Below are 115,343 nucleotides of genomic sequence, written 5' to 3'. Positions count from 1 at the left end.
TTCGCCGGACGCCATGGCCGTGGTGCAGGCGGCGGCCGTGTTGCGCATTCCCGCGGCGGAGGACCTGATCGCCACCGTGGTGTGCGGCGAGCCCAGGTCCACCGAGCCCCGGCCCTTCGGGGGCGCCGAGCCGGCGCGCGTACGCGGAGCCGAGGCCGGCGCCGCAGCTGCCGCCGCACCCGGGACCGAAGCGAACGAGGACACGGACCTCGACGCGGCCGGGCTCGCCGGCGGTGACCTCGATACGACCGAACTCGAGTCCTTCGGCGCGCCCGAACTTCCGGGCGGTGGTGGTGGCGGCGGTGCCGATGCGGGCAGCGGGATCAGAGAGGCGTTGCTGGCGGGCGTGCTGTTCGACTTCGGTGGTGACCGCTACGGCTTCCGGCACTCCCTCGCCCAGCAGGCGGTCTACAGCTCCCTGCCCGGTGTGGACCGGCGCCGGCTGCACCGCCGAGTGATGGCCGCGCTCGCCGCCGCCGACCCGCCACCGCTCGTCCAACTCGCCTACCACGCGCGGCAAGCCGGCGACCTCGACGTCTGGCTGCGGCATAGCGAGGCGGCGGCCGACGCCGCCAGGGAACTCGGCGACATCGCCGTCGCGGTGGAAATCCTGGAGGGCTTGCTGTCCGATCCGGAGTTACGCATCGGCGATCGGGCCAGACTCGCCGTCCAGCTCAGCCGGGCCGCGGTGATCGGCCTCGCCTACCGCAGGGCCGCCGGTCTGCTGCGCCGCATCGTGCGCGACGGCGACATGCCCGATGCCGTACGCGGCGAGATACGACTCAACCTCGGGTTGCTGCTCAACAATCAGGCAGGCAACTACGAACAGGGCCGCGTGGACACCGAGATCGCGGTCGAGGAGCTGCGCGACTATCCGGCGCTCGCTGCCCGCGGCATGGCTGCGCTGGCGATGGCGAGTTGGGGCGAGCACCCGTATTCGGTGTACCAGCTGTGGATAGCCCGAGCCGAAGCGCTCGTCGCCGACCAGTCGGACCCGGCCCTGCGGTTGGCCGTGCGCGGCAATCACGTCACGCTGCTCATGATGGCGGGCGACCCCACGGCCTGGGCCAGGGCCAAGGAGTTGATGGGCGCCGGGCAGACCATCGCCGAACGCCTCCAGATCGCCCGGCTGTCCGGCAATCTGGCCGAGGCCACGACCTGGCTCGGGCATTACCCGGCGGCGCAAAAATTCCGGCACCGGGGACAGCGGCTCGCCGCCGAGTGCGGCGCGCCGTTCCTCCAGGGGATCATCGACGGCACCTCGCTACGGCTGGAGTGGAGCATCGGCAACTGGCAAGGGCTGGCCGAGCGTGCCCGCCGGGTGCTCGACGTGGTGCAAGGCGTTTCGGGCATCTCCGCCGATGCGCATCTGGTTCTCGGATTGCTCGCCATTGCCCGCGGTGAGTGGGACGAGGCCACCGCCGAACTCGACGCCGCCGCGCTCGGCGACCCCGCCAACGCGCCCGCCCCCATCCTGGCCGCCGCAGCCGGGGCCATGACCCGGGTGCGCGTGGCCCGCGGCGAACTGGAGGCGGGCCGCGCCGAGGCCGAACGGGCCGTGGCGCGGGTACGCCGCAAGGAGATGTGGGTGTGGGGCGCGGACCTCATGCCGATGGCGGTGGCCGCGCTCGTCCGCTGCGGGCGGGTGACCGAGGCGGAGGCCCTGGTCAGCGAGTACGCGGCGGGCATCGCCAACTGCGATGCGCCGCTGGCCATCGCAGCCCTGGACGCCTGTCGGGGAACCGTGGCCTACGCACGGGGCTGCTGGACCACGGCCATCGACGCCTTCGAGACGGCGAGCGCGCGCTACGCCGCCTTGCCCAGGCCGTACTCGGCGGCCCGTACCGCCGAGGCGGCCGTACGCTGCCGCCTCGACGCGGGCATCAGCAGCGGTCGCGCGAGCCTCGATGGCCTGGGCGCCACGGTTGAGGTGGAGGGGCTGACCGGCGCGGCGGGTACGGCTGACCTCAGCGGCGCGGTCGGAGTGGACCATCCGGGCGATGTGCTGGGTACGGGCGGGCCGCTGGGGGGTGTGACCGAATCAGCCGGTTCGGGCGGATCGGCCGGTCTGGGCGGATCAGCGGATCTGGGCGGTGCGGCCGGTCTGGGCAGTGTGGAGCACAAGCTCGGGGCGCAGCTGGCGGCGGAGCTGACCGACCTCGCCGAGCGCTTTGCCGCGCTGGGTGCCACACGCGATGCGGCTCGCTGCCGTCGAGTGCTACGTGGCAACGGTGTCAGTACCCCGTCCCGGCGCGGTCGGCGCGGCTATGGTGACCAGCTTTCACCGCGCGAGAAGGAGGTAGCTCGCCTCGTGGCACTCGGCCATACGAACCGGGAGATCGCGGACGTGCTGTTTTTGTCGCCGCGAACGGTCGAGCAGCACGTGGCCAAGGTGCTCCGCAAGCTGAACGTCACCTCGCGAAACGAGGTGCCAGGCGGCAGCTAGTGGAGGTGACCGTAGCTAGTGCAACTGGCGGTAGCCGGCGCGGGTGGCAGCGGCGTACCGGTGGCTGCTTCAGGCGGGGTCATCTTCACAGGGGGTCATCGCTGTATCCGCAGATCCACAGCAGAGCATCGTGCACACCACGGAGGTAGTCGCGACTGGTGGCCGAGGTGGTGATGTCGTCCAGCTGGACGACGGTGGCATCCACCTCGGCCGTCAGTAGCCGCAGGTCAGGCAGGTCGCTGGCGCTAGCCCCAGTGACCGGCGCGGGAGCGAGGTGACCCATCGCCCACTGCAATGCGGCTGCCTCGCCGGCAAGCAGTTGTGGCTGGTCATCTCGTCGGGCCGACAGGCCCTTCAGGGCCGCATCGACCTGCGCATACGTCCGCACGCCAACGAACTGCTCGTCTTCTTGCACGCTCTCGATCACACTGACCGCCATCCCTTCGCCAGCGCGCCCGGATGCCGTGCCCCGTGAGGGGCCGGGCACCTTGCGTCGCGCCTGTGCAGCAGCTAGCCGGCTACTGCCATTGCGGGCTTTCCGTGTACCCCTACGCCCTGTCGCCAGACCTCACCAGGGCAAAAAGGCATGAATGTCTTTGCCGTCCGGCTTGCGTACCACATCGACCTGATCGGCCAGGGCCTGGATGAGGTGCCAGCCGATGCCGCCGGCCCCGCGTGCCGGATCGCAGCGTCGAGGCGTGGGCGGTGTGGGGTTGGTGTCGGCCACGGTCACATGTACCCCATCGAATGTACGGCGCAGCCGCAAGGTGAAGGGGCCGGGAGCGTACTGGACGGCGTTGGCGCCCAGTTCCGTGACCACCACCAAAATGTCGCCGTGACTGATGGGGCTGGTCGGCGGATCACGGCAGATGAGGGTGTCCAGGGATTGACTCGCCGCCAGCCGAGCATCCGGTATATCGCTGATGTCCCCCTCGAAGTGTGCGGTGAGAAATTCGACGTCTTCCAGGGCGGGCCAGCTTCGGCCTCCGCCCCACGGCCCTGCATCCATGGCACCCCCTACCTATCGTCCACGGTTCACGTGACCACTGGTCGCGTCTTCCCGAACTCACCAGAAGCACGCATCTCACCTGGCGCGGGGTGAATCAATTGGTTCTGGGCAGCCGCAGAGAATGGCTGACCTTTCGCAACTGCTGCAAGAGACCATGCGACGCCGACACCTGACCGCGCAGTCACTCGCGGATCGCACCGGCATTCGCACCCCACGCATCCGGGTCTTCGCCGAGGAGGGCGCGGACGGGCCCGTACAGCCCACCGAGCAGGAGTTGACCGAACTCGCCGACGCCCTCGCACTGCCCCGCCGCGAGGTACGCGAGGCTAGTCGCGCCCGGACCACCGCGCCCGCCTGAGCCGTCATACGACGCGCCCCACCACAGGGCCTGGGCCTTGAGCCGCAAAGCCGGTGATGCCGGCGGTGCCAGCGGTGCCAGTAATGCTCATATCGCTGGTGACCACGTTGGCGTCGCCTGATACCGATGACGCCGGTGCCGATATCGGCACCGGCGTCGGTGTGTCACATGCCCGCTGTGTCACATGCCTGCTGTGTCGTGCCCGCTGTGTCACATGCCTGCTGTGCCAGCTGCTCTGGCGCCCGCGCTGCCTACCCGATCTTGGGCCTCGATGAGGTGGAGCACCGCAGGGCGAACGGATGGCCGGCCGGGTCGGCGTAGAGGCGGATCTCGTGCGGCCCGGTCTTTTCCCTGGTCTCCAGGGGGCGGGCGCCAAGACCGATCAGTTGGCGCTCGGCGGCGTCCATATCCTGTTCATCCACTACGAGTTCCAAGTGGGCCTGCTGCGACGTCTCCGGGCGCGGCCAGCTCGGCGCGATCGCATGGAGGTCCCGGCGAAAGCCCATCCGTAAGCCGTGCGCTCCCGTGACGTCGATCCGGTCGCTGTCGGCGCCTGGGCATACCTCGCCGTCGAGGACGGCCAGATAGAAGTCCGCAAGTTCTCGGGGCTCCACGCAGTCGAGCACCAAAACTCCGATTCGCACGTATCCCATGATTTCCCCCCATATGTGGTCGAGTGCCCTCTTGTCGGACCAGGTCGGCCCCGTAAGTCCGGCTACCCCAAAGCCAAAGCCGCACGCGCCGGCCCAACCCGCCAGCATGGCGTGCCGCATCGAATGCGTACGCAATACCTATCGCGCCACGGATTGTTCCGAGCCCCACACGCAGCGAAGGTAAGCCCGTCATCCGGCGTCGTTGTACCTCTCACACCCCACACCCCTCAACGGTGTCGGTGACAGACCCCTCGCCCGGCCCGACCGCACATCGGGCCGGGCGGCCCCCGACAAGGAGCGAGTGATGGCAGCACGGAAAAAGCAGTGGAACGCGCTGTGTTTGAGCGCTGCCGCCGCGACGGTGTTCGCGATGGTCGGCAGCGGCGTGGCGAGCGCCTCCGGTGGCAGCAGCGTCGCGCAGGGCACGGTCATCGGCGCCGGACAGGCGGACGCGATCAAGGGCCAGTACATCGTTGCCCTCAAGGGCACGCCCTCGATCGCCGCCGAAACCAGATCCGTGGTGACGGCCCAGGCCAAGGAACTGGCTGATGAGCATGGCGGCACAGTGCGTTCGGTGTACGCGTCGGCGTTCCGCGGCTTCTCCATCCAGGCCACCCCGGCGCAAGCGGCGCGCATAGCGGCCAGCCCCGATGTCCGCTACGTCCAGACGAACAACGTGGTCAAGGCCGTTGGCAGCCAGCCGAACCCGCCGTCGTGGGGCCTGGACGCCGTGGACGGCAAGCAGGACAGCGCGTACAACTACCCGAACCAGGGCGAGGGCGTCACCGCGTACGTCGTGGACACCGGCACCGACCTTCGGCACTCCAACTTCGAGGGCCGGGCCAGTAGCGGCCGTGACTTCATCGACAACGACGCGGATGCCAGTGACTGTCATGGGCATGGCACGCATGTTGCCGGGACCATCGGCAGCAAGGACTACGGCGTCGCCAAAAAGGTGAAGCTCGTCGCCGTCCGCGTGCTGGACTGCCAGGGCTCGGGCTCCACCGAGCAGGTCGTCGGCGGCATGGACTGGGTGGCCAAGAACGCCGTCAAGCCCGCCGTCGCCAACATGAGCCTCGGCGGTGGCATTGACCAGGCCATAGACGACTCGGTGCAGGGCGCCATCAATTCCGGCACCCCGGTCGCCGTCGCCGCGGGCAACGACTACGGCAAGGACGCCTGTGGCACCAGCCCCGCGCGACTGCCCGCCGCCATCACCCTCGGCTCCACGGACCAAAACGGCAGCCGCTCCAACTTCTCCAACCTCGGCCGCTGCCTTGACCTGTTCGCCCCCGGTGGCAACATCAAGTCCACCAAGAACGGTGGCAACGACACCGTCATGAGCGGCACCTCGATGGCCACCCCGCACGCCGCGGGCGCCGCCGCGCTCTACCTCTCCAGCAACAAGAACGCCACCCCGCAGCAGGTGCGCGACGCCCTGGTGAACAACGCCGACTCCGGCGTCGTCGGCAGCCCGGGTAGCGGCTCGCCCAACAAGCTCCTCAACGTCACCAAGCTCGGCGGACCCGTCGAGCCCGGCACGCCCACCGCCGAGTTCGACGCAGCGTGCTCCGAAGACAACACGACGTGCCGCTTCGACGCGTCGGCGTCCAAGGACTCGGACGGTTCGATCTCCAGCTACGCGTGGGAATTCGGGGACGGCAAGACCGGCGAGGGCGCCACGCCGTCGCACACGTACGACAAGAACGGTGCGTACGACGTCAAGTTGACCGTGACGGACAACAGTGGCAAGACCGGAACCGTCACCAAGAAGGTCAGCGCGGGCAAGTCGGTGGGCGAGTCGCCGGTGCCGCAGTTCTCGGTCTCCTGCTGGTACGACAAGTGCGACTTCAACGCCGGCCAGTCCTCCGATCAGGACGGTGACATCTCCTCGTACGCCTGGAAGTTCGGTGACGGCAAGACCGGCACCGGCGTGACCACGTCCAACACCTACCCGGCGGGCCAGAAGGACTACTCGGTAGAGCTCACGGTCACCGACCGGGCAGGCAACGCCGCTACCACGTCGAAGAAGATCCAGTGCTGGGACTTCGGCGGCCGGGCCTTCTGCTTCAACGGCTAACCCACCTCGCAGCACCGGGCAGCGCCCCCAGCCGCACGGGACATCGCCCCTGGTCCTGCTTGATGCGCTCCCACCGTTTCAGCGGCTGAGCACCTCGCCGCGGCGGTCGAACATCCCGCCGCAGCAACAGGTGGGGCCCGGGGCGCGCCCGTCTCCCATCGCGGGCGCGCCCCTCCCACCGAACGACCGAGTACCCCCACCGAGCACTCACCGAGTTGGAGAGGCAAGGCACCCAGGATGCGTACCGCGAAAAAGACTTACCGCTGGTTGACGGCGTGCTGTACCGGGCTCGCCGCCACCGCGGCGCTGGCCATGGCCGGCGCACCCGCCCAGGCCACCGCAGACAGCGGCACGACTGCCGAAGGCCGCGTCATCAACGCCGAAGCTCCGGGCGCCATCGATGGCCTGTACATCGTCTCGCTCAAGGGCGCCACCTCGATCTCCGCCGCGGCCGAGGTCGCCGTCGCCGATCAGGCGGACCGGCTCACTGACCGCTACGGCGGCAACGCTGACCGGATCTACACCGCCGCCCTGCGCGGCTTCTCCGCCAAGATGACCCCCGCGCAGGCCAAGCGGTTGGCGGCGGACCCCGACGTGGCGTACGTCCAAAAGTCGTTGATGGTGCGCGCGGCCGAGGGCGGCAGCCAGCCCAACCCGCCCTCCTGGGGCCTGGACGCCGTGGATGGCAAGCAGGACAAGGCGTACAACTACCCCGGTACGGGCGCGGGAGTCACCGCGTACGTCATCGACTCCGGTGCTCGTGCCTCGCACCAGACGTTCGAGGGCCGGGCCTCGTCCGGCTATGACTTCCTGGACAACGACACCGACACGTCCGACTGCTACGGCCACGGCACCCATGTCGCGGGCACCATCGCCGGCAAGGAATACGGCGTCGCGAAGAAGGCGAAGATCGTCTCTGTGCGGGTGCTCGACTGCTCCGGCAACGGCCCCGACGCGGACACCATCGAGGGCATCGACTGGGTCATCAAGAACGGCAAGAAGCCCGGCGTCATCAACATGAGCCTCACCTCAGGCGGCGAAGGCGCCGACCCGCAGGGCATGCGCGAGGCGACGAAGCGGGCCGTGCAGGCGGGCTTCCCGACCGCGGTCGCGGCGGGCAACGCCGGTCAGGACGCGTGCGGAACCTCGCCCGGTGACACGCCCGAGGCGCTGTCGCTCGGCTCCACCGACAGCAACAACGGACGCTCCAGCTTCTCCAACTACGGTCGTTGCGTGGACCTGTTCGCGCCCGGTGGCAGCATCGACTCGGCCAGCCACAGCTCGGACACCGGCAAGGCCAACATGAGTGGTACCTCCATGGCCTCGCCGCACGCCGCCGGCGCGCTCGCCCTCTACCTGGAGAGCAACCCGAACGCGAGTGGCACCCAGGCCACCGACGCGGTGCTCGCCGCCGCACGCGACGGCGTCGTCACCAACCCGGGCAGCGGCTCGCCCAACAAGTTCCTCGACGTCACCAAGCTCGGTGCCCCGGCAGACCCGGGCAAGCCGACCGCGGAGTTCACGCCGGCCTGCTCCGAAGCCAACAACACGTGCGGCTTCGACGCGTCGGCGTCGAAGGACTCGGATGGTTCGATCGCCAGCTACGCGTGGGAGTTCGGTGACGGCAAGACCGGCGAGGGCGTCAAGCCGTCGCACACGTACGACAAGAACGGTACGTACGACGTCAAGCTGACGGTCACCGACAACAGTGGCAAGACCGGCACCGTCACCAAGAAGGTCAGCGCCGGCAAGTCGGTGGGCGAGTCGCCGGTGCCGCAGGTCTCGGTCTCCTGCTGGTACGACAAGTGCGACTTCGACGCCTCGAAGACCACGGACAAGGACGGCGACATCGCCTCCTACGCCTGGAAGTTCGGTGACGGCAAGACCGGCACCGGCGTGACCACGTCGAACACCTACCCGGCGGGCCAGAAGGACTACTCGGTGGACCTCACGGTCACCGACCGGGCAGGCAACGCCGCTACCACGTCGAAGAAGATCCAGTGCTGGGACTTCGGCGGCCGGGCCTTCTGCTTCAACGGCTAACCCACCCCGCATCACCACACACCACCCATAGCCCCGCTTGATCGGTTCCCACCGTTTCAGCGGCTCAGCGCTTCGTTGCGGCGGTCGAACGCCTCGCCGCAACGACCGGTGGGGTCCGGGCGCGTCCACTTCCCGACCGCGGACGCGCCCCTCCCACCGGGGTGGGCAGCACGAGCGAGCGTCCCCACAGATTGCTCGCTGCGACTGCCCGCCTGCTTCAACCGGTCGTCCGCTTCCGGCGGCCGGCGCCCCACCGCACAACTGAGCATTCCCACCGAGCACTCATCGAGTTGGAGAGGCAAAGGCACTGAGAATGCGAACCACAAGAAACACCTACCGCTGGTTGACGGCGTGCTGTACCGGGCTCGCCGCCACCGCCGCGCTGGCCATGACCGGCGCACCCGCACAGGCCACCGCAGACAACGGCGGCACGACTGCCGAAGGCCGCGTCATCAACGCCGGAGTCCCGGGCGCCATCGATGGCCTGTACATCGTCTCCCTCAAGGGCACTACCCCGGTCGCCGCGGCGGCCGAGAGCGCCGTCGCGGACCAGGCGGACCAGCTCACCGACCGCTACGGCGGCAACGCTGACCGGATCTACACCGCCGCCCTGCGCGGTTTCTCGGCCAAGATGACCCCGACGCAGGCCAAGCGGCTGGCGGCGGACCCTGATGTGGCGTACGTCCAGCAGTCGTTGATGGTGCACGCAACCGAGGGCGGCAGCCAGTCGAAGCCGCCGTCTTGGGGCCTTGACGCCGTGGACGGCAAGCAGGACGAGGCATACAACTACCCGGGCACGGGCGCGGGTGTCACCGCGTACGTCATCGACTCCGGTACCCGGTTCTCGCACCAGACCTTCGAAGGCCGGGCCACCTCCGGCTACGACTTCCTCGACAACGACGCTGACGCGTCCGACTGCTACGGCCACGGCACGCATGTCGCGGGCACCATCGCCGGCAAGGAGTACGGCGTCGCGAAGAAGGCGAAGATCGTCGCCGTACGGGTGCTCGACTGCAAGGGCAACGGCCCCGACGCGGACACCATCGAGGGCATCGACTGGGTCATCAAGAACGGCAAGAAGCCCGGCGTCATCAACATGAGCCTTGGCTCCGGCGGTGCGAACGCCGACCCGCAGGGCATGCGCGAGGCAACCAAGCGAGCCGTACAGGCAGGCTTCCCGACCGCAATCTCGGCGGGCAACTCAAACCAGGACTCGTGCGGAACCTCGCCCGGTGACACGCCCGAGGCGCTGTCGCTCGGCTCCACCGACAGCAACAACGCACGCTCCAGCTTCTCCAACTACGGTCGCTGCATAGACCTGTTCGCCCCGGGCGGCAACATCAACTCGGCCAGCAACAGCTCGGACACCGGCAAGGCCAACATGAGCGGCACTTCCATGGCCTCGCCGCACGCCGCCGGCGCGCTGGCCATCTACCTGGAGGCCAATCCGAACGCGAGCGCCACGCAGGCCACCGACGCGGTGATCGCCGCCGCACGTGACGGCGTCGTCACCAACCCGGGTACCGGTTCGCCCAACAAGTTCCTCGATGTCACCAAGCTCGGCGGACCCGTAACCCCGGGCAAGCCGACTGCGGAGTTCACCCCGACCTGCTCCGAGGCCAACACGACGTGCACCTTCGACGCGTCGGCTTCAACAGACGCGGACGGCTCGATCGCGTCGTACGCGTGGGAGTTCGGCGACGGTAAGACCGGCGAGGGCGTCAAGCCGTCGCACACGTACGACAAGAGCGGCTCGTACGAGGTCAAGCTGACGGTGACCGACAACAGTGGCAAGACGGGCACCGTCACCAAGAAGGTGAGCACGGGCAAGCCGGCAGGTGGCGTGCCGCCGGTGGCACAGTTCTCCGTCTCCTGCTGGAACGACGCGTGCAGCTTCGACGCCTCGCGCTCCACCGACAAGGACGGCGACATCGCCTCGTACGACTGGAAGTTCGGTGATGGCAAGACCGGCACCGGCGTGAAGGTGAAGAACACCTACCCGGCGGGTCTGAAGACCTACACGGCGGCCCTCACCGTCACCGACCGTGCAGGCAACGCCGGCACCGCGGCAAAGCAGATCCAGTGCCGCAACTACGGCAGCCAGACCGTCTGCTTCGGTAACTAACCGCACCGCCGCTCAACAGGCCATCCGACCCCCTCATCGCCTCGGCGGCTGACCGCCCTCCCGCATCGGTCGCCGAGCATCCCCAGCGTTGGCGGATGCTGCTCGTCGCCTCGAAGGTCGGGCGTCCCATGCTCAGCCACCGAAGCGATACCGCCCACGCTGTGCGGGGCCCTCCCCCAGGGGCCCCGCACCTTTGCATGTTCCAAGCAGCAGCGGTCTCGTTTCGCGTAGCTGGCCGGGGGGTACTCGGGGCCCGGCCAGCGGAGGCCGCCCCGGACACCGGAAGCCCCCGGAGGCGGGCGCTCCGCTTCGGAAGGAGCGCCCTATGACGTCGCTGCCCGGCATCGACGAGTCGTACTGGATGGACAGCACGCCCGCGACCGACTACCCCCACGTGCCCGCGGACGCCACCACCGACGTCGCCGTCATCGGCGGCGGCATGGCGGGTTTGTGCACCGCATGGGAGCTGGTCTGCCGGGGCCGCTCCGTCGTCCTCCTGGAGGCCGACCGCATCGCCGCCGGGGTCACCGGCTACACCACCGCCAAGGTGTCCGCCCTGCACACCCTGATCTACGCGACGCTTCGCGACACGCACGGCGCACGCGCCACGGCCCACTACGCCACCTCGCAGCAAGAGGCGATCCGCCGCATCGAGCGGACCGCGGTGGAACTGGGCGTTGACTGCCAGTGGGAACGCGCCGACGCCTACACCTACGCCACCGACCCGAGCCAACTCGGCACCCTGCGCGCCGAGGCCCGGGCGGCGGCCGACGCCGGCCTCGATGCCTCGTTCGTCACCGAGACAGACCTCCCCTTTGCGGTCGCTGGCGCGGTGCGCGTCAGCGGACAGGCACAGTTCCATCCGCGCCGGTACCTGCTCGCGCTGGCCAAGGACATCACCGCGCGCGGCGGCCAGATCTACGAGCGCAGCCGAGTCACCGGCCTGCGCGAGGGCACGCCCTGCCGGGTGACGACCGAGAGCGGGGCCGTGATCAAGGCCCAGGATGTGGTGGTCGCGACCCACTACCCCATCTTCGACCGCGCGCTGATGTTCGCGCGCCTGGAACCCACCCGCGAACTCGTGGTGGCCGCCACACTCCCCGCCGACCAAGCCCCCTCCGGCATGTACATCACGCCGGAGGGCAGCACCCGCTCGGTACGCACAGCGCCCTGGCACGACGGGCAGCGGCTGCTCATCGCGACCGGCGAAAAGTTCACGCCGGGCACGGGTACGGGCAAGGAAAGCGGCAGCTTCGAACGCCTGACCGACTGGCTGACCAGCCACTTTCCTGCGGCCGAGCCGGCCTACCGATGGGCAGCCCAAGACAACTTCAGCTCCGACCGGGTGCCGTTCGTCGGCCCCTTCCACCCCGGGGCCCGCCAGGTGTACGTGGCCACCGGCTTCGGCGGCTGGGGGATCAGCAACGGGGCGATGGCGGGCACGCTGCTCGCCGACCTGATCACCGGCGAGAAGCCGCCGCACGCCGGGCTCTACGACCCCCGCAGGCTGCACCCGATCCGGGAGGCGGGGCGACTGCTCGACACTCAGGCGACGGTGGCCAAGCACTTCATCGGCGACCGGCTGCGCTCCACGCAAGGCGATGACGCCTCCGATATCGCGCCCGGCTCCGGCGCTCTGGTACGCGTGGGAGGCAGCCGGTGCGCGGTCTACCGTGACGAGGACGGCACCCCGCACGCCGTCTCGGCCCGCTGCACCCATCTGGGCTGCCTGGTGCGCTTCAACGACGCCGAACGGACCTGGGAGTGCCCCTGCCACGGCTCGCGGTTCGGCGTGGATGGCTCCGTACTCCAGGGGCCCGCGGTCCGGCCCCTGGAGCGGCGCGAGCTGCCGGATGACGGGTTTTGAGTTGGCCGCAGCGGCTACCCGCCTGCCATGAGCACTGAGCAGAGTTCGGTTGGAGTGGGCGTACACGTCTGCGGCTGCGACTGGGACGACGCAGACGCCGTGTTTCGGGTGCTGAGGGCGGCGTTTCCGGCGACCGCCGCCGATGAGTGGCCGGACGGGGGCAGGCCCGTGGACACCGAGACCGACCGGCCCGTGGTGTGGTCGATGACCGTGGACACCCGCGAGCCCGGCGGCTCAGCGCCCTCCTCCCGGCTGGCGGAGTCGGTGAGCGTCGATCTGTACGGCACGGACCCGCCCATCCACCAGGTACGGGACGTACTGGGACGCCACTTTTCGATAGCGGAGGAGAAGGCGATCCCCGGCGACCAGGAGATGGAGGTCAGGTTGCGCCTGGAGCCCACGTCGTAGGGCGCGCCTTCGCGGATACACCGCAGCACGCCTCGCGCTACGCGCTAGCGGCAGCAGCAGCCGTAGGCCGTACATCGAAGCGGAGGGAGAAGGGGTTGAACTCCGCGGGGAGCGTGCCGTTACGGCGCAGTCGGGGGGTGGGCGGCGACGCCTGGTACAGGTGCTCCTCCAAGAGCACCCCGAGCCAGGTGCTGACCGTCAACAGCACCAGGTTTTGGCCGGGGCACTCGCCGGGCCCGGCGCTGAAGGGCACCAGGGCCGGGTTCTCGCGGGCCTGGCCGTCGAGCCAGATGTCCGGCGCGAAGCGGTCCGCGTACGCCCCGGCGGTCGCCTCGGCGCGGTGGAAGTACGGCGTGTAGATGAGAAACGTGGTGTTCTCGGCGACCGTGTCCCCGCGCCACTCCGTCACGCCCGTGGTCTCCCGCAGCAGCAGCGGAGTCGTCGGCCACAGCCGGACCGCCTCCAGGGCACACGCCCGCAAAAAGGGCAGCGTCCGCGGCTGGCTCAGATCCTGAGTGCCGATCTCCGAGCGCGCTCGGGCCTCCTGATCCGGGTGGGTGGTGAGCAGTGCCAGCGCCCGCAGCGTGGTGATGGCGGCGGCGTCGTACGCGAACAGCCAATGCGGAATCTGACCGACCGCATCGGCGCGCGACAGCGCGGACTGCTCGATGAGCGCGCCCGCCAGCGTCTCGGGGCCCGCCGCGTCGGCGTGCTGCCGCAGGCGTCGCAAGAAGTCGTCCCTGGTCTGCCGCCGTCTCGGCAGCAGCACTGACCAGTTCCCCGCTGCGCGCAGTCGGTTCAGCAACTCGGTGAGCGTGTCGTCGTCGCGTGCGGCATCCCCCAATACGAGCCGCCGTACCGTACGCCGCCACGCGGCCCCGAACTCATCCCAGGTCAGTTCCCCGGTACGGTCCACCTGCCGCAGCAGCGCCCGCGCCTCCTGCCGGACCGTGGCGACCAGCGCGGGCGCGATCCGGTGCAGCGGCTGCGCCATGTCCAGGGCCGCTTCGTTGAGCTTGCGTCGCTCCGTACGGTGGCGCCCCGTGGAGATCAGCGAGCCGTGCGGCTGGAACTGGCTCAGTGCGCCCTTCTTCTCCCAGGTCGCGGGGGAGAAGGGCAGCGGTGTCTGGTCGAGGATCGTGCGCACGTCCTCGGGGATCAGCGGCAACGCCACCGAGCGCCCCGCGATGCGCAGCAGCAAGGGACCATTTCCGTACGTGGCGCGCAACCGGGCCATCGTCTGGATACCACGCTGGTCCCAGTGGAGCCGCTCGGTGAGCGCCACGCCCGCCGGACGCCGCCTGATGACGCCGCCGACCACAGCGGGCAGCAGCAAATGGGCCACCACCCGCGCGGTGTCTGCACCGCTCGCGCTGGGTAGAGCGCGCGCGTCCGCGGTCTGTTCGGGGGTGGTTGACCAGGGCATACGGGCTCCTTCACCGGCATGGCGACGTCGTATCGGCGGCGTCGAGTACCCGACCGGTCAGACCGAAAACGCCAACCGCCCCGGGTCCGCCCGAACGGCGCACAGGCCGGGATGGCCCAGCCAAGGCGCGGGGTGCTCGGGGCTGCTGGGGCCTGGTAGGTCTGACGGGACTGTGGAGGTGCCAACGTGCGGGCCTGGCAGGCTCCTGCTGGACAGCGCGGAAGCCACCGACGGGGTCGGTGGCGTGTGGGGTGCGCTAGCCTTCGCGGTCGCAGTCGAGGAGCTACCACCTTCACGTCTCCGCGACCGGGCCACCACCCCGCGCCCACCGCCACACCTCGGCCCGCGAGTAGGGTCACCCACGCCGCCGCTCGCGCTCTGTCTCGTGCTTGTTCTGACAGGCTCGGCCACCGCCGGTCTCCTCACCGGCAGTTAGCCGCACATCGGCACGGCCGCGGCCCGTACGCCATTCCAGCTACCGACATGGACACCCACATGGCTCCACGCACAGGCGCAGGCATCACCACCACCCCCGATGGCGCAACGCCCGGCATAAGCACAGGCACAGGCATAAGCGCAGGCACAGGCACAAGCACAAGCAGCCACGTCCCCGCAAAGCCCAATGGAGGTCGGAGCATGAGGGCGGGCCCAAGTCGATTGGAGCTGCGCGAAGGAGGCCCCTTCCGCCTGCTCTGCCTGCCGTACGCGGGCGGCTCCGCAGGGTCGTTCACGCGCTTGGCTCAGCAGGTCAAGGAGGACTGGACGGTGGTCGCCGTGCAGCCCCCCACCGCAGGGGAGCACGACAAGGGACCGAACCTCAGCGAACTCGCGGACTTCTACGCGGACTTACTCGCCGCCGACCTCACCGAACCTGGCATCATCCTTGGCCACGGCGTGGGCGCGGCCGTGGCGCACCGGATGGCGCAGCGACACGCGGCGAACTGGCCCCCGGGCCTACGGCTCGTGTTGTCCGCACCGCCGCGCCCCGGGCCGCCGGCCTGCCACCTGCTGGGCCTGGACGACCAGTCGTTGCTCTCGGTGGCCAGATCCCATGGCATCGTCCCTGATAGTGAGTTGCCCGACGAGCTGGCGACCCGACTGCTGTTGCCCGAGCTACGGCAGGATCTGGCGGTGCTCGGGCCCGCGGGATGGTCGCCGGAGCCCGTACGGCCCCCGGTTCATCTCCTGGGCGGCAGAGACGACGCGGCTGTCCCGCCGGCCCTACTCGCCGAATTGGCCGACCAGTTGGGGGCGCGCGGCACCCGTTGGGTGCGGGGCAACCATCTGTTCGTCCTGGAACAGCCCGAGGAGACGTTCGCCGCACTGCGAAAGATCGCGCAGTGCGACCCGCCTGGGCCTACGGCGACCCTGCGCACGCTGACCGGTGTGGCGCAGACCGGCGACCAGAACACCGCAGCGGGGGCCCGCGTTCGCCCGTAAAGGCGTGGGCTTATGGGCCGGTAAGGCACGCCGCCCCGAGCCGGGTCGGTTCGGCGGATAAGTACGCTGAGCTGTATGAACCTTCGTCGTGTCGCTTTTGACCACCCCGACGCCGGCAGGCTCAACGACCACGTGCAGCGCGAATACGCTGAGCGGTTTGAGTCCGACGGTGATGTCACCGTGCTCGAACCGGCCATGTTCGAGCCGCCGCAGGGCCTGTACCTGATCGTTTACGACGACCTCGGGGCGCCGGTCGCCACCGGTGGCTGGCGCAGCCAGGACGAGAACGAGGAGGTGTACGCGGACGGCGACGCGGAGATCAAGCGCATGTACGTCGTTCCGCAGGCGCGCCGGCGCGGGCTGGCCCGGCTGGTGTTGGCCGCCCTGGAAGAGGACGCCCGCGCCGCGGGCCGCACCCGGATGGTCCTGGAGACCGGAGCCAAGTTGCCAGAGGCCATCTCCCTGTACCTGTCCAGCGGCTACGCCCCCTGCGCCAAGGTGGGCCCCTACCGCTTCCACAAGGAGAGCCGCTGCTACGCCAAGCCGCTGACACCCGCTTCTGCTTCCCCTTCCAGCACCTCCAGCACCTCCAGCACCACCGCGGCCAGCGGGCCCGAGGCCATGACTCGCTGAGTGAGCCCCGACCCAGCCCCAGCCCGGCCCCCGGCTCCGGCTCCAACCCGGCCTCCGGCCCCGGCTCCAGCTCGGCCCCGGTCCCCGGCCTCAGTCCTGACTCTGACTCGTTCACTGCCGCGGCCACGTGATCGGATGCGGGTGCCAACTGGAGGCTCAGGCCCGGCCACCGGGGCCGTAAAAGCCTGAGCGGTGGGCCTGCTAGCTTCTACACCGTTGTAGACACTTCCGCGTCGTTGCCGAGAGCGCCTTCCGGCCGCCGTGAAATGAGACGAGGAGAAGTACAGATGGCCCTATGGGACAAGCTCAAGGATTCCGCGTCGTCGATGCAGACGCAGTTGATGGCGAAGAAGAACGACTTGAAGAGTGGCGCCTTCCGGGACGCCAGCATGGCGATGTGTGCCCTGGTGGCCGCAGCCGATGGCTCGGTCGACCCCGCCGAGCGGCAGCGCGTCGCCTCGCTGATCGCCACCAATGACGTGCTCAAGAACTTCCCCGCCGACGACTTGCAGCGTCGCTTCAACGAGTACCTCGACAAGTTGGCCGCCGACTTCGCGTTCGGCAAGGTGTCCGTCATTCAGGACATCGGCAAGGTCAAGAAGAAGCCGGTCGAGGCGCGTGCGGTCATTCAGATCGGCATTGTCATCGGTGGCGCCGATGGCGACTTCGACAAGACGGAGCAGGCCATCGTCCGCGAGGCATGCTACGCGCTCGACATCGCACCGACTGAGTTCGATCTCTAGGTCGTTGGACTCATAGGTCGTTGGGCTCATGAGCCGTCAGGCCGGTATTGCGTTCGACCGGTGGGACGTTGGGGGCGGGGTGGGGCCCGTGCGCGGCCCCGGTGAGGGGGCCGCGTCGTATGGGTCCTCGCCTTTCGACAGGTGGTGGGGGTGCCCGGTGTCCCCGCCACCTGGCACCCCCCAAGTCCGGGATGCGCGCGAACGCGCCCCGATGGCTGGCAGGCCGGGCATGGCCTAGGGGCCGGTTCTGGGCTGCCCGCTCGTACGGTCTGCTCTAGTACGCGGTCAGGGCTACGTTGGACGCCGTGATGCGCGCGGACAACTGGGAACCGGCGAACTTCCGCTCCACTGAGGACTTTTCCTGTGCGTTCGGGTAGCGGTTGGTGCAGGACGTACCGGCCGATGCTCCAGACATCAGGCTGGTGCACGGGCCCGGCTTGACGTCGGGCAGCCCGAGGATGTGCCCGAGTTCGTGCGAGGCGATCCGAATGGTGTTGTGCCCCTCGTTGACCGCTTGCCGGCCCATCCACACCCGCCCGTTGCCGAGTGAGGTCGGTTGGGCGCGCGGCCAGCCATTGTCGGCGACGACGATGATGTTGGCGCGCTGGCCCGACTGGACCGGCTTGAGCTGAACGTTCTTCACGCTCACATTCCAGGCCTCGGCACCTTGCGTCACCGCGTCCTTGAACTCCGCGGCTCCGCTGGAGTCATAGGTGACCACTCGGGCCGCCACCTTCTCGCCTTGCGTGTCGGTTTGGCCGGTTGCGGACGCCACCTGCACACCCGAGGCGAACAGCAGGCTCGTCGTGCAGAGCGCGAGTGATGCTCGGAGTATCTTCCGGGAATTCATACACTTCTCCACTCAATGGATGGACTTGTCGGCTGCGCGAGCCCATGCGTCCGCTGGGCGATGCGACCGGCGAGCGGGCGCCGGACACCATACGGCCAGGCACGTCCCACCATGACCAGTGGAACCGTCGCCTACACCGTGGCCCTGTTATCGCGGTCGGACACAAGGGAACGAATATCCCGCGGCGGCAAAAGCGCCCACGGCTCTCGCTCTCTCCCCGGGAGCCGGTGAGTTCGTTTCGCTGCGAGGGCCGCCCCGTTATTCGAGGGGTGGGGGTGGGGTGGGGGGTAGGGGAAAAGCCAGGTGATGTGTTAATGCCTGGATTTCACGGGAGGCGGCCGAATGTGACGGTACTCTTCCGCACCGCGTACGTGGAGATAGCAGTTATCTATAACACGATGACTTGGCGCTGCGGTGCTGTGCTCACCGAGGTCAGCGCCGCCTCAGCGGCCAGGGTGAGACGGGTGGGCGGGCGCAGGCGCGGACATGGATCGGCTCCGTCGTACGCCACAGGTTGCGGCCAGGCCGCTAGGCGTCGGGAGCCGCTTGCCGCTCGGAGTGCTCATCGGGCACGGGGGCATCGGCGTGTTCGGGCCGTATCGCGGCTGCGAACGTGCCGGCCAGCGACCGGTAGGCCGCACGGTAGGTGCCGGGGGTCGTGCCGTTGAGGCGCTGGAAGTGGTGGCGCAGGTTGGCCGGGGTGCCGAGGCCGGTCTGCGCCGCTACCTGTCCTACCGGCAAGTCCGTGCGCTCCAGCAGCCATTGGGCTCGCCGGACGCGGGCGCGCAGCAGGCACTGGAGCGGGGAGAGGCCGGTGCTGGCGCGGAAGCGGCGGTTGAGGCTGCGCACACTGATGCCCGCGTGGGCGGCGATGGCCGCGAGGGTCAACGGGCGCTGGAGGTTGGCCTCCATCCACCGGGTGACCGCTTCGACCTCGCGGTCCGGGGCGCTGGGGACAGGGTCGTCGTGCGGTGTCTGCTGGGGTGGCCCATCGGCCCGTAGCACCTCGGCGGGGTCGGGGAGCATCAAGAAGAGGTGCCGGTCCGCCTCCACTGCCGCCTGTTCGCCGTGGTCCTCTTCCACGACGTGCAGGCAGAGTTCCTTGCCGCCGAGGACCCCGGCGGAGGTCAGCAGCGGCCCGTCCGCCACGAACGACTCCTCGGGGATGACGGCGATACGGGGGTAGCGGCGGGCGAGTTCTGCGGCGTGGTGCCAGCAGGTCGTGGCACGGCGCCCCGCAAGGAGCCCGGCGGCTGCCAGCAGGAAGACGCCCGTTCCGATCGCACCGACACGGCTTCCCCGGCCGGCGGCGGCGCGCACGGCGTCGAGCACCGCGGCCGGGGCCTCGTCGCGGAACCCCTCGTAACCGGCCACGATGACCGTCTCGGCGTCGGCCAGGCCGTCGAGCCCCTGTTCCACGGAGATCCGGAACGGGCCGGGTGCTCCGGTGGTGACGCCGGACGGGGAGCAGATCCGCAGATCGTAGGGGGACCCGCGGTAGGAGATGCGGGGAGCGGACCCGAAGACGAGGGCGGGGGCGGTGACGTGATGTGCGGGGACTCCGTCGAACACGAGCAGTGCGACCACTGGCATGGCCAGAATTTAACCCACGGTGGCACCGGGACCGCTTATTCCCGCTGGGGCGCCCGCGGAGGATGGAGAACGTGCCGCGGAGGCCGGGAAACCCCGCCGACCCGGCGCAGCCACCAGCTGTTTTGTGAAGGGAACCACCATGTCTGTTTCCACCCCGCCGAGCCTCCCGAGCCGACCGGCCGCCCGCCTGCGACCGGCGCGCCGACTGCTGACCCGGGCCGCCGTGATCGGCGCGGCTGCCACCTTGTGCGCGACGGCCACGAGCACCAGCGCCCAAGCGATCGTGCACGGCAAGGACTCCACCGAGGCATACCCGTTCATGGTCTCGATCCCGATGGTCCTGGAAGACGACCAGAACCCGCTCGACGGTGTGTGCGGCGGCACGCTCGTCGCGCCCCGGTGGGTGCTGACCGCAGGCCATTGCGCCCAGGAGGAGGGCGTCATGGGTGCCCACCCGGTGGGCACCGTACGGATCGGCAGCGAAGACCGGAGCTCTGGCGGCACGGTCCGCAAGGTCGTGGAGAAGGTGGTCCACCCGGGATACGACGCCAGCAGCCCGTATCGCTCAAGGAGCGACATCGCCCTGTTGCGGCTTGACCGTCCCGCCCCGCAGCAGCCGATCCGCATGGCCGACCGCGCGCCGAGGGTTGGTGCGCCCACCCGGGTGCTCGGCTTCGGGACCGTGGTGGACGGGAAGCAGCCCCAGGATTGGGTGTTCGCCGAGCGGCTTCAGGAACTGGACACTCGCAGGGCCGCGGCTGCCAAGTGCCTGGACATCGACGGCAAGAGCGAACTGTGCACCACCAGCCGGGTCCGTGGGGCCATGGCGTGCTCGGGCGACTCCGGCGGACCCCAGATCCAGCGCGTCCACGGACGCTGGCAGCTCGTCGGAGCCACCTCCGGGGACGGGGACCACGCCGTCAACCCGCTCTGCGGCGGCGGCCCTGGCATCTACACCTCCGTACCCGCGCACAAGGCCTGGATCGGCAAGACGCTGGCCGGCCGGTAACACTGACCGCTTCCCATGGCGCGGGCTCGGGCAAGACAAGCCGGCGCGGTGACCGGCCCCCGCGCCCCCGTCCGTTAGGTTCACGCCATGTCAGTGGTCGCGCTGCTCGCGCTCGACGGGATGCCCGCGCACCAGCTCAGTACGCCGGGGCTGGTACTGGCCGCGGCCCTGAACAGTTCGCGGGCCGACTACGAACTGCGCGTGTGCGCCCCCTCGGGCACCATCACGACCGAGGCCCCCGCGGCCATGACCGTCACCGCGCCCTGGGGGCTGGAGGGCCTCGCGGACGCCGCCGCCGTGATCATCCCCGGGCACACCGGCTTCCTCGGGGACCCGCCGGCGGACGTGAGCGCCGCGGTTCGGGAGGCGGCCGGCCGGGGTAGCCGGGTGCTCGCGGTGGGCACGGGCGCCTTCACCCTCGCGGCCACCGGCCTCCTCGACGGCCGCCGGGCCACCACCGTCTGGCAGCACCTTCCGCAACTGGCGGCGCGCCACCCGCGGGTGGAGATCGAGGCCAGCGGCGCCGTCGTGGTGGACGGCCCGTTCCTCACCGCTGCCGGGGCCTTCGGCGGGATGGACCTGGTGCTCAGGCTCATCGAGTACGACCACGGGCCCCTTGTCGTCGCGGCAACCATCCGCAGGCTGGTGCAACCTCTGCACCAGGAGGCCCGTTCCGCGCAGGCCGAGATCGACCGCGCACTCGCCGAGACCGCGGGTCTGGAGCCGACCATGCGATGGGTGGAGGCGAATGCGCACCGCACGCTGTCCCTCACCGAGATCGCGGCCCATGCGCGCCTGAGCGTTCGCAGCCTCAACCGGCGCTTTTGGGAGCACACCGGTCGTAGCCCCCTGGAGTATCTGCTGCGGACTCGGCTTGAGCGTGCCCGATACCTGTTGGAGAGCGAGGACGCGACGATTGAGCAGATCGCCGAGCGCACGGGGTTCGGCTCACCCGAAAGCCTCCGCCGTCACTTCCACCGCGCCACGGGCACCGTCCCGAGTGCGTACCGCAAGGCCTACCGCGGCCGGCACACCACGCCACCTGCCGGTATCCAGCCTCCCGGCACACAACTGCCCGGCGCGCCGCGGCCCGACACTCAGCCGCCCGCACCGCCGCGGTAGTCAGGTGGTGCCGGGCCGGTATCGGCAGGGAGAGCGCGTGAATCCTGTGAGTGACTGGTTATCCCCTTAGAGGGAGACGTGAGGAACATGAAGAATCCTCGACCGACGCACCATTCCGCTCGTGGTGTCCGCGCGTGTCCGCTCGTGTCGCGTGAGTTGAGGAGAAACCTTGCGATCCATCACGTTAGGTGCAGTTCTTGGTGCGGCGGTGCTCACGGTCGCCACGGGCATCGCGAGTCCCGCGGTGGCTCAACCCGTTCAACCCGGCCAGCCTGGCCAGCCCGGTCACATCGCAGCCAACGACAAGGCCATGACCTGGACCTTGATCGGCGCTGGCCCGAGCGGGACGGTGCAGGTGGGGGGTGGCCCCCTGAGCGACGCGTACCAAGGGGACACCTCCACGACGAAGGCGCTTCCCGTGCTGTGCCTGAAGGCTGACGGCAGCGTGGTTCCGGATGGGGTCACCCCCGACTTCTACGCAGGGTGGGCCCGCGGTCGGGTGGCGGCGAGCGATCCGGTGAGGGGCACTCGCTTGACCAGCCTCGCCGTGGCGAACAGGGTCTGCGCCAACAAGTTCGGCAAGGACTGGCGGATGGCCGAGTTCCACGACGGTCGGTACGGCCCCAACTTGCAGTATTCCGGCGGCTGGAGCTACTGGGCCTACGGGGACGTGCCCGCCGATACGCGCTTTTGGACGGCCATCTACGACCAGCAGTCCAACCCCTGGAACTGAGCCACTGAGCTACCTTCTCTACGCACCCCGCACCCCGCACCCCGCACCCCGCACCCCGCACCCCGCTGAGCGCGGAGTGAGCCCACTTACCCGGCCAAGCACAGTCCGTGCCTGCTGGGGTCTTCGGGGAGGCGGTGGCTCGTGCCGGGTCGTAGCGGGTGAAGGCACCCTCGCGCCTGGCGTCCGTGCGCGGCATGGCGAGCGTGCGCGGACTGAGAGCGCTCCGCACACCGTGTGGCACACTCCCTTGATGACTCCCGAAACGATCACCGCGGATGCGTCAGGCACCTGGACACTCGGCGATCTGGTCGTCAACCGGATCGGCTTCGGCGCGATGCGCCTGACGCAAAACGGCGAGGCGTTGATACCCGACGCCACGTCGAGCGATCGCGCCAAGGCGATCGACGTGCTACGCCGCGCAGTTGAGCTCGGGGTGAACCACATCGACACCGCCGCGTTCTACTTCTCACCGTTGCGCTCCGCCAACGAGCTGATCAACCGGGCGCTTGCTCCCTACCCGGACGGCCTTGTCATCACCACCAAGGTCGGGCCGGGCCGGGACCCTTCGGGTCAGTGGCTGCCCCACGCCACCCCCCAGCAACTCCGCGGCCAGGTCGAGGAAAACCTGCGCCAACTCGGCCGCGATCACCTCGACATAGTGAATCTGCGCACGGTTGGCACCGACTCGATCGCCGAGCGCTTCGGCGCACTGGCCGAACTGCGCGACGCCGGGCTCATCCGCCACCTGGGCCTGTCCAATGTCACTCCCGAGCACCTCGTCGAGGCCCAGGCCATCGCGCCAGTGGTCTGTGTGCAAAACCAGTACGGCATCGGCGCGCGACCCGAGTACGACGAGTTTGTGCGTACCTGCGGTGCGCAGGGCGTCGCCTTCGTGCCGTTCTACGCCATCGCTGGCGCGGGGCGCGAGGGGGGTGCGAGCGGCGCGGACAGTGCCGAGGTCGCTGTCATCGCACGCGCGCATGGGGCCACGACCGCGCAGGTCCGGCTGGCGTGGACGCTCCAGCGCGGGCCGCATGTGCTGGCCATTCCGGGCACCGGCAACCCGGACCACCTAGTCGCCAATGTGGCCGCCGGCGCGCTACGGCTCTCGCGGGACGAACTGGCCCGCATCGAAACGCTGCACCGGCGCGACGCGGCCGGGTAGGGCTCGTTCTGACCTTCCGCCCCTTTCGGTGCCGTCCCACGGCGCCCACCGGTGTGGCGCACCGCCGTCACACGGGGTTCGAGAAGGCGAACCGTACGTCGGTCAACTGCTCCGACACCTCCCACAGCCGGCGGACGGTCTCCGCGTCGGTCGCCGCGGCGGAAAGCAGAACTCGCGTGGGCGCGCCGCGCAGTTCGGCCAGGCCGGCCGGGCCGATGAAGTCGCCGCCCGTCACCTGCGGCTCGGTTGCCGCGTACAGCTGCGGTAGCGCGCCGCGGTCCGGCTGCTGAGCAAACAGAGGGTTGCCGATCCGGCCGAGCACAAAACGCCATAGCCCGACCGGCGTACCCAGTTGCAAATTGGTGGCCGTGTAGCCGGGGTGAGCCAGCACGCTGCGCACCGGGCTGCCGATCTTGGTCAGCCGCTGGTGCAGTTGCCAGCCGAAGACGGCATTGGCGAACTTCGACTGATTGTAGAAGGCCATCGGGGCGTAACCGTGTTCGCCAGTGAGGTCATCGAAGTGGATGCGGCCCTTCCGGTGGTTGATCGAACTCACCGTGACCACCCGGGGATCGCGCCCCACGGCCAGCAGGTCGAGGAGTAGGCCGGTGAGCGCGAAGTGGCCGAGATGGTTGCAGGCGAATTGCGCCTCGTGGCCCTGGGCGCTCAGTGATCGCGGCGGGGCCAGCACGCCGGCGTTGTTGACCAGTACGTCCAGCCGCGAGTGGTCGGCGTGCAAGCGATCGGCGAAGGTGCGTACCGAGTCGAGGTCGGCCAGGTCGAGGCGGCGAACCTCCAGGCTGGCGCCCGGCTGCTCGGCGGTGATCTGCGCGCTCGCCCGCTGGCCCTTTGCTACGTCGCGTACCGCAAGGATCACGTGCCCGCCCCGGCGGGCGAGCGCTCGGGTGGTGGCCAGGCCAAGGCCGCTGTTGGCCCCGGTGACGACGAACACCCGTTGGGTCTGGTCGGGGATCTGCTCGGCAGTCCAGTGCTGCTGCGTCATGTGGCACATGCTGTCGCTCATGGCACTTAGTGTCAAGAATTGCTTTGAGTGCCATACGAGGCATGGTGGCGGTACCATGACCCGGTGAGCCCCCACCCCGAAGCCAGCCTGGCCCAGCGCAAACGTCAGCTCGTCTCCGATGAACTGACCGAAGCGGCGCTCCAGTTGCTCGCCCGCAAGGGGTACGACGCGGTCACCATCGACGAGATCGCGACCACTGCCGGCGTCTCCAAGCGCACGTTCTTCCGGTACTTCGCGTCCAAGGAAGACGTGGTCGTCCAGTTTCTGGCCGACATGGGGACAGGCATGCGCGCCGAACTTGCGGCCCGCCCCGCAGGCGAGCGCCCCTCCGTGGCGCTGCTGCACACGGTCCGAGCCCCGCTCGACGCCTGCGGCGACCGCTCCGACCACTCCGAGCGGGCCCTGCGCGTGGTGCAGTTGATCCTGCGCACCCCCGCCCTGCTGGCCCGCTTCTTGGAGCGTCAAGCGCAGTGGCGCGACGATCTGACGGCCGAGCTGGCCCGCCGCCTCGGGCTCGACCCCGACACCGACCTGTATCCGCGGCTTGCCGCCGGGATCGCGCTCACCGCCTTCGACGCCGTGCTGCAACGGTGGAGTGGCAGCAATGGCGCCGAGGACCCCGCCGCGCTGATCGACCGGGCCTTCGCCATGATCGCCTCGGCGCTGGACGCCGACGCCGATTAGCCGCTGAACGCCGGCTGGCTGGTTGCCGCGCCTGGACGCCTGACGCCCCCACCGGCCGCGCTGCGGTCATCGCAGGCGGTGTGCAGTCATCGCAGGTGGCAGCCTGGTGTGGCGCGTTAGGGGCGCCGATCGCCGGGTACTCGCGCGGGGCCCGGCAGGTGCAGGTGGCGGAGCAATGGTGCGGGCAAAAGCAATGGCCAGCGGCAATGGCCCGGGCAAAGGAGGTCTTCCGGATGCGCGCGGTGACCGTACGGCCCGGGCAAGCGGGCTCGCAGGCGGTGAAGGAGGTCCCCGACCCCGTGGCCGGGCCGGCAGAACTGCTGGTGGACGGGGTGGCGGTCGGTGTCTGCGGCACCGACAAGGAGATCGTCGCGGGCGATTACGGCTTGGCGCCGCCGGGCCAACAGCAGTTGGTGCTGGGCCATGAATCGCTGGGGCGCGTCCGCGAGGCGGCCCCGAACTGCGGCTTTGCCGCTGGTGAGCTGGTAGTGGGTGTGGTGCGCCGACCCGACCCTGAGCCGTGCGGGGCATGCGCCAGAGGCGAGTTCGATATGTGCCGCAATGGCCGCTACACCGAGCGGGGCATCAAGGAGCGGGACGGATACGCCGCACAGTCCTGGACAGTGGAGAGCGATTACGCGGTCAGCATTGACCCCGGTTTGGAACGGGTTGGCGTGCTGATGGAACCCACGACCGTGGTCGCCAAGGCCTGGGAGCAAGTGGAGCGAGTCGGGGCGCGGGCCTGGTTCACGCCGCGCCGGGTGTTGGTCACCGGGGCCGGGCCCATCGGCCTGCTGGCGGCGCTTTTGGGCGTCCAGCGCGGCTTGGATGTGCATGTGCTGGATCGGGTGACCGAGGGCCCGAAACCACGGCTCGTCACCGATCTGGGCGCGACCTACCACACGGAGAGCGCCGACCGGGTGACCTCCGCGCTGCGGCCCGATGTCGTGCTGGAGGCGACCGGGGCCGCCTCGCTGGTCTTCGACGCCATGACGGGAACCGGCACGTACGGCATCGTCTGCCTCACCGGCGTCTCGCCCCCGGGCCACACCCTGTCCGTGGACGGTGGCGCCATCAACCGGGAACTGGTCTTGAACAACGATGCGATCGTCGGCTCGGTCAACGCCAACCTCCGGCACTACCGGCAGGCCGCCGATGCCCTGGCCAAGGCCGACCGCGACTGGCTGGCCCGGATGATCACGCGGCGGGTACCGCTGGAGCGGGCGACCGAGGCGTTCGTCGAGCGCGAGAACGACATCAAGGTCGTCATCGACCTCGCTACGTAACCGAGTTGGCGCCCCGCGCCGCGCCACGTCCCCCACGTCCCGATCTGCCGCGTCAGAACCCGCTGCGTCACGATCCACCGTGCCCTCGATGACGCGCTGTGTCCCGATGGTTCAGCCGAGCGCACCGGTGCGAACACGGACCAGTCGCTGGATCGCGGGTGTGCTGAGGTTGCCCACGGCCCGGCGGTCCGGTGTCCGCAGTCGGGGCCGTGCTGGTGCTGTTCCCGCGGCCAGGTGTGTCCCGCCAGCCGGAGCATCTGGACGGCGGCGGCATTGCCCATCGAGGCCTGAGCTGCGAGAAGCCCACCGGGTCTGGTCGTGTCGCGTCTCGGCCGCTGACGACGCGGCTGCCGACCGCCGCCGCCCCCGGTGGTCTCGTCGCGGCTTGATCTCCCTCTCCTGAGTGAGGGCAGCTTCAGTGCTGACGGCCATGCGGCTGGGGCCGGTGCGGGATCTGCGAAAGATCCGCCGGGACCTCAGCCGTGCCATGCCGCGTTCAGACGCCGTGGAACTGCTCGACATCGCCAACCGGCAGGACTTCGGGGGCGCCGAGCGCTGCCAACTCGGCGCCCCCGCTGCTTAGTACGAGGCCGTCCATCCGCCTCACGAACACGTCATCGCCGACTTTCATCGCTGGGTGGCGCAGGCCTTCCACGTACCCGAGCCCGTTGGCCGGTAGGGCGCCGCGAATTTCAGCGGCTACACCAGCCCGTCCACGGCCTCACCACGGTTGTCGGCGGCCGAAGCCGGCGCCGTGGCCGGTGTCGGTGCCGTCGCGGAAGCTGCCGTCGCAGAAGCCGCTGTCGCAGAAGCTGCTGCCGCCGCGGAAGCCGCTGCCGCCGCCACGGCCGGCGCCCCGGCCGGCTCGGTCTCCGCCTGTGTCTCCTGCGATTCCTGCGACTCCGCCGCCTCCAGGCGGTCCTGCTCATCGCGTACCCGGCCGCCCCAGCGGATCACGGGGGCCATCGCGAAGGACACCGCGACGAACATCGCGCCCAGCACAATCCAGCCAGGCGCCCCCCAGTAGACGATCAACCCCGTGAGCACCAGCGGGCCGAGCATCTCCGCGACGGTGATGCCGTTGCCGAAGAACGCCTGGTACTGGCCCGTCTTGCCCTTGGGGGCCAGCCCGAAGCTGACTTCCCACTCGCCGGCGGCCTGCATCATCTCGCCGACGACCATCAGGCCAGCGGCGGCGATGAGCACGATGCCCGCGGCCCAGGCGGAGTTCCACGTTCCGGAGAAGGCGAACGCGACGCACGCCGCGGCCAACAGGAAGCTGCCGAGGATCAGATAGCGCGTGGCGCTGACGAGGTCCTTGACGCCCTCGGAGACGCGGACCTGGAAGAGCGCCACCACCACCGTGTTGAGCATGAGCATCACGGACAACAGCGACACCGGGGCCGAGGTGTGCTCGCTGATCCACAGGGGCAGGGCGACGGCGATCAGCGGAACGTACAGCAGCAGGAACGTGTTCAACACGCTGATCAGGACGTACGGGCCGTCCCGGAAGACCGACTTGTTGGCCGACTTCGCCGCGGGCGACGTACCGGCGGGGGCAGCGGGTACGGGCGCCACGGCGGGGAGCCGGCGAAGGATGTACGCGGCGATCAGGAAGGCGATGCCGTTCAGCACGAACGCGGCGTAATACGCGCCCCGGGTGTCGAAGAGCAGCACGAGGCCACCGAGGCCGGCGCCGATCGTCATGCCCGCGTTGTAGCTGGACTGCACGAACGCACGGACCCGGGTGACCTGGTCCCTGGGCACGAGACCGGCGAGTAGCGCCTGTTCGGCGGCCGAGCCGCCGCGCTGGCTCACCGCGTACGCGCACGACGCGATGATGAAGGGAACGAAGGAGGAGATGAAGACGAAGGAGGCGACGGACAGCGCCGCACACACGAACAGCACCACCGCGGTGCCCCGCGGGCCCACCCGGTCGGCCAGATGACCCAGCGGCACGCTCAGGACGAGCGCCGCCGACCAGCCGATGGTCAGGCCCAGGCTCATTTGCAGCGGGGAGAGGCCGACGATACGGGTGAAGAAGAGCGCCGCACAGATGTTGTAGGCCCCGTCGCCCATGCGGCACACCAGTTGGGCGAGTGCCAGGCCACGGGGTGGGCCGGGTGGCGGGATCAGGTCCTTGAACACGTTGCTCCTTGGGCATGGTTCAGGCGTGGACGCTTGGCGGCGCGTCCGCAATGAGGGTCGGGGGTGGACGCGGCTCAGCGGAACGCGGCCCGCGCCTTCGAGATGACGATGACGGTGACGGGGGCATGCGCGCACGACTGATCTGCGACGAGGAAAGGGGGATCACCGCGGCAAGCCAACGCGTCCGCGGTGCGTCTCGGGCCCGGAGCGCACTCCCCGCGGACAGCGAAAGCCGGTGACGATGCCACCGGCGCTGGTCACAGGTTCAACCCCCGCCGCCCATCGCCGAAGTCTTCGGCGTCTCCCTGGCCCACACCGGCCAGAGTCATCAGGCGATCGGGCGGCCTCTCTGCGGCCCACACGACGGGGAGAAACATAAGCGCAGGCCACGGAGGTGCACAAGGGTGGCACGGCGCGTCACCGACAGTTCGCCGGCGGAAAGTGGCGCAAAAGCAGCGCACTTGCCGTGTCCCGACCTGTCGGTCTGTCGGCGGACACCCGGGGCAATGAGGGGGATGGGGCCCGGGGAAGATCCCCGGGCCCATTCGCCGGCCGGAAGGCCACCGGGACGCTTCACCCTTCCGCGGGCTACTTCGCTGCGGGCTACTCCGGCGCGAGCGGCAGTGGGGTGAGGGTGATGTCGGCGCGTACCGATCGCAGCACCTCGGCGACCGTCGCCCCGATGGCCTCGGTGTGGCTGGCCTCCTCGCCGGGGCAGCCGAGGACGACGAGCAAGGCCTCCTGATCGGATTCGGCCACCTGGCGTTCGGCCGAATCGCAGTCGCGGCGGCCCAACCAGGCGAACGGCTCCACGCCCGCGTCCGGGCCCGGCACACCGTAGATCAGGTCGCCGGCCGGGATGGGCCGCGAGCGGGTGGAGAAGGCGGGCACGATGCGTTCGGCGCCCGTGGCGCGGCCGACGACCAGGTGCTGGTCGTCGTCGGTGGGCAGCAGTCGATGCAGGCCGATGCCGGCCCCGTGGCGTAGCGTCGCCACGCTCACCGCGTCCACCACGGTGCCGTGCGAGCGCCAGCCACGCGTGTCCAGGAGGGTCCGCAGCCGCTCACCGGCCGGGACGACGTCGGGATAGCCGAGACCCGCGAGCAGCTTGCGGTACCCATCGGGAAGGGGCGAGGCGGCATCGTAGGCGGCGGCCACCTGCTCGGCGGACAGGCCGTCCCCGCCGAGCAGCGGTGCGTCGGCGGCGAGCCGCCATGCGCGGGAGTGGCGCAGCCCGAGTTCATGGGCTTCCGGCGAGACGAGCAGTCTCATGTGGGTCTCCTGGGAGAGCAGTTCATCAGTTTCTGGGCCATGGACGGCCCGGCCGACGTTACGTATACACCGGTTGCTGGCTTTTGTTCACTCGACCGATCTCGCCCCGGCGCATCACGAGGAGTGCGTACGCGCGGACTTGCGATGCGGTGCGCACACCATGGCCGCATACATCATCGGTGCTTCGTCGCGGGGGGAGAAGGCGTGTCCGAGTATCTCGACCAACGGGAGGCCGCGGTCCGTTCGCTGATCGGCGAGTGGATCAAGGGCGACAGCTTCAGTTGCCTGGCGGGCAAGGCGTCGCTGCGCAGGGATTTGATCACCTACGCGGTGCTTGGCCCGCTGGGTGAGCAGGAGACCACCGTGGCCCTGCATGGGGAGTTGGAGAAGTTCGTCGCGGAAGGACTCAGTCCGCAAGAGGACTTCGCCACCTTCATCACCGTCTTCGATGGCCCCACGGGGCTCACCGAGGAGCAGTTCGAGTCCGCCCTGTGGCAGCAGCTCGCGGATCTTCACGCGTGGGACAGTCAGCGGTACGCGTGGGCTCCGGAGGCGGACCGGGACCCGAACTCCCCGCGGTTCGCTTACAGCGTCGCGGGTCACCCGTTCTTCGTGGTCGGTCTGCACGACCAGGCCTCACGGATCACCCGCCGGTCCCCGCTGACGGCCCTGGCCTTCAACTCTCACCACCAGTTTGAGCGGTTGAAGAAGACCGGTGTGTACGGGGGGCTGCAACGCCGGATACGGGAGCGTGAGGTCCGGTTGCAGGAGGGCATCAACCCGAACTTGGGGGAGTTCGGCCAGGTATCGGAGGCGCGGCAGTATTCGGGGCGTGCGGCCGAACCGGACTGGAGCTGCCCCTTCCACCCGCAGCCCGAGGCCCGTTGAGCGGCCCCTTGGGGCGCCGATCGGCGTCGCTGAGCTGCCCGCTCGGCGTCGCCGCGCGGTGGGTGTGGCGGAGCTACCACGAGTGCCTTTGTGGGGGGCGCGCGTCGGCCGTTTCTTTTCAGCCGAAAGGCAGGCCTCCTCTGCCGTGACCGAAGTGGTGGGAAAAGCGCTCCAGACGGGCGTGGGGAGGTGTGATTCGGGCAGAGGCGCGAGCCAGTAAGCAGGGGCAAGGGCGCCGAACTGGCCACTAGGGGAGGTCCCTTGACCGATCACATAGCGAGACATGTGATCTTGGTCATACCTGCATGGAGTAACTCGATGGCAACCTGCCGCTACGACATCGACGGTGTCGGGGCGATAGTTTTCACCGTCGCGCCTCCTCCTTCACGGCGATCACCAGCGTGAATATAGGGGTGGCGGCGGGCCTCGACTCATGGCAGGGTCCAGTGCGGCCGAGGCGGCGACGGAATCGCCGCAGGCTCGAACGTATACAACACCAGTACACAAGACACCGGCGACCGCCCGGTGTTGTCGCATGACCGGTACATGACTAGTGCATGACTGGATGACGGAGTGTTCTCCACAGGAGAACCCGCCTTCTGCTCGGGGGAGCTTATGAGTGACGACCGGCGCTTTCGCGTGGTGATCAACGACGAAGAGCAGTATTCGGTCTGGCCCACGAACGCCGACCTTCCGGCGGGGTGGCGCGCCGAAGGCTTCGAGGGTCTCAAGCAGCAGTGTCTGACCCACATCGATGCCGTGTGGACCGATATGCGGCCCGCCAGCTTGCGCCGCCGCGCCGCGACCACCGCCTCCTGACCTCGCACCGTACGCCCGACACCGCCACAGCGGCCCACCGGACGTAGCGGACAGTCGATAGCGATCTGAGTGACGGGCCGGACCACACAACTGGCGCGTCGTGAAAGGCAGACAGTGAGCAACGCCACGGTGCGACACCTGATTTCCACCAAGGATCTGACCGATGACGAGCTGTACGCGTTGGTCGAAAGGGGTGCCGAGTTCTCGGGCAAGGCCGTGCGCTCGGGCGACCAGCTCGCGGGCTTGGTCGCAGGCATTCACTTCCTGAAGACGTCCACCCGAACCCGTACGTCCTTCTCGGCTGCCGCTTTGCGACTGGGCGCCCAACTCATCTCCTTTGGCCCCGGCGACTTGCAGACCAATACCGGTGAGACGTTGGAGGACACCGCTGAGGTCCTGTCCCGGATGCTGGACCTGCTCGTGGTGCGTACCGCGGGCGACCCGGCCGAGCTGCGGGCCTTCGCCCGCCAGCAGCGGATGGCCGTGGTCAACGCGATGACGGCCGACGAGCACCCCACCCAGGCGATCGCCGATCTGACCACGCTGCTCAGCCACTTCGGCAAGATCGAGGGCCTGCGCGTGTGTTACGTGGGGGAGGGCAACAACTCCGCCGCCGCGCTGGCGCTGACGCTCAGCCGCTACCGCGAAGTCCACCTGGAGCTGCGGACCCCGACCGGTTACGGCCTGGAGCCCGCGACGCTGCGCCAGGCGCAGCTCAACGCGCGCACCAGCGGGGCGAGTGTGACGCAGGTGCACTCCATGGACAGCGCGCCGGCGGGCTTCGACGTCATCTACACGACCCGGTGGCAGACGACGGGCACCAACAAGCCCGACCCCAACTGGCGTGACATCTTCGCCCCGTTCCAGGTGACGACGGCGCTGTGGGACAAAAGCCCCGACGCCGTGTTCCTGCACGACCTGCCGGCGCACCGCGGCGAGGACGTCACCGCAGAGGTTCTGGACGGCCCGCACAGCCTGGCGTTCGACCAGTCGGAGAACAAGATGTACGCGGCGATGGCCGTCTTGGAATGGTGCGCAGCGAAGCGGTGAAAGCCGGCGTTCGCTGACCGCTGAGGCGGCGGCGCGCGAGGTGCCGGTAAGGCGCCCCGCCGCAGGGACGGGTCCGCCGTGCGGTGACCGCTGCCCCGCTGCCCACGGACAGGCGCCTGGAGCTTGAACACATCGACGCGGGAGACTCGATTCACGTGAATCCGCTGCCCGCCACCGAGTCCGAAGCGGCTTGGGTGGCTTGGAACAACACGGTGAACACCACGGTGAACAACACGGTCCGTGACGGGCTGACGGCCACGCTTCCCGAGCTGATGGAGACACAGACTCGGCGAACACCCGACCACACGGCCGTCATCTATGACCGCACCGCCCTGACTTATCGTGAACTAAACGGCCGTGCTAACCAGTTGGCCCGGACGTTGGTGGCGCGCGGCGCCGGCCCGGAGGACCTGGTGGGCGTGGCGCTGCCGCGCTCGGCCGAGACGCTGGTGGCGTTGTTGGCCGTGGTCAAGTCCGGTGCGGCCTGGGTCCCCATCGATACGGAGTATCCGGCGCCCCGTATCGCGGCACTCCTGTCCTCAGCCGCACCGCTCCTGGTGCTCACCACCGAAGCGGTTGCCCCGGTGTTGCCGGCGCAAACCGAGCGGCTCGTCCTTGACGCCCCGGCCGTTGCCGAGCAGATCGCCGGGCAGCCGGAGCAGGATCTGACGGATGCGGAGCGAGTGGCCCCGCTCGACCCCGGCAACGCTGCCTACGTCATTCACACCTCCGGGTCAACCGGCGCGCCCAAGGGCGTGGTGGTGACGCACGGCGGGTTGGCCAGCCTGGCGGTTGACCACATCGAACGGTTCGCCATCACCGAGGGCGACAGCGTGCTCCAGTTCGCCTCCTTCAACTTCGACTGCTCGGTCGGTGATCTGCTGATGGCGCTGTGCTCCGGCGCGGCCCTGATCATTCGCCCCCAAGACTGCCTGTCAGGGCAGGAGCTCGGCGCGCTCATCGACCGGACGGGCGTCTCCCATGTGACCATCCCGCCCCAGGTCCTCGCGGCCCTGCCGCCCGCCAAGTACCGCACCTTGCGCACCATCGCGACCGCCGGCGATGTGCTCTCGGGCGCGGTCGTCGCCCAGTGGGCGCCGGGGCGGCGGATGTTCAACGCGTACGGGCCGACCGAGGCGACCGTGGACGCCGTGGCGGCCGAAGTCACCGCGGGCACCGCGGGCAGTGACGTACCGCCGATCGGCCGACCCGTGCTCAACACCCAGGTGTACGTGCTGGACGCCGACCTGCGGCCGGTGCCCACGGGCTGCGAGGGCGAGCTGTTCATCGCCGGCGCCGGACTCGCCCGCGGATACCTGCGGCAGCCGGGGCTGACCGCCGAACGGTTCCTACCCTGCCCGTTCGGCAGCCCGGGGCAGCGGATGTACCGCACCGGCGACCTGGTCTTGTGGCGGCCGGACGGCAACCTGGAGTTCCGCGGCCGGGTGGACCAGCAGGTGAAGATCCGCGGCTTTCGTATCGAGCCAGCCGAGGTCGAAGCCGCCCTGAGCGGGCACCCCGACATCGCGGACAGCGTGGCCTTGGCCCGCGAGGACCGGCCGGGCAGCAAACGCCTGGTCGCCTATGCCGTGCCCGTCGAAGGAGCCGCGCCTGACCCGGCCGCGCTGCGCCGCTATGTGACCGAGCGGCTGCCCGATTATCTGGTGCCCAGCGCGATCGTGCTGCTTGACGCATTTCCGCTCAACCGCAACGGCAAGCTGGACCGCGGCAGCCTCCCAGCCCCCGAACTCTCCAGCGCAGCCACCTCCCGCGCACCACGCGGCCCACACGAAGAGTTGCTGTGCGCGCTGTTCGCCGACGTGCTCGGCATCGACCGGGTCGGGCCCGATGACGCGTTCTTCGACCTTGGCGGGGACAGCGTGCTGGCCATCCGCCTCGCGGCCCGCGTCCGCGAGGCGGGCTGGCTGCTCGCGCCGAAGGACGTGTTCGCCCTGCAACGGGTCGCGGCCCTGGCCGAGGTCTTGGAGCCGGTGCCCGCGACGCCACCGGTCGGCACGCCGCAGCCAGCGGCCGATGGCCGGGGCGCACCGTCCGGCCCGGGGCTGCTGGCGCTGAGCCAGGAAGACATCGACGATCTCACGGGGGAATGGGCGAATGAGTTCTGACAGCCGGGGGCTGAGCGACATTTGGCCGCTGTCGCCCTTGCAGGAGGGGATGCTGTTCCTCTCGCTGTACGACGAGCAGGCCGCCGGCATCTACATGCCGCAAATGGTGATCGAGCTCGAAGGGCACGTCGAGGCGGAGTCCCTGCGGCACGCCATCCGCGCTCTGACGGAGCGTCACGCCCCCTTGCGTGCGTGCTTCCGCATGGCCAAGAAGCAGGGCACGCCCGCCCAGCTCATCCCCGCCACCGTGCAGGTACCGCTCCACGAATACGACCTGTCCGGCCTCGCAGAGCCCGAGCGCGACGCCGAGCTCACCCGGCTGATGGCCGCCGACCAGGCGGTCCCGTTCGACCTGGCCAAGCCGCCGCTGCTGCGCTTCACGCTGATCCGACGCACCGCCACGCGCTGGCGGCTGGTGATGACCCACCACCACATCCTGCTCGACGGCTGGTCCATCCCCCCGCTGGTGGACGAGTTGCTGACCCTCTACCGGCAGCGCGGCGCCAGTACCGGCCTGCCCGATGTCGTCCCGTACAAGAGCTACCTGGAATGGCTGGGCAACCAGGATCGGGCCGCGGGGCGCGAGGCGTGGCGCGAGGCGCTCGCCGGTCTCGACGGGCCCACGCTGGTCGCCCCGGACGCCACCGGGCAGGCGGCGGCAGCGCAGCCACGCACGGTGGAGGTCGGGCTTGGCGAGGAGGTCACCGCGGCCCTGACCGCGCGGGCCCGCAGCAGCCTGCTCACCTTGAACACCGTGGTCCAAGGCGCCTGGGCGCTGGCCATCGCCCGCCTCACCGGCCGCGACGACGTGGTCTTCGGCGTCACCGTCTCCAGCCGCCCCGCCGAGGTCCCCGGCGTGGACCGGATCATCGGGCTGCTCATCAACACCGTCCCGGCGCGGCTGCGCGTCACCTCCCGGGCCTCGCTCGCCACGCTGCTCAGCACCCTCCAACACGAGCAGGCCCGACTGCTGCCGCACCACAACCTGGGGCTCACCGAAATTCAGCAACTAGCCGGCTCCGGGCCGCTGTTCGACACCTTGATGGTGTTCCAGAACTACCCGGAGCGGCCCACCGACGACACCGCGCAACCGCGCATCATCGACGCGTACGACATAGACGCCACGCACTACCCGCTCGGCCTGACCGTCCTGCCGGGCCCCGACCTGCGGCTACGCCTTGACCACCAGAGCGATGTGCTCGACGCGGAGAGCGCGGACCGCATCCTTAGCTGGCTGGTGCGGCTGCTGACCGCGTTCGCCGCCGACCCCGACCAGCCGCTGTCCGCGGTCGATCTGCTGGGCCCGACCGAGCGGCAACGCCTCCTGGTCGAGTGGAACGACACCACCCACCCGGTGCCCCCGGTGACGCTGCCCGAACTGTTCGAGGAGCAGGTGGCGCGCACGCCGGACGCGGTCGCCGCGGTGTTCTTAGGCCAGGCGCTGACCTTCGCCGAGCTCAACGAGCGGGCCAACCGGCTGGCCCGGGTGCTCATCGCCCGCGGAGCTGGACCCGAATGCCTGGTGGGCCTGTCGCTGCGGCACTCGGCCGCGATGATGCCCGCGGTGCTCGCCATCCAAAAGACGGGCGCCGCCTATGTGCCCATCGACCCCGAGTACCCCACCTCGCGCATCGCCCACCTGGTCACCGACGCCGCGCCGGTCCTCGTGGTCACCACCAGCCAGGACGCCGCCGCGCTCCCGGCGGGCACCGGCACGCTACTTCTTGACGACCCCGGCATCGCGGAAGAGGCCGCCGGGCAATCCGGCGCGAACCTCACCAACGCCGACCGCACCACACCGCTGGAGCCGGCGCACGCCGCGTACGTGATCTACACCTCCGGCTCGACCGGCACCCCCAAGGGCGTGGTGATCGAGCACCGCAACGCCGTCAACCTCTTCCACAACCACCGCAGCGACTACTTCCGCCCCGCCGCACGCCGGGCCGGCGCCGAGCGGCTGCGGATGGCGCTGGCCGCGTCGATCTCCTTCGACGCGTCGGTGGCGGGCATGATGTGGATGCTCGACGGGCACGAACTGCACCTGGTCGATGACGAATGCCGATACGACCCGGCCGCATTCGTACGCTTCACCCGCGAGCAGCGCATCGACATCGTGGACGTCACCCCGTCCTTCGCCGAGCAACTGCTGCTGGCCGGGCTCCTCGACGGCCGCCATCCCGCTGTGCTCGTGATGGGCGGCGAAGCGATCAGCGAGGCGCTACTCGCCGAGGTCGATGCGGTCCCCGGCCTTGAGACGTACAACTGCTACGGGCCAACCGAGTGCACCGCCGACGCCACCAGCCCGCAGCACATGCGCGGCACCAGCGGGCAAAACATCGGCCGCCCGGTGTGGAACGGCCGCGTATACGTCCTGGACGGCGACTACGCGCCCACCCCCGTTGGCGTCGTCGGCGAACTGTACGTCGCCGGCGCCGGCGTCTCCCGCGGCTACCTCGGCCGCCCGGGGCTGACCGCCGACCGCTACCTGCCATGCCCCTTCGGGACGGGCGAGCGGATGTACCGCACCGGCGACCTGGTGCGCTGGCTGGCCAGCGGCGACCTTGAGTACATCGGGCGCGCCGACGAGCAGGTCAAGATCCGCGGCTTTCGGGTCGAACTCGGCGAGATCGAGGCCGTACTGCACAGCCATGCCGACGTGGCGCAGGCCGCGATACTGGCCCGTGACAGCGCGGGTGGCGGCAGTGCGGGTGGTGGCGGTGCGGGTGGCGGCAAGCAACTCATCGCCTATGTGGTGCCCACCGAACAGGCGGGTGTGGCCCCGACGCTGGGGGCCGGAGAGTTCCCCGCGGCGCTGCGCAGGCACGCCGCCGAGCGGCTGCCCGACTATATGGTCCCGGTCGCCGTCGTGGTGCTTGACGGGCTCCCGCTGACCCCCAACGGCAAGCTGGACCGCAACAGCTTGCCGGCGCCCGAACTCTCCGGACTCGCCACCAGCCGGGCGCCACGCACCGCGTTGGAAGAGACGCTGTGCGGCCTGTTCACCGAAACCCTCGGCGGAGAGCGCATCGGCATCGACGACAGCTTCTTCGACCTGGGCGGCAACTCGCTGCTCGCCATGCGCCTTGCCTCGCGGGTACGCACCGTCTTGGACGCCGAACTCCCGGTCCGAGCCATCTTCGACACACCGACCGTCGCCGACCTCGCCGGACAACTGGGCGACGCCCCGAGCGCGGGCCCTGCCCTACGGCCCATGCCCCGCGGCGCCATCGTACCGGCCTCGTTCGGCCAGCGCCGGCTGTGGTTCTTGGACACCATGGACCCCGAACACTCCCCGTACAAGATCCCCCTGGCCATCCGGCTGGACGGCGACCTCGACCGGGAGGCGCTGGGCCGCGCCCTTTCGGACGTGGTGGAGCGGCACGAGGTGCTGCGCACCGTTTACCCCGAGCACGACGGCGAGCCGCACCAGGTGGTGCTGCCCATCCACGAGGCAACCCCGCAACTCTCGATCGTGCCGACCACCGAGGCAGAGTTGGCCGACGCGGCGGTCGCCGCTACCTTCCAACCCTTCGACCTGCGTTCCCAACCTCCGCTACGTGCCACGCTGTTCACCTTGGCGGAGCGCGCCCACGTGTTGCTCCTGGTCGTGCACCACATCGCGGCCGACGGCTGGTCGATGGGCCCGCTGACCCGAGACCTGTCACAGGCGTACGCGGCACGGCTACGGCAGGCGGCGCCCGACTGGCAGCCGCTGCCCGTCCAGTACGCCGACTACGCCGCCTGGCAGCGGACACGCATCGGCTCCGAAGACGACCCCGGCAGCCTCATCACCCAGCAGCTCACCCACTGGAAGAGCGCCCTGGCCGACCTGCCCGGCGAACTGGCCCTGCCCACCGACCGCCCGCGCCCGGCGACCAGCGGCAACCGTGGCGGAGTCGAACTGTTCACGGTGGACGCCGACCTACACGCGGCCCTCACCCAGCTCGCAGGCCAGCGGCAGGCCAGCTTGTTCATGGTCGTGCAGGCCGCGCTGGCGGCCCTGCTGCACCGGCTCGGCGCCGGCACCGACATCCCCATCGGCACACCGGTAGCAGGCCGCGCCGATACGGCCCTGGACGACCTCGTCGGCTTCTTCGTCAACTCGCTGGTGCTCCGCACCGACGTCAGCGGCGATCCGGCCTTCGGCGAGCTCCTTGAGCGAGTACGGCAAAGCGACCTCGCGGCGTACGCGCACCAGGACGTGCCCTTCGAACGGCTGGTGGAGGTGCTCAACCCGGCGCGCGTGGCCGGCCGCAACCCGCTGTTCCAGGTGGAGTTGGGCGTCCAAGAAAACGCCGATGAAGAACTCGCGTTCCCTGGCCTCACCGCCGCCGTCACACCGGTCGGTGCCGCCGCCGTCCCTTTTGACCTCTCCTTCGAGCTCAGCGCCACCACCCATGCGGCGAGCCCGGCCGGGATGACCGGCAGGCTGGACTACAGCACCGAACTCTTCGACCCGCCCACCGCACGCGCCCTCGTGGAGCGCCTGCTGCGGGTGCTGCGGCACATTGCTGCCCATCCGTCGATCCCGATCGGCGAGATCGACGTACTCGCAGCCGCCGAACGCGACGAGTTGCTGCGCGAGTTCAACCGCAGCGAGCGGCCCACCGACCTGATCGACGTGGTGGCCCGCATCCAGCAGTTCGCCGCCGACACGCCACAGGCCATCGCCCTCGTGGACGACCAGGGCGAGACGGACTACGCCACGCTGGCCGGCCGGGCGTCCGCGCTCACGCGCCGACTGACCTCGGCCGGAGCCGGGCCGAACGCCGTGGTGGCCGTGTTCGCCAAGCGCTCGGCCGCCGTGCCCACCGCCCTCCTCGGCATCCTGGGCGCCGGCGCCGCCTACCTCCCGCTTGACCCCACAGGACCGGCCGCACGCAACGCCGACATGCTCGCCCGCAGCGGCGCGCGCGCCGTGCTCACCGACCCCGCACACGCGGCTGCCGCCGAAGAGTTGGCCGCGGCGGCGGGTGGGGACATACCGGTCCTTGAGTTCGACACGAGCTGCGATGCGCCGGGCGCACTGGCCCAGCCCGTGGGCACCCCCGACGACCTCGCGTACATCCTGTTCACCTCCGGCACCACCGGCCGCCCCAAGGGCGCGATGGTGCACCGCCGCGGAATGAACAACCACCTACTCGCCAAGGTCGAAGACCTCACGCTCACCGCGTCCGACAGCGTGCTGCAAAACGCGCCCCTGAGCTTCGACATCTCCGTCTGGCAGATGCTCACCGCACTCGTCGTCGGCGGGCGCACCCGCATCGCCGGTGACGACCTGGTGGCCGACCCGGACCAACTCTTCGGCCAGGTCGCCGACGAACAGATCACCGGCGTCGAGGTGGTGCCCGCACTGCTGCGCACCGCCCTGGACGGCTGGGACCTCACCGGCGACACACCCCAACTACCGCACCTGCGCTGGTTGATGGTGACGGGTGAGGCCCTGGCGCCTGACCTGTGCGTACGCTGGTTCGAACGCTTCCCCGGCATCCCGCTCATCAACGCGTACGGGCCCACCGAGTGCTCGGATGACGTCACCCACGCCTGGCTGACGGCGGACACGCCGCTGACCACCGGGCAGCGAGTGCCGATCGGCCGCGTCATCCGCAACACCCAGCTCTACGTCCTGGACCCGCACCTCCGTCCGGTCGCGCTCGGCGCGGTGGGCGAGTTGTACGTCGGCGGCACCGGCGTCGGCTACGGCTACATCGGCGACCCGGCCAAGACGGCCGACGCCTTCCTCCCCGATCCCTTCTCCGGACAGCGCGGTGCGCGGCTGTACCGAACCGGTGACCAGGTGCGCTATCGGCCAGGCGGGCACCTGGAGTTCCTGGGCCGCAACGACCACCAGGTCAAGATCCGCGGCCAGCGCATCGAACTCGCCGAGGTGGAAAGCGCGTTGCGCGCCACCGATGGCGTACGCGATGCCGTCGTCACCGTCCGCACCGAACCCGCCGGGCACCACCGACTGATCGGCTACTACACCGGCGACGCCGCACCGGACACGGTCCGCGCCGGCATCACCGGCGCCCTCACCACCGCCATGATCCCCTCCGTGCTCATCTCGCTGGCGGCCCTGCCACTGAGCGACAACGGCAAGGTGGACCGCAAGCAACTGCCCGAGCCAGACCTGCCTGCCGCCGGCACCGGACGCGCCCCCGCCACCGAGCGCGAGAAGGCGCTGTGCGCCATCTTCGCCGAGGTGCTCGGCGTGCCATCGGTCGGCGTGGACGACGACTTCTTCGACCTCGGCGGCCACTCCCTGCTCGCCACCCGACTCGCCGCCCGGGTGCGCGCGGCCCTGGGCGTACGCCTCCCGGTGCGGCTGCTGTTCGAGGCGCCCACCGTCGCGGGCCTCGCCGTGTGCCTGGGCACCGACGACCGCGCGGCCGGCCTCGGCGTACTGCTGCCGCTGCGCCGCACCGGCAGCCGGCCCCCGCTGTTCTGCATCCACCCGGCCAGCGGCCTGGCCTGGCCCTACGCCCGGTTGGTCGGCCTGCTCGACGCCGAACAGCCCCTCTACGGACTCCAGGCCGCAAGCCTGACCCGCCCCGACCTGGCGCCCGCCACCACGGCCGAGATGGCCGCCGACTACGCCGAGCAGATCCGTACGGTCCAACCAGATGGCCCGTACCACCTGCTCGGCTGGTCCTGGGGCGGCCGGATCGCCCACGAGGTCGCGGTGCACCTGCGCCAACTCGGCCAACAGGTCGCCCTGGTGGCGATCTTGGACGCGGAGCCGTACGCCGACGAGCCCGGGGCGCTGCCCGACGAGGAAGAGTTCGTCGCACACCTGGTGCACGAGGCAGGTCTTGACCGCAGCGCGCTGGGGGACCAGCCGCTGACCCTCGACGCGCTGCGGGAGGCCATCGGCGACGGCGGCACCCCCGCGGCCAGGGCGCTCGCCGCCGCGGGCTCCCCCCTGGCCGCCCTGGAAGCGGACACGCTGCGAGCGGTGTACACCACCTTCCGCAATGAGGCAGGCATCGGCGCGGAGCCACCGGCCCGCCCGTACGACGGCGATCTGCTGTTCTTCACGGCCGGGCGCGACATGCCACAGGAAGGCTCGCTGGCCGGGCTGTGGAAGCCGTACGTCACCGGCCGGGTCCTGGACCACGTGGTCGATTGCCACCACCTGCACATGACCGCCCCCGGGCCGCTCGCCGAGATCGCGGCCGTCATCGAAAAGCACCTCAGCACGGTGGAGGGTGCCGCGCCCCGGCGCCCATAGGGAAGCTCCGATAACCGCTGCCCCGACCACGTGAAAGCGGCTCGCCGGGGAGCAGACGCCATCCGCCGCTGGCGCCCGCTTCCTGGGGGCCGGGCCAACCGAGCACGTCCGTCACGCCCATCAACCGAGCTGTCAGGTGTGGACCGGCCTGGTCCCGCGACGATCTCGCGGGCCAGGCAGAAGGACAGACATGATCTTCGAAAGAGCCTCCGATGTCGTCATGGACGACGTCTTCCTCCGCCTGCCCGGCTTCCTCGCTACCAGCGAGGTATTTCTCAAGCTGGAGGGCCTCAACCCCGCGGGGTCGGTCAAGCTCAAGACCGCCGTCGCCCTGATCGAGTCGCTGGAGCGAGCAGGCTCGCTGCATCCCGGCTCCCGCATCATCGAGTCATCGTCGGGCAACCTCGGCGTCGCCCTGTCGGTGGCGTGCACGGCGAAGGGTTACGCGCTCACCGTGGTCACCGACCCCAATGCCGCCCGGCACTCCATCCGCGTGATGGAGAGCCTGGGCACCGATGTGGTGGTGGTGACGACCCGGGACGCGCAGGGCGGCTTCCTGCACACCCGGATCAACTACATTCACCAGCGCCTTGCCCAGGACCCGGACCTGGTGTGGCTCAACCAGTACGCCAACCCCGCCGGGGTGCGGGCCCACCGCGACCGGACCGCCGCCGCCATCCACGAGGGGCTCGGCACCGTGGATGCGCTGTTCGTCGGCGTCGGCACCACCGGCACCCTGATGGGCTGCGTCGAGTATTTCGCCGAACACAGCCCGACCACCCGCGTCGTCGCCGTGGACTCGGTGGGCTCGGTCACCTTCGGTATGCCAGCGGCCCCCCGCTTCATCCCCGGCCTCGGTGCCAGCCGGCGGCCCGAACTCTTCGCCGACACCGGCCGCTTCGAAAAGACCCTCATCGCGGAGGCCGACACGGTGGCGATGTGCCGCCGGGTCGCCGAGCGGTACGGGCTGCTGGTCGGTGGCTCGACCGGCACCGTACTCGCCGCCGTGCAGCAGTTCGCCCCGACGCTGCCCGAAGGGTCCCGGGTAGCCGTCATCTCGCCGGACCTGGGCGACAAGTACGTGGACACCGTCTACTCCGACACCTGGGTCGCCGAGCGCTACACCGACGTCCCCGAACTGGCCGGCCTCGGCCCCATCGCCACCACCTAAGCCTCCACGGGCCCGAGCGCCGCCGAGGCCAATCCTTGATCAAGCCCGAGCCCCGATCAGCCCGAGCCCCGATCAGCCAAGCTCCAAGGCCCGCACCGCGTCAAGCCTGCCCCCCGACCAGCCGAACTCTCACCAGCCGAACCACCCAGACCAGCCCGTACCGCAAACAGCCTGTACTCCACACAGCCCGAAAGCCCGAAAGCCCGAAAAGGAAACGCCCATGTCCCACTTCTTCGTCGTCCCCGGTGCGGCCGTGTCCACCGTCCTGGCCGGAGCGCACAAGGACGTCCTGCGCATCGTCGCCGAGACCTACGTCGCCCACGAGCAGGGACTTTCGGTCAACCCCGACAGCTACTTCCTGCGCTTCCCCGACAAGCCCAACGCGCGGGTCATCGCGCTGCCCTCCTACCTCGGCGGCGAGGTGGACACCATCGGCATGAAGTGGATCGCCAGCTTCCCCGACAACATCAAGGAGGGACTGCCGCGCGCCTCGGCAACGCTGCTGCTCAACGACTACGCCACCGGCTACCCGCTGGCCTGCCTTGAGGCCGCGGGCATCAGCGCGGTACGCACCGCAGCCTCCGCTGCCGTCGCGGCCTCCGAGCTGATCACCGGCACCGAGCCGGTGCGGCTCGCGGTCGTGGGCGCGGGCGTTATCGCCCGCACGATCATCGACTATCTGCACGCGGGCGGCGTACAGGTCGCCGAGGTGCTGGTGCACGACCTAGACGCCACCAGCGCGGGTCACCTGAGCGAGCACGCCGCCGCGCGCTTCGGCGTCCCGGTCAGCATCGGCACCCTGGACGACGCCCTCGACAGGGACCTGGTGGTCTTCGCGACCACGGCCGCCGCCCCATACGTGCCCGCGGACACCGCGCTGCGCCCCGGACAGGTCCTCTTGAACGTGTCCCTGCGTGACATCGCCCCAGAACTCCTCCTGGGCAGCAACAACATCGTGGACGACGTGGATCACTGCCTCAAGGCCCAAACGTCCCCCCACCTGGCCGAACAGCTCACCGGTGGCCGCGAGTTCATCACCGGCACCCTGGGCGCCCTGCTCCAGGGCGATGTCACCATCGACCCCGACAAGCCGACCGTCTTCTCCCCGTTCGGCCTTGGCATCCTCGATCTCGCCGTTGGCCACCACGTCCTCCACGAGGCGAAGCGGCAGGGCAGCGCCATCGACATCCCGGACTTCATCGGCGAAACCAAGCGCTGGTAGCCCATCAGCGGCAGGAGGCACAGGGGTGACGACCTCTCCTCATGACATCGATGTAACGGCCCCCGGGTCGGGCGTGGCGGCGAATGCGTTCGTCCCACGCTCGGCCCCGGCGCCCGGTATCGGCGCCGTGCCGCGGCGCGGACGAGTGCCAACGGACCAGCAGGTGTCGCCCGAGATGGACATTCAGCAACTCGCGGCCCTCGCGCCCCTGGAGCCGGGTGTCCTGGAGGTCTACGAGCACGCAACGCGCACCACCAGCATCGCCCTGCCCGAACTCGTCCACCTCACCGGTCGTTCGGAGGACGACGTCGTGAGCTCCGTACAGGTGCTACTGCGGCTACGGCTGCTGCGACCGGCGCAGGGCGATGCGACCAAGCTGACCGCCGTCTCTCCCGACAGCGCAGAACTACACGTACTCAAGCCCGCCGCCCGGAAGGTCGCGGAACTCCAAGAGGCGCTGGCGCACGTACGGGGCGAGTTGTCGTCCCTGTCGGACCTGTACCACGACGGGGTCGTGCACCGGCTGCGCGGGGAGAGCACCGAGATCATCACCGGGCTCGGCACCGTACGGGCGTGTGTGGACGACCTGGTGGCGGGCGCGACACACGAAATCCTCACTGCCAGGCCTGGCGGCGGTAGCCCGCAGGACACCCGCTGGGAGCCACTTGAGCGCGCCGAGCCGGCACTCGCCAGGGGCGGCGGCCCGCACCTGCGTACGCTCTACCAGCACACCGCGCAGTTCAGCCCCGCGACGGTCGCCCGCGTCGAGCGATTGACCGACCTTGGGGCGCAGGCCAGGACGCTGGGTGACCGATTCGGCCGGGCCATGATCTTCGACCGCGACATCGCCGTCATCCCGCTGCGCGGCGACCCCTGCGGCGCGGTGATCGTCCGGGACCCGAGCACCGTGGACTTCCTGGTCAACACCTTCGAACGGCTGTGGGCCCAGGCGACACCCTTCCCCGCCACCCTGGGCCGCCAACAGGCCATCGCCGCGTCGGACGCCATGAAGTCCGACATCATCCGGCTGCTCATCGCGGGCGAGGACGACAAGGCCATCGCCCGCCGGATGGGCATGTCGGTACGGACCTGCCAGCGCCACATCAACGAGATCATGAAGCGCCTCGGCGCCCGCAACCGCATGAGCGCCGGCTACCTCCTGCGCCAATTCGAGTACGACAACGGCGCTTACGAAGGCGCCCCCGCGAGCCCCGCCCCTGCGCACGGTCCCGTCGGTGACCGCGACCCCGTCGGTGACCGCGACCCCGGCGGCCCTGCCCAGGCGGATGTCCGCGGTCGCTTCGATGGCCCGGGGTGCCCCGGTAGCCACGGTGATGCGGTGGCGGGTGCCTGACCTGGGCACTGTTCGCCGTGTCGGCCAAGGAAGGTACGCGCGGCCTGACGTGCACGCGTGCATTTCTAGCCCTCAGTGAGCACGGCCGCCGTGCGAGGGCATTGGCCGGGCCCGACCCAAAGCCGTACGCGCCTTTTGTCAGCGCCCCCGCGCCAGGGGAGCCGCGCCAGCGGGGCGGGTCGGTTGGTTGGTCGGTCGGTCAGGCTGGTCGTACGGGGCGGGCTCAGGTCAGCACGCGTCCCAATGCCACGTGCTGCCCTCGCGCGTCCACGGCTGGGCCTTTCGTTCGAACTGCGGCACTCCGACGCCGTAGCTCACCCGGGCCATGTCGCCGCTGATCTGGTCCACGCTGATGGTCTTGATCGTGAGCGTCCCGTAATCGTTCTTCGCCTGCTTGGCCATCGTCGCGAACTGTTCCTTCGACAACTCGCTCTGGCAGCGCTTCGACAGCAGGTCGTGCCCGTTGGGGTCGCCGCCGAACAGGGCTTTGGTGTAGCTCCGTACGCTCCGCTTCAGCGCGGCGCTTTCGTCACCGCTGCCGTTGCTGTCATCGGTGGTGTCACCCTCGGCATCGTCAGCATCCGTAGCGCCGCCGGGCGCGGACGAGTTGCTGTTCTTGCCGCGGGCCGCGGGCTTGTCGCCGTCACTGTCGCTGCCGCACGCGGCGAGCGGCGTACAGAGCAGCGCGGCAACGGCAGCAGCGGCGGCGGTACGGATACGCATGGGGGACCCCAGGGGTGGTGGTGAGCGGTGGCGTGTGGGGGACGGGCAGCGTATCCGGTGTTGCAGGTGGCCCTTACGGCACCTCTCTACGCAGTGGCGTGCGGCGTCCCGTGAGCCAGCAGCCGTGGCCTCAGGTCAGGAAGTCCGAGCACACATAGGTTCCGGACCGTCCGCCCTGCGGCTGCACCGTGACCGGGATGTCGTCGGCCCATGTCGTGCCGCTGTCATCGGCCATGGCGCGCGCCCGCGCGATGCTGCACACCAACTGGCCCGCCAGGTTCCGGTTGCCCAGGCCCGAGGTGGAGACCTCCGCCCACGGGACACGCACCGTCACTGCGTCTTTGGCTCCGGCCCTGTTGACCGTGCCCTGGTAACCAATTTGCGGCATCAGCAAGGTGGTGAGCCCGGATTCGCGTTCTGCCGGTGTCGGTCCGCTCACGAGGAGTTTGATGACGCCGTTGGGGTCGGTGACCTTGTCCGCGGGCATGTCGGGGCGCGCGACGGCCTCCAAGCGTCCCGCTGACGAGACGAAGTACAGGCGCAGCCCCTTGGTCAGCCCATCGGCGGCCTTGCCGCCGTCCAGCACGCCGGTGGGGGGCACTCCGCAGCCAGCGAGCAGCGCGGCCGTCAGCGCTGTCAGGGTGGCTCCCATCGGCTGGCGCGCGCTTTTCATTGCTCCTCCTCGCAAGCGGGCCGCCGGGGCAGCCGCAGCGTGAACACCGCTCCGCCGTGCAGTCCGTTGACAGCGTCGATGGTGCCGCCGTGCAGTCGTGCGTTCTCCAGCGCGATGGCGGTGCCGAGTCCGCTTCCCTCCGAGCGAGTACGCGCGGTGTCCGCCTTGTAGAAGCGGTCGAAGACGTGGGCGAGGACCTCGGGCGGCAGTCCGGGACCTTGGTCGGCGACCTCGATCGTCACCCAGTCGCCTGCCGGATCGATGGCCAACGTGAGCGTCACGGGTTCGGCTCCGTGTCGCAGCGCGTTGCCCACGAGGTTGGCGACGATGACATCGATACGCCGCCGATCCACCAACTCCCTTATCCCGTCCGGCAGTTGGCAGTGTGCTTGGTCGCTCCAGCCGCGTAGGGACAGCGTGGCGCGGACGGCTTCCGCAAGGTCGGTGGCGGTCAGGTTGAGTCGGGCCGCTCCTGAGTCGAAGCGTGACATCTCTATCAGGTCATCCACGAGTCGGGTGAGTCGGCTGGTCTCCGCGCTGACCGTGCGGGCGGCGTGGGCGGTATCCGGTGGCAGCGTTTCCGCGTCCTCGTCGAGGATGGTGGCGACCATGGTCATCGCGGTCAACGGGGTGCGTAGTTCGTGCGAGACGTCGGCGACGAAGCGCTTCGCTCGCGCGTCCTGCTCGCGCAGTTCGGCCACGGACGCCTCCAGGGCCTGCGCCGTCTTGTTGAAGTCCCTTGCCAGGTCGGCGAGTTCATCGTGTCCCCGCACTTTGACCCGGGACGTGAGGTCACCGGCCGCGTGCCGCCGAGAGGCCCGCCCCAGTTCGCGTACCGGACGCAGCACGGTGCCGGCGGCAAGGAGCGCGAGGACGGTGGCCAACAGCACCACTGGCACGATGCCATCGCGTACCGCGTCGAGCACCCCCGCCGTGTCCTCGCGCTCCGCGCGCAGTGAGGTGATGGCGAAGACGTCGAGGCCGGACGGCGCCGCCGAGTCGAAGGTGACCGGGGTGCCCACGACCAGATAGGGGCTGCCGTGCCAGTCAACCCGCTGCAAGCTCATGCGGTTGCGGGTGCGCACTGCCTCGCGCAGGGCGGGCGTGATCCGCGTACGGTCGGCGGACGCGTGGGATGACGCCGTACGGGAACGGTACTGGGCCACGACGACGGCGTGGCCGCCGAGCCCGTCCGCGATGCCGGTCGCGAAGCGGGTGAGGGAGACCTCGTTGGCGGGGACGTCGAAGTCCGCGGCGGCCTGTTCGACGCGGTACTTGAAGTCGTTGCGTACCGCGTCCTGTTTGCGCTCAAGGACGGCGGTGCGGGACGCGCGGTAGGCGAGCGCGGTCGCGGTGACCGCGCTGACCAGGGCGATCAGCACGAAGGCGACCACGAGCCGGGTGCGCAGCCCGCCGAGTCTTCGCAGCCCGCGGATACGGGGCCGGCGCCCGCTGACATGAGGCCGGCGTGCGCGGGCACGGGGAAGGCGGAGGGATATCCGGGGACGGCGGATGCTCACGTTGGCCCGAAGCGGTAGCCGAAGCCTCGTACCGTTTGGATGTAGCGCGGCCGTGCGGGTACGTCCTCGATCTTGGCGCGAAGCCTGCCGACCGCCGCGTCCACCAGGCGCGAGTCCCCCAGGAAGTCGTGCTCCCAAACGGATTGCAGCAACTGTTCGCGGCTGAAGACGCGGGCCGGACAAGCGGAGAGTTCGAGCAGGAGGCGCAGTTCGGTGGGCGGCAGGGCGATCGGCGTAGCGCGCTTGGTGACGGTGAGCCCGGCCCGGTCGATGATCAGGCCCGCGTGGTCCTCGCCGCGGGCCGACGCGGCTGGTTCGGCCCGTCGTAGCGCCGCCCGGATTCTGGCTTCCAAAACCGGCGCGGTCACCGGCTTGACCACGTAGTCGTCGGCGCCCGCCTCCAGGCCCCGCACGATGTCGCTGTCGTCGCCGCGTGCAGTGAGCATGATCACGGGCAGCGTCGAGCCGGCGGCGCGCAGTTGGCGACAGACCTCGAAGCCGTCGATGCCCGGCAGCATCAGGTCGAGCACGGCGAGTTCGACGGCCGTGCCCACCGGGCCGGCCAGCAGGGCGAGGGCGTCCTCCCCGGTGGCGGCCGTATCGACGGCGTAGCCGTGCCGGCGCAGCACCAGTTCCATGCCGTCGCGTACGGACACGTCGTCCTCGATCAGCAGCACATGGGGCATGCAGCCGATTATGCGCGACGGTTTGCCCAGTTCAGGCCCGGCATGGGCGAGCGATGCGGCGGTCTCGCGCATTGTTACGTGCTCATCATGTGGCCATGGACCGGTCACCATGTACGGGGCCGACGGTGATCCGCATGAACATCCACACCGCTTCCCGCCGCGCCACGCGGCTCAGGCTCGCCGCGGCCGTCGCCGCTCCACTGCTCGTCCTTGGCGTCGCCTGCGGCGGGGGAGACGACGCGGGCTCGAAGGCGAGCGACAAGATCGCCTCCGTACCCGATGAGCCCACCGCGGACGGGGCCGCCGGCAAGGACAAGGGCTCATCGAAGCCCACCGCCGAAGGCAAGAGCGCCTTCTTCGACGCGCAGCTGACCTACGTGCGGTGCATGCGGACCAAGGGCGGCGTGAAGGACTTCCCCGACCCCAAGCTGAGCGGCTATCTGAACTGGCCGGAGATTGACAAGATCACCGACCCGAACGGTGGTGGCGAGGAGCAGAAGGGCGGCAAGAACGGCGTCTGTTTCCCGGAGCTGTCCGAGGCCATGAAGCTGGAGCCCAAGCGCGACTCACAAAAGGACTACGAGTCCATGCTCGCGCACGCCACCTGCATGCGCGAGAACGGCGTCCCGCAGTTCACCAACCCCACCATGTCCGGCGGCGGAGTCATGCCCGGCGGCGACCCCGACCCCCTCAACTCGACGATCGACCACCAGTCACCCGCCTACAAGCAGGCTCGCGAGGCGTGCAAGGGCAAGCTGCTTGAGGGCCTGGACGGAATGCAGTGATGAGGCGCCGCACTGGATTCCTCGTCGGCGGGGCCGCGGTGGCCGCCGCGGCGTTGGGCGCGGGAGCCCTGGCGTACGGCGGTGGTGACGCCGATGACGGCCGCGGCGAACTGCCGCCCGCCACCGTCGCGATCACCCGAGCCGACCTCGTACAGTCCAAGACGATCGACGGAAAGATCGATTTCGCGCGGCGCCGTGCGGTGAAGTCGGCGACCCCTGGCACGGTGACCGTCTCGGCGCGGGTGGGCGCAACGATCAGCCGCGGCCAGGCCCTGTACGAGCTCGACGACAAGCCGGTCACGCTGCTGTACGGCCCGGTGCCCGCCTTCCGCGACATGAAGGTCGGCGCCCGCGGCAGCGACGTACTCCAGTTGGAGCGCAACCTCGTCGCGCTCGGCTACGGCGCAGGGCTCTACACCGACCCGCGCTTCGACAGGGCGACGGAAGCCGCCGTCAAACAGTGGCAGAAGTCCCTCAACCGCACGCCAAGCGGCCAGGTCGGCAAGGGGGACGTCGTCTTCCAGCCCGAACAGGTCACCGTCGTCCGCGCAGACGCGGCGCTCGCCGACCAGGTGGGCCCCGAAACGGCCGCCCTCACCGTCGCCTCGACCAAGCCCGTCATACGCGCCGAACTCGACCAGGCCGATGCGTCGCTCACCGCGAAGGGCACCAAGGTCGAGGTGACTTTGCCCAGTGGCACCACCAAGCGGGGCCGGGTCGCGGGAACCGTCCAGCCGCCGGGCTCGGACGGCTCGGATGATGCGGACGCCGCGCCCCCGGAGGGCATCACGGTCGAAGTCGCCCTGGACGGCGGCACCTCAGCGGTGTCCGGTGAGGACACCAAGGCCACGGCGAGCGTGAAGTTCGTCAGCGAGAGTCGCAAGGGCGTCCTGACGGTCCCGGTGGAGGCGATCGTCGCGCTACGCGGCGCGGACGGCGGCTATGGACTGCAAGTGGTCCAGGGCACCACGTCCCGGATGGTGCGGGTGGAGACGGGGATGACGGCAGACGGCCGCATCGAGGTCAGCGGCCCGCAGATCAGGGACGGTCTTACGGTCGGAGTGGCCACGGAATGACAACCTCCACACCCGGCTCGGCGCCCGTCGTCGAACTGCGGGACGTCAGCAAGGCGTACGCCGGTGATGTGCACGCCCTACGCGGCGTGAGCCTCACCGTGTGCGCGGGCGAACTCCTGGCGATCGTCGGCCCGTCCGGGTCGGGAAAGTCAACGATGCTCAACGTCATCGGCACGCTCGACCCGCCCACAGTGGGCACGGTCCGCGTTGCCGGGTACGACGTGGGCGGCCTGTCGGACGCGCAGTTGTCCGCGCTGCGCTCCCGCCACATCGGCTTCGTGTTCCAGCACTTTCATCTGGCGGCGGGCCGCGATGCCATCGACAACGTCGCGGATGGGCTCTTGTACGCGGGCGTGCCCCGCAAGGAGCGCCGGGCCCGGGCCCGCGCCGCCCTGGAACGCGTCCGCCTTGGCCACCGCCTCGACCACCGGCCCGCCGAACTCTCCGGCGGTGAAAAGCAGCGCGTGGCCATCGCCCGCGGGCTGGTCGGCGAGCCGGACCTGCTGCTCGCCGACGAACCGACCGGCGCCTTGGACACGGCGTCCGGCGAGGTCGTCATGGAACTGCTCCATGAGCTGAACGCGGGGGGCACCACGATCTGCGTGATCACCCACGACCACGAGATCGCCGGCTCACTGCCGCGCCAGGTCCGCTTTCGCGACGGCGAGATCGTGGCCGACTCCGGTGCCAAGGAAGCCAAGGAAGCCAAGGAAGCCCGAGAAGCTCAGCAGGGTAAGCAAGGTAAGCAAGGTAAGCAAGCACAGCAAGGCAAACAAGCCCAAGAAGCACAGCAAGGCAAACAAGCCCAAGAAGCACAGCAAGGCAAACAAGCCCAGCAAGTGAGGTCACGATGAGTCGCCCTAAGCGGCAGTCGGCGCCCACCGGCGGGCTGCCTCCACTGAAGCCCTCCCGGCTCTCGCCGCGCGACATCCTCGGCCTCGGCGCGGTCGGTCTGCGCGCCCGCCGCGCCCGCGTCGTCCTGTCTGCCCTTGGCATCGCCATCGGGATCGCCACGATGGTCGCCGTGGTGGGCCTGTCCCAGTCCAGCAAGTCGGATCTGCTGGCCCAGCTTGACCGTCTCGGTACCAACCTCCTCACCGTCGAGGCGGGCAAGGACGCGCTGGGCCAGGAGGTGCGGCTGCCGAAGTCGGCGGTGGCGATGGTCGAGCGCATCGGCCCCGTTCAGCACGCCACGGCGACCGGCAACGTGGACGCCAAGATCCGCCGCAGCGACGTGGTGCCCGAGGAACGGACGGCGGGCGTCACCACCCAGGCGGCCCGCACGGACCTTCTGACGGCCCTGGGCACTCACGTGGCCAAGGGGACCTGGCTGAACGAGGGCAACGAGCGGCTGCCCGTCACGGTCCTTGGCTCGGTCGCCGCACAGCGCCTTGGCATCACCGAACCGGGCGGGAAGATCATGATGAATGACGAGTACGTCGTCGTGATCGGCATCCTGGGGCCCGTCGAACTGGTCCCCACGCTGGACTGCGTGGCGCTGGTCGGCTTTCCCGCGGCCGAACGGTACTTCCGCTTCGACGGCCACCCCTCGATGATCTTCGAGCGCTCCGCGGACGCGGCGGTCGAGGACGTACGCGCCGTCTTGGCCCGCACGGTCAGCCCCGGCGCCGAAGGCTCCGCCAAGGTCTCCCGCCCCTCGGACGCGCTCGCGGCAAAGGCGGCGACCGACAAGGGCCTGACCACCTTGATGCTCGGCCTGGGCGCGGTGGCGCTGCTGGTCGGCGGGGTGGGCGTGGCCAACACCATGGTCATCTCGGTGTTGGAACGCCGCCAGGAGATCGGCCTGCGCCGCGCGATCGGCGCCACCAAAAACGCCATTCGCCTGCAATTCCTCACGGAATCGCTGCTGTTGTCGGCCATCGGCGGCGCGACGGGTGCCGTGCTCGGCGCGGCGGCAACGTACGGATTCGCCCTCGCGCAGGGCTGGACGGCCGTAATCCCCCCGTGGTCATTGGCGGGCGGCCTCGCGGCGACGCTGCTCATCGGCGTGTTGGCCGGCCTCTACCCGGCGGTGCGGGCATCGCGCCTGCACCCCACGGTTGCCTTGAACGCCATCTGACCCGCTGACCTCGGGGTGAGGCGGCCCTGACCGCCACCGCTGGCAGGTGCCGGGGGAGCGTGGCCGTGCGGGTGCCAGTAGCGGTGCGCACCACGTCCGGGCACGTCAGAAGTGGTGCGCGCCGCAGCTGGGCGTACGTGAGGGGCAGTTCGCGCCGCATCCGGTGGTTAGCCGGAGGCGGCGTGTTTCTGCGTCCGGAGGCTGCTCGGCGCCGTTGTGCGGGGTTCGGCGGCCGGAATCCGGTGGTGGAGGTCTTCCAGCATGGTGTGCATCGCCAGCCGGAAGACCTCGCCCTGATGGTCGCCGAGGAAGGAGGTGTGCCCGAACACCTCCAGGACGACGAGGCCGTGCATATGCCCCCACATGCTCACCAGGAGAGAGACCGCGGGGGGTGGCAGGTTTCCCATGCCGTCCGGTGGCAGATGCTCCAGATGTGCTCGGAGTGCGGGCGACAGCGGAGGGCTGTTGGCCGCGGCGAGTTGGGCCGTGGTGAGCCCGCCGTACAACTCGTTTTGAAAGAGCGCGCTCATCCGCCGGACCGCCCGAGTAGTCGGGCCGTCGGCGGGCGCCGAGTAGTACCGCAAAGGCGTCCCGTAGATGAGCTGAAATCGCTCCGGGTGGGCGATGGCCCATCGGCGGTAGCTCTCGGCCGCGGCCACTAAGCGCGGTAGGTCCGAGTCGTCGGCCGCGGCGTCCACGGCAGCCTGCACCGCATCGGCCAAGTCGTCGTACGTCTTGACGACGAGGGCTGTAACGAGGGCGTCCCGATTCGGAAAGTAGTGGTAGAGCGCCTGCACCGTCATACCCAGGCTGCGCGCGACCGCTCGCAACGACAGCGCCGAAGGCCCGTGTTCGACGATCTGCGCCTCGGCGGCGTCCAGGATCTCTTGGGTGGCAGCGGCCCGACGCCGCTGGCGCAGGGAGGGCACGGCCGTTACGTCTTCATCTACGGGCATGCGGCGACCGTACGTCGATGGCCCCTGCGGGACAGCGGAAGTCATGAGCTGTGAGGAAAATCTAACACTGCCAAATCTTTGCTTGCCTTACTAACGTCATTTCCCGGCGACGAAGAGTGCACCACCGCACCTGTCCTTGACGGGGTGTGGGGCCAACGCGCAGTGCTGCGCTGGCACTCCATGGCTCAACCCCGCCTGCTGCACGTCGTTTTCACCGTAGAAGTAAAGGGAGATTGTACGTGTTTGACCGCATAGCCGAACTGGCGATTCGCCGGTCCCGGCTGGTACTCATCGTCGCTGCCGTGGCCGTGGCCCTCATGGGCATCGCAGGCGCCGGCGCATTCAGCAAGCTGCAAGGGGGCGGCTACGACGACCCGACCTCACAGTCCACCCGAGCCGGGGAGGCCATCGACAAGAAGTTCGGCGGAGAGACGAACCTGGTCCTGCTCGTCAGCGCCCCCGAAGGGCGCATCGAGGCCCCGGCGGCCAAGCACAGCGGCCAAGCCCTGGTGGCCGACCTCAAGAAAGAGCAACACCTTGAGAACGTGGTCTCGTACTGGGACACGGGCAGCCCCGCCCTGCGCTCCAAGGACGGCACCAACGCCATGGTGCTAGCCCATGTGAAGGGCGACGACACCGAGCGGGAAAAGAACGCCACGAGCATCATCGACGACTACACCGGCACGCGCCAAGGCGACCTCACGGTCCGCGCCGGCGGCGGCGCCGCGGTCAACAGCGACTTGGCAACACAGAGCGGCAAGGACCTCCTCCTGGCCGAAGCCATCGCCGTACCGCTGACCCTCGTGCTGCTCCTGGTCGTCTTCGGCAGCCTGGTCGCCGCACTGCTGCCGCTGGTCATCGGCATCATCGCCATCGCGGGGACGTTCGCGGAGCTGTATCTCCTCGGCAGCGCCACCGACGTCTCCATCTTCGCGACCAACCTGACCACGGCTCTAGGCCTCGGTCTTGGCATCGACTACGCCCTGCTGATGATCAGCCGGTTCCGGGAGCAGCTCGCGACCGGGGCGAGCGTGGACGACGCCGTGCGGCACACGGTGCGCACCGCGGGCCGTACGGTCGCGTTCTCCGCTGCCACGGTGGCGGTCGCGCTCGCGGCACTCATGCTGTTCCCGCAGTTCTTCCTGCGCTCGTTCGGCTACGCCGGCGTCGGGGTCGTCCTCATCGCAGCCATCAGCACCCTGTTCGTGATGCCGGCCCTGTTCGCCGTCCTGGGGCACCGGGTCAACAAGGGCCGGCTGCCGTGGGCGAAGCCGGGGCGCTCCGACGCCCGGGCGCCCATGTGGGGACGGCTGGCCCGCACCGCCATGCGGCGGCCCGCGCTCACCGCGCTGCCGGTGCTCGCCGTACTGCTCGTGGCCGCAAGCCCGCTGCTGGGCCTCACCTTCGGCACCCCGGACGAGCGCGTGTTGCCCGATGACGCGCAGAGCCGCCAGGTCTCCGCTGCACTACAAAAGAACTTCGACGGCAACGACGCCGCAGCTCTGCACGTGGTCATCGACAAGCCCGTAAGCAAGACCCCCTTGGGCTCGTACGCGGCCGAACTGTCCAAGCTCAAGGGCGTTGCCCGCGTCGAAGCCAGCACGGGAACCTACACCGAGGGCCAGTCCGCAGCGGCCGGCCCCAGCAACGCCGCCCTTGGCCGTCCCGACGCGCAGCGCATCAACGTGGTGAGTGCCTTGGAGCCGAAGTCGGACGCGGCTCAAGCCCTGGTCGAGGAGGTCAGGGCGGCCACCCCGCCCGACCGATCGAACCCCCTAGTGGGTGGGGCCGACGCCGAACTGGTGGACTCCAAGGACTCCATCAGCAGCAGGCTCCCGCTCGCGCTTGGCCTGATCGCCGTGACCACCTTCGTGCTGCTCTTCCTGTTCACCGGCAGCATCGTGCAACCGCTGCGTGCGCTGGTCCTCAACATGATCAGCCTGGGTGCGGCCCTTGGCGTCATGACCTGGATGTTCCAGGACGGTCACCTCTCCTCCGTGTTCGGCTTCACCGCGCAGCCGATGGACACATCGATGACCGTGCTGGTGTTCTGCATCGCCTTCGGCCTCTCGATGGACTACGAGGTGTTCGTCACCAGCCGGATCAAGGAACTCCACGATCAGGGCGAGGACAACGAATCGGCCGTGGTCAACGGCCTCGGGCACACCGGACGCATCGTCAGCGCGGCAGCCGTCCTGCTCGCGGTGAGCTTCTTCGCCTTCGGGACGGCCAAGCTCAGCTTCATGCAGATGTTCGGCCTGGGCAGCGGGCTGGCCATCCTCATCGACGCCATCGCCATCCGCGGCGTCCTCGTACCTGCCGCGATGCGCCTACTCGGCCGCTCGGCCTGGTACGCGCCCCGCCCCCTGAAGAAGCTCCACGAGCGGTTCGGCCTCAGCGAAGGCACCCCGGCGCCCGCACCCGCGGCCGTGCCGGAGCCCGCAGCGGAGTCCGCGTACGCGAAGGACTCGACGGGAGTCTGATCCCACAGAGATCGCACCCCCGCGCTGTGCCCGCCTCCACTGCACCGGAGGCGGGCACGGTCGAGCGCTGGTTCGCCGAGCTGACATGCCGCAAACTCCGCCGCTGCGCCCACCGCAGCGTCACCGCTTGCGCTACTGACTTGTCCGGGCGGTCCTGCCGGGACGGCTGAGCGAGGGGCCCTGGTGTGGATGGTCGTACGGTCCGGCCCAGCCTGGTTGGCGACAACAGGCAATCTCGCCGCCGCCCAGTGCACTTCACTCGTGTGACAGAAAGGTGATTGCCAGGCTGTCCAGAAAACATCTTGGACTTCCCGGCCGCGCGGGTAGGTTGGTGGCTCTCATCGTGGCTCGTGCCATGCAAGGGGGAGCATGTCATTCGAGGCGGAGTGGGCTCAATTCAAGGCTGATGCTGTTCAGCACCACGCCCCGTTGATGCGACTCGCATCCACCGAGCAAAGCGCCACGGAAGGGTTGCACCCTGCCGGCGTGGACCTGGGTCTTACGGACGGGCCCATACGGACCAAGGCATCGGAAATTCAACTGGCGAATGCCGACGCGAAAGAGAAATCGAAACTGGACGACGCGGCGGCGGCAGGGAAAATCCACTCCGGATGGGCCGCCGGCCCCGCGAGCAATGCGTGTGTCTCCGCCTGGCAGAAGCGGTTGCGTGGTCTCAGCGATGTGGTGGAGGACGCAGCCGCCGCGCTGACAAAAGCGATGGACAAGCAAATTAGCGACGACGTCTCCGTAGCGCAGCGCCTCCGGGCTCAGGCCGACTGGCTGGAGGATGCCTGATGGTTTCCGTCAGCGAACTGAAAAGCGCCAAGGCCGCCACATGGCGTGCCGCTGCTGATGACGCGGTAGCAGCCGTGAAGCAATGCGAAGGCATCGGCTCCTTCACCCGAGACGAGGTAGCGGCGACCCTGCGGCAGTGTTGGGTGGGAGATACCGGAAGCGCCGCTCGTACGCGCTTCGTCAAGCATGCAGACGACTATGACGCGGCTGCTCTCGCCTTGCGCGCCGTGGTCACGGTGTACGACGACCTTGCCGATGCCATCGGCGCCGCGCAGCGGGATCTCACGAGTGCTCTCGATTACGCCCGCACTCATGAGCTGAAGGTCGATGACAGCGGGCGGGTCAGACTAGGGAAGACCGTCGCTCGGCATCACGCACGTGAAACTGGAGACGGCCAGGGGCGTCATCGAGAACAACAAGGCGAGCTTCACGCTCGCTGATGGTACTTATCTGGGCGACCTCGGTGACTCGGAGCTGACGAAGTACATCGAAGAGAATCCCAATGAGAATATCCGGCTGAGCGCTTACCACTTGAAACAGCTCAGCGAACAGCCGTACGGTGCCGACACCGACAAGCAGCTGTTCACCCTCTATGCAGCTGACACCCCAGACGTACGCGAGAAGAACGAGCAGCAAGGCGATGAGTCGGGGGACCGGGGAGGGCACATCAGGGCCCGCGGTGAAAACTGGGACAAGCTACAGCCTCACCTGGAGGACGCGATGGCCTGGGAGGCGCTGAGCGACGAGCAGCGCGCCAAGGCAATGCATCAACTTGAGACGAACACACCTGCCGGGCATCACGTGTCGATCGAACCGATCTACGCGGCAGGCGGTCCCACCACAGGAACCGGCAATGATGACCCCGAACCTGGGACGCCGTCACCTAGCCCGGGGCCACCGCCGACTCCGCCGTCGAACGGCTGACCCAATGAACAAGACCAGCGTTACCGCCGTCACCCTCGCGCTCGTCGCCACCCTGGCGGCATGCGGGCCGACGAAGGACGACGCTTCGCGCGCGCTGAGCCCGATGCCCAGTAACGTTCCCGCGCTCCCCACGTACAAGACCGCCGATGCCGTGATGAAGGCCATGGGCGCGGCCGGCCTGGAGTGTGAGCTGCTGCGTCGCGCACGGGCGAACTTCGGCTCCGGGTTGGACTGTGTAACCGAGATAGAGGGAGTGAAGGTCGAGAACGAGATCCACGTACTCGATCCGCACAGATTCAGCCGGAACGACATGGGTGACTCCATCGCGGGCAGACGCGAAGCGCCGTACAACCACACCATCGTCGCGGCGGGTAACTGGTACGTCTGGGTGAGGTATGCGGACTTCGCTCCACGGGTCGCCGAAGCCCTCAAAGGCGTCGTTCTGAAGCCCGTAGCACCCGCCTAGTGTCGTGAGTCGGAAGATCACTTGCGGTTGCAGGGTGGGGTGATGCCTGGTCCGAGGCCGCTGGTGGTGGAGTCGTCCGATCACGAACGCAGGGTGCTGCGGGACTGTTTGTGCAGGTAGACGGTGTCTCAGGCGCTGGTGTTGCGGTCGAGGTCTGTGCTGATGTGTGCGGAGGGCCGGTCGAACGCTGAGGTGGCGGAGGATCTAGGGATCTCGCGGGAGACCGTACGCACATGGCGGTCGTGGTTCGTGGCCGACCGCATGGAGGGCTGGGTGGACAAGCCGCGTTCGGGGCTCCTCGGAAGATCACGGATGAACGGGTCGAGAGCCTGGTCGCCCGGACGCTGGACCAGGTGCCGCCGGCGAGATCCTCGAAACCCTCGCCGCATACTGCACGCGAAGTAACGACTCGGGACAGTAGTTGGTCGGTGGCGTTGAGCGGGTCGAGCACAAATTGCCGCACCGCACGCACGGGGTTGGGCGAACGCTCCACCCAGCCCGGCTGCTCAGACCGCTTGACGACGTTGGAGCAGGCGCGAGAGCAAGCCGCTGGCGAGGTGGGCCAGATCGCTCACCGCAGACGCCGTTCCGCACCCGCCCCGGCCCAGCGCCCCGGCGCGCCGCGGATCGCGGTGGCCGGGGCGCCCCGTACCGAGGCTCGGGCAGGTGCTGTACGCGCGGTGGCCCGTTAGGGCCGAACCGCCACCGCATCCACTTCGAACAACATCCCCGGCAGCGCGAGCGAGGCGACGCCGCTCAGCGTCTGGGTCGGCAGCCGGTCACCAAAGCGGGCGTGCAGTGCCTTGCCGAGGACTCCCAGCTTGTCGAGGTCGTGATCGACGATGAAGGTGCCAAGGCGGACCACGTGCTCATATCCGAGGCCGACCCCCTCCAACGCCGACCGCAGCCGGTCAAAGGCCAGGTCTACCTGGGTCGCGAAGTCGCCGGGCACGGGGGTGCCGGTGGCGTCAGAGGCGTACTGGCCGCCGATGAAGACAAGTTCGCCGGGCGCCGAGACGGCGTGGCTGTAGCCGAACGGTGTCGGGTCATGGAGAGCGGCGGGATTGGTGATGGTGCGCTGATCGGACGTCATGTCTCCTCGAACATACGCACGGTATCGCGCATTCCCGAAGACCAGCGGTCCACGTCCGCTGCGCGCGCCGTTGGATATCGACGTCAGGCGGTAGGGACGGCTGAGGCAGGTCAGATGCCTATTCCAGTGCGACTTCACGTCGCCCAGGGTGTTGAGCCGTGAGCCGTGAGCCGTGAGCCGTGAGCTGCGATCCGCGATCCGCGAGCCCCGAACCATGGCCAAGCGCCGAGAAGGCACCCTGCTCCCTTCGCTGAGCTAGGCCGCCGACCGGCGGGACACGGCTTCTGCGCGCTGTTCCCCGGGCAGCAGGGGGCAGGGGGCAGGGGAGCGCGGGGGCCTGGCCATGGGTTTCGCCGCCGATATCCTGCGCGACGTGAGCAACTCATACGCGGGCCTAGACGATGCTGAAGTGGCGATAGCTGCGGTACGCGCCGGCGCGAACATCGTGCACACCATGTACGGCCAGCGGCTCCCCCGTATCGACAAGGGCGCCGGGGACTTCGCCACCGCCGCCGACATCGAGGCCGAGAACGCGATCCTCGGTGTCATCCGTGCCGCCCGGCCTGATGATGCGGTGCTCGGCGAGGAGAGCGGGCAGCAAGGCGCCGCCGAGGCTGCGCGTCAGTGGCTGGTAGATCCCCTGTGCGGCACGCTGAACTATGCGGTCGGCAACATGTTGGTGGCTGTCAACGTGGCACTGCGCGACGGGGCGGCAGCCGTGGCCGACCCGTTCAGTGGCGATGTCTTTTGCACCGATGGCGCCACCGCCTGGGTGCGGCAGGGCGAGGCCGATACGCGGCTGGTGCCCACACCCGTCACCCAACTGGTGGACGTCAACCTGGACCCGCCATTCCCGAGCGCGCCCGGCTTTCGGAGCGTGGATCTACTGGCCCACCCCCGGTTCGTCGAGCGCTTCCGGCCGCGAGTTGTGTCCACGACGCTGGCACTGGCCTGGGTCGCCGCGGGCAAGCGCGCCGCTTACGTCACTGATGGCGGGGATCTGTCGGGGAGCGTGCACTTCGCCGCCGGCATCGCGTTGTGTCGGGCCGCCGGCTGTCTGGTCACCGGGATCGACGGCACCCCGCTCGGACAGGCGAGCCGCGGACTTGTCGTGGCTGCCGACGCCGAAACCCATGGGCTGCTGATGTCGATGATCCGCGGCCGAAGCTAGGGCCGTCTTCACACTCGCGCCGTCTGGCGGCACTTGCCCGCGGAGGCCGAGCTGACCGGCGTTGACTAGCTCGGCGCGCGGTAACGGACGGCGGCGGCCGACCGGCCGAGCCGCCCCCTTGGACCCCGTGGCTGCCGATCCGGCCGGGTGGACCGGACTGCACCGGGCAGCTGGGGTCGCTTCGTAGGTCCAAAGTGCGCGGAGTCGTCGTTGAAGATTGAACGTGACGTCTGAATGCCGCCGGACTCGCAGGGCGTTCCGGTCTTGGATTGAGCTTGTCCAAGGCCGGAGCAAGGCCGGAACAAGGGATTTACGGAGATGACGATGAACGGTACGACGGCGCTCGACGGCAAGGTAGCGCTGGTGACCGGCGGCAGCCGGGGGATCGGGGCGGCGGTCGCGCTGCGGCTTGCCGAGGACGGCGCAGACGTGGCGCTGACCTACCAGGGCTCGGCCGAGTTGGCCGATGAGGTGGTCGCCAAGATCACCGCGATGGGACGAAGCGGCTGGGCCGTCCGTGCAGACAGCGCAGACCCGGAGGCGGTGTGCGGCGCGGTGGCGGCCGTCGCCGATCGGTTCACGCGGCTGGACATCCTGGTGAACAATGCGGGTGTCGGCGCCGTCGGCCCCATCGAGGCGGTGACATGCGACCAGATCGACCGGGTGCTGGCGGTGAATGTTCGCGCGCCCTACCTCTACGCCCAGGCGGCGCTGCGGTATCTGGTCGGGGGCGGACGGATCGTGAACATCGGCAGCTGCATCGCCCAGCGCGTGGCCTTCCCCGGAGGCGTGCTCTACGCGACCAGCAAGGCCGCTTTGATCGGCTTCACCAAGGGCATGGCCCGCGAGCTCGGCCCGCACGGGGTCACCGTCAACCTGGTCCACCCGGGCCCGACCGACACCGACATGAACCCGGGCGACGGCGACTCCGCCGACTTCCAGCGAGGCTTCACCGCGCTCGGCCGCTACGGCACGGCGGCGGAGGTCGCGGACGCCGTCTCCTACCTGGCCGGTGAGAGCGCCCGATACGTCACAGGTGCGGAGCTGGCGGTGGACGGTGGCTTCGCAGCCTGAGCTCGCGCGGCCCAACGCAGGCCGGGCAGTCCTTGGCGCTCAGCCCGTCACGGCATCGACCCGTGATCTTGGGCAGTGGTTCACGGCTGGGTGATACGTCACCAGGAGGCGTCCGATGCCGAGTGGGACCTGCTGCGGCCTTTGCTGCCCACGGCTGCGACAGGCCATTCCCGGCTGGACGGCCGTATGGTCCTGAACGGCATCGCGTACTAGTTCCGCACCGGGGCTGCCTGGCGGGGCGTATCCAAGCGGTAGGGGGCCTCGGCCACTTGGCCCACCCGCTTCTGCCGGTGGGCCAAGGGCGGCACCTTCGAGCGGACGCTGCAAACCGCGCAGGCGAAGGCGGACGCAGCCGGCGACATCGACTGGGTCGCATCGGCCGACTCCACCCATGTCCCGCGGGTGCCCGGTCGGGACCGGGACGGCCTCGGACCCGACCCGCCCATGTCATCGGCGACAAGGGCTACAACTCGAAGGCGATCCGCTCACCTCTCGTGTGGGCCTAGCCCTTTGACGGCACTCCCTAAAACCGCACCGGAAAGCCGCCCAGCCGCCCACACCACCAGGGCACTGTCCCTTTCGGCGGGAGTGACAACAGGGACCGCTGCGGCACCTTAGCCTTTGGCTGGTTTCGTCAGTCCACCCGGCTCAGTCCTGTGGATAACGTCAAAGCCAACAGATGCGCCCGTGGCGGCCGATGTATCAGCGTACTGATACGCGCGTATCCACCAGGGGCGTACTGATCAGCGAGGAGGACCATGATGGCGTGGATCAGCAGCGGCTTTCGGGCGCTCAGCGGAGAAATGCGTACGCGCTGGCACGGATACTTCATGGGGTACGGGAAAGAGGACTGACGCTTTGGCTGTGCGGGTGGGATGCGTAGCCGGAACGGTGCGTCCCAGCGTGAGCCGCCTGACCCGACACCTCGTGACGAGAGATGCCAAGCCACCCCGGGCAGTGAAGAACACTGATCACCAAGGAGGGCCAAGATGGCGTGGATCATCAGGCGAATTCAGGCGCTCAGCAGCGAAATGCGTGCACGTCGGCAACAGTACGGCGATAGGTACGGACGGGGCGCCTAAAACCCTGAAACCCTGCCCATAGGGGATCGGCGGCACCGCCACATCCCCTCCGCTCCCAGATGGGGCACAGGACCTCGTGTTCTTAGACAGCAAGAGCTTATGGCCGCACCTGCTGCGGTGGGAGAAACTGGCGGCAGCCGCCGACGGCCCGTTCAGACTTCGTTACGGGACCCTCGTCATCGCCGAAGCGAATGCGGCCCGAGACGTTCTTCTCGACTCGGCTGACAACTACCTGTCGCAGTCCGGGTTCTTCCGGCTCGGGCCGACCCCCCTCGCCCGGGAGTTGCGGGCCCAAGCGTCGCACGAGCTCATCAAGGTGCTGGTCCGGCACGGCCTCAATTCGTCATTCGACATTGACTCCGCCATCCATCAGTTGAGTGACAGCCGCAGCCGACTGCGGCACCAACGATGGGGAGTTGGACTGATCAGGCGATACTTCGCCCCCGTCATAGCGCACCAGCGCCATACCGAGATCAACTCGCTTGTGGACACCTATGTGTCATCGAGCATCGTCGGTGACGACATCGTCGGTCATGCGGTGCGGAGATCACACCGTTCGGTACCTCGCGTACGGGCCGGATTCGCGGAACAACTCCTACGGCTGCCGGCACCGGGAACCGACACAAAGGACCTGGTCGATGTGGTCCTAGGCCTCCCAGGGGAGCTAACTCCGGCGGATCGCGCGCAGTTACTCCAGCGGCTCATCCTATCCGCGGTCGGCTTCACCGGCGTAACTCTCGAATGGGTAGTTCTGCTCGGAATTCAGCACGGTTACAACACTCCAGCAGTACGGCCGGAACAGATCCATTCCCTGGTCAGGGAGACGCTGCGGCTCTACCCCACCGCCTGGCGCTTGGTCAGAGTAGCCGCCGTCGATCACGACATCGCAGGCGTCTCGGTTCGCAAGGGCGAGCATGTTCTGATTGGCACGCACGCAATCCATCGGGCAGGGGCCGTATGGGACGAGCCGTTGGTATTTCGCCCCGCACGCTGGGAGAAACTGACCGACGAACAGAGGCAATCCTATCTTCCCTTTGGAAAAGGGGAAGCAATGTGCCCGGCTAATGGCTTTGCCCTCAAGGTTCTTGAGCATCTTGGTTGCCTTATTCTTCGTCACTACCAGGGAGACGTACGGTTCCGAAAACGGCAGCCCCACGCCCGTACGCTCTTGGCGCCGCCAGCAGGCTGGACCCGCCTCACCAAGGCCGGGAAGACCGCACCCGATGCCTTGACCAGCGCCATGGGATGAGACGTGCGCCCCGGCTCCCCGGCGCCCCCGGCTCCCGCGAGGTGAGTTGCCCCCGCTGGTCGTTCGTGCTCCCTGGGCTTGGCGCCCTGCGGACGGTGAACGGGGCTACTGCATGCCGCGAAGATCGCTCTGAGCCCGGCCCGGCCCAAGAGCCAGCCCTACGGCGCGGAACAGCGCCCACCGCACCATGCCGCTCGGGGCGCGCACGGGCGCTTGGGGCGCGTACGGGCGCTGGGGCGTGCACGGGCGCTCGGGGGACGCAGCCGCCGAGAGGTGCGGAATGCGGAAGCCGGCCCCGGCGGCTCCCATCCGGCCCCGTACCCTCTCCATCAGCCGGGCACTCTCCAGCAGCCCGGCGCTGCCCAGCAGTCCAGCCCCGACGACGAACGTAGGAGTGAACATGTCTTTCCACGATGTGGAGATCGACGCCCTCACCGGCGGCCCCGCCAACCTCGCTCAGTACCGCGGCAAGGCCGTCCTGGTCGTCAACGTCGCCTCGAAATGCGGTCTCACCCCGCAGTACGCGGCACTGGAGAAACTGCACGCGCACTACGCGCCGCGCGGCTTCGCCGTCCTTGGGGTGCCGTGCAACCAGTTCATGGGCCAAGAGCCCGGGACCGCCGAGGAGATCGCCGCGTTCTGCTCGGCCACCTACGGCGTCACCTTCCCCCTGACGGAGAAGACCGACGTCAACGGCGAGCACCGGCACGCCCTCTACACGGAACTCGTCGGCACGCCGGACGCCGAGGGCCACAGCGGTGACATCCGCTGGAACTTCGAGAAGTTCCTCGTCGCCCCCGATGGCAACGTCACCGCGCGCTTCGGTCCCCAGACCGAGCCCGACGCCCCCGAGGTCACCGCCGCCGTCGAAGCCGTTCTGCCCGCCTGACGGCCGCTGTCGGGCCACCGTAACCGCGGGCGCATGGCATCAGTCGCCCGCTCGACGACGCGGCCTGCCTCCTGTCCCCGTCGCGTGGGGTCACCGGGGCGTCGGCGGCGACGCAGGCGCGCTACGTCGGTGTGACCGAGAGCGCCGGCATCCCCGCCGTGCGCACGGCAATGGACCCGTGCGGCGTCCGCAGACGCAACCAACCCCGCGCGGCGAACAGCACCAGCGACGGCTGCTCCCCTATCCCCGCCGTCCCCGCCGTCCCCACCGCGCCTGCGGCCGGGCCGCCACCTTGCGCAGCGTCGGCGGCAGCACCACCGGCCGAGCCGGCGGCGGAACGCGTCACGGGGGAGGCTGCCCCCATCGCCTCCGGGCGCCCGGCGTGGTCCACCGCTGACGAGCCGACAGGAGGAGAATCGCCCGCCGCGGCCGGCGATCTTTCGTCGGATCGGGCAGGCCGCAGAAAGCCCACGGCCTGCGCCGCGTGCACGGCGCGCAGGGGCAACTGCGTAGGTCCGACCGTGCGGGACCAGATCTCATGGCCGATGCGGTCGCGCTCGGCACGCGTACGCTGCTCCTCGGGCAGCGTTTCGTCCCGGGCCCGGAACTCCGCAACCGCCGCAGCGACCGCGTCGCGCACCGCCGCGTCACCCGGCAGCCCCGGCACCCGCCGCCAGCCGCCACGCGGCGGCAGCACGCCGGCCCACGGCGGCCCGGTCACCGGCTCGGGCACGACGACGGTCAGGCCCACCGGCTCGCCCTCGTTCGGAACTGCCCCGGCGCGCTGCCGTGCCGCGTCCAACGCGTCGGCGAACTGCCCAGCCGAGACGGTGATGTCCAACTCCCGCATCACACCGACCACTGGCACGGGCGCCCCCTCAGCACCCGCTTCCGAAGCCGCATCCAGCGCCACAGCATCCGCCGCCAACGCACCCGGCAACGGCCGAGGGGCCGCTGAAGCCGTCGAAGCTGTCGAAGTCAGCATCGCCGTACGAATCGCGAGCACCTCGAACGAGGCCGGCCGGCCGAAGACGGCAAGCACCCCGCCCGCATCCGGTGCTGAACCCGGCACGCTGACCTGTAGCCGTACGGCCGCGGCACGGTCGTAGTGGATCAACCGGGCCAGGAAGGCAGCGAGGGCGACGGCCTCCCTGGCGTCGGCGAAGTGCAGCGTTGGAGCCGTCATACGACGACGGCCTCCTCCTGCTCATTGCCGCGCTTGCGCCGGGCCTCCCGGGGGTCCTCCTCCAAGTACGCCTGCAAGAAACGCTCCTCCACCGGCTTCAGCCGCCGGGGGCGCCCCGCCTCAAGGTCGTACGGGACGACAACCGTGGAAGCCCGCACGTACACGGTCTCCTCGTCCTTGATCTCATACGCGAGGGTCAGCGACGCGGCACTGATCTTCACCACCCACGTTTCGACGGTGACCGGCTCATGCCGGTGCACCAACGGCCTGCGGTAGTCGATCTCGTGCCGCGCAACGACGGACCCGCCCTCGAATGCGTCCCCGTCCGTCTCAGCCGCCAGCCGCCACATCAGGTCTATGCGCGCCTCCTCCAGATAGCGAAGGAAAACGACATTGTTGACATGCCCAAAGGCATCCATGTCCGACCAGCGCAGCGCGCACGAGTAGATATGCCGTGCCATCCCCCTCAGCCCCTGGTCAGCTTCTTGTACGTGGCACGATGCGGACGGGCCGCGTCCGCGCCGAGTCGCTCGACCTTGTTCTTCTCGTACGAATCGAAGTTGCCCTCGAACCAGAACCACTTCGACTGGCCCTCGTACGCCAGGATGTGCGTCGCGACGCGGTCGAGGAACCACCGGTCGTGGGAGACGACCACGGCGCAGCCCGGGAACTCCAAGAGCGCGTTCTCCAGCGAGCCCAGCGTCTCGACGTCCAGGTCGTTGGTCGGCTCGTCGAGGAGCAGCAGGTTGCCGCCCTGCTTGAGGGTGAGCGCCAGGTTGAGGCGGTTGCGCTCACCACCGGAGAGCACCCCAGCGGGCTTTTGCTGGTCCGGCCCCTTGAACCCGAAGGCGCTGACATACGCCCGGGAAGGCATCTCGACCTGGCCGACGTTGATGTAGTCCAACTCGTCGGAGACGACGGCCCACAGGGACTTCTTCGGGTCGATGTTGGAACGGTTCTGATCGACGTAGGAGATCTTGACGGTGTCGCCGACCCTGATTGTGCCGGAGTCGGCAGACTCCAAGCCCTGGATCATCTTGAACAGCGTCGTCTTACCCGCACCGTTCGGGCCGATGACGCCGACGATGCCGTTGCGCGGGAGCGTGAAGGAGAGATCATCGATGAGGACCTTGTCACCGAACGCCTTGGTCAGCTTCTCCACCTCGACCACGACGCTACCCAGCCGCGGGCCCGGCGGGATCTGGATCTCCTCGAAGTCCAGCTTCCTGGTCTTCTCCGCCTCGGCGGCCATCTCCTCGTAACGAGTCAGCCGCGCCTTGGACTTGGCCTGCCGCCCCTTGGCGTTGGAGCGGACCCAGTCCAACTCTTCCTTGAGACGCTTGGCGCGCTTCGCATCCTTCTGCCCCTCGACCTTCAGCCGGGTGGCCTTCTTTTCGAGGTAAGTGGAGTAGTTGCCCTCGTACGGGTGGGCACGGCCGCGGTCGAGTTCAAGAATCCACTCGGCGACGTTGTCGAGGAAGTACCGATCGTGGGTGACGGCGACGACGGTGCCGGCGTACTTGGCGAGGTGCTGCTCCAACCACTGCACGGACTCGGCGTCCAGGTGGTTGGTTGGCTCGTCGAGCAGCAGCAGGTCAGGGGCCTCAAGCAGCAGCTTGCACAGCGCCACACGGCGGCGCTCACCACCGGAGAGGTTCGTCACCGGCCAGTCTCCGGGCGGGCAACCGAGGGCATCCATGGCCTGCTCAAGCTGGGTGTCGAGGTCCCAGGCGTTGGAGTGGTCAAGATCTTCCTGGAGCTTGCCCATCTCCTCCATCAACGCGTCCGAATAGTCGGTCGCCATCAGCTCGGCGACCTCATTGAAGCGCTTGAGCTTGCCCATGAGCTCCGCGGCGCCGTCCTGCACGTTCTGCAAGACCGTCTTGGACTCATCCAACGGCGGCTCCTGCAGGAGCATGCCGACGCTGAAGCCGGGCGCGAGGAAAGCATCGCCATTGGACGGCTGCTCAAGACCAGCCATGATCTTGAGGACAGTTGATTTGCCCGCGCCGTTCGGACCGACGACACCGATCTTCGCTCCCGGCAGGAAGCTCAAGGTGACGTCGTCGAGGATCACCTTGTCGCCGTGGGCCTTTCGGGCCTTGCGCATGGTGTAGATGTACTCAGCCAAGAGAAACCGTCCGGCAATCATGAGGGTGGGCAGATAGAACCATCTTGCCGTACGCGTAGAGCTGGGCGAAAACCAGTAAGGCCCCGGGCACCCACAACGCTGCCCATTACACGGTCCGGCGTGTCGGGGGAGTGGGGCTGTGGGGCTCTGGGTGGGGGGCTTCCCCCCACCCCCTCCCCTCCCCTCCTCCCACCCCCTCCGCCGCGCTCAGCCCCGTGCGCCGCCCCTGCCGTCCGCCGGCCCCGGCCGGCAGCGTCACCGTCCGCCCCGGCCCGTATCTCGTGATCGAGCGGTCACGGAAGGCCAGCTAGCGGCTACGTAGCGAGCCGGTCGGCCTCGGGCCCCAGGAGGGAGCTCGATGGAGAACTCGATGGATAGAGGCCGACCGTCCTCCAGACCGGCGGAGGCCCGCCTGTGCCGCACGCGGCCGGTGGGCTCGCCGTGGCCGGACGGAGTCGGATGGGCTCAGGGGACTCCGACTAGATGATCGATATCAAGGGCTCAGTGGTCGGTAACCAGGGATCGGATGATGGGTCGGCCGGTGACGAAGGAGCCCCACCGTGCGCAGGCGGGTCCTGGCCATAGTTGCGCCGCTCGCCGTGACCGGATCACTTGACCTGAAGTGCGGTTGAAGTTTCACGATGATGCGGTGACTGAAAACGGAATCACCCTGATCGACGCGTGGGAACTGCCCGAGGACCGGATCGACGAGTCCATCGCACGCTGGCGGGAGCGCGTGGGGCTCATCCATACCGCCCCCGGCTTCCGGAGTGCGCGGCTGCATCGCAGGCTGTCCCCTGAGTCCCGGCTCGGCCTGGTCAATGTGGCGTACTGGGACAGCATCGAAGCCCGGGACGAGGCGCTGGCGAACCCCGGCTTCACCGCGTCGGCGGCCACCGTGGCCAGCTATGCCACCGTGCACGGTGGCTGGTATGAGGTGGCGGACGAATTGCGCACGGTGGGAAACGGTTCGAGCGAAGGGCCGGGGATCACCTTCGTCCATGCCTTCGAGCTGCCCGCCGAGCGGATCGATGAATTCCTGCCGCACTGGCTCGGCCGCGCAGAGCTGCTGAGCAAGGCGCCCGGCTTCCGGGATAACCGGCTGCACCGTGCGGTGGACCCGGATACTCGTTTCCAGCTGATCAGCATCGCGCACTGGGACAGCCCCGCCGCATGGCACGCAGCAGACGCCGACCCCCGTCTCCAGCAGCACCTGTCCACCTCCCCTGACTTCGCCATCGCCAGTCCAGCACTCGTTCGAGTTGTCGCCGAGTTCTGAGCCCGGGTCGTACGCTCCCGAGCCGTTCGCCCCGGTGGTCGAACCCCGCCACGTAGGCAAGGGGCAACTAAGACGAGTAGTGCCGAGCGCTGTGCGGCGCACGCGTAGCGCGTCGCCCAGCTCGCCTCAGCTGTGGGTCACTCGCTCGGTGGTGTTGCCTTCTTCTTGCGGAGGAAGAGGACCGTCCCGCCGCCGACCGCGACCATGGCGGCGGCTATGCCCGCGATCAAGGGGGCGGGGCTGCTGCTGCCGGTGTCGGCCAGGTCACCGCCCTCCGTGGTGCTCGTCTCCCCAGTGGAGCCGCCCGCTGAGACCGGGCTCGGCTTCGAAGATGGCTGATCGTTGCCTGCGGCCGTAGCGCTGTCCGGGGTGCTGTCTGTAGCGCCGCCCGTGGAGCCGCCACTGCTGCTCGCGGTCTTGCAGTCCAGCATCCCTGCGAACGTCTCCTCAAAGCCGTTCGGGCCAGTGATCGTGATCTTGTACGCCTCATCTTCTTGCACCGGGACCGTGGTGGTCTCGGACGTGCCCGCGGCGACCGTGTGCTCTTGACCCGCCAGCGTGAACATGAACGGCTCATCGCCCCTATTGCTCACCATGATGTCCACGCCGCCCTTGGCGCAATTCTTCTTGGCCGAGAGCGCCGGTATGGCGCCCTTTTTTGCCCAGTTCACCGTGGCCTCGGCGGATACGGTGCTTTCACTGGAACCCGCGAGTATTTGAGTCTGGCTCTTGGCGTGCTGGCCGATGCCGGTGAAGGCCCGGCCAACGGGCACCTTGGTCGCAGCCTCGGCCATCACCTGCGCGGTGCCGTCCGCGGCCCCGGCCCGTACGTCAAGGAAGAGTTTGGTTCCGTTGACTGCCCGGGTGACCGGCTTGCCGTTCTTGCTGACGACCCTCACTCCGGAGGGCACGGTCGTAGCAGGCGGCGCGATGGTGACACTGCTTGCATTCGTACGCACCATCAACGGTCCAAGTCGCTCCCCGGACTTGCCGGAGACCGCAGGCGGGTCGAGGGTTAGCGACGCCTTGGGCTCTGCGACGTCCCGTGCCGCCTTGTACAGATGGTCGGCAAGCTTCTCCGCCTCGGGGTCTACCGCGTCCACCCGGATGTGATCGGAGTAACGCCAAATCGCGACCTGAGTACCGGCTGCCGCGGTCTTCTCGCTCAGCGTGCCCGCGCCAGCGGCCTCGGCAAGCTGAGCGAGATCATTTATCTGCGGGTAGGAGTGCTGAAGAATCCAACGTATTTTCCCCGCATCATCGTTGTTGTGCAGCGAGGAGGCACTCCAGGGCACTTCCTGGTACTTCGCCTGTTCCTGGGTGGGATTGCGGATGTCGATGCAGTAGCTCTGGAGCGTGCCGCCGTTGTCAACGGACATCTCGAAAAGACCAGCGCCGATCTTTTCGTCCTTGCCACCCTCGCGAATGACTGCTTGGTCGAACGTCTTGAGGCCACCGAGCGTCGCCGCAGCACCGCCGTGGTTTCCGAGCCCGTCATCCGCCGCAGCCGGTCCCGCCGCGGTAATCGCGCCCCCTGCGACCAAACCGGAGGCCAGGACCGCGGCGGCAAGGCGGACAGTTCCCCGCCTCATGACAGAAAGCATGGATTTCCCCTCCAGGACGGGCGCGATCGGTCTACCGGCTGCGGCGCCCCGGCCAGCGAACTAAAAACTCGGGAGCCCTTGTTGCTACGGACGGAGATCCTAGGTACCGGCCGCACCTTGATCACCTGTAGGTCCGCCCCTCTCGCAAATCCGACTCGCAATCGTTATGGGGTGTCGTGTACACGAGCTGGGAATATCGACAAATCTCTGCCGAATCATGGTCGTGTTGACCCCATAGCCGCGATTTCCCGCACCGCTTCCCGTTCATCCCCTCCGAGGCCCGCTTCCGTGAATGATTCAACTCTCGTTGGTGTAGCGGGTGTAGAAGATTCGGCTGATGCGGGTGACGACTTCTTGACCTGTGACACTCGCCGGAACGCCGAGGTCCCCCGCGACAGATCGTGACCGATGGCGAAGGCGTCGAGGTCGGCCGAGAACCACCACTTCCCGTCCCGTTCCTGTTCCTGAATGCGCAACCTGCCTCGTACGACCAGAGGTTCGCCGATCGCCACCGATGCGGCGACATTTGCCGCCAAGGCACGCCAGGCCCGCACTGTATAAAAGCTCGTTCCGCTATCGATCCACTGCGCGCGCTCACGCTCCCAACGCCGCGCGGTCACCGCGAGCCGAAACCGCACTACCGGGACACCCGCCGCCGTCTCCTTGTAGTCAGGCCGCGTCGCCGCATTACCCACCACCGTCAGTTCCGTCTCATTCATGTTGGTCTCCTTCGCCCACGCTTGCTCGGACTGGCACCTGGCACCTGGTCCCTGGTGTCCCTGGTGTCGGCCATAACTCGACTGATCCCCACGGCACTTCGCCCCGCGCGCCGGTGCGGTACGCGTGGCATATGGCACCCGCGGCTCGCGCGGCACCGCTTCCTTGAAGTGCTTCATCGGTCGCGTCCGCCGCGGGTGACTTCATAGTGAGCGGAAACCGAAAAGCCCGCTGGGCCCTGTGGACAGCGCGGTGGTTGGGGATAAGTCCCTCACCCGATCGGGTGCGCTGCCCGAAACATCGACGGCCGAACCGCAGCGCAACGCCAGCCCTTCCCCGGCGCCGAGCCGGCCAAGCCCGGCCCCGAGACGGCCGTCCCCGGCCCCGAGACGGCCAAGCCCGCCCCAGACCCCAGGGCGGTTCCAAAGTCTCGGTGCTCGTGAATCGGTGCAGGCCACGGCAGGACGGCGATGACTGGTCGGCTTGCCGGCTCAGCTTGGGACGCTGGTGGATCTGCGATGCCGGCGGGGAAGGCGTCACCCTTTTTTGAGCGTGCTGCTGATGGCCTGCGCGGCCGTGGTGGCTGGTGCTCGGTCCTTCGCGGCGATCGGGCAGTGGGCGCGAAGTGCCCCACAGGCCGCCCTCGCCCGACTCGGCGCCCGCACCGTCTCGGCATTCGGCGCCCGTCTCGCGCCGAGTATGGCGACGATCCACCGGCTCATCGACCAGGTCTGCTCCGGCGGCCTGGCCGACCTGCTGGAATGTGCCCCGGTCGGGGCGGACACCCTGGCGGTGGAAGGCAAGAGCGCCCGCGGTCCGCGCCACGGCGACACTCCGGCCGCACATCTGCTCGCGGCGAGCACCGGCACCGGCACCGGCACCGGTGCTGAGATGACCGTCACTTCCTAGCTGCGAGTACCGGCCAAGACGAACGAAATCACCTGCTTTGCCGCCCTGTTGGCCCCCTACAAGCTGACCGGCATGGTCGTCACTGCCGACGCCCTGCACACTCAGCGCGACCACGCGCGTTCCCTCGTCGAGGACAAAAAAGGGCACTACGCCTTCACCGTCGAGGGCAACGAGAAAGGCCTGCACCACCGGCTTCGCGCCCTACCCTGGACGAAGGCGAGTGCGAAGTTCTACGACCGCACCGAAGGCCACGGACGGCTGGAGACCCGGGTAGTGGCAAGCCCTGACCGACGCTGCCTTCCACGCGCTGCCTTCTACACGCCGCCCGAGGCCACCACGTACCGCTCCCGTACCTGCCGATAGCGCACCAGCTCCGCCAAAACCGCCTCAAGCACCCGCTCGCGTCCGCAGGCCGCCACCTCGTACCGCAGTCGCCGCTCCGCTTCGCGACCGTAGTTGCGAGCCGGACCGCGCGCCGCCAGGCCGCACAGCCACACCAGTGCCGGACCCATCACCCAGGCGCTCAGCAGCAGCACCGCCGGCGCCCACCAACTCCCGCTGGCCAAGCCCGTTACGGCGCTCAGCAACCAGAGCACTCCGATCACTTGTCCGACCAAGGAAGCCCCTTGTGCCGCGGTTGCCACCGACCACCACCGCGGTCGCCTGCTGAGCGCCCCGGCACGGCCAGGGGCCTTGGCCATCCGGTGCGCGACCTCCTCCACCACCTCGTCAAGGGCCTCGGCCAACCCCGCTGCCGTGGTCTGCGCCACCTCGCGCACCGCCTGCGCCCAGGGCCCTGGCAAACCCGTTGCGGCATCCTCTGCCATGGCCCGTACGGCCTGTTCCACGGCGGGCCTTGCCACGGTCTGCGAGGCCGCGACGGCGGGCCGTGCCGGGCGCCCGACCGGCGGCCCATCCGCGCGCCCCCGAGGTACCTCGGGCAGCGCCGGACCCGAACGCACCACGGGCACCGAAGGTGCGCCCTGCGCGGAAGCACCACTGCGGCACATCTTTGCCAAGGGGCCGCCCCCCAAGGGAGGTTTGTCTGAGACCGCATCCATCAAGGGTGTGTCCACCGCGCGCGCAGCCCCGGGCGTCGCATCCGCAAGGGGCCTACCAAACGGGGCAACGTCTGACCCGACCGGCCGCGCCGACCGCTGCCCAACAGCCGGATCGGCCGCGTCCGCCGGGCACTCATCGGCCCACGTCACGCCGCCCGCACGCTCCGCGCTCCCCATACGCTCCGTGTTCCCCGCACGCTCCGTAAGCGCTACACGCCGCATCCAGCGCGCTCCCGCCACGGGCACTCCCAGCCCCGCCCTCATGGCAGGCTCCCCAACCTCCGTCCAACCCGCACGTCTGCTCTCCGCCGCACCACCCGCCGCACCACCCGCCGCAGCCGCACCCGCAGCAGCCGCCTCGGCCCGGGCGGCGACCGAAAGCCCTCCCGATCCGGCGGCGGAAAAGAGCGGCGCGGGCCGCTCAGCAGCCGCTGGCACTCCCACAGCCGCCATCCCGCCGGCACCGGCAGCTCCGCCCCACCCGGCCCAGTCCGCCCCCGCGTACGGCCGCCCCACACGCACCGCGGCCAGGTTCGAGAGCGCCGGCCATGACCACCCGGACCGAAACAGCGTCCGCCCGAAAAGCGCCCCGTCCGCGCGGCGCTCGGACAGCCGAGACCACGGCGTCCCGCAGGCACGCGCCGCCTCGCGCAGCCAGGCGCGTTCCGCGGCCTGCCCGAGCGCCACCGCGCCCGCGGCGTCCGCAAGCCGATCCTCGAAATCCTCGCAGGCCCGCTCGCTCAGCCCGGTGCGCCCCTCTGCCATGTATGACGGGCGCAGTCGCGCCGTGGCTCCGTCCACGTCTGCGGTGAGCCGCAACTCGGCAGCGGCGCACTCGGTCGCGAAGTGCCCCAGCGTTTCCCGTAGCTCCCCGACCCCTTCGCCGGTCAGCGCCGACAGGGCCAGCACCGTCGCTCCGGGTTCGCCGTGTTCGCCCAGTGCGAGGCCGTCCTCGTCGAGTAGTCGCCGCAGGTCGTCGAGCACCTGGTCAGCGGCGTCGCCTGGCAGCCGATCGATCTGGTTGAGTGCAATGACGGTCACCTCGGCATGGCCAGCCAGCGGGCGCAGATACCGTTCGTGCAGCACCGCATCGGCGTACTTCTCCGGGTCCACGACCCACACCACGGCGTCCACCAAGCCCAGCAGCCGATCCACCCGCGCCCGATGCCCCACGCTGACCGAATCATGGTCAGGCAGGTCGAGGAGTACGAGACCGGCGAGCACCGGGTCGTAGGGCCGGGCCGGGCGGTGTCGGTCGGCGGGCGGGATGCCGAGCCGGTCGAGCAGTCCATCGGCGTAGTCGGTCCAGGAGCAGGCCAGCGGTGCGCTGGTCGTGGGCCGTTGAATGCCGGCCTCCGCAAGCGGCGCCCCGACCAGCGCGTTGAACAGCGTGGATTTCCCGCTCCCGGTCGAACCCGCGAGGGCGACAACCGTGTGCCCGTGCGAATACCGGTCTCGCGCCGCCGCCTCGTCGAGCACCCGCCCCGCCTCGGCGAGGGCCCGCCCATCGAGTCGGCTACGGGACAACCTGACCAACTCCCGCAACGCGTCAAGCCGAGACCGCAAGACCCCCGCTCCCTGACCGCCGCGCGCATCGCCGCCGGCACCACCTCCCCAGCCGTACGCAACCGAGTTCCGCGAGCTCCTCCCGTACGCCCCACCGTCTCGGCCGTACGCCAAGGAATCGAAGTCATGCCCCGCTTGCCCACCGCCCTCGGGGCTTACGGCCCACGCCAGGGCGTACGCGTCGAAGCCGTCACTATCGTCAACGGCAAACCCACCACCCACCGGAGCGCCGCACCCATGGCCAGCGCCCCCGCGTACGAAATCGCCGCCACGTACGCGATCAACCCCCCGTGCGGGATCATTCCCAAGCGCGGAAGCACCGCTGTCAGTGAAAGCCCCATCGCGCGCCCCCGCACGGGCGTGCGCGCCCACCCCCTGACCCGCAGCGCCCACAGCTCCCTCGTCAGCCTCGTTGCTCAAAGGAGCCTCCGCAGGGGCATTCGCACCCCCGCCCCCAAAGCCATCGCGCCACATCGGAACGACACTCTCCGCACCGGCGGGCGTCACTCCGGGCTCTTCCTCCTCCAGCGCACTGCCCTGGCACGCGCTCGTCCCCGCCTGCCCTACGGGCACGCCTGCGGTGGACGCCGCGGACCCCACGGCCATCGCAGACTGCGTGGAGTCGGACGCCTCGCGGTCCGCGTCGTTTTGGGGGTGCGCCTCGTCAGTGCCCTCGTCGCTGTACGCCCCTGGTGACCCGGGCGGCGCAGAATTCTCGTACGTGCCAACGATTCTGGACGCCCGGCGGGCGATCAGTCCGTCATCCCAGGAGTGGCGCGTGCGTGCGGTCCGCGTCTCAGAAACCGTGCCAGTGTCCGGCGCGTCAGGCGACGACGCCTCGGTCTCACCCACCTCGTCTGCGCCGGCTACTTCGCGCCAGCCACCGGCCGTCTGGGCGACGGCCCCATCGCCCCCATCAGCGTTCTCGGTAGACAGGGGACTGCCTTCGGCCTCCGGGTCGGGCTGCACGGTCTTCACCTCGGTCACCTCTCCTTCCGCTCAAGCTCGTGTGGTGCCATGGGCCACCCAGCCGGCCGGGTGTGTTCCTTGCGCAGCACGGACAGCGCGGCGATCAACTCGGCTTGTTGCTGCGGGATGACGTCGAGCGCGTCCAGCGGGGCGAGCGTGCGCTCGCGTTCGGCGTCCAGTGCGCGCCGTACGCAGTCCTCCAACAGCCGGCCGCCGCCGTCCCTGATCCGTAGCGCACCGTGCACGCCAAGCGTCTCCGCGAGCGTTTCGCCGGCCGTGCGGGAGCGACGGCCGCCGAGCAGCGCCGCGGCCAGCAGGGCCGCGATCGCCTCCGGCTCGTGCGGCACAGGCCGCTCGGCGGCTCGCGACTCCTCTTCTGCCAGCTCCTCGGTGCAGCGCCGCCAGTGGCGTACCACCACGCCGATCCGGCCAGCCGCGCCGGCCATATCGGGCCGCGCAAGCCCGGCCTCCGCCGCCGGGGCATGGCTGCTCGCTGCGGCGATCCGCTCATCGGCGCCGGCAACAGCGCAGCACAGCAGGGTGGTGAGGGACACGGTGAGCGCATCGAGGAGTTCGCTGGGATCGCTGTCGTGCGGGTAGCAGCGCCAGTGCGTGAGGGCGTCCCCCGCGAGTGGCGCACCTTGAGCGATGTCTCGCCGTGCGCGCTCCCCAGCCCTCACGTACGCGTCGTTCACCCGATGTACGAGCCGTACGGCGGCGGCGTGCTGGGCGGCGGCAGCGGCAGCCAGCGCGGGCATCTGGGTACGGAGCGAGGCGACGGCCCCATCGGCGGTGCGCGCGGCGGCTGCCGCACGGGCGGCGGGGTCCGCGGCCCGGTGCGCCAGCCAGTCACGGAGCGCGGCGACGGCGGAGGAGGGGAGTAGGCCACTGCCGCCACCGGCGGACTCGGGCAGTTCGGGGATGGTGAAGCGTGGTACGTCGCCGAGCCCGGCGCGGTCGAGCAATGCGGCGTACTTCCGGCTGACCTCCGCGGCTACCTGGTGAGGGACCCGGTCGAGCACGGTGAGGAGCGTGACGTCGTATTCCTTGGCGGTACGGAGCAGATGCCAGGGAACGGCATCGGCGTAGCGCGTGGCCGTTGTGACGAGTACCCAGATGTCGGCGGCGCAGATGAGCCGGGCGGCGAGTTCGCGGTTGTCGGCGACGAGGGAGTCGATATCGGGCGCGTCGAGCAAGGCGAGCCCCTGTGGCAGCGCTGGGTCCGTCTCCATGCGCAGCGAGTCCACGAGCGTGTCATAGGACTCACGGGGCGCATAGGCGGCATGTGTCGCATAGCCATCGAGTGCCTCAAGCGACTCATGGTGCTCGTACGTCCCGTAGACGCCATACGACTGGTGTTCCCCGGAGAGCGCGTACGCCCCACGACCGAGGCTGGCGCCGGCACCGCCAGCGGCACCCACGCCGGTGCCTGCACCGTAGGACTCGTACGGCCACTCATGCGGTCGTTCGCCCGACTCCCGGCCGCCCGACCCATGTGCCTCATACGGCTCATACGGCTCGTGCATCTCGTACGGTGCGAACGGCTCATGGGCCGGGCCGGTCGGCCCGTCCTGTACCGGCATCCATACGCGGGTGAGGTGCGGCAACACCCGGCGCCCGGAGAACCAGTGACGGTCGTCCGGGTGGCAGACGAGAACGGGTGTACGAGTCGTGGGGCGGAGCACACCGGCCTCGGTGACCCGCCGCCCGACGAGCGAATTGACGAGGGTGGACTTCCCCGCTCCGGTGGAGCCGCCGACGACCGCGAGCAGGGGGGCTTCGGGGGCGCTGAGGCGGGGCACCACGTAGTCGTCAAGCTGAGCGAGGAGCTCGGCGCGGTCGCGCCGAGCGCGCGCAGCGCCGGGAAGCGGAAGCGGAAAGCGTGTGGCGTCAACACGGTCACGCAGTGTGGACAGCGCGTCGAGCAGTCGGGGCCGTACGTCCAAGGTCGCCACATGGGAACAATGCCCAATTTTGCTTAGCTTTTGAAGCGTATACCCCTCTCTGCGCGCCGATGAGACCCACCCGGATCACCACACAAGGGACACGGGGGCGGTGTGAAGGCTGTGCCGCAGGCATAACGAGTGCACAACACCCGGTCCCTGAAGCGTGAAAAACCGTGCAGGATTCGCACCTGCCTGCGATTATCGGCATCGCTTCACGGAACCTCCACAACGTGCCACGGAGGTGAAGCAACCGGGTTGAGGCGTCCGGAGCCCTATCCTTATCCCGGCAACGGCACGGTTCCGCCCCGCTCGGCCGTCGGCACAACGGCCAACGGTCGGAAGCGCAGGCGCCTGGGGCTTCAGTGGCCGTTCGCGGCCACGACCGGCCCCCGTAGCTCAGTGGATAGAGCAGGCGCCTTCTAAGCGCTTGGCCGCAGGTTCGAGTCCTGCCGGGGGCACCACCGAAAGACATCCCCGATGGGAGTGCTTTCCACAGGTCAGGGCAGGATTTTCCGGGGACGGCCTAGCCCCGGACCCTCCCCCGATGATCAAGGCAAAGTCCGGGGCCGTACGGCTGTCACAGGGGTTCTGCGGGTGGCTGTGCCGAATACGTGCCGAAGTTTTTCGCTGTCCCGTCAGCCTGTGGGCGGCGGTTCAGAGAGCCCCCTTCAGTGCAGGTCTCCCATCCACATCCTCCGCCCCACCTCGTCGAGCTCGGCCCGCCGGGCCGCGTACTCGGGCAAGGCGAGGCCCAAAAGCCGCCAGAAGGCATCCCCGTGGTCCGGAACCCTGACGTGTGCGAGTTCGTGCGCGATGACGTAGTCGACCAGGTGCATGGGCAGCTGGAAGAGCGGCCAGCCCAAGGCCATCAGTCCCGGCCCGCCCCCGCGCGCATCTGGCCGGTACGACCCCCAGCGGTCTCGGAGGTCGCGCACCTCCAGCTCCGGTTCGGCCACCGCCATGCGAGCCGCCCATGGCTGGAACCGGTTGACGGCCCAGGCGCGGCCGACCCGGGCGTACCAGTCGACGAGGGCCGCCCGCCCCGCCGGCGGATGCTCGGCGAGGTGCTCGCCCATCACGAGCCGCCCGGCCATCAACCGCACCCGGCCGTCCTCGGAGGGGCCGTCGGAGATCGCCAGTCGGTAGGTCCTGCCCAGGTAGCGGAATACCTCGCCGTCGGCCAGTTGCTTGGCCGGGTGCAGGGACCTGGTCCGCTCCCGCTCGCCGAGCTTCGTCACCAGCCAACGGCGGTGAGCCCGGACGAAGTCCTCGGCCTCCTCCGCCGTGCGGCCCGGCGGAGTGTGCAGGGTCAGGGTGGCGTCGGGCTCCACGGTCAGCGCGAACCGCTTGCGCAGGGGGTGGGCACGGACCCGCAGTGAGAACCCGTCGACGTCGATCGACGCGCCCCCCGGGAGGGAAACGTCTGCCAGGGTGTCCCATCTGCTGTCGGCGTGCTTCTCGGCGGGTGCGGTCACCCGCCTATTCTCCTCTCGCCCTGCCCAGGAACTGGCGGCGGTTGTCGTTCGCAAAGGAGGCGAGTCGCTCGGCCATCGCGTTCAGCGGAGCCCAGTCCTTGCCCGTGGGCCGGAGCCCGCTCGCCAGCAGCCTTCCCTGGATGACCCCGGCCAAGGTGGATAGGTCCTGGCTCTGCCCCTGGTAGGACACCTTCACCATCGTCTCGGCCGCCACGTCGCACAGCTGACCGACGAGCGGACGGATGCTGTCCTCGGTGTTCCGGACCTCACTGCTGTCCGCCATGAGCTGGACCAGCAGGCGGTAGGTTCTCTGCTCCAGCGGGCTGAGGCCGGCGACCTCCGGGTCCTCCTCGTGCTCCTGCCTGGCTTCCTCGATCAGGCGTGCGAACCTCTCGGCCTGCTCCTCGAACCGGTCGGGGGTCGTCCGGAGGATTTCCTCAACGCGTTCCGACAGGCGCTGGTACTTCTCCGGGTCCTCCCGCCTGACCCGCTCCTCCAGGTGGAACCGCAGCGCGTGCCCCATCTCGGCCGCCGCCTCGCGGGGCGGCAGGGCGCGCACCGCGTCGTCGAAGCCGTCCGCGGTGATCCAGACGGGCGGGATCGCCTCCTCGATCTCCGGCCCCTCCAGGTGCTCGGCGATCATGGCCCGGACCTTCCGGCCGTACCTGCGGAGGGTGAACGTGCCACCCTCGGCGTCCCGGAACAGGCGGCGCACGCGCTTCTGGAGCAGCCCCCAGTGCCGGGCGTCGTTCACATAGTCGAGGGCAGCCTCGTGCGGCAGTACGCGTTCCATCGTGTCCAGGAAGTCGTGCAGTGCCGTGTCGAACGCGAGCCGGGTGTCCTCGTCCTCGAACCGGTCCAGGGCGGCACGCAGCCGCACCGGGTCGGTCAGGTCGGCGTCCGTGACACCGAGGTCCCGGAGGAGGTCGCGCACGGCGGCGGCGGCGGGTTCGAGACCTTCGATCTCCACCGACATGCTGCGCATCGTGTCGTGCTGGTCGGCCTCCCGGTATCCGGCCAGCGCCTTGTTCAGATGGCCGAAGACGCCGTAGTAGTCGACGACGTAACCGATCTCCTTGCCCGGGTGCGGCCGATTGACGCGGGCGACGGCCTGGAGCAGTTCGGCGCCGCGGATCGGGCGGTCCAGGTAGAGGACCTGCTCGCGAGGGGCGTCGAAGCCGGTGAGCAGCATCGACTTCACGATCAGCATCGCGATGGGGCTGTCGGGGTGCACCGGTTCGGGCACGGCCCCCCGCCGCCGGGACGCATGGGGCTCTGTGACGGCGTGGGACCAGGGATGGTCCGCGTTCCGGTCGGCGGCCTCCGCTTCGGGGGTCGAGGCCGGCGGAGTCACCGCCGTCGCCGGGGCCCACACCGAATCGGGGGGCAGCAGCGGGAACCCCTTCTGGAAGCGCGCGATGTACGCCTCCTGCCGCCTGGAGACGGTCCACTCCGCCCACTGGCCGTGCTTGCTGCCGGTGCTCGGCGAGATGACGGGCACGAAGTCGATCCGGCGCAGCAGGGCCCGGAACTGGTGGGCCTGGTGGAGATAGCGCAGCCGGCCCTCCAATCTCTCAGGCGGAGTGCCGGCGACCGACTCGGGGTCGTAGCCGTCCAGTTCCTCCAGGAGCCGGTCGCGGGCCGCCCGCAGAGCATTGGTGGTACTCCACGGCAGCCTTCCGGCTGACGGCCGCGACCTGTGCCTTAAAGCCGCCGGGCAGCACGGTGGTCACCCAGTGCTCCAGCATGTCCTCGGCCTTGGCCGCGACCATCGGCTCGGACTCGGCGACGTCGCTTCCGGTGGGCCACCGTTTCAGCAGCGCGGCCTTCTCCTCCGGCGTGCGGTCGCGGACCAGGTCGTCGAACCGGCGGTCGAGGCTCGTCCCGTCCTTGACCTCTCCCTCCCCGGTGCGCCCCTCGTAACGGATGCGGACGACGACCTCGTCGTGCTCGGCGTCCTCCATCCGGTACTCGTCCAGGAAGCCGCGCGGAGAGTCACCGCGCCCGAAGATCCGGCGGGTGTCCTCCTCCCGCCCGGTGGTGATGGGCGTTCCGGTGAACCCGATCTTCGCCGCGTTCGGGACGGCCTTGCGCAGAGCGGCGTGCAGCACGCTGGTGTGCGAGCGGTGCGCCTCGTCGACCAGGACGAGGATGGCGGGGGACGTGTTGCACTCCGGGAAGTTCGGCACGGGCGGCGCCACCTCGGCGCGCGTACCGGCGCGGGTCCGCTCGGCCTCCGCGTACTCCTCCGCCAGGTCGCGGCCGTCCTCGTCCTGATCGGCGTCCCCGGAGAAGGTGAGCCCGACCCCGTACTTCTGGATCATCCCGAAGACGACCCGCCGGCCGCCCGCGCGCAGCAGGCCCTCCAGTTCAGTGCGGGTGTCGGCCGTCACGACGTCGGACCCGCTGGTCTCCAGGGCCTCGGTGAGCTGCGTCTGCAACTGGGTGCGGTCGGTGACGACCACGACAGTGAACTCGCTCAGCCTCGGGTGCGCGTGGACCCGCCGGACTAGAAAGGTCATGGTCAGGCTCTTGCCGGAGCCCTGGGTGTGCCAGATGACGCCGCCGCGCTCGTCCTCGGTCATCGGCCCGCTCCGGGCCCGCCCGTCGAGCAACCGCCGTACGGCCTTCTCGGCGGCCCGGTACTGCTGGTGGCGGGCGACGGCCTTGACGGTCAGCGTGGCGCCCGAGTCGGTCACGATGGGCAGCTCGATCACGTAGTGCCGCACGATGTTGAGCAGCGCCACGGGGCGCAGCACCACGCCCACCAGCTTCTGCTGCTCGCCGAGTGCGGCCGGCGCGGGCCCGTCGGCGTCCGGCACGAGCCCCGCCGTGAGGAGTTCACGCCGTAGGGTGCCGCTGTCCTCGGGCTCGACGCTGCGCCAGGAGTGGAAGTGCTCGGGGCCGGAGGTGACCGTCCCCAGGTGGGCGGTCTCACCGGTCGCCGCGACGAGCAGCTGCACGGTGCGGAAGAGCTCGGGTACGCCAGCGGGCCGGGTGGGCCCCTCCCCCGGACGGGCCCGCGCTCCCTCCTCCTTGACCGAGTTGCCCGCGTAGTGCCGAAGATCGAGAACGGCCTCGCGGACGGGCTCGGCGAGGTCGGGACTCTTGCACTCCACGGCGACGAGCGGGATGCCGTTCACGAAGAGGACGACGTCCAGGACGGAGTCCTTGCCCGCGCGGTTCCTGACCCGGAGCTGGTCGATCACGGTGAAGTCGTTGAGACCGAGCCGGTCAGGGTGCCACTCGATGTACTGCACCGTGGCCGACGCCCCGCCGTGTCCGGCGGAGGGCTTGCTCAGCACTAGTCCGCTGAGCAGCAGCCCGGTGGCCGCCAGGTTGGCCTTGACGACCCCCTCGCCGAGCGGCACGCGGGCGAGTGCCGTGATGGCGCGGTCGACGTCGCTCGCGCCCATCCAGGACACGCCGTCCAGGGGCCGGGTGTTGATCCGGCGCAAGGCCGATTCGAGCAGGTCGGCGAGCAGGGGCGTTTCGACGTCGAGGGTGCCGATCTCGCGGCCCGGCCGGTGCGTCCACCCCATCGCCTTGAGCTGCGCGACCAGCGGCCGCTCTACCTCGTCACGCTCCACCTGCATCACCACGAACTCGCGCCTCTCCCCATACGTCCCCTGGAGATCCATTCTGCGCGGCGAGATGGGGGAGCGCGAGGAGTACGGGAGGGAGATCGGTGAACAGGGTTGCAAATGTAACGAATTGCGGTATTACGTCCACGCGGACGCTTGCTCTTGTCGGTGCTCGGCGGCGCTTCCGCGGGGGTCCCCGGCCTCCTTTTCTTCCCGCTCCGGAGCCGGAAGGCGGGCGCCCCTGCTGTGGCGATCCGGACGACGTCCCGCAGGGCCTCGGTCATCCGGTCGCGTTGCACGGAGGAGGCGCGGTTGTCGGCCAGCAGGTCGGCGGCGTGGGCGAGCAGCTCGGCGGCCATTTCGAGTTGAAGGCCCTCGACGGTGTCGGCGACGCGGGAGATGTATCCGGTGCCGTCACCCATGACGTAGCAGGACTTGCCCTCGAGCGTGGTCCAGGGCAGGAGCCGTCCCGCGTCCGTGGCCGACCGGGTCGTGTGCGTGGGGGTCCGTCCGGCGATCTGCCTTGCGCGGCCGGTCACGCGGCCACCTCCACGCCGTGGATGAAGCGGGGCCCGACGTCGACGCCGTGCACGGCGAGCCACAGCGCGCGCCGCGATGCACGGTGCCGTCGGGTTTCCGCTCGGCGTTCGCGCTCCTCGCGGGTAAGGAGGTAGGGCCGCACGAGCGGGCTGACCTCGCCGGGCAGCATGGACGTGTGCGCGCCGGCCTCGCGGCGTCCGGCACGGTCGGTCTCGCGCCCCTGCCGGGCGGCGACCGGACAGGGCGCGGTCCGCGCGAGCGGAGAACGGCGGCGGCCGGCAGGCGGCCACAGTAACCGCAGCAGCGGCAGGAGGAGGGTAGTAAGGTGCGATATGTCGTCAACTCCGTGTATCGATGGCCATGCCTCGGGCCGTGCCACCGACTGTCGCGTGGGCCTTCCGCGCGTCGGCGCCCTTCCGGCCGGCCATATGCACGCACATCGCTGTGTAGCGATCCACTCACAGAGTGAGACATGGCGGTCTGGGCTCGCCAGTGGTCGCAGGGCTACAGAACGCCTGTCACACGGGAGTTGACGATGGGTAACTCCTATGGGGAATGGCTGAAGATCCAGCGCGAGGCGGTCGGGCTGACCCAACAGAAGCGGGCGACCATGACGGTGATGACGCGTTCTCATATAGCCCACATCGAAGCGGGCCGTCGCGTCCCTTCCACAGAGGATGCGCGCCGACTCGACAACGCGCTGAACACGGGCGATGTCTTGAGTAGCTTCCTCCCCGACGGCGACACGGCAGTCGCCGACTACTTCGAGGCCGCTCGTCAGCTAGAACAACAGGCTTCGGTCATTCGGAAGTTCGCCTACGCGTTCGTTCCCGGCACCCTCCAGGCAGAGGGGTACGCCCGTGCAGTTTTGGGGCTTTGTACCCTCCAACGGATGAACAAGTATGTTGAACGGTCAAGGATTCTCGATACCCTCGCCGCGCCGGTGGTGTGGGGTCTCTTGGACGAGGCAGTGCTGCATTGCGCAGTCGGAGGGCCGAAGGTCATGGCGGAGCAGATCCGGCAACATGGTCGGCCTCGTAGACGCCAGCCGGGTGCTATTTTCCTGTGATGCCGTACCGGAAGGGCGCTTACCCTCTGCCGCAAAGCATGCTCAAACTGATGTGGATCGAGGGCCAGTCACCGATCGCTTATACGGAAGGGCTACAGATGGGCAGGCTCCACGACTCTCCGTCGATGGTCACCCGGCTCCAAGCCGTCTACGGTCTTGCCTGAGCGACGCACTGTCGCTGACCGAGTCACTCGCCCTTCTCCGAGCGACAGCGGAGGACTACGAACGCCATGACTGAGCGCAGCATCTCGGACAGCTCCGCGTGGGAGGGCTGGCGCAAGTCCTCATACAGCAAGACCGAGGGCGGCAGCTGCGTGGAGGTACCGGACGCCTTCCCGTCGGGCATCCTCGTCCGCGACTCTTAAGGCCCCGGAACGCCCGGCGGTCGTGTTCCCGGCGACGAGCTGGTCCGCCTTCGTCACAACCCTGCGGTCCGACGACTTCCCCGCCTAACGCTCTGCCCCCGTCTGTCCCACGACGGAATGCTTCTACGCCTCAGACCCCAGCCACGGAAAACGCAACCTGCCCGGATAGCAGGTCGTCCACTAGACCTCGTTTCAGCAGGCGCACTTTGGCAAGTTGATCGGCTTCCACCCTCAAGCTTTCGTCACATGACGCAACGGATGCCACGAGGGTTTGCTGATCGGACAGTGAAACAAGAGGAAATTCGAGGGCGCTGAAGCGCCCGCCGCCGAGGTGAGCAATACTGGTGGTCTGCTTGGCGATGGCCGCAAAAACGCCCGCTCTCAGCCAGTACTCAAAGACGATTTGAGCATACTCGGGCATCACTTTCTCACCACAGCGAAACCTGATCAAAGTATTCTGAAAAAAGAATGCACCAGGCGCTTCCCGGTAAATTGCGCTTCGCCCGACCAACTCCAAGCTTTGCCCTTCATTAAGCAGAATATCCCCGGGAACAAGCCCATACGCCGCACGCTCGGCCTTGGTGTAACCCATAGAGTTCACGTCAGAGTAATCGATATGCCCCGCGTAAACGTTCGCCACTCTCAGGTAGGGATACTGTTCCCCTGAGGCTCTGCTGTCGGGAGAGAGCTGCTTGCCCATACGGACCTCTCCGACCTCGCTGACAGGTGTCCACTGAGGCTTAATCTTTGCCATGAAGTCCAGCAGCACGCCTTGCCGCACGCTGCGCAGCTTGGCGATCGACGCCTCGATGCCGCGCTTCGCATCAGAGAGAACATTGATCAGCTCCACAATTCGTTGCTGCTCTCCCAAAGGCGGGATCAGGATCAGTTGGTTCAGATAATCCCTGAACTTGAGGTTCACCAGTCCCGTCGTCTGCTGCTGGTATTTCCAGATTTCTGGCGAACGGTACAGGCGTTCTAGCATGCAAGCCAAGTACCCAGGCAGAATTACATTCCGATCCGGCCGCATCGCCCGAAAGAAGTTGGAACAGGCGAAAACGATTTCGCTGTCTGCTCCGACGTGCAGAGCAACTCTGCCGACCGGCGTTCCGGGACCACCGCCTGATGCCTCTAGGAGCAGATCACCGACCCGAAGGCTTTTGCGGGAGATCTCTCGAGTGTTGAAGACCCGATGGGCTGGGCTGCGGTAATCAATTCGCCCATCAGAGTCGATATTAGTAGCTCGCAGCACCTGTACGTTCGAAGCCCGCGAATCGGTCGGGGAGTCTCCCCAGGCGCCGGCGAAAACGTCCGTCACCACGTCGGCCAGGCGAAATCTCTGCCACGTTTCAACCGACATAACCCAGCTCCTCCAGGAACCCGTCCAGCTTCGCCGTCGCCCGCTCGCGGACCTCGCGAATCTCGGCCAGCGAGACCGCGTACTTGCGCTCCCACGTCTCATAGGAGGTCGCCAACTCCCGCTGCCAGCGGACCACATGGCCGTTCAGCTTCGACGCGAGGTCGTCGCGGAGGAGGGCGAGGACGACGCGGCGCTCCTCGGCCGAATCCAGCGCCGCGCGCGCACGGACCAGGCGGGGCGGTTCCTCGCCCAGGGTGGGCGGGGCGCTCGGGTAGGGGAACCAGAAGTCCGCTTCCAGGCGCTTGGCCACCGCGCCCGCCTTCGCGCGGTCCGTCTTCACGACGGCGATCTCCGCCAACAGCTCCGCCAACTCCTCCACCGAGAGGGTGACTTCCTCGACATCGGCGTCGGGCTCCTCGCTGCCGGTGGCGTCGGCCTCGGTCTCTGAACCCGCCGAGCCACCCCCTGCCGCTGGCTCCTTCGGCAACCGCCCGTTAAGTTCCTTCCACTTCGCGTCGAGTTCCGCCTTGCGCGCGTTCGCTTCCTTCAGCTCCGTCAGGAAGTCGGGGGCGATCGCGGCGACGAGCTTGTGATCGTACGCCTGACGCCGCTCCGCGGCGGTTCGCTTGCGCTCTTTCTTGGTGCGCGGGTCCTGCTCGGGGGCGAGCAGGGTCTCGACGTTCTCCACCCAGCCGTCGATCACGCCCGCGAACCCGTTCTCCGACAGGGCGAGCAGGTCGTACTTGGCCTCGTGCCACCACCCGGCGACCGCTCCCGCGAGCGCGTACCGGTCGAGGAGACCGACCTGGGTGAGCCGGTCGACGAAGGAGCCCATCAGCGAGCCGCGCACCCGCATCAGCGCGGCCTTGCGCTCGGAGGCGGTGGACTCGGCGAGCAGCTCCGGTGTCGCGGCCACCGCTTCCAGGTGCTTCGCCTCCGCCGCCCACCACTCGGCGAACGCGGCCCGCAGCTCCTCTTCGCGCGGCCGGGCGAGCGCGCCCAGGTCAGGGCGGGCGTCGGCCGGCCAGAGGTCCAGGTAGTCGGCGTCGGCGGGCGACCGCTCCGCGAACAGGTCGCCCGCCCCGATCCCGTACGCGCCGAGCAGCTCGCCCTTCGCCTCGATCTCCGCGCGCGGCACCCCGCCCACCAGGTGCGCCTTGACGTCCTGCGGCTCGGGCGGCGGCGTGTTGTCCACGTAGCGGCGGATGTTGAGGTTGTCGCCGTTCTCGGCGAGTTCCTCGCGGGACACGATCCGCGAGAAGCCGAGCACCTCCGCGAACGTCCGGAACGTGGTCGTAATCTTCTCGGCGTGCTCGGGCAGCAGCACGTTCTGCGCCCGCTCGGCGTGGAACTCGCGGTCCGCGTTGATGAACAGGACCTTCCCCGCGCGCTCCGGCTCCCCCTCCGACCGGTCCCGGTCCTTGCAGCCCGGCGGGCGCAGCACCAGGATGCAGGCCGGGATGCCGGTGCCGTAGAAGAGGTTCGGAGCGAGGCCGATGACCGCCTCCACGGCGTCCTCGTCCAGCAGCTTCGTACGGATCTGCTGCTCGCCGCCGCCCCGGAACAGCACCCCGTGGGGCATGACGGTGATGACCATGCCGCCGCGCCCCTCCTTCTTGGTCTCCCAGAGCATGTGCTGGAGGAACATCAGGTCGGCCTTGCCGCGCTCGCTGGTCAGGCCGTAGTAGGTCCGCTCGGTCCTGTGCGCCACGTCCGTGGCCGTGTAGTCCATCGAGAACGGCGGGTTGCTGAGCACGCCGTCGAAGCGGTCCGCGTCCGAGGTCGGGACATGGGTCGGCCTGGCCAGCGTGTCGCCGGTAGTCAGGTCGAAGCGGCGTACGCCGTGCAGGACCATGTTCATCGTGGACATGATCCAGGAACCGCTGTTGGCGTCCTGGCCGGCGAAGAACATGTCGGAGGTGTCCCCGCCGTGCTCCTCCACGTACTCCGCGGCGTGGATGAGCATGCCGCCCGAGCCCACGCACGGGTCGTAGATCCGCATGCCCTGGGTGGGTGCGAGGAGTTCGACCATCATGCGCACCACCGCGCGCGGGGTGTAGAACTCGCCGCCCTTGCGGCCGGCCGAGTCAGCGAACTCTTTGATCAGGTACTCGTAGGCGGCGCCGATCAGGTCGGGGAACTCGAAGTCGTCCGTGCGCAGCCGGACCCGGCCGAAGTGCGCGATGAGGAGTTCCAGGCGCTTGTCGGCCAGCGTGGCCGTGTCCGCGGCCGCGCCGGAGCCGCCGATGCGGTTGAAGTCCAGGTGGTCGAAGAGACCCGTGAGCTTCTCGTTCTGGCCTTCGAGAAGTTGGAGGGCAGGGCGCAGCACGCTCTCGTTGATGTTGCGCGTGACGCCCGAGATCTTGTGCCACCTAGCCTTCTCGGGCACGAATAGCACGTCGCGTTCGCGGTACGGGGCCTCTTGCTCCAGAAAGGCGTCGAGCTCTTCGCCATCGAAGCCCCAGTCCCTTCTCGCCTGCTCCCCGATCCGCTCCCGGGCCGCCTCGAACTCGTCGTTGGCGCGCTTCAGGAAGAGCAGCCCGAAGATGTAGTCCTTGTACTCGGAGGCGTCCATCGTCCCCCGGAGGATGTCGGCTGCGGCGAACAGGTGCCGCTCCAACTGGGCGAGCGTGAGCTTGGCCACGTACGACTCCCTACGACCTGAGATGACGGTCCGACCCTATGGCCCGTCCCGCCTCATCCCGAAATCGCCGATGCCGGGAGCTCCTGGAAACACCGGGGAGCGTCCGTCAGGGCTCGCTGACGTAGCCGCTGAGTCCCAAGCCCTCTTCCACGAACACGTGCACGTCCGTGTAGGGGTCCCGGTGGATCCAGGACACGTGGTCACCGTGCTGGGCGTTCATCAGCAGGGCGTTCTTCCGGGCGGTCTCGTAGCGATCGAGGATCTGGTGGGGGAGGACCACCTTGATGTCGGCCGCATCCTGGGGATCGCGGCGGAACGGCAGTCGTTCGGTGGCCAGGCTGCACACCCCGGCGAAGGTTCCGCTGACGACCTTGTGATGCGCCAATCGCCACACCTCGAAGCACGGATGCGAATACGCCACCCGCACCCCGCCCTCGCGGGCCTGCTTCATCGCGGTCTCGATGCCGTCGTGGTCGTCCCGGTCGAAAACACACCACACCTCGGTCCGGAACCTCTCCGCGACCTTGTTCCGCCTGTCCTCACGGGCGGTCTCGCGCTTTAGCCGCACCGCCAGCGCGACGAGGTCCAGCGGTTTGCGATGTGAGCCCCGGTCCTCCTCGTTGGCCACATGCCACTCGACCTTGTGGTCCGGGTCCTTGGGCACCCCATGAGTCTTGAGGATGTCGAGGTAGCGGGGCTCGGTGACCTTCCCCTCGGTGAAGACGTGCACGATCTTGTGCCGCCGCCCCTTGCCGGGCCCCCTCCGTCCCAACGCGTCGTTTCCCCGCTGCGGACGCGCCATCAGCCCTGTCCCGCCCCTTCGTACGCCCCGGTCTCCCGCGCCGTCGCCAGCCGCCGCGCGATCTGCCCCTCGAGCAGGGACGGAACGCCGCCGAACGCCCCCGCAAGGTAGGACTGGGTGAGGTCCTCTTCCTCGCCCGGTTCCGCGTCCGTCAGCGGGTAGAGCTCGGTCGCCCCATCCTTGTTCTTTTGCGTCAGCCACACCTGCCCGGGCTCCAGCAGCCGCCCCCCGCTGGGGGTGGTCAGCATCGTCGCGTCGTGGGAGGTGAAGACGAGCTGCGCACCCCTGGGATTCGCGAGGGGGTCGTGGAAGAGCCGCACGACCTCGGCGGCGAACCGGGAGTGCAGGCTGGCGTCGAGCTCGTCGATGAGCAGCACCGCACCCTCGTCGAGGGCCAGCAGCAGCGGGCCGAGGAGGGCGAACCAGGAGCGGGTGCCGTAGGACTCCTCCGACCAGTCGAAGGCTACGTCCCCGCCAGCCGACCGGTGGGTCAGTTTCACCGCGCTCTTTTCCGGGCCCTCCTGCACGACGGAGGCCCCGGTGATGCCGAGGTCCGCGACCCTGAGCAGCTCCTGGATCCGCTGGGCGCGGTCCCCGGCGAGCTCCCGGGTGGTGAACGCCTCGCGCTGGAGGCGTTCGGCTTCCGGGTCGATCGACCACAGATTGCGTCGGAACCAGTGGAAGAGCGGGGAGAGCTGCGGATGGTTGTCCGTGCCGGCCGTGGAGAGCAGCAGGGCGTTCGGCCGGGTGCGGCGCACGAGTTGGGACCGGTCGCGGACCCGGCCGCCCGGCCACTTGTAGACCTCGGTCCGGGACGCGTCGCGGTCCAGCCACTCCTGGCGGCGGCCTCGCGGGTAGCTGTGCAGCCACTCGGACTCGACCTGATCGGAGCCGAGCTCGAAGCCGTACGTCCAGCGGACGGAGTCGATGACGATGTCGACCTCGAAGAAGGACGGTTCGTCCTCGCTCTTCGGGTTCAGTGCGAAGCTGTGGCGGGGGACACCCTCGTAGGACGCCCAGCGGGCGTAGGAGTTGAGCACCGCGTTCCGCATGTCGCCGAGGGCGCTGAGTACGTTCGACTTGCCGGAGGCGTTCGCGCCGAAGACGGCGAGGAGCGGGAAGACGGCCACGGTTCCGCCGCCCGCCAGCTCCACCGGGTTCGCCGACCCGTCGCCCCCGCTCTCGCCCTCGGGCGCGATGAAGGACAGTTCCTGTTCGTCGCGCAGGGACCGCACGTTCGCCACGCGGAATCTCAGCAGCACACCGTCCTCCTCTCCGCGCTCAGCGTAGTCGCGGCCTCTGACATCGGCCCGGCGGGTGGCACCTGGCCTGCAGTGCCGCCCCCGCGGACCGGAACATACCGTCTGGGGCGGCGCGGCGGGAGGGTTCGGGAGATCTTGGTCGTCTGTGCTCAGAGGTGGGTCGGGGTGAAGAGCTTCAGGACCGCCGGGAGGACGGCGACGGAGGGGCCGGGGGTGGCGGGGGACGACAGGGTGGCCGGGTTGCCGAAGGACTCGGCGAGGGCGGTGAAGTCGGGGTGGGCGAGTTCGGTATGGGTGGTGGCGCCGAGCGCGTCGGTCACGTACTCGCGCAGGACCCCGTAGCCGCCGTCGTCGACCCACAGGTCACCCGAACAGTCGAATCCCACATGCGTCCCACAAAACGCCTGACCATCTGTCAGCTGAGCGCTAAGTTGCAGGTCAAACGGGGTCTGAGCTATACGCAATGGGCGCCTCCTAAACGCTTGTCCGCAGGTTCGAGTCCTGCCCGGGGCACCATTTCTCTCAAGGGGCCGACGAGGTTCTCGGCTCGCTAGCGGAAGCGGGCAGCGCCGAAGCACCGCCGCACACCGGAACACTCGCCTCGGTCATTGACCGTCTGTCGGTGCTGACGTTGCGGATCTGGCACATCGGGCGAGCAGTTGGCGGGCCGGGAAGAACTGGCCCGCCGGCGCGTCCCCGCCCTCCACGGCCACAAGGAAGAACTCCGCGCCGCCCTCGACACGCTCGTTGCCGACGTAGTCACCGGGTGCCGACGTCTGCCCGACCGGCCCGGCCCAAGCTGTACGGCCGGGACGACGCCGCCCCCGCCGACAACAAGCTGAGTCAGCACCTGCGCCGAGTCATCGCCTTCGGCGGGCTGAGCAAGTGCGGCAAGAGCACCAGCGCCGAGCTTCGTTCAGCGCACGTGCGGCGCCCAGCGCCTGAGAAACGGCTCCCTGCTGCGGCAGGCGGCCTACTGGGAGGGACTCGCGGACCCGTACGCGCTGTCGGCTCGTCGGCAGGCCGAGTCGCTGCTCGGTGAGCTGAAGTTCTCCGCGGAAGCCCACGCGACACCCGGCTGTTCACCGCCGAGTCCGTCCACGACGACGCCTCGATCGCCGAGCTCAAGCAGCTCATGAGCGACACGCTCCACATCGTCTCGCCTAAGCCCCTACAGGTGCTGTGGTCCCACACACGTTCCGGTGACCGCAGGAGCGGCATCAATGCACATACCGCCCGCTAAGAGACCGGTTGGAGCGGACCAAGTACCCACAAATAAGTGGGTACTTGGCACCCCTCATCCGCCGGGAGAAGCTGGAGCAGAGCCCCCCGGGAGGACAGAAGGGAGCGACCCGGGCAGGTCAGGAGACGGACTCGGCCGGAACGAGGCGGTCGAGGCGCCGGTACCCCCAGTCAGCGACGGGTGCCAGCGCGGTGGCGAGGTCCTGACCGAAGGGGGTCAGGCTGTACTCGGTCCGCAACGGGAGCACGTCGTAGGTCTCGCGGTGGATGATGCCGTCCTCCTCCATCTCACGGAGGGCCTGCGTAAGGACCTTCTCGGTGAGCCCGGGCAGTTGGCGTCTCAGTGCGCCGGGGCGCTGCGGGCCTGCTTCGAGCAGCCACAGCAGCGACGTCTTCCACTTTCCGTCGATCACCGCGAACGCCGCGACGACTCCGCAGACGGTCGGGTCCTGGGCACGGCTACGGGGCATCATCTACGACCTGCTTCCATGCGGCTTGTTTCTGTATCCGCCTGTGTATGTATACGTAAGGGAGTTCAACCATGTCTGCCGTACCTGCTATTCCGTCCACACCGTCGTCGCAGTCGTCGGACGTCACCGTGATCGGGCTCGGCCCGATGGGACGGGCGCTCGCCGCCGCGTTTCTCAATGCCGGGCTCCGAGTAACCATATGGAACCGCACGGCGGGCCGAGATGCGGACCTGGTCACGCAAGGCGCCACCGGCGCCGCGACGGCCGCAGAGGCCGCGGCGGCAAGCCCGCTCACGGTCGTCTCACTGGTCAACTACGACGCCTCGGACGCCGTCCTGCGCGCCGAACCGGTCGCCACCGCGCTCAAAAACCGCGCTCTGGTGAACCTGACCGCCGACACCCCCGACCGCGCCCGCTCCACCGCCGACTGGGCGACCGCCCACGGAATCCGCTACCTCGATGGCGCCGTCATGACCCCGACCACCACCATCGGCACCCCGCACGGCGTCTTCATCGTCAGCGGCCCGGCCGACCTCCACGCCGAAGCCCGCCCCGTCCTCGCCGCCCTCGGCGGCACCCTCACCCATCTCGGCGAGGACATCGGCCGCGCTGCCGCCTACGACATGGCCCTCCTCGACATCTTCTGGACCGCCACATCCGGCTACGCCCATGCCATGGCCCTCGCCAAGGCCGAAGGCATCACCGCCCGCGAACTCGCCCCCTTTGCCCGAGGGATTGGGGCCATTCTGCCCGACCACTTCGCCGAGCTCGCCGACGACTTCGACGACGGCACCCACTCAGGCACCATCAATCCCATCACCTCGGCGGTCTCCTCCATGGCCCACATCGTCCACGCCGCCGAATCACACGGCATCGACTCCTCCGTCCTGCGCACCGCCGAAGGCCAGGTCCGCCGCGCCATCGCCCTCGGCCACGGCGAGGACGGCCCGTCCCGCATTGCGGAACTCATCGGCCGCCACTGAGGGTCAACCAACCAGTACGAGACTCACGGCTGGCGGCGCCTCATCCTCCCCGCCAGGGCCGAAGCCCGCCGACCAAGACGGCTGCGACGAAGGGTGCCCGCACGGGCATAGTGAGGACGACGGCCGGGCGGCGAGACCCTGCTAGGAGTCTCGGACGGGGACAAGACCGGGGATGCCGTGGGCCCTTTTGACGCAGTTCTCAACGTTCGTCGGATGAGTCGGTGTTGTACGGCAAGCGGCACGTCACGGGCCGAGTCAGGGTCCACACCCCGAAGTGAAAGCGCCGTCAACACGGCGGCCCCCGCCAGGCGTTGGCGGAAGTCGGTCGCTGCCTCCCGGGCTGGGCCGGGAGTACCGTTCTGAGTGTCTACTTCGGAACGAGGAGACCGGTATGCCCGAGCCCACTGACATCGGCACGCGCCTCTGCGACATCCGCAAGCGCCGGGGCCTGACGCAAGGTCAGTTATCCGACGCCTCCGGTGTCTCTCTTTCCCTGATCAGAAAGCTGGAGCAGCAGCAGGTAGACCGCACCCGGCTGGAGACGGCCCGGAAGCTGGCCGCGGCTCTCCGAATCCCCACCTCATGCCTGCTCGATCGCGGCAATGCCGACGCCGGGCAGCACGCCGAAGTCCCCTCGACATTGTGGCTGCCGGTGCGGCAGGCGGTGGAGTTGCCTCCGCCTAAGCTAGCCGACCAGCCGACCACAGCAGGCGTGCAAGCCGCCGTGGATGCCGTGAAGAGGAAGCTGAATTCGGACCACCTCGCGGAGGTGGCCACGCTGTTGCCGCACGCCCTTCATGATGCCGAGGGGCTCGGCGATGCTCCGGGCGGGCGAGTCGTGCAGGCGTACGCGCTTCAGCTCGCCGGGTCGGTGCTCACCCAAACGCATCAGTACGACGCTGCCGGAACCGCCCTTCGGCGCGCCCTGGCTGCCGCCGAGGACCAGCAGCGCAGCGCATCCATCGTCGGCACCATGTGCTGGCTGGCGATGCGGCAGGGCAGGTTGACTGAGGCCAGGGAGCTGGCAACAAAATGGGCGGACGAGGTGGAGCCGCATCGGCTGAGTCGAGCCAGTACGGAGGACCTCGCGGCGTGGGGTGGGCTGTTGCTTCACCTGTCCGCAGTGTGCATTCGGGACAACCGGCCCGAGGAGTCCGCCGACGCGCTGCAACTCGCGCGGGGGTTGGCGGTGATCACCGGTCGTGAGCTGTCGCTTGGTGCGCGGTTGAGTACGTGGGGTCCGCTGGCGGTTGCCTATAAGCGCGCCGAGCAGCACATGATCTTGGACCGCCCGGACATGGTGCTCAGGATCGGCAAGGACGTCGCCGCGCGGACCAGCCCTCAAGGGCAGGCGCAGACCGAGTACAACCGCCACCGGCTGGACGTGGCGGCTGCCCATAGCCGTATGCGGGATCACGGGCAGGCGGTCGAGGTGCTGGAAGATGTGCACGCTCGGGTGCCCGAGTGGTTGTCCCAGCAGAGGTACGCGCGGGACATCCTCGACGAGGTCGTCAAGCGACGGCGAACCCTGACGTCGGAGATGCGCAGGCTAGTGGATGCGGTGGGACTGTCGATGTAGGTGAGTGGCTGGTTACTCAAGGTGACGGCCTACGGCAGCGGCGCGGTCATCCAAGAGGACATCGGCCGTCAGATGACGTGGTTGATCGCACCGCACGCACCAGCCGTGCAACACCTGCGCGCAGACGACAGGTTCACCCTGACCCGGGACGACGGCAGCTTCCTGTTCGTCCCCAGCGTGACCCGGGACCACCTCGTATGGTGGCGCATCGCACCCGAGCCGGACCGGCTGCTCACCCCAGCGCCCCGCCTCGCCGACACCATCATCACCGCCGTGCTGTCGGCAACGCTGCAACCGACCACCCTGCCCTGCAAACGTGGCGCACCTCGACTTGATAGGCAAGTGAAGGCTTGCCTATTGTGTGGTCGTGGCCGACGACCTTTTCAAAGCCTTGGCCGACCCCACCCGCCGCATCATCCTCGACGAGCTCACGGAGAAGTCCGGACAGACGCTGTTCGAGATCTGCTCGCGGCTGAGCATGAAGCATCAGCTCGGCATCTCGCGCCAGGCGATCTCCCAGCATCTCGCCACGCTGGAAGCTGCCGGGCTCGTCGAGACCAGGCGGGAAGGCCGCTATAAGTTTCACGACCTCAACACAGCCCCGCTGCGACACATCGTCCAACGGTGGCTCACGCCCGACCCATCCGAACCGGAGGAGAGCACCTCATGAAGATTCGCCTGACCAGCATCTTCGTCAATGACCAGGCCAAGGCCCTGCACTTCTACACGGACATCCTCGGCTTCGTGAAAAAGCATGACGTTCCGGTGGGGGAGCAGGACCGGTGGCTGACCGTCGTCTCGTCCGACGAGCCCGGCGGCGCCGAACTCCTTCTGGAGCCCGCCGGCCACCCCGCCGTCAAGCCCTACCGCGACGCGCTCGCCAAGGACGGCATCCCGCTCGCCCAATTCGCCGTCGATGACGTGCAAGCGGAGTACGAACGCCTGCGCGGCCTCGGCGTCCGCTTCACCCAGGAGCCCCTGGAGATGGGCGCCATCAGCACCGCCGTCTTCGACGACACCTGCGGCAACCTGATCCAGATCGCGTCACAGTCGCAGTAGGCGGTCGGTCGCGTGTGAGCGTCTTTCTCCGCGTCGCCAGGCGCCTGCGAAGCGGCACGTGAGCCCATCGTCCGATGCGTTGCCAGTGGCCGTCTGCAAGCTGAGGCTCGTGACTGTTACGTGACGACAGCGGCGGACGTCCCTGAGTTGTTGCCGGGTGGGGACCGCTCGGCGCACCGCACGCTCGGGCGGTGAGTGCGCTGCGCCGTGCTCGCTCACCGTTGGCCGCTGAGCGAGCACGGCGCACGTCCGTCTCGTGAAAACCGCTACCTCCGCGAGGCCGTGTTACGGCACGCGACGCATGGGGGATGGGTCAGCACATCGTCGTCTTCATGACGTCGTACGCGCTGTTCCAGCTCGCGCAGCCTTGGGCGCTGTGGCCGTACCAGTTGTGTCCGAACTCGTGTGCCGCCAGCAGTGCCATGTCGCGCACCATGGAGGACAGGGCGATGCGTCCTCCCTGGTTCCAGTTGCAGCCAACGGCGTTGGAGATGCCGCAGCCTTGGACGTAGCCGCTGGTGCAGGAGACGGGTGTGCCGCTGGAGGTGGTGCGTACCCCTCCGCCCCAGTAGTCGGCGCCCCTGACTATGGAGTTTTCGTAGCCGCGGCAGGAGGAGGTGATGTGGTAGTACCAGCTGGCCTGGGCTGTTGCGGGCTTCTTGGCTACCGGCGGTGCGGCGGTGGCGCGCTCGCCGGCCTGGTCTCCGGTGAGCCGTAGGCCGGGGTCAGTCGCCACTGATGCCGCGGAGGCGTACGTGGTGGGTGCAGGGGTGACGTCCGCCTTCTCGGCGGCGTTGGCCGTGAGAGGGAACGCGACCACCATGGCGACGGACGCGGCGGCTCCAGCCAATCTACCCATTAGCGTGCGCATGACAATACCCCTTTGGTAGGTGTCGGTACCATGTGCTGCCTGGTGGCGACAGGTGGTTCGACGGTTCCGCGCTCGGGTGGCGCGGGCTACGCGCCACGGATGTTCGCAGGCACGTGGTGTGCGAGGGGGCTGACGCACAGCGCACTGGGTGAACAGCGGCGTTCGATGCGTCGCCCCGCTCGCCGTCCTTCGGCTTGAGTGGCGCGGATTGACTGTCCCCCGTGGTGATACGAGGCACAAGCCGCGGGGTCAATCGGCTTTTTGACAGTTTATTGGCAGCCTGTGAAAGCCGCCGGGCGCCTTCGGCACCGCGTATTCGCCGCGATCCCGTGCTTCCGTCGAGAGTGAGGCCGGACATCACTTCGCGAAGCCGTATGGACAGCGGGGCCGCCCGCGGTGGGGCGAGCGTGGTTCGCGCTAGATCCGGCGGCCGGTTGCGGAGGCGAAGCCCAGCCACGTGTGCCGGTTGCCCGCCCAGCACCAGCCGACCTTGGGGGCGTTGCGGCGCTCGCGGCCGTCCCGGCCGGTGCCGTTGCTGATCCAGAGCGCCGGGGTGCGGGCGTCAAGGGCGCCGTTGGCTTTACGTAGCCGAGAACCGATGGTCATGAAGCAGTGGTTGCGCTCCAAGATGTCGGGCTGCTGTAGCACCCAGTGGATGCCCTCAGTGAGCACCAACGGCGTGCGGGCCTGCTCGGTGAGCGCAGGCAGCGCTTCGGCCGGGCTCCAGTTGGCCATCTGGTCGCCGCGGTCGATGCCAGTGAGGAGGTAGAAGGGCGCATCGGGCAGCGCGACCTTTTCGAGCGGGGCGAAGAGGTCAACATCGGGCATGTCGGTGACGACGAAGCCCGGCTTGTCATCGCGGCGAAGCAGCGGCGCGAGGGCAGAGGCAGGGGCGTGGCTTGGGTGAACAGCGAGCAGGGCGCTACCGCCGGCCGCAGCAGCCTCGCCGGCCCCAACAGCCTCGCCGGCCGTAGCGGACTCGCCAGCCGCAGCAGCCTCGGCGGCCGTAGCGGTCTCGGCGAAAGTGCGTAGTTCGGCGGCGGGCAGCCCGGCGATCTCGTGCACCCCCAGCTCGATCAGGCGCTCGGCCTGCACACTCAAGGTCGGGAGGGCCGGGAGAACAGTGGAGGTGATGGGCATGGTCTCGGGCACAGTGCTCCCAGGGGTGGCGACGTGGACGGCCCAGAGTGAACGAGGAGGCCCGCCCGAACATTCCCGCCCGCTGCCGACCTCCGCCCTTTTCCCGTGGTCACGACTGCGTACGCGCCTAGCTGTAAGGGCCCTTTGAGGTGAACCGGTGAGAACAGCTGTCGTGACACAAGCCGAGCGCGAGGCGCGTACGCACGCATGGTTGAAGGGGGCGTGTGGAGCGCGAGTTGCCCATGGCCGCGCAGGGCCTGAGCATGGAGGGCCTGATCCGTAGCAACGCCGAACCGCCCCTTGCCGGAGGCAACATGAGCAGCGCCCTTCTTGTGATGGACGTCCAACAGGCCATCGTGGACATCGCCGACGACGGTTCCGGATACCTGCCACGCCTGCGTAGAGCGATCGACGGAGCCCGGGCGGCGAACATCCCCGTGATCTACGTGGTCATCGCGCTACGTGCTGGCTTCCCCGAAGTCGGCACGCGCAACAAGGCTCTCGCTGCCATCGCACGCGCCGGCCGCTACGTCGAGGGCGCCCCGGGCACCGAGATACACCCCGAGGTCGCGCCCCGGCCGGGCGATGTGGTGGTCACCAAGAGGCGGGCGAGCGCGTTTTCGGGCAGCGATCTGGACGTGGTGCTGAGGGCGCGTGGTATCGACAGCCTCGTACTCACCGGCATCGCCACCAGCGCTGTGGTGCTGTCCACCCTGTGCCAGGCGAACGACCTGGACTTCGGCCTCACCGTCTTGTCCGACGCCTGTTTGGACACCGATCCGGAAGTGCACCGGGTCCTCATTGAGCGACTGTTCCCGCAGTGGGCGGACGTCGTCACCGTTGACGGCTGGGTGAGGGCAATCGCACCTCAATAGCGGTGGTTGGGCCATGGCGCCCATCGGTCACATGTGTGCGGCGTGATCCGTCAGGGGGGTGACAGCAATGTGAAAGCCCCAAGGAGACGTCGATGGAAACGCGTTCGATCACGACGAAGGTCCCGATGGTGCCGCGGATGTCCGAAAACCCCGTGGAGCTCGTCCCCGAGTTGGCGGAGGTGTCCGCGGCACTGTTCAAGGCCACCGGCAACGGTTCGGTACCGCGCTCCACGATCAGCCTGGTTCAGCTGCGTGCCGGCCAGCTCGTCGGCAGCACCTACCTGACCGTTTTGCACACGGGCCTCCTGCGGAAGGCCGGGGCGTCGGAGGAGCAGATCTCATCGGTGGTGTCCTGGCGTGACTCGCCGTACTTCACTGGCCCCGAACGTGCCGCGCTGGCACTTGTGGAAGCCGTGCTTCAGCCGTCCGCAGACGGCGAGAGGGTTTCCGATGACCTGTATGCGCAGGCAGCCGAGCACTATGAGGCCAAGGCACTCGCCACCGTCATGCTGGCGATCGGTCAGGTCAACTGCTTCATCCCCCTAGCGCTCATCGCCAAGCCGGTGCCCGGCCGGTCCTTCACCGACCCGTGGAAGTGACGCCACCTGGGTAGGGCTCAACGTTCGGCTCAACCGTTGCTCACGCCCGCGTCCGTGCCGCGCTGGTACTCAACGAGTTCGAGTCGGCCCTGCCACTGCGGCCCCAGTCCTCGCCTGGTCGGGCTCCAGGCTGGGGCCGCAGCAGCTCAACTAGCGGCTGTCACCGCCTCGGTGGCCCCGGAAACGGTCGGCTTCGCGGCGGCAGGCGGTGGCGTGCGGTAGGCGCGGAGGGGGGCGTTAGCCGAGGCCACGGCGGCGATCGCCAGGAGGGCGGACAGCCCGCCGGCGACCAGGGCGAAGGAGGCGGAGGTGGCTGCTGCCAGGAGGCCACCACGGAAGTTGCCGAGTTCGGGGCCTGCGACGCCGATGACGTGCTCCATGGAGGAGACCCGCCCCCGGTACGCGTCTGGGGTCTCCTGTTGCACCAAGGCGCTTCGGGTGACCACCGACACGGTGTCGGCGGCGCCCGCCACGGCCAGACACCCGAGCGCCAGCCACAGCGGCCCGGCCAGACCGAAACAGGCCAGCGCCAGACCCCACACGCCGGCCGCCGACAACTGCACCAGGCCGGCACGGCGCCAGCGCGTCACCGTGCCGGACAGCAGACCGGCCGTGATCCCCCCGACCGCGACGGCCGAGAGGAACAGGCCCAGGGTCTGCGGGTTGCCCCCGAAGCGGACCTCGTTGATCAGTGGGAAGAGCGCGATCGGCATGGCGAGCAGCGTCGCGGACAGGTCGGTGGCCATCGAGCCCCACAGCGTGGGGCGACGCAGAGCGATCAGCCAGCCGCCCCGCTCCAGCCGGCGCTCACCCCGCTCCAACCGGCGCCCGCTGCCTGCCGCCGCGGCGCCTTCGGGCTTCATGACCGGCAGGCGGATCACCGTGAGCGTTGAGATGGCCATGGCCACGGTCTGGGTTGCGTAAGCGGCAGGAAAGCCCCAGCGGGCGATGATCAGCCCGGCCATCGCGGGCCCGGCCAACATCGCCGCCTGGAAGGAGAGGTTGGTCAGCGCGAGACCGGAGGCGACCTGGCCACTCGGCAGCAGCCTAACCGGGAAGGTGCGCCTGGCTGGGGCGCCAAGAGCGCCGCTGGCCGCCCCCGCGGCGACCAGGACGAGCAGCAACAGCACGCTGCGGTTGCCCGCCAGCGCCTGGGCGCACAGCCCAGCGGCGGCCAGGAGTTGGCCCGCGGTGGCGGCCCGTACCACCGCACGGCGGTCCATGGCGTCGGCCAATGCGCCGCCGAGCAGGCCGAACAGCACCATGGGCAGGCCGGTGGCCAATCCGATGGCGCCTGTGCTCACCGGATCGCCGGTGAGGTCCCAGACCTGGGCCAGCACCGCCACGTTGGCTATGTGGCCGCCGAGTTGGGAGGCCGAGGTGCCAAGCCACAGATCGCGAAAGGGCCGACTGTTACGGAGCGGGCCGATGTCGAGAAACCGGACACGTCCCCTCATCGCGGAGGTTCGACCAGGTGGTGCAGGAGCCGCTGTCGCATCGACCGGTGTTCCAGCGCCCGCCGCACCTCCTCAACGGCGGTGCTCAACGCATACGGAATCTCGCCGTCCAGCTCGGCGACCGTCGCGTGGGTGGCGCGCCACTCGGCCTCCAGGAACGGCACCAGCGATCGACCGCGCTCGGTCAGGCCGATGCGCCGGGTGCGGGCATCGGGCCCCGGCTCGGAGGTGACCAGGTCCTCCTTGCGCATGGCGGCGATGGTTTGGCTGATCGCGGAGTGCGAGCGGTCCAGGGACTTCGCAAGCTCGCGGATGGTCAGTGGTCCGGTGTGAGCGAGCCGGATGAGGGGATAGGCGAACCGGGGTCGTACCCCCTCGATGCCACGCTCGACGTAGACCTGCTCGATCTCGGCGTCCATGGCGGCCAGCAACTCGTGCAGGGAGTGCCAGGGGTCGGGCAGCGCTGTGGGATCGGAAGATGTCACAGCGCTAATATAACAGCGCTAATATAACGGCGCTGCGGTACATGGCGGGGTGGCCGGCGACAGCCCGGTTCTGGTGTTTGACCCGGGTTCAGCGCGAACGGTCAGTCGGGCGACTGGGTGAAAGTCCCTGCGGGTCTGCCCAGGTGGTCAAGGGGGAAGGCCGGGCCCGCCCCGGCGGCGGCGCCGACCTACCGATGGGTCGTTCCTCGGACGCTTGGGGCGTCCCGCGCAACGAAGCACCGGGTGTGCCTGACCTCGCTGCGTGGGTGCGTGGGTGCGTGGGTGCGTAGGTGCTGGGTGCGTGGGTGCTGGGTGTGTGGGTGCGTAGCGGCTATAGGGGTGCGCCAGGACGCGCGTCACATGGGGGATACACGCAGCCGCGACCGTGTCTCAACCCGGTCTCCCCTTCCGTCCCGATCTCTCCTCCCGGCGCCATGCCGTTCGGCTTGCGCCGCGCTAACGGCCGCAGTGCGGGCACTGAACGTCGTGTCCGCCCGCGGTAAGTCCCCTGCCGTTGCTGCCGTTGGGAACCAGGACCATCTGAAGCCGTCCGCAGCCGCAGCGGCTCCAGACCACGAGGCCCTCGCTGGTGGTGTGCTGGGAAACGATGGTGTTCGAGTGAGTGTTCATGGCAAGCAGAATGGCCCGGGACAACCGTTGCGGTCTATTGCAAGATTTGTGGGTGATGTGTGCAAAATCCTTTCATGATTGACCTGCGTCGGCTTCATATGTTCCGCATGGTGCACCAGCAGGGCACGGTCACCGCTGCCGCTGAAGCCCTGTGCCTGACCCCGTCTGCGGTCTCCCACCACATGCGCGAACTGGCGCGCGAACTCAAGGTCCCCATCCTGGAACCGCAGGGCCGCGGCATCCGGCTGACGCCGGCCGGGCGCCTGTTGATCGGCCACGCTGACGCGCTGCTGGCCCGGTGGGAGGAGGCGCAGGCGGAGCTGGAGTCCTACCGGGCGGGCCTGGCCGGGCCGCTGCGTATCGCGGGCTTCACCACCGCGATCAGCGGCCTCATCGCGCCTACGGCCGGGCGGCTGCGGCACAGCCACCCCGACCTGCTGGTGCAGGTGCGCGAGTGCGACACCGCGGAGAGCCTGGACCTGCTCGTGGCCGGAGAGGTAGACCTCGCGGTCGTGGAGCCCATCGAGGGTGGGCCGCAGCCAGCTGACGCGCGGTTGGAGCAGAGTCCGCTGCTGGAGGAGCCGTACTTCCTGCTGGTGCCCGCCGATCACCCGCTGGCGCGGGAGGTGTCGATACGGCTGGAGGACGCGGCGGACGAGGACTGGATCGTCGCCGACCCGGGCGCCTGCGACCACTCCCAGCGGGTGCGGGTGTTGTGCGCGGCGGCCGGGTTCTCACCGCGTATCGTGCACGCCGCCGCCCACTGGCTGGCGGTCTGGGCGCTGGTCGGGAACGGGCTGGGCGTCTCGCTGATCCCGCGACTGGCCGAGGGCCCGGCGGGTCAGGCGGTGGTGCGGGTGCCGGTGTCGAGGGAGAACATGATGACGCGGCGAGTCCTCACCTGCGTGCGCCGGGGCAGCAGGCAGAACCCGCTGATCGACCTCGGGATACGGGTGCTGCAAGAGGTGGTGCGCGACCACCAGGCCATGGGCGGCTAGGTGAGACGGGCCCCGAACGGCGGGGTCACCAACGGGAGTTGAGCGCCTGGCCTGCTGCGCCCGCGGACCCGTTGGTAGGGGCCGCGAGGTGCCGGGAGGGGGCCCGTCTGGCCATGGCGGATAGGCGGGCGCGGCCAGGAAGACGGCAGCGCTAGGGGGCGTCGGGCGCCGGGGGAGTGGACGCAGGTTCCTCGTGGGTCGTCGATTCGGTACGGGCCGCTGGCTCCGTGGCCGTGGACTCTTCGGGGGCTGGGGTGTGGTCCGGCCAGATGGCTATGTGGTCGGGTTCGAGTTCGAGGAGTACGCGGTGCTCCATGCCCAGCGACTCCGTGTAGTCGGCCGGGAGTTGCAGGCGCCCGGCGCGGTCGAGCATGGCGTACTCGCGGGCCACCAGGGATTCCTGGCCCGTCTCGGCGTCCACCTCGGTGCGGCGTAGGACCTCGGACGAGGTGCGGCCATCGCGGATCGCGACCGTTCGACGGACCTCGCTCGCCACGGTCTGGTCATGGGTGACGATCACCACCGTCGTCCCCAACTCGGCGTTGGCGGTGCGGAAGGCCGCGAAGATCTCCTCTCCGGTGGCCGAGTCCAACTCGCCGGTCGGCTCGTCCGCGAGCAGCACGGCCGGCGTGTTGGCGAGGGCCACGGCAATGGCCGCGCGCTGCTGTTCGCCGCCGGACATCTGTTGTGGGCGCTTGTCCCGACAGTGGTCGATGTGCAGCATCTTGAGTAGTTCGTCGGCGTGCTTGAGACGTTCCGCTCGTTGCCGGCCGCGGCCCCGCAACTGCATGGGGAGCAGCACGTTTTGTATGGTCGTCAGGTACGGCATGAGGTTACGAGCGGTTTGCTGCCAGACGAAGCCGACGATGTCGCGCCGGTAGCGCAGCCGGGCCCCCGCGTCCATGTTCAGCAGGTCGCTCCCGGCCACCGTGGCCGCGCCCGCCGTGGGCACATCGAGACCGGCGAGGATGTTCATCAGCGTGGACTTGCCGCTTCCGGACGCGCCGACCAGCGCCATCAACTCACCCTTGGTGACGAGCAGATCGAGCCCTTGCAGCGCCTGTACCTCGACCCCATCGGTGGAGAAGACCCGTACCAGTCGGTCGCACGAGATCAACGCGTCGTGCCCGTAGGCCGGGCGGTCGCGACGCGAGGTGGCCCGGCGTTCGAGCTCGGCGAGCGAGGGCACGGCGGGGCGCGGCCCACTCACCGGCCCACTCACCGGCCCACTCGCCGGCTCGCTCACCGCGGCCGGCCCGTTCACCGCCGCCGGGTCGGTCACCTCGTCGGTCCGGTGGGCCTCGCTGCTTGCCGTCCCCTTGGCCGTTCCCGTGGTCGCCGTGTTGGACGCCGCTCCCTTGGCCGCGGCTTCCTTGGGTATCGCGCCGTTGGATGCCGCGCCCTTGGATGCCGGCTCGCCGGCTGCCGTCTGTGTCATCGTGACTCTCCCGCCCTCAGCTCGGTGTTCTCCTTGCGGCGCCCGCTCCACCACGCCTGCACCAGCACCACCGCCAGGGTCAGCACCACCACGCCCAGCGCGGGGATCAGCAAGGACATCGTGTCGGCGTGTAGTCGTACGGTGCCGAACGCGTCAAAGCCGGAGCGTGCGGACAGGGCCAATCGCGTCAGGTCCAATCCGGGGGCGAGCAGACGAATAGCTCCGTAACCGACGAGCGCGCCACCGCACGCGGCCAGTAGGGCCTGCGGCAGTGCCTCCAACACCAGGAGCCGGCGCCCTTGGCGGCGGGTCAAACCCATGGTGCGCAGCCGGGCCAGCAACGCCGTCCGCTCCGGTGTGGCCTGGAGCAGCGAGAGGAGCACGGCCAACGCCGCGTACCCGGCGCCCGCCGCCACCGCCGCCGCGTACAACTGCTCCGTACCGTCTTGGAGGGGCGAGTCGGCCAGTTCGGCGTACTGCTCGGCGCGGGACTTGATGCTGACGGTGCCGCCCGCGCCCGCGGTACGTTCCTGCGCCCCGTCGCTCTCCTGTGCGCCCCCTGCTGACTTTGTGCCGGCGTCTTTGCCCGTACCTAAGCTGGTACCTGTACCCGTGCCCGAACCCGTGCCCGTGCCCGAACCCGTACCCGTGCCCGAACCCGTACCCGAACTCGCCGTGTCGCGGGCGCCCGTGCTCTTGCGTACCGTCTCCCGGAGCGCCGCCGTGTCGATGCCCGAGCCGTGGGCGCCACTGCCGGCCAGGAGCAGGGCCGTTGGGTACGGGCGGGGCAGGCGGGACGCGTCGATGAGGAGGTAGGAACTGACCTGCGTCGCCGGGTTGCCCTGCTGAACGGCGGCGACCTTCACCGTGATGTCACCACCGAGCGGTCGCAACGCATGTGTCGTGGTGCCCAGGCGCTTGGCGACGCTGGGCGACGCGATGGCGGGTACGACGGACCTCTGCGCCCCGCCGCGCAGCGCGTCCGCCGGTATGCGATCCATGCCGACGTGCCGGGCGAGCTTGTTGTACGCGACCGGGTCGATGGCTACCAGCGCGATCTCGTCGCCGTCGTCGTTCAGCCGCAGGTCGTACTCGACGTGCGCGGGTACGACCTGGCGTACGCCCGCTACCGTGCGCAGCGTGTCGGCGAGTCCGTCCGGCAGCCCTGTGCTGTCGTCCACTCTGGCGTCGGCGCCCACCGAGAGCAGTGAGGCTTCGTCCCGCGCGTCGCCCACCCCGGCGAGTACCGAACCGCCGAAGGACGCGGTGGTCAGCGCGGTGATCAGGGCCAGCAGCGGCAGCACACCGGTTGCCGGCGCGCGGCCGGCGCGGGCCAGGGCCAGGAAGCCGACCGCGCCACGGCGCCTGGTCGCGGGACGGGCGACGAACCGCAAGGGCAGCGGATACAGCCGTACGAGCAGCAGCGCCGCAATTGCTCCAATGAGCACCGGCGCGGCGCTGACCAGCGCATCCACCTCGCCGTCCGCGGTGCCGCGCTGCCGCAGGGCGGCGACGGCACCCACCGCGAGGATCAGCGCGGTGAGTTCGGCTACCGCGCGCCGCCGGGACGGCTTGGCCCGTACCACGTCGGTACGGTCACCGCTGGTCAGCGGGCGGCGGTGAGCGGCGATCGCGCGGATCGGCAGAGCGCCGCAGGCCAGCATCGCCACCGTGCCGGCAGCCAGCAACGCGGGGCCGAGCCGAGCCTCCGGCACGATCACGATCGCTAGGGCGCAGCCGATGGCCGCTGTGGGCAAGGCGATCACGGAGGTCTCGGCCAGCAGGCGGCGGCCGATGCCGGTGAGCGAGCCGCCCCGTGAGCGCAGCAGCGTGAGTTCCGCGCGGCGGCGTGCGGTGGCCAGACCGCCCGCCATCAACAGCACCACGGCGGCGACCGTCCCGACGCCGAAGGCCGCGACGGCCACCACCGGCGCCACCGCGTCCCGCATCTCCCCGAAGTCGCCGAGGATGCTGTCCACTTCGGTGTTCAACACGGTGCCGGGCCCGGTGGTCTCACGCAGTGCGACGAGGGCAGGGCCGCCTTCGAGTGAAGCGACGTGCTTGCGTATGTGTCCTACATCGCGGCCGGTGAGGTGGCCCGGATCGTTGGCGAGCCGCCAGTACGTTTCGGGCGCGCCGCTCGCCGCGAGCAGCGAGGGGCCCGACTCGGGGGCGAGGAGCAGTGCCCCCAGCCAGAACTTCTTGGGCTCGACGCCAGAGGTCCTGTCCATGCCAAGGCCGGGTGAGCGTAGTAGCGGGTCAACCGACCAGTACGTCTTCTCCGGGGCGCGCGGCGTGACGATGCCAACGATCAGCGCCGACAGATCGGCGGTCCCCAGCGCGTTGAGGTGCACCCGTGAGCCGACCTTCAGACGCAGCGCGTCCGCGGTGTCCTGCGTGACGGCGGCCTCGACCTCCACCTTGTCGGCTGGCTCGTCGGCGCCGGCGCCGGTGCCGGTGCCGGTGCCGGTGCCGGTGCTGGTGTCGGCATCAGCGCTGGTGTCGGGCGGGTCGTTTGTGGCGCGCGGCAACCGGCCCTCGCGCAACCGGCTGTGCTCGGGCAGCGCCGACTGGGCCGTCAACGACAGTTTCGGCGGCAGGCCGTCAGGGCGTGGCAACCATGCGTCGGATGCCAGCAGCGGCTCGGCCGTGCGTACGCCGTACGCGGACTGCTCGGGGTCGATCCGTAGCAGGGCGGGCAGTTGCTGCCGCAGCGCACGGTACTGCTCGGCGAGCGGCCCCGGCTTCAGGGCGGCAGCGCGCTCATGCTGCGGGCGCTGCGCTCCCGGCGGCCCAGAGGTGATCTGGTACGCGCTGTGCCCCGGTGGGGCCTCGGCGATCTGCTCGCGGATGGCATGCGACTCGTACGCGTCGATCCCGCGCGGGAACACGGCGGCGAGGAACGCGGTCAACAGCACCAAGAGCGCCAGCGCGAGCGCCGCACCCGGCGCGGCACGCAGCCGCAACCGCACCCAGCCGGTCACCACCCTGGCGGCTGCATTACTCGGCCCTTCGGCTGCACTGTTTGGCCTGGCGGCTGTGTCGCCCGGTTCGCCGGCTCTAGCACCCGGCCTGTCGGCTGTGTCATCCGGCCTGTCGGCTGTGTCGCCCGGCCTGTCGGCTGTGTCATCCGGCCTGTCGGCCCCGTCACCCGGCCTATCGGCCTCATAGCGACCGTCTGCTGACTCAGGCATGCCTAGTCACCTCCTCGGTGGCGGAGTGTGGCGACCGGGTCGCCGCGTCGTAGCGCTACCGCCGCGACGATCAGTACGGGTACGGCGGCGACCGCCGCGAGCACCCCGCCGACCTGCCACAGCGGCAGTTCGACCAGCACCTTGGGCACCGGCTGGGCCGCCTCGCCGGTCAGTACGATCAGCGGGACGACCGCCCTGGTCAGCACGGTGCCCAGGGCGAGTCCGACCGCAAGCGCCAGGCCGATCAGGAGGGCCTGTTCCGCGGCGACCATGCGGGCGAGTTGCCGCCGTGGGGTGCCCAGGGCGCGCAACACACCGAATTCCGCGCCGCGTTCGCGCAGCGAGCCCGCCATGCTGACCGCGAAACCGACCGCCGCCAAAGCCGCCGCGACCAGGGCCGCCGCGCTGAGCCCGGCCTGCGGCCCGGCACCGAACGGGTCGTCGTGCAGCTCGTCCGCGATCTCGGAACGCGCGATGACCTGCGCGGGGTCGGTGTCGGGCCGTTGCCGTAGCGCGGCCACGACCTGATCGTCCTTGCCGGCAGCCGGCCGCAGCCACCACTCGGTCGGCGGCAGCGAGGCCGACGAGCGGGCAGCGAGCGCCTGGTTTACGGCGTGGAAATCAACCAGCAGCGCACCACCGTCCGGCCCTGAACCGCCACCGGAGTCCGCGTCGCCGGCACCCCCGCTGCTCCTTGTGTTCGCCGCCTGGTCGGCGGCCCCGCCGCCTGCCTGGTCGGCCGTGTCGCCCGTCGTGGGCAGGGCGCGGGCCGCCGCCACGATCCGTACCGAAAGCGTCTCGCCCGCAACCGGCACGTTGACCGTCGAACCGACTTTCGCCCCGCTGGAGTCCAAGAAGCGGTCGGTGGCCACCGCTGGCAGCGGCCCCGGCTGCCGCTGCCAGGGCGCGGCGAAGGTGAACGTGCTGGTGGGAGCAGCGCCGTAGCGGCCTACCCCGGCGTGCCCTCCGGTGTGGTAGGTGGCCGTCAACGGCCGGTCCGCCGTGTGCTGCGGCTGCTCGGCGCGCGGCTTGACCCGGACCGCGCCGGGCGCCTCCGCTGTGAAGACGCTCGTGGCCCCCCAGTCGAACGTGTCCGGCACCGGCACCGCGCGGGACCCCCCGCCCGGGGCCACCGCATGCAGGGCGCTCAGCTCGAAGCGGTGCTGCTCGTCACGGTCAGGCTGCAACAAATCCAGCTCGATGGCGGTCAACCGCAGCGGACCCGCGGGCTTGCCGGCAGGCGCGCCCGCCGCTTGCGCGATGCCGGCGACGAGCGTATGGGGCGCGCCATCGGCGGGCAGTTGTCCCAGGCGCAGCCGGTACGGGACGCCGTAGCGGTCCTCGATGGTCACCGCGACGTTGGCCACCGTGTCGCTGGGCGAGGCGTTCCGCGGCTGGCCCGGTGCGCTGAGCCGGGCCGCCAGGTGCAACGCGTCGGGCGCGCCCGGCAGGGCTATGCCGGGGCGCTTGGCGTCGCCGGCGCGCGGCGCGACGGCGGCCAGCAGCCCATCACCGTCGCGGCCCGCCAGATCGTCGCGCAGCAGCAGCGAGCCCTTGGCGTGCTCCGCGTCCAGCGCGAGCAACGAGGCTCCGCGCCCGCCGGAGAGGCCGAAGTGCGTACGGGCGGCGGGCGCAGCCGCGGCCACGCCCGGCACCGCCTCGTACGCGCCGCCCTGCCCGAACTGCGGTGTGCGGCTGGACAGTACGCGCACGCCGGTGCCGGCCGCGAAGTCGGCCTGGTCGTCCTGCGACCGCTCCCAGGAGGCGCCCTGGCCGACCGCGAACATGCCCATCGCGACGGCGAGTACGAGCAACAGGACCGGGCCCGCGCCCCGCAGCGGACGGCGGGAGAGCTGCCACCCAGCGAGCGCGGCGGGCAGGCCACGGCCGCGCGCCGCCCGACGTTCGGCGATCTTGGCGACGGGCGGCAGCAGCCGCAGGGTGAGCACCGTGCCGGCGAGCAGGGCCAACGCGGGCGCCGTGACCAGCACGGGGTCCACCCCGAGGGCGCCGCCGTCTGTGCTGAGTACGCCGCTGCCGGCGCCCGAAGTCTGCTGGTCGAGCTGCCAGTACGCGACGGCGGCGATGACCAGGAGGCCGATATCCGCCCCGGCGCGCAGCGGCGCGGGCAGCGCGCTGGCCCGAGTGCGCACCACCGATGTGCCACCCTGCGCCCCCGCTCCGAGCAGCGCCGGGGCCACCACGGCCGCCGCGCAACCCAGCGCCACGGCGACGCCCACCACCCACGTTTGCAGGGTCAGTCCGGTATCGAGCCGCAATCCGATCCGAGCCAACGGCCCATGCGCGGCGAGGAGTTCCATCAACGGGCCGGCGAGCAGCGGCGCCGCCACGGCGGCGGGGCCGGCCAGCATCAGCGCCTCGGCGGCAGCGAGCCACGCGATCCGGCCGCCCGAACCACCGCGGGCCAACAACAACTCGGTCTCGCCCGCGCGTTCGGAGCTCAGCAACCGCGCCACGAGCAGCAGCGCGTATCCGGCGAGCAGGATGAGTTGCAGCGTCACGATCAGCAGCGTCGAACGAGCGCCGAGGAGCGAGCGGTCCACCTGGTCGAGCACGGTCGGCAGGGCCGTGCTCACCTGCGGGCTACCGAGCGCGGGGTCCTTGGCCAGCGCGTCCCGGCCGCGTTCGGCGGCCGACCGCAACCCGTCCACATCATCCGCCGTCAGCTTGGAAAAGTCGGCCGTCGCCAGCCATGACATCCCGGCCTGCGCGACCCGACCGTCGCGGAAGACCGCACCGTCCGTCAGCAGCGGCCCGTACGTGGTGAACGCCAGCGTCCGTACGCCGCTGCCGCCGAGGTTGTCGAGGCGCCAATACGGGTCGGTGCGGTCCTTGGGCCGATACAGGCCGGTGACCCGAATCGGCACGGAAGGACCCGAGAGCCGGTCGGCGAGGGTGAGCGTCGCCCCCACGCGCAGCCCCAGCCGCGCGGCGGCCGTCTCAGGCAGCGCGACGGGCAGCGGGCCGGTGGCGTTGGACCCCTGTGCGGTGCTTTGGGGCCACGCGCCGGAGGCCAGCTTGACGCGGGAGCGGTCGATGGTCGCGAACAGCGTCAGATCCGGGTCGCCCTCGCGTGCGGCGGGGGACTGAAGCTCGCGAGGCAGCGCGTAGGGGCCGGAACGAGCCATCGAGCGGAGCGTCACCGGCAGGCCGTGAAACGTTTGCTCGGCGCCGCGCCGTACCACCCGCTCGGCGTTCGCGCGCTCCGCCTCCGGCAGGCTCGTGGCCACCCGCAACGCGGCGGGCGCGGCGGACCGTTCACGCAGCGTGTGCCGTAACCCGGCGTCGCCGATGGCAGTGGTGAAGGCGGCAAGGGTGGCCAGCACGGCGGTGGTGAGCAGCACGGTGACCAGCGCGGCAGCCAATAGCAATCGATGCGCGCGGACCCGCAGGAACACAAAACCCGCCACTGAACCCCCCGCGCTGCTCCCCGCCCCGCTGGACCTTCGCCAGCCGATGGCGGACACAGCGTCACCGGCGAACGGCAACAGCCGTGTCGGGCCCGGCGGCGTGTCTGGATGTTGTCAGAGAAAGATGGTGGCTGAAAGCGGTTGTGGTCAGGACTTGATCGGATTGTGACCGAAATACGATACGGAGCGTCCGTTATCCGATACGTAGGGTGTGGGAGAGCGCACACGTACGTTCAACGCCGGGCTCGGCCAAGGGGCCCGGGCGCGTACGCGCTCAGCCTTCGGTGTTGACCATGGAGGCGGCGGCGTACGTGAGGTAGTTCCACAACTGCTGCTCGTGCTCGGGGGCGAGGCCGATCTCGTCCACGGCGTCCCGCATGTGCCGCAGCCAGGCATCGTGCGCGGCGCGGTCCACGGTGAACGGCGCATGCCGCATCCGCAGCCGAGGATGGCCGCGCTCATCGCTGTACGTACGAGGGCCACCCCAATACTGCATAAGGAAGAGCACGAGGCGCTCCTCGGCCGGCCCGAGGTCCTTTTCGGGATACATCGGCCGCAGCAGCGGGTCGTCCGCGACCCCCTGGTAGAAGCGGTGCACCAGGCGCCGGAAGGTCTCCTCGCCGCCGACCTGCTCGTAGAAGGTCTGCTCCTGTAGCGTGCCGCGCGGAATCTCGTTCACCCCTCCATGCTCTCAGATGCCGCGACGGAGGCCGTGAGACGTAGGTCCTGCCCGGCGGAAATCAGTTGGGCTCACTGGGTCTCCTTCAGCCAGTAGTGGGTGACAAGGTCGCAGCCGACTCCGCGGGCCTTGCGGGAATCGAGACCCTGCTAGGCAGCCCCTGCTGGCAGACCCAACGCGGCAGCCCCCGCTAGCAGCCCCTACTGGCAGCACAGTTCGCCGCCGCCCTACCCTCGTCCCATGCCGATGCTGACCGAGGCACGGAGACCTCCTGCCCGTCCTCCCTCCCAGCCACCATCAGGGCGTCCCCCCAGCCGTCCGGGGCCGGACAAGAACCCGCCCTTCCCGCCGAATCCTCCGCGGCCGAGGCCGACCTGATCATGCGTGTCGAGCACATCGGCTGGAACCAGCTCCCCGCCCAGGCCCGCGCGGCGGTGGAAGACCGGGTGCGAGCACCGTATGAGAAGGCCGAGATGACCACGGGGGAGAGCTCCGGTGTCGCCACGCTGCTCTTCCTCCCGGACGGCGCGAAGATCTTCGTCAAAGGCCTGCCCGTCGAGCACGAGCGGGCCGCGGAGCTGGAAAAGGAAGCGAAGGTCAACCCCTACTTGCCCGACTACGCCCCCAAGCTGCTGTGGCAGGTGGAGGCTGGAGGCTGGCGGTTGCTGGGGTTCGAGGGGGTCACCGCCACTCCGTGGGCGGATTTCACACCCACGGGCAACCACCTGGAACCGGTGGCGACGGTGCTGCGGGAGCTGAGTACCCGGCCGGCACCGGACGTCGGGCTGATGACGGCCTGGGACAGGTGGGGGCCCTACTGCGACCCCGCGGCCGAACCGCTGCTGACCGGCCAGTGCCTCCTGCACACCGACCCCGCGGCGACGAACTTCCTCATCGGCGACCGGACGTGGCTTGCCGATTGGGCCTGGGCGGCACGGGGGCCGGGATGGATCGACGCGGCTCTGTGGGGATTCCGACTCGTCTTGGACGGCAGGCAGACCCCGGAGCAGGCAGGCCAGTGGGCCTCGACGGTGCCCGCTCTCGCTGACGCACCCCGCGAGGGGGTGCGCGCGCTCGCAGAGGCGGAGGCACGGTCCTGGGAAGACTGGAGGCAATACGGCGTCACGGGAATCGAACCAACCGTTGAGGCCGCCCGCCTATGGGCCGACTTCTGGGGCTAACTTCTGGGGCTGGCTTTTGAAGCTGAGGACGACGAGGCGGACCGGCGGCGACACGCGGACAGGCCACCGAGGTCGCCGAGGTAGCCGGAGTCCGTGGGGCCTCCCGGAACGCAGACAACCGGGTCGCCGTCCCCGATCACGCGGTACGCGAGCTGGGTGCCATCAGGTGTGGAGAAGGTAGGCATGATGCGGACGAGAGTACGCACCAGCCCATGCGGCGCTGACGGAGGAACAGGCCGCGCGGACGCTCGCCGGCCTGAATGAGGTCGTCCGTGTGCGGGGAAGGCGTGTTTGGGGATCGCGTCCCCGCGATCTCGGGAGCGAGGTCGGCCGCGCGCGGCACCTGACCAGGCCCGGCCACTGCCGGCCGCCCCAGGCCCACCCAGTGCCCCATCGCAAGGGGCCGTATCGGATGGGCCTGGGAAGCGGTCAGCCCCTACGGACCGTGATCGTGGTCCACGCGCCTACGTGGACCCGGTCGCCCTCCTGGAGGGGGATCGGCACGTACGGCTGGATCGGTTCATCGCCGCCGTTGATGGTCGTGCCGTTCGTGGAGTCCTGGTCCACGACGGCCCAGCCACCGTCCGGCTGCGACACCAGCACCGCGTGCTGGTGCGAGACGCCCGGGTCCTCGGGCGGCCGGGACAAATCGATGTCAGGGGCCTCGCCCGTGCTGTGCCGGCGACGACCGATGGTGATCTGGCTCCCCGACAAGGACACCTGCTGCTCCGGGGAGTACGCGGGCAAGTTGAGCCCGGACGCCTCGGGGCCGCTGCGCGTCATCATCGCCATGAAGTAGTCACGGTCAGGCGCGATGACCGCGACCCAGTTGCCCGCTCCGGCCTGGCCGCCTGCGGGCG

At 69.4% G+C, this 115,343-nt stretch carries 95 protein-coding genes, 1 tRNA gene and 4 pseudogenes (2 of these 100 cut by a window edge); 52 read left to right on the top strand and 48 right to left on the bottom strand.

Features of this window, described 5'->3' with window-relative positions; genetic code table 11:
• A protein-coding gene (locus FHS42_RS36825; RefSeq protein WP_246494446.1) for a helix-turn-helix transcriptional regulator crosses the window boundary here: on the top strand, window positions 1-2,446 show its 3' portion. It extends 872 nt beyond the left edge of the window; 2,446 of the gene's 3,318 nt are visible here — the last part of the coding sequence; its start codon lies beyond the left edge, outside the window; its stop codon occupies window positions 2,444-2,446.
• Between the two features lie 85 nt (window positions 2,447-2,531).
• On the opposite strand, the gene FHS42_RS09990 is transcribed toward FHS42_RS36825, so the two are convergent.
• The gene (locus FHS42_RS09990; RefSeq protein ID WP_184571155.1) at window positions 2,532-2,873 is read right to left on the bottom strand and encodes a hypothetical protein; all 342 of its coding nucleotides are present in this window, start codon (window positions 2,871-2,873) and stop codon (window positions 2,532-2,534) included.
• 141 nt (window positions 2,874-3,014) lie between these two features.
• Window positions 3,015-3,362 (bottom strand): ATP-binding protein, encoded by a 348-nt coding sequence (locus tag FHS42_RS09985; RefSeq protein ID WP_376772566.1) that lies wholly within the window; start codon window positions 3,360-3,362, stop codon window positions 3,015-3,017.
• Window positions 3,363-3,576: 214 nt separating this feature from the next.
• Between FHS42_RS09985 and FHS42_RS09980 the strand changes: the two genes are divergently transcribed.
• Window positions 3,577-3,813 (top strand): XRE family transcriptional regulator, encoded by a 237-nt coding sequence (locus FHS42_RS09980; protein WP_184571150.1) that lies wholly within the window; start codon window positions 3,577-3,579, stop codon window positions 3,811-3,813.
• Window positions 3,814-4,064: 251 nt separating this feature from the next.
• Here the strand turns inward: FHS42_RS09980 and FHS42_RS09975 are convergent, their stop codons facing one another.
• Window positions 4,065-4,466 (bottom strand): VOC family protein, encoded by a 402-nt coding sequence (locus FHS42_RS09975; protein WP_184571148.1) that lies wholly within the window; start codon window positions 4,464-4,466, stop codon window positions 4,065-4,067.
• Window positions 4,467-4,770: 304 nt separating this feature from the next.
• On the opposite strand from FHS42_RS09975, the gene FHS42_RS09970 reads away from it, so the two are divergent.
• The 5 genes from FHS42_RS09970 to FHS42_RS09950 all read left to right on the top strand — a co-directional run bounded on the left by FHS42_RS09970 (window position 4,771) and on the right by FHS42_RS09950 (window position 12,989).
• On the top strand, window positions 4,771-6,546 hold the full coding sequence (locus FHS42_RS09970) for a S8 family serine peptidase (RefSeq protein ID WP_184571146.1): 1,776 nt from the start codon (window positions 4,771-4,773) through the stop codon (window positions 6,544-6,546).
• Window positions 6,547-6,783: 237 nt separating this feature from the next.
• Window positions 6,784-8,589: a S8 family serine peptidase gene (locus FHS42_RS09965; RefSeq protein WP_184571144.1), complete on the top strand. Its 1,806-nt coding sequence runs from the start codon at window positions 6,784-6,786 to the stop codon at window positions 8,587-8,589.
• Window positions 8,590-8,902: 313 nt separating this feature from the next.
• Complete coding sequence (locus FHS42_RS09960) at window positions 8,903-10,714, top strand: S8 family serine peptidase (protein ID WP_184571142.1); 1,812 nt, start codon at window positions 8,903-8,905, stop codon at window positions 10,712-10,714.
• A gap of 325 nt (window positions 10,715-11,039) precedes the next feature.
• Window positions 11,040-12,581, top strand: a complete 1,542-nt coding sequence (locus tag FHS42_RS09955; protein ID WP_184571140.1) for an FAD-dependent oxidoreductase — start codon at window positions 11,040-11,042, stop codon at window positions 12,579-12,581.
• A gap of 27 nt (window positions 12,582-12,608) precedes the next feature.
• Window positions 12,609-12,989 carry a hypothetical protein gene (locus FHS42_RS09950; protein ID WP_184571138.1) on the top strand — a complete coding sequence of 127 codons (381 nt, stop codon included), beginning with the start codon at window positions 12,609-12,611 and terminating at the stop codon, window positions 12,987-12,989.
• A 37-nt stretch (window positions 12,990-13,026) separates the two neighbouring features.
• On the opposite strand, the gene FHS42_RS09945 is transcribed toward FHS42_RS09950, so the two are convergent.
• Complete coding sequence (locus FHS42_RS09945; RefSeq protein WP_184571136.1) at window positions 13,027-14,415, bottom strand: cytochrome P450; 1,389 nt, start codon at window positions 14,413-14,415, stop codon at window positions 13,027-13,029.
• Between the two features lie 636 nt (window positions 14,416-15,051).
• Between FHS42_RS09945 and FHS42_RS09940 the strand changes: the two genes are divergently transcribed.
• From FHS42_RS09940 to FHS42_RS09930, 3 genes are all read left to right on the top strand, one after another.
• Window positions 15,052-15,855, top strand: coding sequence for a thioesterase II family protein (locus tag FHS42_RS09940; protein ID WP_184571134.1), 804 nt, complete (start codon window positions 15,052-15,054; stop codon window positions 15,853-15,855).
• A gap of 75 nt (window positions 15,856-15,930) precedes the next feature.
• The gene (locus FHS42_RS09935; RefSeq protein ID WP_184571132.1) at window positions 15,931-16,488 is read left to right on the top strand and encodes a GNAT family N-acetyltransferase; all 558 of its coding nucleotides are present in this window, start codon (window positions 15,931-15,933) and stop codon (window positions 16,486-16,488) included.
• Window positions 16,489-16,775: 287 nt separating this feature from the next.
• Window positions 16,776-17,231: a tellurite resistance TerB family protein gene (locus FHS42_RS09930; RefSeq protein ID WP_184571130.1), complete on the top strand. Its 456-nt coding sequence runs from the start codon at window positions 16,776-16,778 to the stop codon at window positions 17,229-17,231.
• Between the two features lie 274 nt (window positions 17,232-17,505).
• Here FHS42_RS09930 and FHS42_RS09925 read toward each other — a convergent pair whose 3' ends face one another.
• Both FHS42_RS09925 and FHS42_RS09920 read right to left on the bottom strand, forming a co-directional pair.
• Window positions 17,506-18,081, bottom strand: coding sequence for a snapalysin family zinc-dependent metalloprotease (locus tag FHS42_RS09925; RefSeq protein ID WP_184571128.1), 576 nt, complete (start codon window positions 18,079-18,081; stop codon window positions 17,506-17,508).
• Between the two features lie 528 nt (window positions 18,082-18,609).
• On the bottom strand, window positions 18,610-19,674 hold the full coding sequence (locus FHS42_RS09920; protein ID WP_221476304.1) for a GlxA family transcriptional regulator: 1,065 nt from the start codon (window positions 19,672-19,674) through the stop codon (window positions 18,610-18,612).
• Window positions 19,675-19,813: 139 nt separating this feature from the next.
• On the opposite strand from FHS42_RS09920, the gene FHS42_RS09915 reads away from it, so the two are divergent.
• From FHS42_RS09915 to FHS42_RS09900, 4 genes are all read left to right on the top strand, one after another.
• Window positions 19,814-20,683 (top strand): S1 family peptidase, encoded by an 870-nt coding sequence (locus FHS42_RS09915; protein WP_184571126.1) that lies wholly within the window; start codon window positions 19,814-19,816, stop codon window positions 20,681-20,683.
• An 87-nt stretch (window positions 20,684-20,770) separates the two neighbouring features.
• Window positions 20,771-21,805 carry a GlxA family transcriptional regulator gene (locus tag FHS42_RS09910; RefSeq protein ID WP_184571124.1) on the top strand — a complete coding sequence of 345 codons (1,035 nt, stop codon included), beginning with the start codon at window positions 20,771-20,773 and terminating at the stop codon, window positions 21,803-21,805.
• 169 nt (window positions 21,806-21,974) lie between these two features.
• On the top strand, window positions 21,975-22,538 hold the full coding sequence (locus FHS42_RS09905) for a flagellar hook-length control protein (protein ID WP_184571122.1): 564 nt from the start codon (window positions 21,975-21,977) through the stop codon (window positions 22,536-22,538).
• Between the two features lie 250 nt (window positions 22,539-22,788).
• The gene (locus FHS42_RS09900) at window positions 22,789-23,703 is read left to right on the top strand and encodes an oxidoreductase (RefSeq protein ID WP_184571120.1); all 915 of its coding nucleotides are present in this window, start codon (window positions 22,789-22,791) and stop codon (window positions 23,701-23,703) included.
• A 67-nt stretch (window positions 23,704-23,770) separates the two neighbouring features.
• Here FHS42_RS09900 and FHS42_RS09895 read toward each other — a convergent pair whose 3' ends face one another.
• Window positions 23,771-24,706 (bottom strand): oxidoreductase, encoded by a 936-nt coding sequence (locus FHS42_RS09895; RefSeq protein WP_184571616.1) that lies wholly within the window; start codon window positions 24,704-24,706, stop codon window positions 23,771-23,773.
• An 84-nt stretch (window positions 24,707-24,790) separates the two neighbouring features.
• On the opposite strand from FHS42_RS09895, the gene FHS42_RS09890 reads away from it, so the two are divergent.
• The gene (locus FHS42_RS09890; protein ID WP_184571118.1) at window positions 24,791-25,411 is read left to right on the top strand and encodes a TetR family transcriptional regulator; all 621 of its coding nucleotides are present in this window, start codon (window positions 24,791-24,793) and stop codon (window positions 25,409-25,411) included.
• A 233-nt stretch (window positions 25,412-25,644) separates the two neighbouring features.
• The gene (locus FHS42_RS09885) at window positions 25,645-26,697 is read left to right on the top strand and encodes a glucose 1-dehydrogenase (protein ID WP_184571116.1); all 1,053 of its coding nucleotides are present in this window, start codon (window positions 25,645-25,647) and stop codon (window positions 26,695-26,697) included.
• A 390-nt stretch (window positions 26,698-27,087) separates the two neighbouring features.
• Here the strand turns inward: FHS42_RS09885 and FHS42_RS39360 are convergent.
• From FHS42_RS39360 to FHS42_RS09870, 3 genes and pseudogenes are all read right to left on the bottom strand, one after another.
• Window positions 27,088-27,198, bottom strand: a pseudogene (locus FHS42_RS39360) (IS5/IS1182 family transposase); the annotation flags it as partial.
• Between the two features lie 198 nt (window positions 27,199-27,396).
• Window positions 27,397-28,845 carry an MFS transporter gene (locus FHS42_RS09875; RefSeq protein WP_184571112.1) on the bottom strand — a complete coding sequence of 483 codons (1,449 nt, stop codon included), beginning with the start codon at window positions 28,843-28,845 and terminating at the stop codon, window positions 27,397-27,399.
• Between the two features lie 603 nt (window positions 28,846-29,448).
• Window positions 29,449-30,117: a hypothetical protein gene (locus tag FHS42_RS09870; protein WP_184571110.1), complete on the bottom strand. Its 669-nt coding sequence runs from the start codon at window positions 30,115-30,117 to the stop codon at window positions 29,449-29,451.
• A gap of 204 nt (window positions 30,118-30,321) precedes the next feature.
• Here FHS42_RS09870 and gntA point away from each other — a divergent pair, with 204 nt between their 5' ends.
• The 8 genes from gntA (at window position 30,322) to FHS42_RS38570 (ending at window position 45,978) form a co-directional block, all read left to right on the top strand.
• A complete protein-coding gene (gene gntA, locus FHS42_RS09865) occupies window positions 30,322-31,005 on the top strand; it encodes a guanitoxin biosynthesis heme-dependent pre-guanitoxin N-hydroxylase GntA (protein ID WP_221476303.1) in 684 nt (227 codons plus the stop codon).
• 615 nt (window positions 31,006-31,620) lie between these two features.
• Window positions 31,621-31,824, top strand: coding sequence for an MbtH family protein (locus FHS42_RS09860; RefSeq protein ID WP_184571106.1), 204 nt, complete (start codon window positions 31,621-31,623; stop codon window positions 31,822-31,824).
• Between the two features lie 114 nt (window positions 31,825-31,938).
• Window positions 31,939-32,874: an ornithine carbamoyltransferase gene (locus tag FHS42_RS09855; RefSeq protein WP_312866806.1), complete on the top strand. Its 936-nt coding sequence runs from the start codon at window positions 31,939-31,941 to the stop codon at window positions 32,872-32,874.
• 83 nt (window positions 32,875-32,957) lie between these two features.
• Window positions 32,958-35,000, top strand: a complete 2,043-nt coding sequence (locus FHS42_RS09850) for a non-ribosomal peptide synthetase (protein WP_184571097.1) — start codon at window positions 32,958-32,960, stop codon at window positions 34,998-35,000.
• The gene (locus FHS42_RS09845) at window positions 34,990-42,231 is read left to right on the top strand and encodes a non-ribosomal peptide synthetase (protein ID WP_184571095.1); all 7,242 of its coding nucleotides are present in this window, start codon (window positions 34,990-34,992) and stop codon (window positions 42,229-42,231) included. Before FHS42_RS09850 ends, FHS42_RS09845 begins: the two co-directional genes overlap by 11 nt.
• 190 nt (window positions 42,232-42,421) lie before the next feature.
• Entirely contained in the window at window positions 42,422-43,402 is a 981-nt protein-coding gene (gene sbnA / locus FHS42_RS09840) for a 2,3-diaminopropionate biosynthesis protein SbnA (protein WP_184571094.1), read from the top strand.
• Window positions 43,403-43,622: 220 nt separating this feature from the next.
• Window positions 43,623-44,624, top strand: a complete 1,002-nt coding sequence (gene sbnB / locus FHS42_RS09835) for a 2,3-diaminopropionate biosynthesis protein SbnB (RefSeq protein ID WP_184571092.1) — start codon at window positions 43,623-43,625, stop codon at window positions 44,622-44,624.
• A gap of 25 nt (window positions 44,625-44,649) precedes the next feature.
• The gene (locus FHS42_RS38570) at window positions 44,650-45,978 is read left to right on the top strand and encodes a helix-turn-helix domain-containing protein (protein WP_184571090.1); all 1,329 of its coding nucleotides are present in this window, start codon (window positions 44,650-44,652) and stop codon (window positions 45,976-45,978) included.
• A 228-nt stretch (window positions 45,979-46,206) separates the two neighbouring features.
• On the opposite strand, the gene FHS42_RS09825 is transcribed toward FHS42_RS38570, so the two are convergent.
• From FHS42_RS09825 to FHS42_RS09810, 4 genes are all read right to left on the bottom strand, one after another.
• Entirely contained in the window at window positions 46,207-46,701 is a 495-nt protein-coding gene (locus tag FHS42_RS09825; protein WP_184571088.1) for a hypothetical protein, read from the bottom strand.
• A 130-nt stretch (window positions 46,702-46,831) separates the two neighbouring features.
• On the bottom strand, window positions 46,832-47,374 hold the full coding sequence (locus FHS42_RS09820) for a hypothetical protein (RefSeq protein ID WP_184571086.1): 543 nt from the start codon (window positions 47,372-47,374) through the stop codon (window positions 46,832-46,834).
• Window positions 47,371-48,768: an ATP-binding protein gene (locus tag FHS42_RS09815; RefSeq protein WP_376772557.1), complete on the bottom strand. Its 1,398-nt coding sequence runs from the start codon at window positions 48,766-48,768 to the stop codon at window positions 47,371-47,373. The genes FHS42_RS09820 and FHS42_RS09815 overlap by 4 nt, the downstream gene beginning before the upstream one ends.
• Window positions 48,769-48,890: 122 nt before the next feature.
• A complete protein-coding gene (locus FHS42_RS09810; protein WP_184571084.1) occupies window positions 48,891-49,580 on the bottom strand; it encodes a response regulator transcription factor in 690 nt (229 codons plus the stop codon).
• Between the two features lie 134 nt (window positions 49,581-49,714).
• On the opposite strand from FHS42_RS09810, the gene FHS42_RS09805 reads away from it, so the two are divergent.
• Genes FHS42_RS09805 through FHS42_RS09790 form a run of 4 tightly spaced genes read left to right on the top strand, consistent with a single transcriptional unit; the run spans window position 49,715 to window position 53,521 of the window.
• Window positions 49,715-50,365 carry a hypothetical protein gene (locus FHS42_RS09805; RefSeq protein WP_184571082.1) on the top strand — a complete coding sequence of 217 codons (651 nt, stop codon included), beginning with the start codon at window positions 49,715-49,717 and terminating at the stop codon, window positions 50,363-50,365.
• The gene (locus tag FHS42_RS09800; protein ID WP_184571080.1) at window positions 50,365-51,441 is read left to right on the top strand and encodes a peptidoglycan-binding protein; all 1,077 of its coding nucleotides are present in this window, start codon (window positions 50,365-50,367) and stop codon (window positions 51,439-51,441) included. Before FHS42_RS09805 ends, FHS42_RS09800 begins: the two co-directional genes overlap by 1 nt.
• Window positions 51,438-52,295, top strand: coding sequence for an ABC transporter ATP-binding protein (locus FHS42_RS09795; RefSeq protein ID WP_184571078.1), 858 nt, complete (start codon window positions 51,438-51,440; stop codon window positions 52,293-52,295). The genes FHS42_RS09800 and FHS42_RS09795 overlap by 4 nt, the downstream gene beginning before the upstream one ends.
• The gene (locus FHS42_RS09790; protein ID WP_184571076.1) at window positions 52,292-53,521 is read left to right on the top strand and encodes an ABC transporter permease; all 1,230 of its coding nucleotides are present in this window, start codon (window positions 52,292-52,294) and stop codon (window positions 53,519-53,521) included. The genes FHS42_RS09795 and FHS42_RS09790 overlap by 4 nt, the downstream gene beginning before the upstream one ends.
• 167 nt (window positions 53,522-53,688) lie before the next feature.
• Here the strand turns inward: FHS42_RS09790 and FHS42_RS09785 are convergent, their stop codons facing one another.
• Window positions 53,689-54,477 carry a TetR/AcrR family transcriptional regulator gene (locus tag FHS42_RS09785; protein ID WP_184571074.1) on the bottom strand — a complete coding sequence of 263 codons (789 nt, stop codon included), beginning with the start codon at window positions 54,475-54,477 and terminating at the stop codon, window positions 53,689-53,691.
• Between the two features lie 239 nt (window positions 54,478-54,716).
• Here FHS42_RS09785 and FHS42_RS09780 point away from each other — a divergent pair, with 239 nt between their 5' ends.
• On the top strand, window positions 54,717-56,960 hold the full coding sequence (locus tag FHS42_RS09780) for an MMPL family transporter (RefSeq protein WP_184571072.1): 2,244 nt from the start codon (window positions 54,717-54,719) through the stop codon (window positions 56,958-56,960).
• Between the two features lie 369 nt (window positions 56,961-57,329).
• Complete coding sequence (locus tag FHS42_RS09775; protein ID WP_184571070.1) at window positions 57,330-57,755, top strand: hypothetical protein; 426 nt, start codon at window positions 57,330-57,332, stop codon at window positions 57,753-57,755.
• Here FHS42_RS09775 and FHS42_RS36815 read toward each other — a convergent pair.
• Window positions 57,728-58,069 (bottom strand): hypothetical protein, encoded by a 342-nt coding sequence (locus FHS42_RS36815; RefSeq protein ID WP_246494445.1) that lies wholly within the window; start codon window positions 58,067-58,069, stop codon window positions 57,728-57,730. The two genes, FHS42_RS09775 and FHS42_RS36815, sit on opposite strands and share 28 nt — an antisense overlap.
• A 64-nt stretch (window positions 58,070-58,133) precedes the next feature.
• Here FHS42_RS36815 and FHS42_RS36810 point away from each other — a divergent pair, with 64 nt between their 5' ends.
• From FHS42_RS36810 to FHS42_RS09760, 3 genes are all read left to right on the top strand, one after another.
• Entirely contained in the window at window positions 58,134-58,679 is a 546-nt protein-coding gene (locus tag FHS42_RS36810) for a hypothetical protein (RefSeq protein ID WP_246494444.1), read from the top strand.
• Between the two features lie 4 nt (window positions 58,680-58,683).
• Entirely contained in the window at window positions 58,684-59,145 is a 462-nt protein-coding gene (locus FHS42_RS09765) for a hypothetical protein (protein WP_246494443.1), read from the top strand.
• Window positions 59,146-59,307: 162 nt separating this feature from the next.
• Window positions 59,308-59,550, top strand: a complete 243-nt coding sequence (locus FHS42_RS09760; RefSeq protein WP_246494494.1) for a helix-turn-helix domain-containing protein — start codon at window positions 59,308-59,310, stop codon at window positions 59,548-59,550.
• Window positions 59,551-59,833: 283 nt separating this feature from the next.
• Here FHS42_RS09760 and FHS42_RS09755 read toward each other — a convergent pair whose 3' ends face one another.
• Window positions 59,834-60,238: a RidA family protein gene (locus FHS42_RS09755; protein WP_184571066.1), complete on the bottom strand. Its 405-nt coding sequence runs from the start codon at window positions 60,236-60,238 to the stop codon at window positions 59,834-59,836.
• Window positions 60,239-60,611: 373 nt separating this feature from the next.
• Between FHS42_RS09755 and FHS42_RS09750 the strand changes: the two genes are divergently transcribed.
• The 3 genes from FHS42_RS09750 (at window position 60,612) to FHS42_RS09740 (ending at window position 64,814) form a co-directional block, all read left to right on the top strand.
• The gene (locus FHS42_RS09750; RefSeq protein ID WP_184571064.1) at window positions 60,612-61,409 is read left to right on the top strand and encodes an inositol monophosphatase family protein; all 798 of its coding nucleotides are present in this window, start codon (window positions 60,612-60,614) and stop codon (window positions 61,407-61,409) included.
• Window positions 61,410-61,733: 324 nt separating this feature from the next.
• Entirely contained in the window at window positions 61,734-62,483 is a 750-nt protein-coding gene (locus FHS42_RS09745) for an SDR family NAD(P)-dependent oxidoreductase (protein WP_376772556.1), read from the top strand.
• A 1,158-nt stretch (window positions 62,484-63,641) separates the two neighbouring features.
• Window positions 63,642-64,814 (top strand): cytochrome P450, encoded by a 1,173-nt coding sequence (locus FHS42_RS09740; RefSeq protein WP_184571060.1) that lies wholly within the window; start codon window positions 63,642-63,644, stop codon window positions 64,812-64,814.
• Between the two features lie 105 nt (window positions 64,815-64,919).
• On the opposite strand, the gene FHS42_RS09735 is transcribed toward FHS42_RS09740, so the two are convergent.
• Window positions 64,920-65,216, bottom strand: a complete 297-nt coding sequence (locus FHS42_RS09735) for a hypothetical protein (protein WP_184571049.1) — start codon at window positions 65,214-65,216, stop codon at window positions 64,920-64,922.
• On the opposite strand from FHS42_RS09735, the gene FHS42_RS09730 reads away from it, so the two are divergent.
• Window positions 65,215-65,703 (top strand): glutathione peroxidase, encoded by a 489-nt coding sequence (locus tag FHS42_RS09730; protein WP_184571047.1) that lies wholly within the window; start codon window positions 65,215-65,217, stop codon window positions 65,701-65,703. The two genes, FHS42_RS09735 and FHS42_RS09730, sit on opposite strands and share 2 nt — an antisense overlap.
• Before the next feature lie 121 nt (window positions 65,704-65,824).
• Here FHS42_RS09730 and FHS42_RS09725 read toward each other — a convergent pair whose 3' ends face one another.
• The 3 genes from FHS42_RS09725 to ettA are packed head-to-tail and all read right to left on the bottom strand — an operon-like array spanning window position 65,825 to window position 69,020.
• On the bottom strand, window positions 65,825-66,889 hold the full coding sequence (locus FHS42_RS09725) for a DUF8185 domain-containing protein (protein WP_184571045.1): 1,065 nt from the start codon (window positions 66,887-66,889) through the stop codon (window positions 65,825-65,827).
• Entirely contained in the window at window positions 66,886-67,350 is a 465-nt protein-coding gene (locus FHS42_RS09720; RefSeq protein ID WP_184571043.1) for an acyl-CoA thioesterase, read from the bottom strand. Before FHS42_RS09720 ends, FHS42_RS09725 begins: the two co-directional genes overlap by 4 nt.
• A 5-nt stretch (window positions 67,351-67,355) precedes the next feature.
• Entirely contained in the window at window positions 67,356-69,020 is a 1,665-nt protein-coding gene (gene ettA, locus FHS42_RS09715; protein WP_184571042.1) for an energy-dependent translational throttle protein EttA, read from the bottom strand.
• A 649-nt stretch (window positions 69,021-69,669) separates the two neighbouring features.
• Between ettA and FHS42_RS09710 the strand changes: the two genes are divergently transcribed.
• Window positions 69,670-70,299 (top strand): antibiotic biosynthesis monooxygenase family protein, encoded by a 630-nt coding sequence (locus tag FHS42_RS09710; protein ID WP_184571040.1) that lies wholly within the window; start codon window positions 69,670-69,672, stop codon window positions 70,297-70,299.
• A 137-nt stretch (window positions 70,300-70,436) separates the two neighbouring features.
• On the opposite strand, the gene FHS42_RS09705 is transcribed toward FHS42_RS09710, so the two are convergent.
• Both FHS42_RS09705 and FHS42_RS09700 read right to left on the bottom strand, forming a co-directional pair.
• Window positions 70,437-71,903: a Cys-Gln thioester bond-forming surface protein gene (locus FHS42_RS09705; protein ID WP_184571037.1), complete on the bottom strand. Its 1,467-nt coding sequence runs from the start codon at window positions 71,901-71,903 to the stop codon at window positions 70,437-70,439.
• Between the two features lie 215 nt (window positions 71,904-72,118).
• Entirely contained in the window at window positions 72,119-72,622 is a 504-nt protein-coding gene (locus FHS42_RS09700; RefSeq protein ID WP_184571036.1) for a single-stranded DNA-binding protein, read from the bottom strand.
• A 505-nt stretch (window positions 72,623-73,127) separates the two neighbouring features.
• On the opposite strand from FHS42_RS09700, the gene FHS42_RS09695 reads away from it, so the two are divergent.
• On the top strand, window positions 73,128-73,529 hold the full coding sequence (locus FHS42_RS09695; RefSeq protein ID WP_446696878.1) for a transposase family protein: 402 nt from the start codon (window positions 73,128-73,130) through the stop codon (window positions 73,527-73,529).
• 48 nt (window positions 73,530-73,577) lie between these two features.
• Window positions 73,578-73,892: a hypothetical protein gene (locus FHS42_RS09690; protein WP_184571026.1), complete on the top strand. Its 315-nt coding sequence runs from the start codon at window positions 73,578-73,580 to the stop codon at window positions 73,890-73,892.
• Window positions 73,893-75,199: 1,307 nt separating this feature from the next.
• On the opposite strand, the pseudogene FHS42_RS36805 reads toward FHS42_RS09690, so the two are convergent.
• Both FHS42_RS36805 and FHS42_RS09680 read right to left on the bottom strand, forming a co-directional pair.
• Window positions 75,200-76,630 (bottom strand): annotated as a pseudogene (locus FHS42_RS36805) (GTPase); the annotation flags it as partial.
• A 509-nt stretch (window positions 76,631-77,139) separates the two neighbouring features.
• Complete coding sequence (locus FHS42_RS09680; protein WP_184571025.1) at window positions 77,140-79,080, bottom strand: dynamin family protein; 1,941 nt, start codon at window positions 79,078-79,080, stop codon at window positions 77,140-77,142.
• A gap of 376 nt (window positions 79,081-79,456) precedes the next feature.
• Between FHS42_RS09680 and FHS42_RS09675 the strand changes: the two genes are divergently transcribed.
• A tRNA-Arg gene (locus FHS42_RS09675) sits at window positions 79,457-79,532 on the top strand.
• Window positions 79,533-79,739: 207 nt separating this feature from the next.
• On the opposite strand, the gene FHS42_RS09670 is transcribed toward FHS42_RS09675, so the two are convergent.
• Genes FHS42_RS09670 through FHS42_RS09655 form a run of 5 tightly spaced genes read right to left on the bottom strand, consistent with a single transcriptional unit; the run spans window position 79,740 to window position 84,839 of the window.
• A complete protein-coding gene (locus tag FHS42_RS09670) occupies window positions 79,740-80,546 on the bottom strand; it encodes a M48 family metallopeptidase (protein WP_184571023.1) in 807 nt (268 codons plus the stop codon).
• Window positions 80,547-80,550: 4 nt separating this feature from the next.
• A complete protein-coding gene (locus tag FHS42_RS36800; protein WP_246494441.1) occupies window positions 80,551-82,116 on the bottom strand; it encodes a type I restriction enzyme subunit R domain-containing protein in 1,566 nt (521 codons plus the stop codon).
• 4 nt (window positions 82,117-82,120) lie between these two features.
• Window positions 82,121-84,142: a type I restriction endonuclease gene (locus FHS42_RS36795; protein WP_246494485.1), complete on the bottom strand. Its 2,022-nt coding sequence runs from the start codon at window positions 84,140-84,142 to the stop codon at window positions 82,121-82,123.
• Window positions 84,142-84,669 carry a hypothetical protein gene (locus tag FHS42_RS38565; protein ID WP_312866805.1) on the bottom strand — a complete coding sequence of 176 codons (528 nt, stop codon included), beginning with the start codon at window positions 84,667-84,669 and terminating at the stop codon, window positions 84,142-84,144. The genes FHS42_RS36795 and FHS42_RS38565 overlap by 1 nt, the downstream gene beginning before the upstream one ends.
• Complete coding sequence (locus tag FHS42_RS09655) at window positions 84,666-84,839, bottom strand: hypothetical protein (RefSeq protein WP_184571020.1); 174 nt, start codon at window positions 84,837-84,839, stop codon at window positions 84,666-84,668. Before FHS42_RS09655 ends, FHS42_RS38565 begins: the two co-directional genes overlap by 4 nt.
• Before the next feature lie 366 nt (window positions 84,840-85,205).
• Here FHS42_RS09655 and FHS42_RS09650 point away from each other — a divergent pair, with 366 nt between their 5' ends.
• From FHS42_RS09650 to FHS42_RS38560, 3 genes are all read left to right on the top strand, one after another.
• A complete protein-coding gene (locus FHS42_RS09650) occupies window positions 85,206-85,739 on the top strand; it encodes a Scr1 family TA system antitoxin-like transcriptional regulator (RefSeq protein ID WP_246494440.1) in 534 nt (177 codons plus the stop codon).
• Between the two features lie 38 nt (window positions 85,740-85,777).
• On the top strand, window positions 85,778-85,903 hold the full coding sequence (locus FHS42_RS38155) for a hypothetical protein (RefSeq protein WP_281392718.1): 126 nt from the start codon (window positions 85,778-85,780) through the stop codon (window positions 85,901-85,903).
• Between the two features lie 66 nt (window positions 85,904-85,969).
• A complete protein-coding gene (locus FHS42_RS38560; RefSeq protein ID WP_312866804.1) occupies window positions 85,970-86,104 on the top strand; it encodes a DUF397 domain-containing protein in 135 nt (44 codons plus the stop codon).
• A 130-nt stretch (window positions 86,105-86,234) separates the two neighbouring features.
• On the opposite strand, the gene FHS42_RS09640 is transcribed toward FHS42_RS38560, so the two are convergent.
• From FHS42_RS09640 to FHS42_RS09610, 7 genes and pseudogenes are all read right to left on the bottom strand, one after another.
• The gene (locus FHS42_RS09640) at window positions 86,235-87,464 is read right to left on the bottom strand and encodes a restriction endonuclease subunit S (RefSeq protein WP_184571018.1); all 1,230 of its coding nucleotides are present in this window, start codon (window positions 87,462-87,464) and stop codon (window positions 86,235-86,237) included.
• Window positions 87,454-90,108 (bottom strand): N-6 DNA methylase, encoded by a 2,655-nt coding sequence (locus tag FHS42_RS09635; protein ID WP_184571016.1) that lies wholly within the window; start codon window positions 90,106-90,108, stop codon window positions 87,454-87,456. The genes FHS42_RS09640 and FHS42_RS09635 overlap by 11 nt, the downstream gene beginning before the upstream one ends.
• 106 nt (window positions 90,109-90,214) lie before the next feature.
• Window positions 90,215-90,910, bottom strand: a complete 696-nt coding sequence (locus FHS42_RS09630) for an RloB family protein (protein ID WP_184571007.1) — start codon at window positions 90,908-90,910, stop codon at window positions 90,215-90,217.
• The gene (locus FHS42_RS09625; RefSeq protein ID WP_184571005.1) at window positions 90,910-92,172 is read right to left on the bottom strand and encodes an AAA family ATPase; all 1,263 of its coding nucleotides are present in this window, start codon (window positions 92,170-92,172) and stop codon (window positions 90,910-90,912) included. Before FHS42_RS09625 ends, FHS42_RS09630 begins: the two co-directional genes overlap by 1 nt.
• A 149-nt stretch (window positions 92,173-92,321) precedes the next feature.
• Window positions 92,322-92,534 (bottom strand): annotated as a pseudogene (locus FHS42_RS09620) (thiamine pyrophosphate-binding protein); the annotation flags it as partial.
• Window positions 92,535-93,145: 611 nt separating this feature from the next.
• Window positions 93,146-93,325: a hypothetical protein gene (locus tag FHS42_RS09615; RefSeq protein WP_184571003.1), complete on the bottom strand. Its 180-nt coding sequence runs from the start codon at window positions 93,323-93,325 to the stop codon at window positions 93,146-93,148.
• A gap of 208 nt (window positions 93,326-93,533) precedes the next feature.
• Window positions 93,534-93,884 carry a winged helix-turn-helix transcriptional regulator gene (locus FHS42_RS09610; protein WP_184571603.1) on the bottom strand — a complete coding sequence of 117 codons (351 nt, stop codon included), beginning with the start codon at window positions 93,882-93,884 and terminating at the stop codon, window positions 93,534-93,536.
• Between the two features lie 71 nt (window positions 93,885-93,955).
• Between FHS42_RS09610 and FHS42_RS09605 the strand changes: the two genes are divergently transcribed.
• The 4 genes from FHS42_RS09605 (at window position 93,956) to FHS42_RS09590 (ending at window position 97,505) form a co-directional block, all read left to right on the top strand.
• Window positions 93,956-94,867 (top strand): NAD(P)-dependent oxidoreductase, encoded by a 912-nt coding sequence (locus tag FHS42_RS09605; protein WP_184571001.1) that lies wholly within the window; start codon window positions 93,956-93,958, stop codon window positions 94,865-94,867.
• A gap of 391 nt (window positions 94,868-95,258) precedes the next feature.
• Window positions 95,259-96,446, top strand: a complete 1,188-nt coding sequence (locus FHS42_RS09600) for a helix-turn-helix domain-containing protein (protein ID WP_184570999.1) — start codon at window positions 95,259-95,261, stop codon at window positions 96,444-96,446.
• A gap of 367 nt (window positions 96,447-96,813) precedes the next feature.
• On the top strand, window positions 96,814-97,116 hold the full coding sequence (locus tag FHS42_RS09595; RefSeq protein ID WP_184570997.1) for an ArsR/SmtB family transcription factor: 303 nt from the start codon (window positions 96,814-96,816) through the stop codon (window positions 97,114-97,116).
• Window positions 97,113-97,505: a VOC family protein gene (locus FHS42_RS09590; protein WP_184570995.1), complete on the top strand. Its 393-nt coding sequence runs from the start codon at window positions 97,113-97,115 to the stop codon at window positions 97,503-97,505. Before FHS42_RS09595 ends, FHS42_RS09590 begins: the two co-directional genes overlap by 4 nt.
• Before the next feature lie 313 nt (window positions 97,506-97,818).
• Here the strand turns inward: FHS42_RS09590 and FHS42_RS09585 are convergent, their stop codons facing one another.
• Together FHS42_RS09585 and FHS42_RS09580 are read right to left on the bottom strand one after the other, a co-directional pair.
• A complete protein-coding gene (locus FHS42_RS09585) occupies window positions 97,819-98,376 on the bottom strand; it encodes a hypothetical protein (protein ID WP_184570993.1) in 558 nt (185 codons plus the stop codon).
• A gap of 417 nt (window positions 98,377-98,793) precedes the next feature.
• The gene (locus FHS42_RS09580; RefSeq protein ID WP_184570991.1) at window positions 98,794-99,528 is read right to left on the bottom strand and encodes a DUF5701 family protein; all 735 of its coding nucleotides are present in this window, start codon (window positions 99,526-99,528) and stop codon (window positions 98,794-98,796) included.
• A 302-nt stretch (window positions 99,529-99,830) separates the two neighbouring features.
• Between FHS42_RS09580 and FHS42_RS09575 the strand changes: the two genes are divergently transcribed.
• Both FHS42_RS09575 and FHS42_RS09570 read left to right on the top strand, forming a co-directional pair.
• Window positions 99,831-100,391: a cysteine hydrolase family protein gene (locus FHS42_RS09575; protein WP_184571602.1), complete on the top strand. Its 561-nt coding sequence runs from the start codon at window positions 99,831-99,833 to the stop codon at window positions 100,389-100,391.
• Window positions 100,392-100,483: 92 nt separating this feature from the next.
• Complete coding sequence (locus tag FHS42_RS09570) at window positions 100,484-100,990, top strand: carboxymuconolactone decarboxylase family protein (protein WP_184570989.1); 507 nt, start codon at window positions 100,484-100,486, stop codon at window positions 100,988-100,990.
• 146 nt (window positions 100,991-101,136) lie between these two features.
• Here the strand turns inward: FHS42_RS09570 and FHS42_RS09565 are convergent, their stop codons facing one another.
• The 3 genes from FHS42_RS09565 to FHS42_RS09555 all read right to left on the bottom strand — a co-directional run bounded on the left by FHS42_RS09565 (window position 101,137) and on the right by FHS42_RS09555 (window position 103,562).
• Window positions 101,137-102,447 (bottom strand): MFS transporter, encoded by a 1,311-nt coding sequence (locus FHS42_RS09565; protein WP_184570987.1) that lies wholly within the window; start codon window positions 102,445-102,447, stop codon window positions 101,137-101,139.
• Complete coding sequence (locus FHS42_RS09560; protein ID WP_184570985.1) at window positions 102,444-102,932, bottom strand: MarR family winged helix-turn-helix transcriptional regulator; 489 nt, start codon at window positions 102,930-102,932, stop codon at window positions 102,444-102,446. Before FHS42_RS09560 ends, FHS42_RS09565 begins: the two co-directional genes overlap by 4 nt.
• A gap of 456 nt (window positions 102,933-103,388) precedes the next feature.
• A complete protein-coding gene (locus tag FHS42_RS09555; RefSeq protein ID WP_184570983.1) occupies window positions 103,389-103,562 on the bottom strand; it encodes a hypothetical protein in 174 nt (57 codons plus the stop codon).
• A 74-nt stretch (window positions 103,563-103,636) separates the two neighbouring features.
• On the opposite strand from FHS42_RS09555, the gene FHS42_RS09550 reads away from it, so the two are divergent.
• Window positions 103,637-104,560, top strand: a complete 924-nt coding sequence (locus FHS42_RS09550; protein WP_281392717.1) for a LysR family transcriptional regulator — start codon at window positions 103,637-103,639, stop codon at window positions 104,558-104,560.
• 151 nt (window positions 104,561-104,711) lie between these two features.
• Here the strand turns inward: FHS42_RS09550 and FHS42_RS09545 are convergent, their stop codons facing one another.
• The 4 genes from FHS42_RS09545 to FHS42_RS09530 form a co-directional block, all read right to left on the bottom strand.
• Entirely contained in the window at window positions 104,712-105,782 is a 1,071-nt protein-coding gene (locus tag FHS42_RS09545; protein ID WP_184571600.1) for an ABC transporter ATP-binding protein, read from the bottom strand.
• Window positions 105,783-105,994: 212 nt separating this feature from the next.
• Window positions 105,995-108,982, bottom strand: coding sequence for an FtsX-like permease family protein (locus FHS42_RS09540; protein WP_312866801.1), 2,988 nt, complete (start codon window positions 108,980-108,982; stop codon window positions 105,995-105,997).
• Window positions 108,983-109,194: 212 nt separating this feature from the next.
• Entirely contained in the window at window positions 109,195-112,623 is a 3,429-nt protein-coding gene (locus FHS42_RS09535) for an FtsX-like permease family protein (RefSeq protein ID WP_184570981.1), read from the bottom strand.
• A 274-nt stretch (window positions 112,624-112,897) separates the two neighbouring features.
• Entirely contained in the window at window positions 112,898-113,302 is a 405-nt protein-coding gene (locus FHS42_RS09530) for a globin (protein WP_184570979.1), read from the bottom strand.
• A 380-nt stretch (window positions 113,303-113,682) separates the two neighbouring features.
• On the opposite strand from FHS42_RS09530, the gene FHS42_RS09525 reads away from it, so the two are divergent.
• The gene (locus FHS42_RS09525; protein WP_184570977.1) at window positions 113,683-114,483 is read left to right on the top strand and encodes a protein kinase family protein; all 801 of its coding nucleotides are present in this window, start codon (window positions 113,683-113,685) and stop codon (window positions 114,481-114,483) included.
• Between the two features lie 44 nt (window positions 114,484-114,527).
• Here FHS42_RS09525 and FHS42_RS36790 read toward each other — a convergent pair.
• Window positions 114,528-114,668, bottom strand: a pseudogene (locus FHS42_RS36790) (alpha/beta fold hydrolase); the annotation flags it as partial.
• Window positions 114,669-114,912: 244 nt separating this feature from the next.
• Window positions 114,913-115,343: the 3' end of an FHA domain-containing protein gene (locus tag FHS42_RS39355; protein ID WP_184570976.1), read on the bottom strand. Its footprint extends 1,615 nt past the window's final position; the window shows 431 of its 2,046 coding nt (coding positions 1,616-2,046); its start codon lies off the right edge, out of view; the stop codon is at window positions 114,913-114,915.

It is taken from the genome of Streptomyces zagrosensis, assembly GCF_014203645.1.
In the GTDB taxonomy this organism is placed as follows: domain Bacteria; phylum Actinomycetota; class Actinomycetes; order Streptomycetales; family Streptomycetaceae; genus Streptomyces; species Streptomyces zagrosensis.
This window is presented reverse-complemented; position numbering and strand designations above follow the sequence as displayed.

Excerpts from the sequence above, each read along its gene's own strand:
- FHS42_RS09980 (WP_184571150.1), top strand. The coding sequence starts at position 3,577 with ATGGCTGACCTTTCGCAACTGCTGCAAGAGACCATGCGACGCCGACAC.
- FHS42_RS09975 (WP_184571148.1), bottom strand. The coding sequence starts at position 4,466 with ATGGGATACGTGCGAATCGGAGTTTTGGTGCTCGACTGCGTGGAGCCC.
- FHS42_RS09970 (WP_184571146.1), top strand. The coding sequence starts at position 4,771 with ATGGCAGCACGGAAAAAGCAGTGGAACGCGCTGTGTTTGAGCGCTGCC.
- FHS42_RS09965 (WP_184571144.1), top strand. The coding sequence starts at position 6,784 with ATGCGTACCGCGAAAAAGACTTACCGCTGGTTGACGGCGTGCTGTACC.
- FHS42_RS09960 (WP_184571142.1), top strand. The coding sequence starts at position 8,903 with ATGCGAACCACAAGAAACACCTACCGCTGGTTGACGGCGTGCTGTACC.
- FHS42_RS09955 (WP_184571140.1), top strand. The coding sequence starts at position 11,040 with ATGACGTCGCTGCCCGGCATCGACGAGTCGTACTGGATGGACAGCACG.
- FHS42_RS09950 (WP_184571138.1), top strand. The coding sequence starts at position 12,609 with ATGAGCACTGAGCAGAGTTCGGTTGGAGTGGGCGTACACGTCTGCGGC.
- FHS42_RS09945 (WP_184571136.1), bottom strand. The coding sequence starts at position 14,415 with ATGCCCTGGTCAACCACCCCCGAACAGACCGCGGACGCGCGCGCTCTA.
- FHS42_RS09940 (WP_184571134.1), top strand. The coding sequence starts at position 15,052 with ATGAGGGCGGGCCCAAGTCGATTGGAGCTGCGCGAAGGAGGCCCCTTC.
- FHS42_RS09935 (WP_184571132.1), top strand. The coding sequence starts at position 15,931 with ATGAACCTTCGTCGTGTCGCTTTTGACCACCCCGACGCCGGCAGGCTC.
- FHS42_RS09930 (WP_184571130.1), top strand. The coding sequence starts at position 16,776 with ATGGCCCTATGGGACAAGCTCAAGGATTCCGCGTCGTCGATGCAGACG.
- FHS42_RS09925 (WP_184571128.1), bottom strand. The coding sequence starts at position 18,081 with ATGAATTCCCGGAAGATACTCCGAGCATCACTCGCGCTCTGCACGACG.
- FHS42_RS09920 (WP_221476304.1), bottom strand. The coding sequence starts at position 19,674 with ATGCCAGTGGTCGCACTGCTCGTGTTCGACGGAGTCCCCGCACATCAC.
- FHS42_RS09915 (WP_184571126.1), top strand. The coding sequence starts at position 19,814 with ATGTCTGTTTCCACCCCGCCGAGCCTCCCGAGCCGACCGGCCGCCCGC.
- FHS42_RS09910 (WP_184571124.1), top strand. The coding sequence starts at position 20,771 with ATGTCAGTGGTCGCGCTGCTCGCGCTCGACGGGATGCCCGCGCACCAG.
- FHS42_RS09900 (WP_184571120.1), top strand. The coding sequence starts at position 22,789 with ATGACTCCCGAAACGATCACCGCGGATGCGTCAGGCACCTGGACACTC.
- FHS42_RS09895 (WP_184571616.1), bottom strand. The coding sequence starts at position 24,706 with ATGACGCAGCAGCACTGGACTGCCGAGCAGATCCCCGACCAGACCCAA.
- FHS42_RS09885 (WP_184571116.1), top strand. The coding sequence starts at position 25,645 with ATGCGCGCGGTGACCGTACGGCCCGGGCAAGCGGGCTCGCAGGCGGTG.
- FHS42_RS09870 (WP_184571110.1), bottom strand. The coding sequence starts at position 30,117 with ATGAGACTGCTCGTCTCGCCGGAAGCCCATGAACTCGGGCTGCGCCAC.
- FHS42_RS09860 (WP_184571106.1), top strand. The coding sequence starts at position 31,621 with ATGAGTGACGACCGGCGCTTTCGCGTGGTGATCAACGACGAAGAGCAG.
- FHS42_RS09845 (WP_184571095.1), top strand. The coding sequence starts at position 34,990 with ATGAGTTCTGACAGCCGGGGGCTGAGCGACATTTGGCCGCTGTCGCCC.
- sbnA (WP_184571094.1), top strand. The coding sequence starts at position 42,422 with ATGATCTTCGAAAGAGCCTCCGATGTCGTCATGGACGACGTCTTCCTC.
- sbnB (WP_184571092.1), top strand. The coding sequence starts at position 43,623 with ATGTCCCACTTCTTCGTCGTCCCCGGTGCGGCCGTGTCCACCGTCCTG.
- FHS42_RS09825 (WP_184571088.1), bottom strand. The coding sequence starts at position 46,701 with ATGCGTATCCGTACCGCCGCCGCTGCTGCCGTTGCCGCGCTGCTCTGT.
- FHS42_RS09820 (WP_184571086.1), bottom strand. The coding sequence starts at position 47,374 with ATGAAAAGCGCGCGCCAGCCGATGGGAGCCACCCTGACAGCGCTGACG.
- FHS42_RS09810 (WP_184571084.1), bottom strand. The coding sequence starts at position 49,580 with ATGCCCCATGTGCTGCTGATCGAGGACGACGTGTCCGTACGCGACGGC.
- FHS42_RS09805 (WP_184571082.1), top strand. The coding sequence starts at position 49,715 with ATGAACATCCACACCGCTTCCCGCCGCGCCACGCGGCTCAGGCTCGCC.
- FHS42_RS09800 (WP_184571080.1), top strand. The coding sequence starts at position 50,365 with ATGAGGCGCCGCACTGGATTCCTCGTCGGCGGGGCCGCGGTGGCCGCC.
- FHS42_RS09795 (WP_184571078.1), top strand. The coding sequence starts at position 51,438 with ATGACAACCTCCACACCCGGCTCGGCGCCCGTCGTCGAACTGCGGGAC.
- FHS42_RS09790 (WP_184571076.1), top strand. The coding sequence starts at position 52,292 with ATGAGTCGCCCTAAGCGGCAGTCGGCGCCCACCGGCGGGCTGCCTCCA.
- FHS42_RS09785 (WP_184571074.1), bottom strand. The coding sequence starts at position 54,477 with ATGCCCGTAGATGAAGACGTAACGGCCGTGCCCTCCCTGCGCCAGCGG.
- FHS42_RS09775 (WP_184571070.1), top strand. The coding sequence starts at position 57,330 with ATGTCATTCGAGGCGGAGTGGGCTCAATTCAAGGCTGATGCTGTTCAG.
- FHS42_RS36815 (WP_246494445.1), bottom strand. The coding sequence starts at position 58,069 with ATGAGTGCGGGCGTAATCGAGAGCACTCGTGAGATCCCGCTGCGCGGC.
- FHS42_RS09765 (WP_246494443.1), top strand. The coding sequence starts at position 58,684 with ATGAACAAGACCAGCGTTACCGCCGTCACCCTCGCGCTCGTCGCCACC.
- FHS42_RS09760 (WP_246494494.1), top strand. The coding sequence starts at position 59,308 with ATGTGTGCGGAGGGCCGGTCGAACGCTGAGGTGGCGGAGGATCTAGGG.
- FHS42_RS09755 (WP_184571066.1), bottom strand. The coding sequence starts at position 60,238 with ATGACGTCCGATCAGCGCACCATCACCAATCCCGCCGCTCTCCATGAC.
- FHS42_RS09745 (WP_376772556.1), top strand. The coding sequence starts at position 61,734 with ATGAACGGTACGACGGCGCTCGACGGCAAGGTAGCGCTGGTGACCGGC.
- FHS42_RS09730 (WP_184571047.1), top strand. The coding sequence starts at position 65,215 with ATGTCTTTCCACGATGTGGAGATCGACGCCCTCACCGGCGGCCCCGCC.
- FHS42_RS09735 (WP_184571049.1), bottom strand. The coding sequence starts at position 65,216 with ATGTTCACTCCTACGTTCGTCGTCGGGGCTGGACTGCTGGGCAGCGCC.
- FHS42_RS09725 (WP_184571045.1), bottom strand. The coding sequence starts at position 66,889 with ATGACGGCTCCAACGCTGCACTTCGCCGACGCCAGGGAGGCCGTCGCC.
- FHS42_RS09720 (WP_184571043.1), bottom strand. The coding sequence starts at position 67,350 with ATGGCACGGCATATCTACTCGTGCGCGCTGCGCTGGTCGGACATGGAT.
- FHS42_RS09705 (WP_184571037.1), bottom strand. The coding sequence starts at position 71,903 with ATGCTTTCTGTCATGAGGCGGGGAACTGTCCGCCTTGCCGCCGCGGTC.
- FHS42_RS09700 (WP_184571036.1), bottom strand. The coding sequence starts at position 72,622 with ATGAATGAGACGGAACTGACGGTGGTGGGTAATGCGGCGACGCGGCCT.
- FHS42_RS36795 (WP_246494485.1), bottom strand. The coding sequence starts at position 84,142 with ATGCAGGTGGAGCGTGACGAGGTAGAGCGGCCGCTGGTCGCGCAGCTC.
- FHS42_RS09655 (WP_184571020.1), bottom strand. The coding sequence starts at position 84,839 with ATGCTGCCCGGCGAGGTCAGCCCGCTCGTGCGGCCCTACCTCCTTACC.
- FHS42_RS09650 (WP_246494440.1), top strand. The coding sequence starts at position 85,206 with ATGGGTAACTCCTATGGGGAATGGCTGAAGATCCAGCGCGAGGCGGTC.
- FHS42_RS38155 (WP_281392718.1), top strand. The coding sequence starts at position 85,778 with ATGCTCAAACTGATGTGGATCGAGGGCCAGTCACCGATCGCTTATACG.
- FHS42_RS38560 (WP_312866804.1), top strand. The coding sequence starts at position 85,970 with ATGACTGAGCGCAGCATCTCGGACAGCTCCGCGTGGGAGGGCTGGCGC.
- FHS42_RS09640 (WP_184571018.1), bottom strand. The coding sequence starts at position 87,464 with ATGTCGGTTGAAACGTGGCAGAGATTTCGCCTGGCCGACGTGGTGACG.
- FHS42_RS09630 (WP_184571007.1), bottom strand. The coding sequence starts at position 90,910 with ATGGCGCGTCCGCAGCGGGGAAACGACGCGTTGGGACGGAGGGGGCCC.
- FHS42_RS09610 (WP_184571603.1), bottom strand. The coding sequence starts at position 93,884 with ATGCCCCGTAGCCGTGCCCAGGACCCGACCGTCTGCGGAGTCGTCGCG.
- FHS42_RS09605 (WP_184571001.1), top strand. The coding sequence starts at position 93,956 with ATGTCTGCCGTACCTGCTATTCCGTCCACACCGTCGTCGCAGTCGTCG.
- FHS42_RS09600 (WP_184570999.1), top strand. The coding sequence starts at position 95,259 with ATGCCCGAGCCCACTGACATCGGCACGCGCCTCTGCGACATCCGCAAG.
- FHS42_RS09590 (WP_184570995.1), top strand. The coding sequence starts at position 97,113 with ATGAAGATTCGCCTGACCAGCATCTTCGTCAATGACCAGGCCAAGGCC.
- FHS42_RS09585 (WP_184570993.1), bottom strand. The coding sequence starts at position 98,376 with ATGCGCACGCTAATGGGTAGATTGGCTGGAGCCGCCGCGTCCGTCGCC.
- FHS42_RS09575 (WP_184571602.1), top strand. The coding sequence starts at position 99,831 with ATGAGCAGCGCCCTTCTTGTGATGGACGTCCAACAGGCCATCGTGGAC.
- FHS42_RS09570 (WP_184570989.1), top strand. The coding sequence starts at position 100,484 with ATGGAAACGCGTTCGATCACGACGAAGGTCCCGATGGTGCCGCGGATG.
- FHS42_RS09565 (WP_184570987.1), bottom strand. The coding sequence starts at position 102,447 with ATGAGGGGACGTGTCCGGTTTCTCGACATCGGCCCGCTCCGTAACAGT.
- FHS42_RS09555 (WP_184570983.1), bottom strand. The coding sequence starts at position 103,562 with ATGAACACTCACTCGAACACCATCGTTTCCCAGCACACCACCAGCGAG.
- FHS42_RS09550 (WP_281392717.1), top strand. The coding sequence starts at position 103,637 with ATGATTGACCTGCGTCGGCTTCATATGTTCCGCATGGTGCACCAGCAG.
- FHS42_RS09525 (WP_184570977.1), top strand. The coding sequence starts at position 113,683 with ATGCGTGTCGAGCACATCGGCTGGAACCAGCTCCCCGCCCAGGCCCGC.